The following is a 115,343-nucleotide window of genomic DNA, read 5'->3' as shown; positions in this document are numbered from 1 at the left end:
TTGTATCAAATTTTATTACGTCAACACGGAATTACTCAGTCGATGTCCCGTAAAGGAAATTGCTTAGATAACTCACCAGCCGAAAGCTTTTTTTAACTTGTTAAAACGTGAGTGTTTGAATCGGATAAAGATCACTTCATTTCAGCAATTTAAAACTATCATTGAGCAATACATCTATTGGTACAACAACGTACGAATTTCAGCAAATAAAAAAGGAATGACACCGAATCAATATATTCGATATCATTCCAATCTTTAAAAGTTAGTAAAGTGTCCAACTTTTTTATAGCACTTCACCAGTTTTCTGGCAAAGTTAGCGGCTCTTTTTATCTTCATCTAACAATCATGCGTCCCTGTATATTCGCTGTTCACCGGTTGGTCAATGTCCACCAGCTCGACGTTCTCCGTCAAAATCCCCTTCGGACTCACCAGGGGCAGTGTCATGTGACGCCGGTCAAATCGTAATTCCATCTCCGGTTCAAACTGAACGTTAGCGTACAATTCGCTCTTGATGTAAATATCACCAATATTGGAACTGATTTTTTCATCAAAGTCTGGTAGGTCCGCGTCCTGGTTCACAAAGACCATCCGGTAATTAGCATCCAAGCTGCAGTTGCCGATTGCCGAAAATGGTCCGACCCCGTCATCAAAATCGAGCACGATTTTCTTATTAGGCAACAGGTGTGGTTTAATTCGTGTCAGTGCAGCATCAGTCACGATTAGTTTCTTCATTGCAATCCCTCCCCTGCAAGTAATTCATTTTGAGTATACTAACTTTTTGTAAGAAAAGGAAATGCTTTGCTCAGATTGACCAATATTCTGCGTATTTCTATATAGAGTGCATAAAAAATTATCGGCAACAGGGGAAAACGATGGAAGAACATCAACAACAGTATGGGTTTACCGAAGATAAGGTATTTGGTTGGGTAATGGAAAATAACGAGTTTTGTCAGTTTGTTCTCCAAATTATTTTACCGCAGATTGATATTGCGGAGGTAGAAAATCTTTCCTTACAAAAGGCATTACAAAATAGTGATCGACAGACCAAGGACGTTCGTTTAGATATCCTTGTCCGCGACAAAGGCAATTGTATCTATAACATCGAAATGCAAGTCGCTGACCAGGATAATCTTGGTAGGAGAATGCGTTACTACTTGTCCAAGGTTGGCGCTCATTACACGTTGGAAAAAAGTAAGTCCTACAATGACTTAAAAGAAACTTACATCATCTTTCTTTGTAATTTCGACTATCCCGAGCAAGGGCGACTACGTTACGTTTTCCATGAGTATGAAGACCAGGACAGATCACTAATGTTGCCAACTAATTCGGCGAAAGTTATCATTAATGCAAAGGGAAAACTCGCCGGCAACAGCCAGGACCTGCAAAACCTGGTGAAGCTGATGCGCGGCGAACCCATCAACGGCAGTAAGCACTTTGATTATGCGCAGCGGAAAATTAAAGAGATCAATGACAACCCACAAAGGAGGGCGCAGATCATGGATTACGAAACCAAATTACTGGAACGCCAACAGCTAGGAGAAAAGCAAGGTATGCAGCAAAAAGCAATCACGATGACTAAGAATACTATTGAACAACTCAAAGCTGCTGGCAATAACGGGCATGAAGCTTACTCTTTCGTGAAGAAGTTAAATACCGGTTTAAGTGATGACACCCTTCACGATATGGTGAATCAATATTACTCATTAGGCCATGAATGGAGGTCATAGATCATGGATTTTGAAACCAAATTACTCGAACGACAACAGCTGGGGTTTAAGCAAGGTTTTAAAAAGGGGCTTCAGCAAGGGAGGCAACAAGCCCTAGTTAACAACATCATTAAACAACTCAAGGCTATTGGCTATAACAGTAAAGATGCATATTCTTTCGTCAAAAAATTAAAAAGCGTTGACTGAAGCAGTCTCTTAACTGCCCAGCCAACGCTTTTTTGACTTATTCAGCCAGCTTACCAACTACCGGCAACGCTGACAGAACACGATCCTTATGTGGCGACTTGTTCCACAGCACGTCAGTCAAATCCCGCCCAGCGAGGTTGCCATGGTGCTTACCGCCCTTCCAGGCATCCTTGCCAGACACATCATAGACGGTCCCATCAACAGCAACATATGCTGGTTGGCCATTTTGGCCGTCAAATTTAGCTAATTCTGCTTTACTAAACTTTTTCATTTGTCAGAATCTCCTTTCATTGTCTTCTTTTATTTTACCGCGATTTATCAGTCGACCCAACCCAAAGTAGTTACTAGTCACGAATGGCACGGATCAGTTGGACTGTATACCGGCCGGTAAAGTTAGCCGCCGTTACCTTGTAACCATCAACCTGCGTGTTAACCTCATTAGTCTCCATCTCGACAACCGGCGTCGTTAACTTCGTCAGTTCAACTGGCCCTTTCGCTTGCAACTGGTCGTGCTGGTAGCGCGCTAAATCATGGCACTGCGCTAGCGCATCCTCACGTTTCCGGTATGCATACCAATAAACGGCAGCATCCGTCTTCGCTGGTTTTTCCTGGATTAAAACGACGTAACTTTTTGCCATTCTTCCACCCCTTATTAACCTTAATTATAACATTTATGCCTGAAACTTGAAAGCTAATAATCACGCCAAAGGCGTGTGGTTATTGGCTTTTTTGGCAAAAAAATAAACGCAAGCTCTCCTGCGTTGTATACTTTAGTCGACCAAAACCAAGATACAAAGGAGACTTACGTCATGAANCTGAAACTTGAAAGCTAATAATCACGCCAAAGGCGTGTGGTTATTGGCTTTTTTGGCAAAAAAATAAACGCAAGCTCTCCTGCGTTGTATACTTTAGTCGACCAAAACCAAGATACAAAGGAGACTTACGTCATGAATATTATAAGACAAAAAAATACAGAAAACGAGCTTCACAATATTGTTCATCAATTTACTTCCCTCATTGGTCTATCTAAACTCACCAAGTTGGTGAATTATCGCCGGAATTCAGAAATCAGCTTGATGAAGGTCATTGAATGGCTGCTCACGACAAAGTTCCTGGGACGCTCGCTTTATCGAGCCCATGAAACACCTAACTTTACCAGTCGCACCGTCAGAAATAATTTGAACGATGGCCGGATCAATTGGCAACGCTTGATTTGTCAAGTTGGGAGTCATTTAATCAAGCATTTACGACCGTTTATTGACCGCCGGCGGCGGTTAGCATTGATCATTGACGATACACTCTTTTCCCGTGAGTACGCCACCCAAACCGAATTACTAGCGCGAGTCTTTGACCATGACAAACAGTTATATATTAAGGGATACCGGGCTTTAACTTTGGGTTGGAGTGACGCCAATACATTCTTACCGATCAACTTTGCATTAATGTCTTCCAAGAAGCCACAAAACGTCCTTGGAAAATCAGCTAAAACAACCGATCAACGAACAATTGCTGGCCGGAGACGTCGCCAAGCACAGCAAAAAATGAACCTCGTTTCATTGCAACTTGTCAAGCAAGCCCTCGCAAATGGCGTTCTGGCTGACTATGTGTTATTTGATAGTTGGTATAGCTCACCAAAAATGTTCTATGAATTAACCAAGTTGGGATTAAACGGCGTGGGCATGCTTAAACGGTCCAGCAAAATTTACTATCAATATCGCGGACGGCAATATTCAGTTAAAGCATTATACAAGCGACTGCAGGCCTCAAAATATCAACCCAAGCAAGCTTATCAATACAGCTGCTTTGTCGAAGCGCACGTCGGGAACCAAAAATTCAAGCTTCGCTTGGTATTTGTGGCTAATCGGGCCCGTCAAGATGACTACCTAGTACTGGCAACGACTCAGTTAGGCCTTCAGCCACAAGCGATCATTCAACTATACGCCCGAAGATGGCAAATTGAGAATTACTTTAAAGTTGCCAAGCAATACTTGCGGCTCGACAAATCACAAGTTCAAAATTATGACGGGCTTTGTGGCCATTTAGCAATTGTCATGATGACTTATGACCTATTAGCTTGGCAGGAACGGCAAAATCAGGATGATCGCACCATTGGGGATTTATTCTTTATAATGAACGAAGCCATGCCAGATATTGAGTTGTCTCAAGCACTGGTATGGCTTCTAAATTCGTTAAAAACGATTATTAATCATGAAGTTTATGCAAGAAGAGCCCAAATTATTCAGATGATGAATCAGTTCTTCACATTTTTGCCGAAACGGTTAGTTTCGCTGTTAACAGCAAGCTAAATGGTTAAATTAATTAAAATATGCCCTGTGATACCAAGGGATCAGTCTGTCTTCATACTTTCAAGTTTCAGATTTATGCCAAAGAAAAAGCGTACTCACCAAGATCAGAGGGAGTGTAAAATATTTTGTGTAAATTGATACCTTGAGGGTATTGAAAAAGGGAAAGCCTTCCCCGTATGATTGAAATCGCTAAAAACCAATCAGAATACGGAGGCTTTCCCCATGAACCAGTTTAACAAAGATATTATCGCAGCGCTATCTTCAGACAAAGATATTACCCTGAATGAAATCTTGCGTTGTCAAATCGAAGTGGTCGTTAATCAGTTCCTTCAAAATGAACTGACTGCGGTGCTAGGCTACGAACCACATACTCGGATCGACCGATCAAAAGACGACGTGAACTACCGGAACGGGACGTACACCCGCACTATCGACACTGAGTACGGTGAAATTAATCTGACAATCCCACGGGACCGGTTAAACAAGTTTCAAAACGCCCTCTTCCCTCCTTACGTGCGTCGGACTGATGGACTGGAGGAAATGGTCAAGATGTACTCCAAGGGCGTCACAACTCGTGAAATCGCTGATATGGTTGAGAGAATGTACGGCCACTACTACTCACCAACCACGGTTTCAAACATCACTAAGCGGACGGAACACCTGGTTGAAGAGTTCCACGAGCGCAAATTCAAGTACTCACAGTACGTCTGTGTGTTCCTCGATGCTACTTACATTCCGTTACGCCGTGGTACCGTTGAACGAGAAGCCGTTAACGTAGCGATCGGAATTCGAAGTGACGGCGGTAAGGAAGTTCTTGACTACAGTATCGCACCGACCGAGAACGGAGCCGCTTGGTCTGAACTACTCCAGGGATTACGCGCACGGGGGATTAAAGATATTCAGTTGTTCATCGCCGACGGTTTAGTTGGACTTCAATCTGCGATTGAGGCTAACTACCCACAGGCGAAGTTTCAACGGTGCTGGGTCCACGCAGAGCGCAACCTTTTAGGGTACGTTCGCAAAAACGATCGCAGGGAGATTATCACCGACTTTAAGGCTATTCGGCAAGCAGAGAACCTACAAGCCGCCAAAGAACGATTGGCGGCTTTCAGTGCTAAGTGGGAGTCCAGTTATAAGCGTCGAATCAAGAATCTAGTCCAAATGGAGGAGCTATTCACGTTCTTCAGTTTTCCAACTGCGATCCGTCAGACCATCTACTCGACGAACCTAATTGAGTCGTTCAATAAGAGCCTGAAGAAAATNTCCAGTTATAAGCGTCGAATCAAGAATCTAGTCCAAATGGAGGAGCTATTCACGTTCGTCAGTTTTCCAGCTGCGATCCGTCAGACCATCTACTCGACGAACCTAATTGAGTCGTTCAATAAGAGCCTGAAGAAAATGGTCCGACGTAAAGAGCAGTTCCCAAACGAAGGGGCCCTCGATCGCTTTATCATGACGCAAGTAATGGAGTACAACGATAAATTTGAGAATCGAGCACATCGGGGATTCAAAGATTGTCACGACACGCTTGATTCGATGTTTTAGAATTGCCAATTCACGCGGGCGAAGTTTCCTTTTTTACACAACATTCTTGACACTCTCTCAATCTAAGCTTCTTAAATTACTAAATAACTTAGATACTGATAAAGCCGAAGTGCTTAGCAAAAGTGTCTTGGATTTAATGAACCTGAATAAATAACGAGCAAAGGGTACTACGTAAATTCGAAATACGTAGTACCCTTTGCTCGTTGGCTATAAAAAAGGGCTCTTTGTCAAATCCTGTTGACAGGTAAGAATCAAGCTTAAGCGGCTTGATTCTTTTTTTGTGCCATTTGGCGGAAATGAATGCGATAGACCAAGTGATTGTAATTTCTGAAACCAAAAGCAGTGCGTTGAATTTGTTTAATCATCCGATTGATCCCCTCAATGGTCCCGTTACTGTAGTCAAATCGTGAGGCGTTAAGGACGTACATGAGATTATGTCTGAGGGTGTGTAAAACAGCGGTCATCTGCGGACTAAGCTTGGTACCCGGATAGAGGCTTTCGGTCAGTTGATCGAGATTGCGTTGTTTGAGGTTTTGCATAACATTTTGTAGAAACTGGTAGTCGGCTCGTAAGCGATCATCAATAGCCAACCCTAAATCCACGCGCTCACCACTGGTAACCTTCTGACGAAGGTGACGATCATAATATTCATGCTCGTAAGAAAGATTCGTCGCAGATTTGAGATAAAGTTGCCAGCTAAACTTTAACAGTCGGTACTGGCGACTGGTTTTCGGGAATTGTTTCATGGCTTGGGCCCGATATTGATTGAAAGCACGAGTCATCATGGCAATAATATGAAAACGATCGATGATAATTTCGGCGTGGGGAAACAAGCGACGAGCGATGTCTTGGTAGTAACTGTTTAAGTCCATTGAAATGGTTTTTACCCGGGATCTTTCCGCAGGAGTGAAGCTTAGAAAATAGTTCTCAATTGTCCGCTTAAAGCGATCCGGCAGGATCGTTTGAATACGATGGTGATCGTTGTCAATACAGATAAAGTGCAGTTGACGATGAACACCCCGGAACTCGTCCATCGCGAGATTAGTAGGCAACTGGTGTTGGTGTAATGGAGCGATGGAGCGACTTGCGTCTAAATAACGCAGGACCGTACTTGATGAAACCGTATTGTCACGGGCAATACTTTCCAGGGTGCGATCATCTTGAAAACTCATGATCGCCTTAGCCCTAACCTTATTAGCGATGTGACAGTATTTACGGACTACATTCGATTGAGCCATAAAAGTTCGTCGACAATCTTTACAACGTAGGCGTTGCTTATGGATTCGTAGAAACACCGGATGACTGGCGTCATCGGTGGTAAAAATAGTTTGTACCGTAGAATACCCAAACTTTACTAGGCGGCGGTGATGACAGTTGGGGCAAGTGATTAGCTGATTGCGAAGCTTAAATTCGTAGATCCGACATTTACGAATATCAGGTTGAAGCTTTTTGCGAGTACCCTTAGCCAAATTAATAAAGGCATAGAAATAATCCATCAAAATAAGATTGGAGTCTTTCATTCCTAGTGCAAAACAGATAGAATCATTATTAGGAGTCATCCTGAATCATCCTTTCGATAGAAGCTATTTGGTCGTAGATTTTTCCTGAAGGGAGTCAGTGATGGCTCCCTTTTTGTACGAAAAAATCCCATTAACAGATTACCACGTTGGCAATCCATCAACAGGATTTAGTGTAGAGCCTAAAAAAGTAGGTACCACGTAATTTCTTATTATGTGATACCCACTCTAGGTAAATATTATATATTCAAGAATATCAACATCATATTTGTTAATTATAGATAAGCATGAAAAAGCTCTTATAACTGGAAAATCAGGTACTACACTTTTGGCTATTTAGTAGTACCTGTTTTATTTGTAACCCTTTAATAATAGTTTGGTATAGGTATAGCCGTTTATAAATAACTACAAGGCTAACTTATTTGCACTATTCGATAATTTGCATTTCAGGTAATTGATTAATTAAATCTATAGTCTGCACAGAAACATTAATAATTCTCAATAACAAATGCAAAATGTACTTTGGATCATTACTATAATCATTTGGATCATCAGTAATCCCCGATTTCTTATCATGCTTAACCCGATACTGATCCATAATCCATTCAATAGCAGATCGACCATTAACGATGTATTGATATGCTTTATCCGGAATATTGGATACTGTTATCGAATCATTAAAAATAACTGTTGAACGATCATTCTCTAACTTTCCTGTTTCTGAATTGCGCTTTTTAGCAAATCTCATTTTAGTGACCTTATAACTTGGCTCACCCTTATATTGATTATCAACATCATCGTAAACCGGCACTTCTTCATAATTAAGATGAAGATTAATTAACTGTTGACCAATTGCAACATACTTATCAACATCCTTAACAATTGGTATTCTTGCTAAATCTTTTCGTAAATCATTAGCATAACGTTGCTGATAATCGGCTGAATTTAGCAGAGCATAAACATAAGCAAAGGCCTCATCGGCACTCAAGCCTAATTTATTCGCAAAGTGATTATTAATATTATCAGAATCAGGTAGCAGTTCATTCTTATTGGAGTGGTCAAATCGCATAAACCCTTGACCTGTATCCTGACAGTGTAAGTTAGGCAATACATTCATTACTAATGCAGAGAATGGACGACTCGCTCCTTTTCCAGTTGTATAAATGACCTCATTATCTTTACCCCAGAGTTCATAGTATTTACCTGGACGTTCTACGATATTCCGATCATACATTAACCATTTTTTTGTAAATGGTCGATACATCTCCAACCGCATACTTTGAGGTTCAAAATCTAACTTAATACCCTTCTTAAATTGATTATCCAGGCCTGCACTCCACTTAATTTTCTTACTATCACGCATGGTAGATTTTTTACCTTGTCCACCATTTTTCAATACTTCCGCATTATAGTTATCAATCAATCGCTTGGAATTTTCTAATACCGCTTGCTTAGAAAAACCGGATACCCAAATATCACGATTAGTACTAATCCCCACCGCGTTATTTAAGAACGGTGAATTCTCTTCGCCAACTAATGATGGATAAGTTTGATAATGCGGATCACGCTGATTTAACCAATCATTATTAGCGTCTGGTTTAATCTGACTCCATTCAATTCCTTGAGTATCATTAGATAACTCAATTAATTGAAGCTTTTGCTTTCTTGACAGATAATCTCCGATATCATGATAAAAAATTTCATGTTTGTTCGATCCGTCTTTAACTAAAATACTGATTGCAATAGGGGCACGACTACCCGAACCAAATATCTTTCCCCCTTCTTTACGTGACTGTTCACCCTGAGTTCGCTGATTACCACGTAAGTTAAAAATATAAAGATGGTTAAACTCACTATATAATGAAGCACGCAGTCCATCCGTACTATTACTATCCAGATAACTACCATTGGTCACAAATCCGATAACGCCCTGATCGCCGATCCGATCAGTAGCCCACCGAAAAGCTTTAATATAGCTATCATATGAACTCTTATTTAATGATGATTTGCTATTTTCTACATAAGTCTGCTCAATCCGTTTCTCTAATTCCGGATAATGGACATTTTGATTATTATCATTTGCGTTACTTTGACCAACCGAATATGGCGGATTACTAATAATGGCAGTGATTGGTTGTTCTTGCTGTTTCTTCAATCGTTCATTATTTTGTCCAAGTAGCTCATCCATAAAAGAGTTTTGGCGTTCAGTACTCTCAAATGTGTCAGTTAAGACAATGCCATCAAATGGTTTGTATCCCCTATCTGGACCATTCACCTCATCAAACACTGCTTCAATATTAATTGCTGCAATGTAATAACTTAACAGTACAATTTCATTAGCATGAAGCTCATGCATATATTTGCGCAGAATATCTTGATAGGTAATCTTTCCCGCATCCATTTGTTCCCTGAAATACTGTAATGTTCGCGTAATAAATGTTCCAGTCCCAGTAAACGGATCTAAAATATGGACATTTTGGTCGGATAAATGCTTACCAAAGTACTTTTGTAAAGCATAATCAACTGAATGAATAATAAAATCGACGACTTCAACAGGGGTGAAGACAATTCCCATGGCATCCGTAGTCTTTTCAAACCCCTTCTTAAAGAAGTTCTCATACAACGTCACGATAATTTTCTGTTTAGCTGCCGCATTATCAATTCCTTGCGCCCGTGCTTTAACAGAATCATAAAATGGCTTCAGTGATTGTTGACCATTATCAAATCCGTACTTTTCAAAGACTGATACGACCGTATTAATGGCTTGAGAGACTGGATTTTCTTTAATAAAACTATAACCACTGAATAAAGCTTCAAAGACCGGCTGAGTAATTAAGTGTTGAGCCAACATTTGCACCGCTTGGTCACGATCAATAGCATCGTTAATGTTATAGTGTAGGCTATTTAGAAACTGATTAAATGCTTTCTGGGCCTCTTGATTAGAATCAATTAGGTCGTTAATCCGTTGGATATGCTTATGAGCGATTTCAGCTACATCCGCAGACCAGTCCTCTAAATAACGCCGATCACCAACCTTTTGCACAACCCGTCCATAAAAGGCTTGTTCAATTTCACCCCATTTTAGGGCTAAACTAGTTTGATAACCGGCCGTATCCTCATGAACCGATTCAGCTTCTTTACCACGTTCTTCGGTTACCGGTTGACTAGGGCTGGTATCAGTACCAATAAAGTTAATCTTCCCGGATTTCTTTTTATTGAGTTGTAGTTTATTAATTTCGGCTTCAAATCGCTCATCAGTTGACCGTAAGGCGTTCAATACCTGCCATACTTCTCGATAACGCTTATTGTTATCTAAAACATCTTCTGGCTTTGATCCGGCATCAATAACAACTGGAAGGATTATGTAGCCATAATCTTTGCCTTCATAGCGACGCATAATTCGCCCAACCGCCTGTACTATATCAACTTGTGATTTTTTAGGACTAAAGAAGATTACAGCATCTAGACTAGGAACATCAATTCCCTCTGTTAAGAATCGAACATTAGACAAAACTCGAGCATGATTATCAGGCATACCATTAGCTAACCAGTCCAAAGCATTTTTCTTTTGAAGAGCATTTAGGGAACCATCAACGTGCTTAACATCAACGGTGAAACTATCGTCAGCTTCCTTGCCTAGGTAATCATTAACTACATTATTAAATTCTTTAGCGATTTCCTTGGAGTGAGCAATTGTATCTGTAAATGCAATGGCACGTTTCATCGGTGCTCCCTTAATCTCACCGTTAAGTCCATTACGCTTTACCATAGCATTCCAGACCCCAATAATTTTACCTGGATCGTCCGTCTTCAATTCATTATCTGAAGACAAAGTTTCCTGCATAGTCTTATTAACATACTGCTCACTAACTGCTAACACTGACACTTTATAATCAGTCAAATAGCCACGGTTAACTGCATCTCCAAATCCGAGATGATAAATGACTTGACCATATGTCTTTTCATCGTCCATAGATGAAATAACAATACTTTGCTCTTTAGCTTTCTTCTTTGCATCAACTCCATAAACTTTAGGAGTGGCAGTTTGATAAAGACGAAGCTTACCTTGAACATTCTTATTAGAGTGTACCTTGGTGAAAACACTAGGGTCCCCCATTTCACTAGATCCAGTAGTTCGATGAGCTTCATCTGCAATAATCAAATCAAATTCAGGCAACCCAGATTCTTGTGCTTGATGAATTACATCAATAGATTGGTAAGTACTAAAGATAACATTCATTTGTTTATTGCTACTTGACTTAATTTCTCGATAATTAGCCATTAATTGATTAACATTTGTTGTAGCTGGAAAGCCAATATCTTTAGCACTTAAGTCATCATCACCATGTTTTTTCTTCGTTGCTTTAGCGTCTGAAACGACCGAGAATGAGTTCATGTATATATGTTCATCATGATCGTCATTCCAATTGAATAATGTTTGAGAAAGCAGTTGAATACTAGGTACTAGGTATAGAATATTAAAATTGTCTTTATCTTGATCCTTCATCAACGCTTCAGCAATTTTAAGGCTGGTAAAGGTTTTCCCTGTTCCTGGAGCCATAATTAACTTACCGCGATCATGTTGTTTGAAGTAACTAAGAGATTCATCAATAGCTTCTTGCTGATAATCACGTAACTGCTTAGGTTGTTGTCGCAAATTCTCATTTTGTTTTTCAAACGAGAAAAGTTGCCAATCAATGTTTGAATGTTCCAACTGTGACAATCCAATCCGCGTCATCGGCTTAGAGAGTCCTTCTAAGGCTTGTTCTGCATTCTTATTCCATTCATCGGTTGTGCTGACAATAATTCCTGCTGCATAATAGTTCTTACTAAACTCAGCAATAAATGAATTGATCGTGTCTTTTCCAACTTTTCCTTGATAAAACTTAGCCTGAATAGCAGTAAGTTCGCCCGTAATACGATCACGAGCTACTAAGTCTACCCCTGTGTCTTTTCTGGGGATGCCGTACTGAGCTGGAACATCTTTTAACATCCAAACATCACTAAATTTATTATGGTAGGTTGGCTCATTCTTCAAATAAGCCAATACTATCTTTTCAAATGCAGTTCCTCTATCACGCTGATCATTAATGTGATCATTAACTTGTGTGATTAATTCATTAAATGTTGCCATGATTTCATTCCTCAATTATTAAATTTAGCTTGCTTTAACATTAATTATCTAATACTCATAGTACATACTCAACTTAATTCCTAAGTTATAACAAAGGCCAAAATCTTAGAAATGTAAAAATCATTGCAAATTATCTAGTAAAAATCGTATATTACTCCCTAATTAAAGAAAAACTACGCACCTTATATAATTCTTTACGGCTTTTCTAATAATCTAAATCCGTTAATCTAACCTTTACTTTTGCAAAATCATTTCTATTAAGAATTTGTTTTAAAGCATCTATATTTTTATCCGCATCGTCTTTATGTGTGACAACAATCTCTTTAAGCATATTTTGTTTTATATAGGCAACGCTCTTTGGATATCCATTAAACACTGTATCATTGTGTAACTTACTATCTTGGGTTATTTTTCCAATAACAAATCTTATTTCTTCTTCTTGATGATACTTATACCGTTTGAAACACAAGGAAAGTAAAAACAAAGCTTTAAGGCATTGTAATCTTATTGCATTTGCAATAGGTAAAGTTTCTGTATACCTTAATCCTCGATACGCTCTAAGCCACTCAACCATGATAGAAGTAATATATTCTTTTTGAACATCCAAATCATACTCAACCTTTAGTGGAAAAACATATCCATCACCAATTTGCATATTTTCAAATTTGGGTTTGGTATATTGATTAGCTAATGATTCTTGAATTTGTTGAGTATCAAACCCTAAGGCAATATCGCCATAATTCTGAAGTGCTTGATTATAATCGCTATACGAAAAGCACCAGATATAAGTATCAAAGAATGTTACCTTACGGTCTTGATTAAAAACATCTATTTCAGATGTTGTTGCACCTAACGATTTTAAAACTTTTTTAGCCAAATTATAAGTATAGCTAATTTCCATAGGATCATTCATATCCTTAATTGATCCTATATAGAACCTTTTTGCTTTCAAAATGCTATCTAACCTATCCATTTTAGTATAATGATATATTCTTTTATTTTCATTAGGATCAGCATAAAATCTTTTAGCAATAATATATTGCTTAGAATGTTGTTGAAAATCAGAGTCATTATTTACCCAATCCCTTAATGCTACTAAACTGTTAGAATTCTTTGCCAATGTCCTTAACAAATTTTGATCAAGATTCATTATTATCTACCTACACTTTCTTCAGATATTTTTACTCACCATTTATATTCCCATTGCACTCATAATATATTCACTTTTATTTTATAACATATAATAAAAGTGGCTTTGATTTTCAACTAGGAAATCAAAGCCTTTTACTAAGATATTTAATTAGTTTTTCTATATTTCAAACACTCTCCTCAAGAATAATATACTTAACTGCTAGAATTATTTATATTATTTTAGTGGCACACTTTAACTACGTATCTTTACTCTAGCGATTTCACACTTTTTCACACAAATTAATGGCTAAAATAGTTGATATGACTGCATTAGTACCACCTCATCAAAAATTATAATAACCATTTAGTGTTCACGTGAGAAAAAAGTGAGAAACTGATAACATATTTGTATATAAAATAGCCTATTATAACGTCTATAAACAGCGTTATAATAGGCTATCCTACACTATCTAGTGCTGACTAGAGGATTCGAACCTCCGACCTCCGCATTACTAATGCGATGCTCTGCCAACTGAGCTAAGTCAGCATCAACCAACGAATAATAGTATATCAAAGACTCAGAAAAATGCAAGGACTTTTTTGTCCTTTTTTCTCACTATCAAACATTCCCAATATCGGCTCAAAAAATTACTATTGCGCCCTTTCATAAACCATGGTACTTTATATTCGCGAATTATAATTCGCTTGTTGGTATTCATGTTCGTGTTTAAGAGAGGAGAGTCTAATGGTTTCTTCGTTAAAGCGTTACGGCATTGCTCTTGCTGGAGTAGCATTTCACCTAATGATTGGTGGGGTCTACGCCTGGAGCGTCTTCACTAAGCCAATTGTTCGTGAAACTGGCTGGCGCGAGTCTAGCGTTGCCTTCGCCTTCAGTCTAGCAATCTTTTTCCTGGGAATGTCTGCCGCCTTCATGGGCCGACTAGTTGAAAAGTTTGGCCCCTCCACCGTCGGCACTATTTCTAGTATTTTTTACAGCACCGGCATCGCCCTCACTGGTTTGGCCATCCACAACCGCCAATTATGGCTGCTGTACCTCGCTTACGGGGTTATCGGCGGCTTGGGGCTGGGTTCTGGCTACGTCACCCCCGTTTCCACTATCGTCCGCTGGTTCCCTGACAAGCGGGGATTGGCAACTGGCCTTGCCATTATGGGCTTTGGCTTTGCGGCCCTCCTCACCGGTCCGGTCGCCCTGCGGTTGATTTTAACCATCGGCCTGGTGAATGCCTTCTACATTCTGGGTCTGTTCTACTTTATCGTCATGGTTATCGCGGCGCAATTCATCAAGAAACCAAAACCCCACGAATTACCAACCGTCATTGCTCAAAACGCTGCTCGGGTCAGCCTAACCAACCAAGAAATGACGGCTAACCAAGCCGTTCGCACCCGCTGGTTTGCGAGCCTCTGGTTCATGTTCTTCATCAACATTACCACGGGTATCGGCCTGGTCTCCGCCGCATCCCCGATGGCGCAGAACATGACCGCAATGACTCCCGCTACCGCCGCGGTGATGGTCGGGATTATCGGCTTGTTCAACGGCTTCGGTCGCTTGGCTTGGGCCACCTTGTCTGACTACATTGGCCGTCCGCTGACCTACAGTCTGATTTTCGTCCTCGACGTCGTGATGCTGCTGACCCTGATCATCTTTAAACAGCCGTTCATCTTCGCCCTCGCGCTGTGTTTCTTAATGTCATGTTACGGTGCTGGTTTTTCCGTCATCCCCGCCTACCTCGGCGATGTCTTCAGCACCAAGGAACTGGGTGCCATCCACGGTTATGTGCTGACGGCCTGGGCAGCTGCCGGAATGGTTGGTCCCCTGCTGCTCTCCTGGACGCACCAAGTCCTGCATAACTACTACGTGACCCTGGGGGTCTTCATCATCATTGACCTGCTGGCGATGATCGTCTCGCTACGAATTCAGAAGAGTTTCGTCACCCACCAGTCAACAGAATCTGCTTAATCATTTCCTCACAAACAAAGGCTCCACCGTTCGCTTGAACGATGGAGCCTTTTTGATTTCAATTACTGTTGGATTTCACCAACAACCTTTACTTTGACCTTATGGGAGTTGCCAGGCGCGTAGGCAATTGGCGTTTCTTCCACTGCCACCAGCTTGGTAGTAGCAGAGTCAGCGCCGGCCTGGACAGCTTGGGCGGCTGCCTTTTGTTCCGCATCCTTGAGCGCTTCTTTGCGGGGAACTTGATCGTAGGCGTAAAGCCGTTCGTATTCCCCACCAATTTGCGCGATTGATGCCCCAATCGCATTCGCAACGGCACCCAACGGATCGCGGAAGATGTGGCCCACACCAGCTAACTGTTGCGGAGCGATAATTGCGCCCCCGCCAACCAGCAGCAAGTCTGCATCCCCTGCTTCCGTCTTGACACTGTCAATGCTCCCTTCCAACATTTCCTTAATCTGCTGGCCCGCCTGTTGAGCAAGTTCGCGGCTCACCTTTTGCTTAACTAATTCCGGATCACCAACCGTTGCCAGGCCCAGCCGAACGGCAATGTCAGTGGCCGTTACCGTGTCACCACCAAAGCAGACCGCCCGTTCCTCAATCTGGTAACCGACACTATCCGGGCCCACAGTCACCTTGCCATCAGCAGTCTGACGCACAATGCTTCCGCCGCCTAAGCCGATAGAAAGAATGTCTGGCATCCGGAAGTTGGTCCGAATACCGCCCACTTCCACGGCTACCGAGGATTCACGAGGAAAACCATTCACGAGGGCGCCCAGGTCAGCGGTAGTCCCACCGATATCAAGCACAATCGCGTTCTTCAATGATGACAGGTAGGCTGCCCCGCGGATACTGTTAGTGGGCCCGCTCCCGATCGTCAAAATCGGATGCTGGCGCGCGTAGTCGATCGACATCAAAGTGCCGTCATTTTGACAGAGGTACGGGGTCGCATTCACGATTCCCGCCTGCTGCAGCGAATTGATAAACCCATTGGCGGTTTTCTTCATCACCTGATTCAACGCGGAGTTGAGGATCGTCGCGTTTTCGCGTTCAATCAGGCCCAATGACCCGATAGCTGCCGAACAGGAAACGGGGAAGTCATCACCATAGAGTTGGTGAGCGAGTTTAGCCACCGCTTGTTCTTGCTGGTCGTTAACCGGTGAAAAGACGCCAATAACTGCCAGTGAATCAACCTTGCCGGCCCACTTTTTCAGCAAGTTTTTGACTTCTGCGGGGTCAAATGGCGAAATTGGTCGCCCATCAAATTCATTGCCCCCGTGCAAGGTGGCCGCTAACGGGTGCAAGGCGGTTACTAGGTCCGCTGGCCATTCCGTAAAAGGCGGCAGGGAAAGCGTTGCTGGGTAACCCAGCCGGATGACGCCGACGGAAATCAGGTTTTTGCGTTCCACGATGGCGTTTGTACACTGGGTGGTTCCCAGCATCGCCACGTCAAGCTGACTGCCGTCAATATTACTCGTTTTGAGAACTTGCTGGATCGACCGGGCAATCCCGGTTTGAATATCCGTCGTGGTGTGCGATTTCTTATGTGCCACCACGTGATTATCGTTGGTCAAAATGACCGCATCAGTGTTTGTCCCACCAACATCAACACCAAGTCTGTATTTCATCGGCTCACCTTCCCTCTTTTACTAACTGTTCAACCGGTACGTAGTCGTAATCGTAACCGAAGTATCGTGGCCCCACCGTTGCGAGACCCTTGGCGGTCCGCCATTGAGGGTCACATGGTAAGCCAAAGACGGAAAGGCGTTTACCGTAGCGGACATCTTCCGCCGTAAAGGGGGTCAACGAGTCAATATCTGCTAAACAGATGAGGTCAGGCACGCTCGTCACTACCTGGCCATCTAACTTGGCGATCAGGTTTTCGTTTTGGTAGTCAATGACTAGCTGGTGGCCCGTAAACTCTTTAAGCCCGTCAACGGTAATCTGCCCATGGTTAAAACCGCCAGACGTCGTTTGCGAAACATCCACCACCTTGCCGTCAAACAGGTGGAAACTGCCGGTCAACTGGTGAATTTGGTCCAGTTGCCATTGGCGGCCACGAGAATGTTGGCGAACAATTTGGCCCAGACGCTGACACTTGGTCAGGATGCCATGAACCCCAACCTTTTGCAGCATTTTTCCGGTAGTGGAAAACAGGGAGACAACCGCCGTCGCCCCTAACTCCACCGTCATGTCACGAGCCAGTAATTCAGCCCACTTGTCAGTAACCGTCTCCAGTAAACCAAGGTTTCCTTTTTCATCGGTAATGGCCATCGGCGGTACGGTCACCCCGGCTAAGTGGAGCGTCGTCATCTGCAGTTCGGGAAAGGCCCGGCCCATCGAATCGACGTCAACGACTGGGATGCCGGTTTGCGCCCCGAGCACCAGGGGAATCATCGAATTAACCCCGCCGGCTTCAATCGGGAAAATCCCGCCAATCTTTTTGTGTTGACGCTCAGCAACGGCATTGAGGACTCGTTGAAATTCATCGCCCTTCGGGAACTTTTCGGTCATGACCGATGGTGCACCCATACAGGCCACCGGCGCGTAAATAGCATCCGGATCGACGTCATCTACCGAAATCAGCTTGACTGGCTGGCCCTTGCTAATAGCCACTTTGGCCATTAACTTGCCCACGTAAGGGTCGCCACCGCCGCCAGCACCCATAAAGGAAGCGCCGGTCGCAATGTCATCTACATCTTGTTGTCGTAATTCACGCACAGTGTTTCCTCCTTTCTAATCTTCTGCTTCTTCTCGACGATTCTCGTTTGCCGGTTGACCTAGTCGCACAAGCAATAGGTAGAGGACCAGTGAGATAACAATCCCTGTCAATGGGTTGACCGACAAGTGCGGTAAGTTCGGGAAAAAGGACATCACTACCGGGACCGCCGCGATTAACGCACCAGCAGCCCAGGCAACGATTCCGCGCCAGTGGTAATTAGCAACGGGTGCCGCTGTGTCCACGTGGCCGCGGTTCACCAACCAGTAAGCAGCTGACATCACGCCGGCCGCCGGTGGGACCATCGCTCCCAGCAAGTTCATCACTGGTTCAAAGAAGTTCATAATCCCAAAGATAGCAAGGACCGTTCCTACCATCCCCACCAGGAACACTGCTGGTTTTTGGTACTTTTGCGGAACGTTGAAGACGTTATTAAACGCAATCCCGCCAGAAAAGGCGTTAATGACGTTAACCTTCCAAGTTGCAAGGACCAGGGCCAGCCCACCAATCAGCGGGGTGGCCACCTTAATAAATAACGCACTGAGATCCGATGAACGGTAAGCAATCGTCAGAATAGCACCAACGGCAATCATCAGTACCCCGGCAGGGATGACACCCCAGACTGCCGCCTTGACAACATCCTTGCGGTGCGGGCTGTACTGAGAGTAGTCACCCGCAATCACTGCCCCGAGGGCAAAGCCGCCCAGGGTGGTTGTTAAACCAGTCGCAAAGGAAAGGTGGTGTGCCGGTTGGTAAGCCATTAATTGCGACCAACTCGTGGTTTGCAGAGCGTGAAAAAGACCGTACAGGCAAACCAATACCAGGTATGGCACCGCCACGTAAGTCAGCCAGCGAACCGCCTTAATTCCATAAATGGCCGTCCCCACCATAATGACACCCCAGAAGAGGTCGGCTACCCATAGTGGCAGGTGCAGCCCAAAGGCGCTTAAGAGGCCGTTAAAAGCAGCTCCGGCCACGTTAGCTTGAATCCCAAACCAGCCTAAACAACCGACCGCAATTAGGGTTGAAATTACTCGTTGTGACCCCTTCTTGCCAAAGACATATTCGGCAACCTTCACCGTTGGTCGTGCCAAGTCAGAACTCTGCATCCCCTGGAAAATCATAATGACTACTACCAATCCGTAGCCCACTAGTGCAGTCAACAGGGTTTGCATCAGTGTCATCCCGGAAACAAGAGTCCCACCTAATAAAAGACTGGGGATTGATACCAGGGCCCCAGCCCACACAAAGGCCAGTCCCCACCATTTCTGATTTTGCTTATTGTTCATAGCATTCCTCCATTTAAGATCTCAAACGTCGTCGCAGCCTCGCGGCCCTCCTTTCTCATTGATTTTTAATATACTAACACGGACAAACCGGCATTACTACCCTAATTTTGTTCGTAACCGGTTTCTATTTTTAATTATTTTTTAACCTTGTATTGGAGTCGCCACCCCCCAAGTAAGAACAATTCATGAAGAGTATGAATAAAGCAAGAGTTCCAGCTTAACTATCCCTTAATTAAGACTAAAAAATGGTGTCTTTCCCATGATTACTGTTATAGTGATATTACAATAAAACATAGCCACCCCACGAAAGGAGTGACACCGATGGCCGCATGGAAAAAATGGTGGGTCGCCTGGTTATTTATCATCCAGGCACTCCTGGGGGCCGGCACGATTCTTCTCTGGTCCTTCCAGAATGAACCGGCCGCCCAGCTAATCCTCGGTTGGTTAACAACCAGGGCCGGACAAATCACAATCGTCGTCATCGCCAGTTACTTGATTGTTCTAGCAGTCGCAACGATTGCGATCGCGATTTTCCGCCCGACAACCAGTAAACAGCTGACCATCGTCAATGATGGCCCTTACCGGGTCAAGATTGACAAACAGGCGGTTGAAAAGAACATTCAGTTGGCCCTGGCCGACTACGATTTGTACAACACCGACGCCAAAGTCAAAATGCACAAAAATAGTCGGCAGGCTGACGTGACGGTCAACGGGATCTTGTCCCAGCGATCGGATTCTCGCCATCTGAAACAGTCAATCCACGATAACATCGCCACTAACCTGAAGGAACAGTTTGACATTGACCTCCGCAAGTTGCGGGTCAACCTCAAGCCGTTCAACCACAAACAGGACGTCGCCATCGTCTAGGAGGTACACGATGAAATTAACGGCAATCTTTATGGTGGTCGGCCTGATCATCAGCATCAGTTGGGTTGCCTGGGGCTTTCTCCCCATGCTGGCGATCCTGCTGACAACCTTAATTCTTGGCGCAATTGGCTACATCTTAGACATTCTAGGGTACTCAATTAACGACCTTACACAACGGTTGCTGAAAAGACTCAGTAACTAGCAACATTCCAAGGAGGAACTACTATGCCTAACACAAACCAAAAAACCAAACCAGCTGTCGACCAAAAATTAACCTTTGATGACCAAGTCATTGAAAAGATTGCCGGAATCACCGCCAGCCGCGTGCCCGGAATCATCTCCCTCGACGGCAATATGTTCAGCGAGTTTGCTGACAAGGTGACGTCCGGAACAGACATTACTAAGGGGATCAAGGTCGATGCCGGCGAAAAACAGGTCGCCGTCAAAATGGATGCCACAATTGAATACGGCAAGTCCGCACCAGAAATCTTCAAGGACGTCTGCAAGGAAGTGGCTGCCGAAATCGAAAAGATGACCGGTCTTAAGCTCGTGAAGTTTGAGCTCCACATCAATGACGTCATGACGAAGGCAGAAATGAACGCGGATAAAGAACGAAGCGTCAGCTAGCTTAAATTAAACAGCAGCACCTCCGCCCACCCGAGCGGAGGTGTTTTTATTGCACAGAAAAAGCGAGGCGACATCAAGAGATGTCTCCCCGCTTTTATTAGTTCTTGCAACTAATCAACGATTAGTCGTCGTCCTTCTTCTTGCCACCCAACCCGAGCAAGGATAATCCTGCTAAGAGGGCTACTCCAAGAATGGAACCGTGGTTGGTCGAACTACCAGTCTGTGGCAGTTTCTCGTGTTGTACCGAAGCGGCCGGTTGACGAGTAGAGTTCGAAGTCAGACTTGCCTGACCGTTGTTAGTTGGATTGTTACTCATCGACGTTGACGTTGATGTCGAGTTCATTGATCCGGAAGTCGAAGTTGATGTCGACCCGGACGTGGACCCGGAACCATCTGGCTGGTAGCAAACATCAACCGTTGAGGCTACCTGGCCATCAGGCGTATTTGGATCAACACATGCAGCATCAATCCGTGCTGAAACTGCGTGGTAGCCGTCCACGTGTGGCGGCAGGAACTCGCCAAACGAGTCACCGTTGACCGGTACCCATTCACTCCACGTCAGACCATCATCGACTGCATCAGCAGGTGCGTCCATCCGGTTCAGCATCATGAACTGAGCATTGGCAACAGAAGCTTGTGCTGGCTGTTGAACGATTTCAGCTGACCGCCGGAATTCAACGGATTGCCGTTCAGTTGACGTCGAGCCATTTGGGAAGTGAATAACGATATCCCGGTAAACCGTCTTGTACTGGTACGAGATCGAACCAGAGGTCGACCCGCTCTCGCTCATCGAGACGGACTCGGATGCGGAGACGGAGTTCGATTGCGAAGCGCTGATGCTGTTGGATTCACTAGCAGATACCGAGTTGGACTCGGATGCACTTACAAAATTTGATTCTGAAGCACTTACGCTATTGGATTCAGAGGCAGATACACTGTTGGATTCGCTGGACGATACCGAATTGGATTCAGAGGCACTGACGCTGTTCGCCATTACCTAGCATTTCCACCGGGAACCCTTCTGCCACCTGCTGGTCTTCCACCAGGGAGCAATCCTCCAGGTAGTAGTGCAGGTTTTGGACGAATTGGAGAAAGCCTCCCGGGTAAAAATAAAGGTTAATCGTGGGCGTCAGAAATTTGAGCCCAAGTTGGTGATAAATGAAGACAGCAGCACAATTCTGACAAATAATCGAAAAGTCTTTATTGGTTAACCGCTGCTGCCGAATTACTAACGGTTGCTCGTAAAACGGAATTGCCTCACTCATCACTTCATCGCCCATCTCTTAATCGTAATATTGTCATTAATTATATCATTTTTACTCTACCGAAATACTGACCTTTTGATTATCACCCCAGCAAAAAAACGGTGCCCGTCAAAATAGGTACCGGCTTCGCTATTATCCATCCATTATTTGCCGAACCCGTTGGCGCAAGTCAGGCAGTAACTCCTTTTCAAACCAGGAATGGTGCTTAACCCAGGCCTGGTTACGCGGCGACGGGTGAATAATTGGCAAGTAATCAGGCAAGTACTGCCGGTAGTGTTCCACAATGGTCGTCTGCTTGACTTTCTTCGGTAAATGGAGGTAGGCGTGCGCCGCGTAAGCCCCCACCAGGATCGTCAACTGAATGTTGGGTATCAACTGGAGTAACTGCGGATGCCACTTGGCCGCGAAATCTTTCCGCGGTGGCAGGTCACCACTGCGTCCCCTCCCTGGATAGTAGAAGTCCATCGGCATAATGGCGATCTTGCCCGAATGATAGAATTCGTCCCAACTGACTCCCAGCCAGTTGCGGAGACGAACACCACTGCGGTCGTTCCAAAACATCCGTTGGTCCTGGGCCCGTTTGCCGGGTGCTTGGGCAATCAGGTTGATCCGGGCGTTGGGACCGGCGTAGTAGAGCGGCGGAATGCCCCTAGAAGTGAATTGCTTGTTTTCCGGAGCGGCCATAATTGCCTGCTTGATCCGACTGAATTGGTCTGTCATCCTTCCACCTCCTGCTTTTTACCAGTATATAACAAAAACCGCTGACGCTCTTCACGTCAGCGGTTTTGAGTTAGGAAGCTGAAAATTAATTTAAGCAGCGAACAAACTGTTGACCGAATCAACAACTTGCTGGCCGGTCATATTGTCTTGGACAATGTGGTTCTTGATCCGCAGATCGTACTCAGCATCTGCTGGTTGATCGCTGATCTTGGTCAGGTCAATAGCCTTATCGTCAGTGTCAGTCACGTCAAAATCATACTTCTCCATGTTCTTGATCGTGTCATTTTCTACTGTCATAATATTGACCCCCTTTTCACCTTCAGTTGTAGTCCTTTTTTCTCACATGTTAAGCGTTTTGCCTCATTTTTTTAAAATTTCTTTTATCCGCGTTGTTTTGGCGGCAACTGCTGGTTTTCCTGGTATTCCTTGACCGCATGAGCAACACAACGTTTCATCTCGGCAATATCTAAAATGCTCTCGGCAAACTCCTTGCGCACTAGTTTATCCGGCAAATACTCGTCGTACTTGTCAAAGAACGGCACTTCGTTGGGGTAAACAAGGTCGAGCGGCGGAAAATCCTTAGCTGCTTCCTCAGCCAGCACCTTGAAGAACTCATCCGCATCCGCGTCCATTGCAAATTCCATGAAGTATGGCCGCGACGAGTTGAAGCCTCGCAGGTTTAACCGGTCGGCACACTTAATTCGCAGGAGACGTTCCAATGCTAAAAAGGCGTACGACCCGGTCCACGGGAAGAAGGCCCACATCTTGCCACCCAGGTTAATCAACTGCTGGCCGGGGAGCCCCGCCCGTTCACAGACGTCGCGGGTCTCGGTCAACCGCGCTTTGGCGTTCGGCATCAAGTACGGGTACATTTTCTTTTCCGCCAATACTTTGCGCATCCGCCAAAGAATCTTCGGTTGGATATCACCAGCCACTTCGCCAAAGTAGGCCGGAATTTGTCCCTTAACGCCATGAACGTAGACCTGGTGGCGCTTGCGGTCGATGTCTTCGACGACCCACACCTTGCCGGCAATCGCCACCTTGTCACCGACCGGCGGTGGCGCCACGATCGTCCCGAGCTCCTCTGAACCGGCGTGAACGCTAAACTCAATGTTTTCCTTAAAGACGGCGTAGAACTTGAAGTTGTTGACGACCCGTTCACCGGCCAAGCCGACAATCAACCCGCCATGCGGCGTCTGCTCAAGATGGTCGGTAGCAATTAAGTGTTTCAGCAAGACCTTATAGTCGGCCTGGGACACGTTGCGAAAATACGACAACGATAGTACCCGCGACGCTAATTCCGCCGGGCTCATCTCCCCGCCAGCGCGCAACGTACTCATTGTCTGGTGGTAGAGGAGGCTGTATGGCAAACGGTTCGGGGCCGGCGGCTCGACCCACCGTTCCTCAATGTAGAGCTGAACAAGGGCAATCCCCTGCAACAACGACCACGGAATGAGGTCCGGTAACATTGCCCGTGATTCGGGGTGTTCTTCACGCATTACGAAGTGCATTTCTGGCGGAGTTCCCCGACGTCCGGTCCGTCCCATCCGCTGGAGAAAGCCAGAAACGGTGAACGGTGCTTCCAGTTGGAAGGCGCTCTCCAATTTGCCAATGTCGATTCCCAACTCCAGGGTGGCCGTCGCGCAGGTGGTCATGTAGGAATCCTCGTCTTTCATCGCATCTTCGGCCGTTTGGCGGTAAGCGGGCGAAAGGTTACCGTGGTGAATCAGGAAACGGTCGGGTTCATGGTTATACTCGGCGTATTCGCGCAACTGTTGACAGACCGCTTCGCATTCCTCCCGACTATTGGTAAAGACCAGGCACTTCTTGCCGCGGGTATGTTCGAAAATATAACCGATTCCCGGGTCTGCTAGGGCGGGCGCCTGATCCGTCTTCGGGCCGATCAGGGATTCATCAGTTTTTGGCAAATCCGGGCGGGTTTGTTTGGCCGCGTCCCGACGAATCTGCAGGTCGGTCTGCTTCGACTGACCTCCCTGGCCGTTGACGCCACCCTGGGCCGCATCCGCAATAGCGGCCTGCTGTTCCTTTGTCCGGTCAGCGGCCTGGGGGCCCTGCTTATAGAATTGTTCCATCGACAACCGCCAGACCTGCCGGCTCCCTTTGACCTTGGGCGCCGCTGTCTGGTAGGGACTGCCGGCACCGAGAAAGTGGTTCGCCGCCTGCAGGTTGCCGATCGTTGCCGAGAGACCGATCCGTCGCGGCTTGACACTCGCCAGCCGGCTCAGTCGTTCGATCAGGCAGAAAGTCTGCCCCCCGCGATCGCTGCGGAGAAAGGAGTGGAGTTCGTCGATCACGATAAAACGGAGGTTGCCAAACAAGCGCGGGATGTCCATGTGCTTGTTAATAATGAATGATTCCAGCGATTCCGGCGTGATCTGCAGGACTCCCGATGGTTTCTTGATCATCCGCCGCTTCTGGGTTGCCGACACGTCGCCGTGCCAGCGCCAGACGTCAATGCCGGTGTTCGCACATAATTCCGTCAAGCGGTCGTACTGATCGTTGATCAACGCCTTGAGGGGTGCGATGTAGAGGCAGCCGATGGTCGAACTGGGCTCCTGGTCCAGTTCCGTTAAAATCGGGAAAAAGGCCGCTTCGGTCTTCCCAGAAGCAGTTGACGCTGACAGCAGCACGTTGTGATCAGTGTCAAAAATCTCGTGGGCGGCCGCGACCTGGATCGGACGCAACGTCTCCCACCCTTGGCGGTAAATATAATCCTGGATAAACGGGGCGTACCGTGAAAAAACGTCCATCTGCTCCTCCTTTCAGCAACTGCTATTAATCAAGGGTAAACTCGGTATAGTCGCCACTGTCACCCTGCTGGTCGGTCTGTTGGTCCTTCTGGGCATAAGAAAAACGGTCCGAATTCAGCAAGTCATCAATCTTGGTCGACGGGTTCTGCCACAAGATATCGAGTAGCTCGATAAAGTCACGGATGACTTCCCGTGGTGTGATGTTGGTCGACGAGCCAATCCGAGAATACTCGATCTTGATAAAGTACGCTAACTGCTCATCGGTAATTGTCTGTTGATAACCATACAGCCCGGCGTGCATTGCCGCCAACTTTTCTGTTAAGACCAGCATCTCATCAGCGGTCAACGGTGCCAGCTTAATCACTGGTGCGTACATGTCGCGCGCATCACTAATGTCAGCAAACTTCCCCTGGGTCAGCCGCGAACGGAGTGCCTCGTAGCTGTAAACGCCCCGGCGCTTGTCCTCGATAGCTTGTGGCGTCCCGCCCATCAGGATGCCCAGGTACTTCGCCTTACCCTGGAGGGTGTCGTTGTACATCGTCAGGATCTTCTCGTAGTTGTACTGGCGGCTGATGCTGTTCGGAATCTTAAAGATGTTGACCAGTTCGTCGATCATGATCACCAAGCCAGCGTAGCCCGCCTGCCGGAAGAAGACGGCGAAGAGCTTCAGGTACTCGTACCAGTCGCTGTCACTAATGATGATGTTGACGCCGAGCTCATTCTTGGCATCGGTCTTCCGGTCGTACTCGCCGCGGAACCACTTAATCACCTTGGCCTTGGTCTCTTCATCGTCATCCAGGTAGGCGTGGTAGTACATCTTTAGTAAGCGGGCAAAGTCAAAGCCGTGCACCAGTTCATTAAGCGACGCGATGACAGCGTAGATCTGCTGGTCGACCGCCTGCCCAAAGGCCGCGGTATCGGCTGGGTCCACTTGGCCACTGGCCGCCACCTTACTTTGCACCGAGTTAATCCAGCGGTCGAGGATCAGCGGCAAGGCCCCGCCTTCCGGACGCGTCTTGGTGGCCATGTTCTGGACCAGTTCCCGGTAGGTTGCCAGTCCCTGCCCCTTAGTGCCCTGGAGCCGTCGTTCTGGTGATAGGTCCCCGTCAACGACGACGAAGCCCTTGTCCATGATGTAGTTGCGCATGGTCTGCAGTAGGAAACTCTTCCCAGACCCGTACTTACCGACGATAAAGTGGAAGGAGGCCCCACCGTCGGCTACCACACTAAAATCGTGCAGGAGGGCCTCAATTTCGGCTTTCCGCCCCACCGTGATGTAAGGCAGGCCAATCCGCGGAACTACCCCACCCTTCAGTGAGTGCAAAATAGTCTGGGCAATCCGCTTTGGTACCCTTCGTGTCTGATTTGCTGGCATATTACTCCTCCTTTTTCTTTAGTAAGTCCTGAATATCAGTCAGGTAATCCGCGACAATTTGCGGCTGGTCATCGTCATCAAATTCAATCACCGTGTCGCCGATTTCGTCCAATAACTTCTCGTTGATTTCATCCGCCACTAGCGACGCCATCAGGAAGTGCTTCTTTAAGCGTGCCGCGTACGGCTGGTGGTTGACCAGAGCGCCCAGGAAGAACCACTCATCAGCAGTGAGGTCTGGGAGGTCTTCGTCGCTGGTTGCTTGTTCCGGTGCGTTCTCCGCCTGGTCTTCAGGTGCACTCGCTGGGGCTGGCGGAATTTCTTCTGCTGCCGGTTGTTCATCAACCTCTTCGTCGGTCAACAGTTGTTCCTGGGTAACCGCGGCGTCATCCCGAATCTTTTCCAGGTGGTCCAGGTGAATCGGCACCCGGTCTAGCTTGGCTTTTTGCTGCTGTTGTTGGTAATCACGCAGGCCTTCCTTGATTGCCGTCTTAATTTCCGGATCAACCTTCCGTTCCTTCAGTGGTCGCCCCACTTGAAAGGCAATGCGCGTCGCCCGGTCAATTTCCCGGAATAACTTCTTCAACGCCGCCTTATTAGGCAGCCACGGCGTCAAGTCATTCGAACTATAAAGGCGGCCGACAATCCGGTAAGTCCGCAGCGAATCCAGCTGGTAGACACGGTCTTCCTGTAGCCGGTCATCAAAGATCAACCCTTCAAAGAGGGTCCCACCCTCCCTAGTTGTTGGGGCAGTCAGGTACTGGCCCACAAAGTCGTAATATTCTTCCTTTTTCGCCGAAATACGTTGCCAGACGAGCTTAAAAATTTTCTGGAAACGCTGTGGGTCGTCCTTATACAATCGCGCCGTCTGGTAGTGTTTTGTCGCTCCGGCAAACACCGCAAAGAGTTCTTCCGCCGAGTACTGGTCGGGGTCCAAAACGATGTGCAGTTTTTTATCCTGACTGAGCTCGTTCTGAAAGACTTTTGCGGCTCGCTGATGGTCGAGCCCATAATAGCGAACCATGTCACGGGGAAATTCTTCCGGTCGCCTGCCAGGCAGAAAGTGGGCCTGATAATGCCGTTGGAATTTACGCAAGGAATCAAAGGCCTGCTCCGGCGATTCACAGCCGATCAGGTTAACCAGTTCGCTCATGTAAAGAGTCAAATAACCGCCCATGCCGTGCTGAAAACGGGGGTACTTTTCCTGGCGCCACTGGGTTCGTAAGGCGAAGTAAGTCCGCAGTTGCCCGTTGGTGAGGCCGTGATAGTCGGGATTGCTCCGGTAAAGCTCCGCAAAGTCTTCATAGTCGTCGGTATAGTCCGACACCATCTGTCCCTGGCGGTAAAAGTTAACCTCCTGCCGGTGGGCGAGCGGGATTTGATAGTCGTAAGATTCCTTCATTTTCCGCAACTGCAGTGGTAAGACGACATCGTCTTTTTTCTCCATCTTCGCCGGCCGGCCAGTAATAAACTCCGGTTGGTAGTCGTCAGTTTGGTCGTCCTGCTCGGTTAAGTTAACATACTTAATCGGCGCCGACCCGCGCCCCTGGGAACGCCAAGCCGAATCAATCAAGTCCTTAATTGCTCGGTCATTCTTATCTGACATTAAAACACCAATCCAACCAGCCTCATCAGTCAGTGACGGCTTAAAAAAGATAGGGATTTTCGTCAGCATAAAGCTTAACGCGCCGCACTTAATGGCTAACTCACCATCAGTCCCTGCCATCGCATGGGGGTCATCCTGCTTATTGGTATAAAACATCAGCCAGGGTGTAAAGTCATTGCGGACTAGCGCGGCGGTCGCGTCGATCCCGTTTCTCGTCACCGAGCTGAGCCGTTGCCCGTACTTATTAAGCAGGAAACTAGCCAAGCTTGTTTTATCCATCCAGCAGACCCCCTTTTCTGTCAAAAACGTTCATCGTACACGCGTTCGATTTTACCAATTTCCGCTTATTAACGCAATAATAGCACGTGGTCTGCACTAGGTAACTTAAAAAAGGCCATGTTCTCCACATGACCATCAATACCACAATTTCTTGTTACCTAGTTGTTGATCTTTTTGGCGTAGTCGGCTTCGTCATTTAGCTTGCTGACATAACCATTGACTTCATCCTTTTGACTTTGGGTAACGTAATAATCCTTCTCCAGCCGTGCAAGAGAGACAGTCTTTGTTTCGTAATGACCATCGGCAACGCTATTTTCGCCTGGTACCCAAACCGTGTAAGTAACGACATCGCCATTAACCTTGTAGTAGAGATAACTGGTCGGGTCACCATTAGCGGTCAAATAACTGTAGCCGGCCAAGCGGCCGCCCATTTTGTTTTCACTAGCTGGGCAGTAGCAAAAACACTTCGTCCCGATATAGTTTTTCAGCCAATCCGGATAAACTAACAGGGCCAACATCACCCCGGTCGTTTTATCGTCAACTTTGGTGGCTTTGACGGCTGATGATTCATTGGCATTGGTTGAACTGGAAGCAATAGCGTTCCCCTGGTTCTCGGATGAGTGATTGCGAGTAGTCGTCTTTGTGGTCGTTTCATGTGATGACGAATGTTCTTGACTGTCATGACTTTGGCAGCCCACTAATAAGAGACAACACAGCAATAATAAGACCGCACTAACCGTTTTCTTCTTCATTTCCTTCACCTCATCACGTTAATCATAGCATATGTGTGGCACGGAAAAGAAGGCACAAAAAAACGTCATGACCATCAAGATCATGACGCTTATTATCGCGTGGCGACGCCCTATCCTCGCAGGGAGCGATCCCCCAACTACTTTTGGCGCGCTGAAGCTTAACTACTGTGTTCGGCATGGGAACAGGTGTATCCTTCATGCTATTGCCACCACACTCGTGAGAACTTGCGCTCTCAAAACTAAACCAGATCTATCAATCCTTGTTTCACTTTCAACCAGAACCTAACCGCTTCTCACTTGGTTAAGTCCTCGACCGATTAGTAGTGGTCCGCTCCACGCCTCACGGCGCTTCTACTTCCACCCTATCTACCTCATCATCTCTAAGGGGTCTTACTTNTCTTTTTCACTTTCAACCAGAACCTAACCGCTTCTCACTTGGTTAAGTCCTCGACCGATTAGTAGTGGTCCGCTCCACGCCTCACGGCGCTTCTACTTCCACCCTATCTACCTCATCATCTCTAAGGGGTCTTACTTCCTAATGGAATGGGAAATCTCATCTTGAGGCGAGTTTCACACTTAGATGCTTTCAGCGTTTATCTCATCCATACATAGCTACCCAGCGGTGCTCCTGGCGGAACAACTGGTACACCAGCGGTATGTCCATCCCGGTCCTCTCGTACTAAGGACAGCTCCTCTCAAATTTCCTGCGCCCACGACGGATAGGGACCGAACTGTCTCACGACGTTCTTAACCCAGCTCGCGTACCGCTTTAATGGGCGAACAGCCCAACCCTTGGGACCGACTACAGCCCCAGGATGCGATGAGCCGACATCGAGGTGCCAAACCTCCCCGTCGATGTGAACTCTTGGGGGAGATAAGCCTGTTATCCCCAGGGTAGCTTTTATCCGTTGAGCGATGGCCCTTCCATGCGGAACCACCGGATCACTAAGCCCGACTTTCGTCCCTGCTCGACCTGTCTGTCTCGCAGTCAAGCTCGCTTGTGCCTTTACACTCTGCGAATGATTTCCAACCATTCTGAGCGAACCTTTGGGCGCCTCTGTTACCTTTTAGGAGGCGACCGCCCCAGTCAAACTGCCCACCTGACACTGTCTCCCGTCACGTTCAGTGACGCGGGTTAGAGTGGTCATATTGCAAGGGTAGTATCCCACCAACGCCTCCGTCGAAACTAGCGTTCCGACTTCTACGGCTCCTACCTATCCTGTACAAGCAGTACAAACACTCAATATCAAGCTACAGTAAAGCTCCATGGGGTCTTTCCGTCCTGTCGCGGGTAGCCTGCATCTTCACAGGCATTTCAATTTCACCGAGTCTCTCGTTGAGACAGCGCCCAGATCGTTACGCCTTTCGTGCGGGTCGGAACTTACCCGACAAGGAATTTCGCTACCTTAGGACCGTTATAGTTACGGCCGCCGTTTACTGGGGCTTCAATTCAGAGCTTCGCCGAAGCTAACTCTTCCTTTTAACCTTCCAGCACCGGGCAGGCGTCAGCCCCTATACTTCATCTTACGATTTTGCAGAAACCTGTGTTTTTAATAAACAGTCGTCTGGGCCTCTTCACTGCGGCTGACCTTCCGGTCAGCACCCCTTCTCCCGAAGTTACGGGGTCATTTTGCCGAGTTCCTTAACGAGAGTTCACTCGCTCACCTTAGGATACTCTCCTCGACTACCTGTGTCGGTTTGCGGTACGGGCAGTTGATTACTTGCTAGAAGCTTTTCTCGGCAGTGTGACGTTGGCAACTTCGTTACTTAATTTCACTCCCCATCACAGCTTGTTAACCCGAAGTTAAGCATTTGACTCAACTCCTAACTTGCTGCTTGGCCGGACCTTTCCATCCGTCCGGATTGCTTAGCCTCCTGCGTCCCTCCTTCGCTCGAACGCAATCAACTGGTACAGGAATCTCAACCTGTTATCCATCGCCTACGCCTTTCGGCCTCAGCTTAGGTCCCGACTAACCCTGGGAGGACGAACCTTCCCCAGGAAACCTCAGTCATTCGGTGGACAGGATTCTCACCTGTCTTTCGTTACTCATACCGGCATTCTCACTTCTAAGCGCTCCACCAGTCCTCACGGTCTGACTTCGCCGCCCTTAGAACGCTCTCCTATCACGTGCACGTAGTGCACATCCACAGTTTCGGTAATATGCTTAGCCCCGGTACATTTTCGGCGCAGGATCACTCGACTAGTGAGCTATTACGCACTCTTTAAATGGTGGCTGCTTCTGAGCCAACATCCTAGTTGTCTATGCAACTCCACATCCTTTTCCACTTAGCATATATTTTGGGACCTTAACTGGTGATCTGGGCTGTTCCCCTTTCCACGGTGGACCTTATCGCTCATCGTGTGACTCCTGGATATGAATCATTGGCATTCGGAGTTTATCTGAAGTCAGTAACCCATGACGGGCCCCTAGTCCAAACAGTAGCTCTACCTCCAAGATTCTTTGTCCAAGGCTCCCCCTAAAGAGATTTCGGAGAGAACCAGCTATCTCCAAGTTCGTTTGGAATTTCACCGCTAACCACAACTCATCCCAACCTTTTGCAACAGATACGGGTTCGGTCCTCCAGTGCGTTTTACCGCACCTTCAACCTGGTCATGGTTAGATCACCTGGTTTCGGGTATATAACCACGTACTTCGTACGCCTATTTCAGACTCGCTTTCGCTGCGGCTCCGGCTTTTCCGCCTTAACCTTGCACGTGATCATAACTCGCCGGTTCATTCTGCGAGAGGCACGCCGTCACCCATTAACGGGCTCCGACAGCTTGTAGGCACATGGTTTCAGGAACTATTTCACTCCCCTCCCGGGGTGCTTTTCACCTTTCCCTCACGGAACTGGTTCACTATCGGTCACTAGGTAGTATTTAGCCTTGCGAGATGGTCCTCGCGGTTTCCGACGGAGTTACACGTGTTCCGCCGTACTCAGGATCCTGAACTGAGAGTTTGACGTTTCGCCTATGGGGCTCTCACCCGCTCTGGCGCAGTTTCCCAACTGCTTCGACTACGTCGAACTTTGCTCACTCAAATGTTCAGTCCTACAACCCCAACAAGCAAGCTCGTTGGTTTGGGCTCTTCCCCGTTCGCTCGCCGCTACTGAGGGAATCGAATTTCTTTCTCTTCCTGCAGCTACTTAGATGTTTCAGTTCACTGCGTCTTCCCCTTGCCAGCTATAGATTCACTGGTCAAGTAATCAACGACTAAGTTGATTGGGTTTCCCCATTCGGAAATCTCCGGATCAAAGTGTACTTACCACTCCCCGAAGCATATCGGTGTTAGTCCCGTCCTTCATCGGCTCCTAGTACCAAGGCATTCACCATGCGCCCTTCATAACTTAACCTTGATGAACAACTTCCGTTGTTCACCACAGTTAATTGAGTAATGCGATTTTTTCGTTAAACAACTCAAATAACGCGGTGTTCTCGGTTTATTTGTGAATAAAGAAAATTTAGATCTTGTTTAGTTTTCAAAGTACAAGTTTGAGGGTAACCCCCTCAAAACTGAACAAAGTTATCAACGCTGTGCAGGTTTCCGATTAATTCCTTAGAAAGGAGGTGATCCAGCCGCAGGTTCTCCTACGGCTACCTTGTTACGACTTCACCCCAGTCATCTGCCCTGCCTTAGGCGGCTGCTTCCCGAAGGTTAGCGCACCGACTTTGGGCATTGCAAACTTCCATGGTGTGACGGGCGGTGTGTACAAGGCCCGGGAACGTATTCACCGCGGCATGCTGATCCGCGATTACTAGCGATTCCGACTTCGTGTAGGCGAGTTGCAGCCTACAGTCCGAACTGAGAACGGTTTTAAGAGATTTGCTTGCCCTCGCGAGTTCGCTGCTCGTTGTACCGTCCATTGTAGCACGTGTGTAGCCCAGGTCATAAGGGGCATGATGATCTGACGTCGTCCCCACCTTCCTCCGGTTTGTCACCGGCAGTCTCACTAGAGTGCCCAACTGAATGCTGGCAACTAGTAACAAGGGTTGCGCTCGTTGCGGGACTTAACCCAACATCTCACGACACGAGCTGACGACGACCATGCACCACCTGTCATTGCGTCCCCGAAGGGAACGCCTAATCTCTTAGGTTAGCGCAAGATGTCAAGACCTGGTAAGGTTCTTCGCGTAGCTTCGAATTAAACCACATGCTCCACCGCTTGTGCGGGCCCCCGTCAATTCCTTTGAGTTTCAACCTTGCGGTCGTACTCCCCAGGCGGAGTGCTTATTGCGTTAGCTGCGGCACTGAAGGGCGGAAACCCTCCAACACCTAGCACTCATCGTTTACGGCATGGACTACCAGGGTATCTAATCCTGTTCGCTACCCATGCTTTCGAGCCTCAGCGTCAGTTGCAGACTAGGCAGCCGCCTTCGCCACTGGTGTTCTTCCATATATCTACGCATTCCACCGCTACACATGGAGTTCCACTGCCCTCTTCTGCACTCAAGTCATCCAGTTTCCGATGCCCTTCTTCGGTTAAGCCGAAGGCTTTCACATCAGACTTAGAAAACCGCCTGCGCTCGCTTTACGCCCAATAAATCCGGATAACGCTTGCCACCTACGTATTACCGCGGCTGCTGGCACGTAGTTAGCCGTGACTTTCTGGTTGAATACCGTCACTGCGTGAACAGTTACTCTCACGCACGTTCTTCTTCAACAACAGAGCTTTACGAGCCGAAACCCTTCTTCACTCACGCGGTGTCGCTCCATCAGGCTTGCGCCCATTGTGGAAGATTCCCTACTGCTGCCTCCCGTAGGAGTATGGGCCGTGTCTCAGTCCCATTGTGGCCGATCAGTCTCTCAACTCGGCTATGCATCACTGCCTTGGTAAGCCGTTACCTTACCAACTAGCTAATGCACCGCAGGCCCATCCAAGAGTGATAGCCGAAACCATCTTTAAATTGATGACCATGTGGTCATCAATCTTATGCGGTATTAGCACTTGTTTCCAAATGTTATCCCCCGCTCTTGGGCAGGTTGCCTACGTGTTACTCACCCGTCCGCCACTCACTGGTAATCCATCGTCAAATCAGTGCAAGCACGTCATATCAGTTGGGCCAGTGCGTTCGACTTGCATGTATTAGGCACACCGCCGGCGTTCATCCTGAGCCAGGATCAAACTCTCATATTAGATATGAGCTTTTGAAATAGCTCTCAAATTATTAGTTAAGCGAATTGACTTCGCAAATGTTTTGCCTCGATCATAAGATCAAGGACCCTGCACATTTGTGTTCGTCGAAACTTTGTTCAGTTTTCAAAGGTCTACCTTGTTGTCACTCAACGTGACAGCAAATACTATATTATCAAACTGCCAATCAATTGTCAAGAGGAATTTTTGATAACCAATTGAATAACTCAATCAGCAGCTTTATTAATATACCATGTTAGCAGCTCAAGGTCAACAACTAATTTTAACTGTCAGGCCTTGATGCGACAACGTATTGCCGCGCCAACGAGTATTAACTATACCGGGGTCGCGACTAAATGTCAACGATAAAAACCAACTTTTTTAATTTATTTTGAAACAGCAACTTTTTCGCCTTTTTTTGCGTAAAAGTTCGCGATTGGACGATGATTAGCTGACTAGTGGTATAGATTGTTCAACCCAAACCAAAAAGAAAACAGCACGGTGCCATCAAAACGCACCATGCTGTTTATTTTAAAGCTTATTCGCCTTTCTTCGCTTCAGTCTTTTTCTCATTCGTCGTCTTAACTTGCGGGTCAACCTGCTTGGTCGTCCTCGGTTGAACTCCCCGCCAGTCATCATCATACTTGACCCCGGTCAACTCATCTACTGGCTTGAAGGTGTCAGTAAAGCTGTCGACAACGAGTTCTGGTTTGGCAATCCGTTGATAGAACTGTGCAGCAACCAATAATGCCACCGGAATAAACATCAATTCGGCGATAATCAGCAAAATTACCCCCGTCCACATTAACGGGTAAGTACCAGTGTAGTCACCATAAAAGGCAATCCCCCCAAAGATGGCTCCCAGTACCAACATTGGCAGCGCGATAAAGAGGATCGAAACGATTAGGTAACTAGCCTTGTTACCACCCATTAACCGCCGGCTGGCAGTAATGGCGTGACGCATGGACTGGCCGAGGAAGTCTTCCTGGCGATCACGGTAAACGAAAATTGCCTGCGAGTATTCCAACCCTTTCCAGACAACGATAATGTCGTTGATAATGTTTAAAACAATTCTCAGCCAGCTGATCTTGGCAATCACCGGCAGTGCCCCGACGATCATTAATGGCAGCTGCCATAAGAAGATGAAGAAACTCATGTAGAGCGTCAAGCGCAGAATCTGGTTTTTCTTCAAGTGCTTAAAGTAGGTCCACACAGCACTGGCGTTTAACTTCATTTCCGGATGACGGAGGTAATCCAACCAGGCATAGGCACTAGCAACACCCAGGAACTGGAGGAAGAATTCCACCACTACTAAAGCAGCAATGAGGATCCACATGCCAACCATCACCATCAGGGCCATTGAGAGTGAGCTCATCCCGTACATCATCATTTGAAACATCATCATGAAGGTCATGAATGCGCGGGCGATTCCCAGTGAAATCAAAACGGAAATTGCCAACAGCAGCAACATCCCCCCGGCGATCGGCCAGACTGCTGACCAGTACCGTTCTTTCAGGGCGGTCCTTAAATCCGCCCAAAATTGTTTAATTGAAACTTGTTTAGCCATTGTTTCCCACCTTACTTATAATTGATCATTTTCTGGTTAATATCATAACACAGGCCATAACAATCTTATCTTGCCGGGCAAAAATGATCATTATGTTCTCATAATTGAAAGATTCTGTGAAATTAGGAAAGGGCCACGAATATTCGCGGCCCTTCGTTAGTTATCAGCTTAGATTAACCTGCAACCCTAGTCAATATCGTACTTTTCCTTGTTCAAAACGTTCAGCTTGTCATCGAAGTCATAAACGACCGGCTGGCCAGTAGCCATTTCCAGGTTCATGATGTCATCATCAGAGATGTTTTCGATGTACTTGCTCAGCGCACGCAGGGAGTTACCGTGGGCAGCAATAATGACGTTCTTGTTGTCCAGCAGCTTTGGTGCAATTTGGTCCTGCCACAGCGGGATAACCCGTTCCAGGGTAACCTTGAGGTTTTCACCACCCGGAATCGTCCGTGGGTCAAGGTTAGCGTAACGACGGTCCTTGGCAGCTGAACCTTCGTCAGTAGCCTTCAGCAGTGGCGGCAGAACGTCGTATGACCGACGCCAAATGTGAACTTGGTCGGCACCATACTTGTCAGCAGTGGCCTTCTTGTTCAGCCCTTGCAGAGCACCGTAGTGACGTTCGTTCAAACGCCAAGTCTTGTATTCCGGAATCCACAGCTGGTCGCATTCTTCCAGTGCGTAGTGGAGCGTCTTGATGGCCCGCTTCAGAACTGAAGTGTAGGCGTAATCAAATTGCAGCCCGTGTTCCTTGATGGCCTTGCCGGCAGCCTTAGCCTGGGCAACACCCTTTTCACTCAAATCAACGTCGACCCAACCAGTGAATTGGTTGGAAAGGTTCCATTCACTTTGTCCGTGACGGATCAAAACCAGTTTTGCCATTAATCTGACCTCTTTCTTCTTAAAAGTCATGTAACAGAATTACTGTTATATTTTAATCCATTCCGCCCTAAATACCAAGTGGCGACCAACAGATTGTTATTTTCTCATTGAATTGAACTTATTCAGCAAGCTGACGGCTGCCCCGGCGGGCCCGCAATCCCCAGAGGATGCAGACCGTGTCGACCACTTCCTGGAGGAGGGCCCCGATAATTGTCGGCACGACCCCGGTGGCCGCAATCAGCATCAGGGCAACACAGACAAAGATGCCAATCAGAACGGCGTGCTTGGCAATTGCCAGTGTTTCTTCGGCAATGGTGACGGCATTAGCCACCTTATGCAGGTTATCGGTCAAAATCACGACGTCAGCCGATTCGCTGGCCGCACTCGACCCGCGGGCGCCCATCGCAATCCCGACATCGGCAACCTTGAGCACCGGCGCATCATTGACGCCGTCACCGACCATGATACTCGGCCGCTCGTCTGCTGGCAGGCCCTGCAGGTGAGTGATTTTGTCCTTGGGCAGCAAGTCAGCGAAGACCTTGGTGATCCCCAGCTTATTGGCAATCCGCTGGGCAATCGCCGCATTGTCACCGGTGACCATGATGATCGTCTTCACACCCGCAGACCGCAGTTCATCAATGGTGTCCCGCGCTTCTGGCCGCAATTTATCAGCCAACTCGATCCGCCCGCAGTAGCGACCATCAACCGCGACGTAAACTGCCGTGACGTTGGCAGCCGCAATGTCGTCGTCCGGTGCGACAAATGTCCGTTTGCCAGCTCGCACCTGCCGTCCACCAATTTCGGCCACTACCCCCTGGGCGGTGACTTCCTCTAACTGGGTCGGCTGACTTAATGTTAATCCGGCCTCCCGCGCCCGTTGCACAATCGACTGTGCCAGAACGTGGTTGGAGCCCTGTTCGGCGCTGGCAGCGAGGCGGAGGAGTTCAGCTTCAGCTGTTCCTGACGCCGGAATGACCGCACTGACCGCTAATTGTCCGGCGGTCAGCGTCCCGGTTTTGTCGAAAGCGGCTGAGCGGGCAGTAGCGAGTTTTTCAATCACGTCACCGCTTTTGACGACGATCCCGCTAGCCGACGACCGGCTCATCCCCGAAACGAAGGCCACCGGTGCAGCTAAAATTAGGGGGCACGGGGAAGCGACTACCAGTACCTGGGCAAAACGGACCGGGTCACCCGCCCAGGCCCAGGCAAGACCACCGATGACCAGGCTAATAATGGTAAAAGGAAGCGCGTAACGGTCAGCCAACCGCACGAACCGGGCCGGCTGCTGGTCGGCTTCCTGGATCAACGCCACGAGTTGCTGGTACTGGCTGTCGGCCGCCCGTTTTTCAACTGTCATTTCCAAAATACCATCGCCATTAACCGACCCCGACAGCAGCTCGTCACCGGCCTGCTTGGTCAGCGGCAGCGACTCACCGGTCAGGGAAGACTCGTTGACCGTGCTGTGCCCCGCAGTCACCCGACCGTCAACGGGTACTAGTTCACCAGGGAGGACCTTAACCCTGTCGCCAACTTGTAAGTCATCAACACTGACTGCTTCCTGTTGACCGTCGACCAGGCGGTGAGCGGTCCGTGGGGTATTATCCAGCAGGGTCTTGAGCTCACTGTGCGCCTTTTCGTTAGCGTAGTCTTCAAGCGCGTCACCACCGATCAGCATCAGTAAGATCACCATCGCCGCCCAGTACTCACCGACTGCCAAGGCAGACGTGATGGCAATGATGGCTAAAAGATCCACGCCGTAGTCACCGTGGCGCAGCTTTTTGACCATTCCCCACAGCATCGACAGCGCGATCACAACCCCAGCAGCAGTAACGATCAGCTGGGCCCAGTCGGGGTGACCAACGCCCCACTGGCAGATTGCCGCCACGATGGCGACTCCCGCCAGGGCGAGCAGTTTGCGCTGGTTGGTATTCATTTGGTAGCCCTCCTTTATTAAATTCTCTTATTAACTTCAATTATAAAGCAAAGGCAGACTAAAAGAAAAAGTTAACTCCCGCCTTCTGGCCAATATCATGGCGGTAAAAGCAGTCCGGTTCGTTGAGTCGGCCTAAGTAGTCGTAGACCCGCTGGGCCGCTTCCTGGAGACTCGGTGCTTCAGCAAGTACCATCGCCAACCGGCCGCCAGCGCCGTACAGGTCATCCAGCCGGCCGGTGACGTTCGCGTAGTCAATCGCGATCCCTTCCTGGTCCGGTAGCTTACCCAGTGATGGGTAGTAAGCCGGGTGGGCGGGGTAGCCCTTGGCTGCCAGTACCACTCCCAAAACTGCCTGGTCGCGCTCCTTGATCACCGGCAAGAGGTCATCGTCGACGACTGCCTGCAGCAACTCTGCCCAGTCTGTCGCCAGTCGAGGCAAGATCACCTGGGTCTCCGGGTCACCCAGGCGGACATTGTACTCAATGACTTTCGGGCCGTCTGCCGTCATCATCAGTCCGATGTAGAGAATACCATGGTAGTCATAACCGCCGTCGACCAGGCCGGCAATGGTCGGTTCGACAACCTCTTGAACCATCCGCTGACGGTCAGCTGCCGCCAGCTGCGGGAGTGGACTATAAGCTCCCATCCCGCCGGTGTTGGGACCCTTGTCGCCATCGTAAGCCCGCTTATGGTCCTGGGCCATTGGCAAGAGCCGGTACTGGTCACCGGCGACGAGGCAGAAGAGCGAGTATTCCGGACCAGTGAGGCATTCCTCGAGCACGACTGCCGTTTGTGGACCAGCGAACATCTCGTGGAGGGTGTCCACGGCACTGGTGTAGTCCGGAGCGATTACAACGCCCTTGCCGCCCGCGAGGCCGTTTTCCTTAACCACGACCGGGTAGGCAAAGTCAGCCAGCCCCGCCACAGCGGCTTCTTCGCTGGTAAACGTCTCGTGTTTGGCTGTCGGCACGTGGTAGCGGTCCATAAATTGCAGTGCGTAGTCTTTGGACCCTTCCAGCTGGGCCGCCCGCTTGGTGGGACCGATGATCCGTTGACCGGCGGCCTGAAACTTATCGACAATGCCGGCGCAAAGGACGTTTTCCGGCCCCACGAAGGTCCAGTCAACGTGCTTTTCAATGGCAAACTGCAGCAAACCATTGAGGTCCATTTCGGCGATGTTAACCGGCGTCACCCCCACCGTCAGCATCCCGATATTGCCGGGCGCGCAGTAGACCGTCGCCACGTGGGGGCTTTGCTTTAACTTCTTGGCGATGGCAAACTCCCGGCCACCCTCGCCGATAACGAGCAGTGTTAACTGATCCTGCATTATTAACCCTCCTGACTAGTGACGGAAATGGCGGTGCCCGGTAAAGACGACCGCGACACCGTACTTGTTGGCCATGTCGATCGTTTCCTGGTCGCGAATCGAGCCGCCCGGTTCGACGACCGCCTTAATCCCGTGCTGTCCCGCAAATTCCAGGCTGTCGCCAAAGGGGAAGAAGGCATCGGAAGCCATGACGGTCGTTTCGTCGATTGACTTTCCAGCGTGCTTGGTAGCAATCTTCAGCGAATCAATCCGGTTTGGCTGACCGGCACCGACGCCGAGGGTCCGCTCGTTGTTAGCAAGGACGATGGCGTTGGATTTAGTATGCTTGACCGCCTTCCAGGCAAAGGCTAGGGCCGCCAACTGCTGTTCAGTTGGCTTGACCTTCGTTACGCACTTCCAGTCATGCGGGTCTTCTTTGAGGACGTCTTGTTCCTGAACTAACAGTCCGCCCATCACGGAAACTGCCTCGCGCCGAGTCGGTTCGTTTTCGTGGCTGAAGTCCACCGTCAGCAAGCGGAGGTTCTTCTTCTTTGCTAATACTTGGTAGGCATCGTCATCAAAGGCCGGCGCGATGATAATTTCCAAGAAGAGTTTGTGCATCTTCGTCGCCGTGGCTAGATCCACTGGCCGGTTGACCGCAATCACGCCACCAAAAATGGAGACGGGGTCGGCCTGGTAAGCGCGATCCCAGGCCTCCGTCAATTTAGCCGCACGACCTATACCACACGGGTTCATGTGCTTCATTGCCACGACAGTTGGTTCGTCCTGAAATTCGCGGATGCAGCGGAGCGCTTCATCGGCGTCCTTGATGTTGTTGTATGACAGCTTTTTACCGTGTAGTTGCTTAGCCGAAAGAATGGAGAAGGCTTTTGGCAGGGCATCCTCGTACAACCAGGCCTGCTGGTGCGGGTTCTCCCCGTATCTCATCTTTTCCTTTAGCTGGTAAGTCATCGTCAGCTGGTCGGGATCCTCGTTACCGGTCTGCTTCGTCAGGTAGTCGGCAATCAGCGCGTCATAAGCTGCCGTTGTCCGAAAGACCTTCGCTGCTAAGTTCGCCCGAGTTGCTAAAGTGGTGTCGCCGTGCTCCTTAATTTCTGCTAACACCCGGTCATAGTCCTCCTGGTCAACAACAACCGTCACGTCGCGGAAGTTCTTGGCCGCCGCCCGCAACATACTAGGCCCGCCAATATCGATATTTTCGATCGCCTCTTCTTCGGTGACGGCCGGTTTTTCAATTGTTTGCTTGAACGGGTAAAGGTTGACGACCACCAGGTCGATTGGCGTAATCCCGAGCTTTTTGAGCGTCGCCATGTGTTCGGGTAAATCGCGGCGGGCCAGCAATCCCCCGTGGACGTATGGGTTCAGCGTTTTAACCCGCCCGTCAAGAATTTCCGGAAAGTGGGTCACGTCTTCAATCGCGACCGTCTTAATCCCGGCACCGTCGAGAACCTTCTTGGTGCCACCGGTGGAAACAATTTCGTAGCCGTTTTCTTCCAGCCCGCGGACAAATGGTACCAGGCCAGTCTTGTCACTAACAGAAACTAATGCGCGCTTCATCGTTTACTTCTCTCCTTTATTCATTCGTTGCTGTAAAACTTCCTTGACTGCTTGGGGGAACAACTGGTGTTCCGTTTCGTGGATTCGTGCTTCTAACGTTGCCGCCGTGTCGTCGCTCTTGATCGGCACGACTCGTTGCGCGATGTTTTCGCCGTGGTCCAGTTGGTCGTCAATGAAATGAACCGTGACCCCCGTCTGGTGAATCTTCCCCGCTTGAAAGTCAGCAAAGGCCCGTTCAATGGCGTGCAACCCCTTATAGTGCGGTAAGAGGGCCGGGTGCAGGTTGACGATCGAGTGCGGATAGGCGTTGAGGATTGTCGGCCCCACCACCCGCAGGTAACCGGCTAGGATGACAAAGTCGACCTGGTAGTCCTGCAGAAGGGTCAGTAACCGCTGCTCATAAGCTTCCTTGCCGCCGCATTCCTTAACGGTCCACGCCTTCGCCGGGACGTGCAACCGGGCCGCCCGCTTCATCACCGGTGCATCCGGGTGGTTACAAAATAACAACACCAGGTCGCCGGGAATTTCCCCCGTAGTAAATTGCCTTGCTAGCGCCTCAAAGTTAGTTCCGTTCCCTGAAGCCAGAATGGCCACTCTCATTTATCTCGCCTCACTTGATTAACACTTTTTCTTCTGCCAACGGCCGCTTCTTGAGGTGACCGACCTGGTAAACGGCTTCGCCAGCTTCTTGTAAGTCGGTCGTTACCCGGTCAACATTGGCCGGATGAACCGCCAAAACGAGGCCTAGTCCCATGTTGAATGTCCCCCAGAGGTCATCGTCGTCCAGTTGGCCGAGCCGGGCTAGGTACTTGAAGACCGGGAGGATAGGCCAGGTACCCCGGCTGACCACTGCTTGCAAGTTGTCAGCAAACATCCGTGGCAGATTTTCAATCAACCCGCCACCAGTAATGTGGCTAATCCCCTCAATGAGTCCGTCGTGAACCAGCGGAAGAACCGATTTCACGTAGATGCGTGTCGGGGTCAGCAAGGTTTGACCAACACTCTGGCCATTGAGGATGGTTGGTGTTTCGTGCCAGTCAACATCGTGGTCGTGAAAGAGGATCTGCCGGACGAGTGAAAAGCCGTTGGAATGAAGACCCGCCGAGGCGAGCCCGAGGAGGATGTCACCTTCTTGCGGGCGAGTACCATCGAGTAACTGGTCCCGTTCCGCAATCCCAGTGGCAAAACCAGCGAGGTCGTACTCGTCGCGGTCGTACATCGCGGGCATTTCGGCCGTCTCGCCACCAACTAGGGCGGCCCCTGCCTGTTGACAGCCAACACTAACCCCGTGAACCACGCTGGCAAGGCGGTCCGGATCATTATGACCAGCCGCGATGTAGTCAAGAAAGTAGAGCGGTTCCGCTCCCTGGGCGAGCAGGTCGTTAACACACATTGCCACCGCATCGATGCCCACCGTATCGTGCTTGCCAACCTTTTGCGCAACTAGCAGTTTTGTGCCAACCCCGTCAGTACCGGCTACCAAAACCGGGTGCCGGTAGTTCAGCTGACCAAGGTCAAACATCCCCCCAAAGCCGCCAATCCCGCCAACCATTCCTGGTCGCCGGGTGGCGTTCACGTCAGCGCGAATCTTCTTCACTAGTTCATAGCCGGCATTCACATCAACCCCGGCTTCTTGGTAACGATTCATTATTTTTTCAACCTCTTCTTTCTGGCTAGTTGTTCCTGGCGGTTCAATGACGCTAAGTAACCGGCTTCATAGTCTTCAAGCAGCGTCGGGTACTGCCCATTAAAGTAGGCTACGGTTAATCCGCCAAAGGGTACCTTGCCAGCATCCGGAATATCAATCGCCTTGATCAACGAGTCGACACTTAAAAAACCGAGACTGTCACAGCCGATAATTTCACGCATCGCGCCGACCGAATAATGAGCAGCAATGAGTTCCGCCCGCGTGGAAACGTCAATCCCGTAAAAGCACGGGAAGCGGAAAGCTGGACTGGCAATTCGTAAGTGTACTTCGGCCGCGCCGGCATCATAGAGCATCTGGACGATTTGCTTGGAAGTAGTCCCGCGAACAATCGAGTCGTCAACAACCGCGACCTTCTTGCCGGCAACCACCCCGCGAACTGCCGACAGCTTGCGGCGAACCCCTTCCACCCGCAGTGCTTGATTCGGTTGAATAAAAGTGCGGGCAACGTACTGGTTCTTCACCAACCCCATTTCGTTCGGTACTCCCAGTTCCTCGGCATAACCAGCTGCCGCCGAGAGTGCCGAGTTAGGTACCGGAACAACCATGTCAACATCGGCTGGTTGTTCCCGGGCTAGGAGCCGCCCCATCCGCTTCCGGGCATTATGGACCGTCACCCCATGAATAACTGAATCTGGACGGGCAAAGTAAATAAATTCCATCGAACAGATTGCTAGTTGGGTCTCAGTCGTGAAGTGATCGATGTGCAGCCCGTCACGATCAACAATCACCAGTTCACCAGGCTGGACATCACGGACAAACCGCGCCCGCACAATGTCTAAGGCACAGGATTCGCTCGCAATCACGTAGGCCCCGTCAGCCAGTTGGCCGATGCACAGCGGCCGGATCCCGTGCGGGTCGAGGGCGGCGATCATCCGCTCCTTTTGCAGCATCAAGAAGGCAAAACCACCATGAACTTCATTGAGGGACGCTTTAAGCGCCGGCAAAAATTCCTGCTGGTTCATCTTCTCCCGTAAAAGGTGGATGAGCACTTCCGTATCGGTTGTCGTTTGAAAAACCGCCCCGTTCTCTTCCAGCCGCTTCCGAAGCGACGTCCCGTTAACCAGGTTGCCATTATGGGCCAGGGCAATGTCGCCATCGTGAAAGTGAAAAAGAAATGGCTGAACATTTTGAATTGAGTTCTGACCAGTCGTACTGTAGCGGACGTGCCCGATTGCCGCATCGCCAACTAGCTTATCTAAGTCCTCGCGGTGGGCAAAGGCCTTAGAAAGGAGCCCGCGGTCCCGGTGCTGGTACATCTGCTGACCATCTGTCGAGACAATTCCCGCACCTTCTTGTCCCCGGTGCTGGAGGTTATGGAGTCCCAGGTAAACCAGCTGACTGGCGTTCTTAGTGCCGAAGATACCGAAGACACCGCACTCCTCATTTAGGCTTTTGACTTCATTAGGCACGGGATCGCCTCCTCGTAAAGCGTTTCTAGTTCACTAACGTCAGCTACCAGTTCCTGGTTACTCAGAGCCACTTTCAACCGACCATCAGCAGTGACTTCTCCTGCCAATTGTGCCCAGTCACCCAGACGCTGCTCGATTTCCTGCTGGTTTTCCGGGGCAACGGTAATGACAAAGCAGTTAGCCGGTTCGGCAAAAAGCTGGGCAGTACTCATCTTTCCAAAGTTGAGATCCATTCCCAAGCCAGTACCAAAGAGCACCTCACTAAGGCAGGCACCCAGGCCCCCTTCACTAATATCGTGAGCACTATTAACCAGCCCGGCTTGTTCGGCAGCCAAAAGATCTTTCAAGTGGGCGTGAACCTCCTTGATGTCAACAGGACTAAGCGTGCCGCTAATGTCACCATCAAGCATCTTTTGCACTTCGCTGCCAGCAAAATCGTCACCAATTTTACCGAGCAGGTAAACTCGGTCGCCAGCGTTAGCCGCCTTAATAGTCACGACACGTTGAATATCATGAATAAGACCGACCATCCCGACCATTGATGTCGGGTGAATGGCCTGTCCATTGTTTTCGTTGTACAGGGAAACGTTTCCGGACACGACCGGCGTTTCTAGTTCACGACAGGCATCTGCCATCCCCTTTACCGAATGGTGAAGTTCCCAAAAGATTTCCGGATCGTTCGGATCCCCGTAGTTGAGGCAATCAGTAATGGCCAGTGGTTCCGCTCCGGCAGCAACAATGTTCGCTGCTGCTTCGGCAACCGCCCTGATTCCCCCAACGTAGGGATCCAGGTAGACGAACCGGCCGTTACCGTCGGTTGTCATTGCCAACCCCTTTTCGGTTCCCCTAACCCGAAGAACACCGGCATCGCTTCCTGGTCCCACTACTGTGCTGGTTCGTACCTGCGAGTCGTATTGCTGTGTAAAGTAGCGGGCTGATGCCACCGTTGGCTGCTGGAGAATTTGTTTCAGTGTTGCCAGCGCATCAGTTACTACCGGGACTGGTGCTGGGGTCGCTTCGCTTAGCCTGACCGGTCGTTTCTCGGCACTTGGTTCTTCCAGCACGTCGTCTACCAGGGTGTGAACAGGAATATCACAAACAATCTGTCCGTCGTGGTGCAAGACGTACTGCCCACCTGCAGTGATCCGGCCAATTACCACCGCCTCTAGTTCATACTTAGCAAAAATCTGCTGAACGTCTTTTTCGTGCCCTTTTTCAACACACAGCAGCATCCGTTCCTGGGACTCAGACAACATGATTTCATAAGCTGACATCCCCGGCTCCCGTTGCGGCACCAGGTCAAGGTTGAGGTCCATCCCACTCTTTCCTTCAGACGCCATTTCGGCACTGGACGAAACGATCCCGGCAGCGCCCATATCCTGGATACCGACTAACCAGTACGGGTGCTGGCGGATCACTTCTAAACAGGCTTCCATCAGCAGTTTTTCCATGAAAGGATCGCCAACCTGAACTGCGGAACGCTGGGTAGCGTGTTCGGCGGAAAAATCCTTCGAAGCAAATGTGGCCCCGTGAATGCCGTCACGACCAGTCTTAGCGCCGACATACATCACCGCGTTACCGACGCCGCTCGCGTTGCCCCGTTTCATATCAGCCTGGTCCATGATTCCTAGGGAAAAGGCGTTCAGGAGGATGTTGCCGGCATAACAAGGGTCAAAGGTGGTCTCCCCGCCAATCGTCGGGATCCCCATGCAGTTACCGTAATCACCGACCCCCTTGACCGTTTGTTCAGCCTTGTAACGCATCGTGGCGTCGTCTTTGATTTCGCCAAAGTGGAGCGAATCTAATGAAGCAATCGGTCGGGCTCCCATGCTGAAAATGTCGCGGAGGATTCCGCCAACCCCGGTTGCCGCCCCCTGGTAGGGTTCAACCGTTGTCGGGTGGTTATGACTTTCGGCCTTAAAAACCACTGCCTGACCATCATCAATGTCGACGACACCCGCCCCTTCGCCGGGTCCCTGAAGTACTCGCGGTCCAGAATTAGGAAAAAGCCGCAGCACTGGCTTAGACTTTTTATATGAACAGTGCTCACTCCACATCGCCGCAAACAGCCCTGTTTCGGTATAGTTCGGCAAGCGGTGAAGGAGTGAATCAGCGATGTAGTTGTACTCGTGCTCCGTCAAGCTCCAGTCGAGGTACGGTCGTTGCTCCTTGATCTCTTCAGGGGTCATTGCCTGCTCCATTACTCCGCCTCCGTCCTTACTGTCTGCTGGTCTAATAATGATTGAAAGAGTGGTAAGCCGTCAGTGCCACCGAGCAGTACTTCCACTGCCCGCTCCGGGTGTGGCATCATGCCGAGGACGTTCCCTTGCCGGTTACAAATTCCCGCAATGTCATGCAGGCTGCCGTTAGGGTTTTCGCCAGCATACCGGAAAACCACCTGGTGATGGTCTTCTAACTGTTGAATCGTTTGCAAGTCCGCGTAGTAGCTGCCGTCACCGTGGGCGATTGGCAACTGGATCGTCTGTCCTTTCTGGTAGCGGCTCGTAAAGGCTGTCTGATCATTCACTACTGTGAGGTCAACAGTCTTGCAGACGAACTGCATACTATCGTTTTGTTTGAGCGCTCCCGGCAAAAGTCCCATTTCGGTCAGGATCTGAAAACCATTACAGGTGCCAAACACAAATTTGCCGTCTTCGGCCATCTGTCGAACAGCAGGAATAATGTTGGCAAAACGAGCAATGGCGCCACAGCGCAGGTAGTCGCCGTATGAAAAACCACCCGGCAGCATGACCGCGTCAAAACCAGCCAAACTATGTTCCCGGTGAGAAACGTATTCCACGTCGGCACCTAACACACTGTGAAACGCTTCGTAAAGGTCAACGTCACAGTTAGAGCCAGGAAAGACGATTACCGCAATCTTCATTCCGCCGCCTCCAGTACTTGGTAGTGGTAAGTTTCCATATTGAAGTTCACCAATAACTTAGTGGCGACATCCTTAATCGCCGCATCCAGATCTGTTACTTCATCATTAAACGAAAGATCAAAGAAACGACCGACCGCAACACTACCTACTTCGTCATGCCCCAGGGTGTGGATCGCGTCAGTAATCGCCGCGCCTTGTGGATCAAACACTGATGGTTTATAGGTGACAAAAATCCGTACAGTCGTCATCTTAGTTCTCCTTTCCCAGTGCCTTTTGCAGGCGGTGCAGAACCTCTTCATAGGTCACCGTCAAGTCGCCTAGGTTGCGTCGGAAGACATCCTTATCCATGTGCTGGCGGGTCTTTAAATCCCACAAACGGCAGTTGTCCGGTGAAAACTCGTCTGCCAGGACAATGTGGCCGTCTGGCAATTTGCCAAATTCGAGCTTAAAGTCAACCAGCTGCATTCCGGCCCGGCGGAAAAGAATCGTCAGCAAGGTGTTTACGCGCTCAGACAAGTGCCAGCAGGCTTGCAAGTCGTCGGCCGTGGCAAAACCCAACCCCTGTGCACCGCTGTTGTTGAGGAAGGGGTCCCCCAGCTCGTCGCTCTTGTAGAACAGTTCTTCGACTGGCTGGTCAAAAACCCGCCCCTCTTCCATACCGAAGCGGGAGGCAAAATGACCTGCACAAACGTTACGGGTGACAAATTCCAAGCGAATCATCTGACACTTTTTAACGAGTTCTTCAGTGTCGTTCAGCTTTTTGATGAAGTGAGTCGGAATCCCGTTTGCAATCAGGTAGTCAAAGACCAGGGTTGAAATTTGGTTATTAAGTTCGCCTTTCTCCCTAATCTGGTCTTTCTTCTTGCCGTTAAGGGCCGTTGCTTGGTTGGTGTAAACCACCTTCAATACGTTAGGATCAGCAGTTTGCCACATTTGCTTTGCTTTGCCGGTATAAATCAACTTGTCCATTTCCACCTAGCTCCTTTTGTAAAACACGAACTTTAAAGCTGATAAAATAATTGCTGTTCGTAAAACTAGGTTTAGAATATCAGACGGCTCATTGCTCGTCAATAGCAAATACGAACTATCTGGATTTTTTGTACCATATTATTCCCGAATAGATGTTTTTTAAGTGTAAAGTAGTATTTAAACGATCAAATTGTTCGGAAATAAAAAAGAGTGTGACGGGGAGCCTACTTGACTCCGTCACACTCTGTGATGTTATTAATAATTAATCCAGCCCTAAGCGGTGGAAAATGTAGTCGACGTTGCGCAAGTGCCAGTGGTAATCAAAGGCGTCGTCGATTTCTTCCTTTGACAAGTGAGCACTAATGAATGGGTCACCCTCAACCAATGGACGGAACGGGACGTGTTCAGCCCAGCACTTAGCAGTTAGCGGCTGAATCGTATCATAAGCCTTTTCCCGACTGACACCGGCAGCAACGAGTTTGTTCAATACCCGGCCCGAGTAAATCAGCCCATGAGTTTCGTTCATGTTTTGAATCATCCGTTCTGGGAAAACGTCTAGGTTGGCCACCAAGTTGGCAAAGCGGTGCAACATGTAGTCCAGGAGGATCGTGCTATCTGGCAGAATGATCCGTTCAGCACTGGAGTGACTGATGTCGCGTTCGTGCCAGAGGGAAACATCTTCATAAGCCGTCACGATATGGCCCCGCAAAACGCGTGCACAACCACAAATGTTTTCGGAACCAATCGGGTTCTTCTTATGCGGCATGGCCGACGAACCCTTCTGCCCCTTAGCAAAGTGTTCCTCAACTTCGTGGATTTCAGTCCGCTGCAAGCTCCGGATCTCCGTTGCGTACTCTTCCAGAGTCGTCGCAATTAGGGCAATAATGGCGATGTACTCAGCGTGAAGATCTCGTGGCAGGACCTGGCTAGAAATCTCTTGTGGGCGTAGTCCCAGCGATTCGCAAACCAGTTTTTCCACCCGCGGGTCAACCTGGGCAAAAGTGCCGACAGCTCCGGAAATCTTACCGGCTTCCACCCCGGCAGCAGCATGTTCAAACCGTTCACGGTCACGCTTCAGTTCTGAATAAAAGCGGGCCATCTTCAGGCCAAAGGTGGTTGGTTCAGCGTGAACCCCGTGTGTCCGACCCATTTCAACGGTGTACTTGTACTTCCGCGCCTTATCAGCAACGACTTCCTGCAAGTGCTCAAGGTCCTTACGCAACAGGTTGTTAGCTTGCTTGAGGCGCAGCCCCTGAGCAGTATCAACAACGTCCGTACTCGTCAGCCCATAGTGGACCCACTTTTTTTCTGGTCCCAGCGATTCAGAAACACAGCGGGTAAAGGCAATTAGGTCGTGGTGAGTTACCGCCTCGATCCGGGCAATTTCGTCCACGTCAAACTTGGCGTTTTCCCGAATCTTATCTACGTCTTCGGACGGGATCTTTCCCAGTTTCGACCAAGCCTCGTCAGCAGCAATTTCCACTTCAAGCCAGCTTTGGTATTGGTTTTCCAGTGACCAGATTTTGGCCATTTCCGGACGCGTATAACGATCAATCAATGTTTGTCCCTCCATACGTGTGTGTCATCAATTTCCTTGAGTGTTTCTTCAACATCACCGGTTAAAATCGTAATGTGCCCCATCTTTCGGTTATGACGAACTTCTGCTTTGCCATAATCGTGAAAATGCCAGTTGGGCTTTGTCGCAACTAGCCGACGGGTATCTTCAACATGCTGACCAAGAACGTTGACCATGACTACCTGGTGAAGAAGCTTAATTTTGGGCAGCGGCCAGTTGCAAATTGCCCGGTCATGAATAGCGAACTGACTGAAGTTGCAAGCTTCAATCGAATAGTGACCGGAGTTATGCGGTCGTGGTGCCAGTTCGTTAATGTAAATCTCGCCGGTAGCTGTCACAAACATCTCAACTCCCAGAATACCACGAAGCTGGAGGGCGTGGGCAATCTTTTCTGCCATTTGCTGAGCGCGCTGCGCAGTCTGATTGCTAATCCGCGCCGGGACAATGCTTTCGTGAAGGATTTCGTTCCAGTGAATATTCTCACTCACCGGAAAAACACTGGTCTCCCCGCTGGCGTTCCTGGCCACCATAACCGAACACTCCAGTTGACAATCCACCCACCCTTCCAGAATATCATCCTTTGTCGCTAAAATTTCATCGACAACGGGATCGTCAAGGTCTGCCAGACTATGCAAAACAAGCTGGCCGTGGCCATCATAGCCACCCTCACAGGTTTTAAGAACGCAAGGATAACCAAGTTGGTCCACCGCGGCAAGCAATCCATCACGGTCGTGAACAGCCACAAACGGCGCTGTTTTCATCCCCGCTTGACGGAGAAACGTTTTTTCACGCAACCGGTTCTTGGTAATCCGCAACAACTCGGTACCCTGGGGAATAGCAACCCGGTCGGCAACGTCGTCAAGCGCAGCTAGGTCGACGTTTTCAAATTCGTAAGTTAAAACGTCACTGATCGACGCAAGCTGTTCAATCGCCGTGGTGTCCGCGTACGGCGCCACAATCTGTTGGTCAGCCACTTGGCCAGCAGGACAGTGCGGCGTTGGATCCAACACGACGACCCGAAAACCAGCGTATTTTGCCGACAAGGCCATCATCTGCCCCAACTGTCCACCGCCGATAATCCCAATTGTCTGTCCCGGCATGATCATTTTCCTAGTCAAGGTCGGCACTGCTTTCTGCGGCTGCATCGTGCATTTGTTCACGGTAGTCGACTAATTTGTCCTGCAGCCGAGCATCACTAGTTCCCAGGATTTCAATGGCTAGGAGAGCAGCGTTCTTGGCACCGGCATTACCGATGGCCGTCGTGGCCACTGGAATCCCCGTTGGCATCTGGACAATGGACAATAATGAGTCCATCCCACCCAACGCTTTCGTCTGACCGGGCACCCCGATAACTGGTAACACGGTGTTAGCCGCCGTCATCCCCGGGAGGTGGGCAGCCATCCCCGCCCCCGCAATAATGACTTTCAACCCGCGCTTGCGGGCATCTTTAGCAAAACCGAACATTTCATCAGGCATCCGGTGGGCTGAAATAACGTGTTTTTCAAAGCCAACGTCGAACTTTCCCAGCACTTGGCAGGCACCCTTCATCATTGGCCAATCCGACTTGCTTCCCATGATCACAGCAACTTGAACGGTCATCACAATCCCTCCTTAAGTTCAGTACCAAGATAGCAGATTCGCCACTTATTTTCAACTCCAATCAAGAACTTTTAACCACTGAATAGTTAAATAGTTCGTCTTTTGGGCAAACAAACTTTTACTTGCCCTTGTTAACTAAACTGGGTATGATAACTGAAAAGGTAGGTGAAGCCGGTGGGCTTATTAGTAACAATTGCTGTCATCTGGCTGTTGTGGAAGCTATTAAAGCTTTCTTTCAGTCTCCTCTTCTGGTTAATTGCCATTGCGATAGTGGCTTTTTTCGTGAAGGTTTTGGTCCTTCCAGCATTAATTGTGATTGGCGGGCTCTTCGCCTACGCATTCTTCAATAACTAATTATCAATACCAACATAACAATAACGGCCCCCAGCTTTTGGCGCTGGAGGTCGTTTGTTAGTTTATAAAAGAGTGCTACTCTTCATTATTTAGAACAGACCAGTAATTTTCTTGCCGTCATCACTAATCGTCATGTCAACGGCTGCTGGGTGCTTAGCCAATCCTGGCATCGTCATCATGTTACCAGAGAGTGCGACAATAAAGCCAGCGCCCATCTTCGGTACCAATCCACGAATATGGAAATCAAAGTCAGTTGGTGCGCCCAGTGCGCTCTGGTCGTCACTGAAACTGTACTGGGTCTTGGCAACACAAATGGGCAGCTTACCCCAACCAAGTTGTTCGTACCGTTTCATTTGTCGCTGGGCCTTCTTGGCAAAGACCACGCGCTTGGCACCGTAGTACTTAGTGGCAATCGCCGTAATCTTTTCTTCGATCGTCTGATCGTAATCATACAGCGGCTGGAAAGCGTGCGGCTGGTCAGCTAATTCAACCACTTGGCGAGCCAGCTCCTGGGCTCCCTGGCCACCCTTTGCCCAAGCATCGGTTAAAGCGACATTAACACCCAATTGATGGCAAGTTCCTTCGACCGTTTTAATTTCAGCATCAGTATCCGAGACAAAGTGGTTAATAGCAACCACCAGCGGAAGCCCAAAGCCCTGGATATTCTTAATATGACGCTTAAGGTTAGCTAAGCCCCGCTCAAGTGCCGCAACGTTTTCTTCCGTCAAGTTATCACGCTGAACGCCACCATTGTACTTCAAAGAACGGATAGTTGCTACCAGGACTACCGCATCCGGGGCCTGGCCAAGAACGCGGCGCTTAATATCAAGGAACTTTTCTGCTCCCAGGTCAGCACCAAAGCCCGCCTCAGTAACAGTGTAATCGGATAGTTGCAAGGCCGTTTTCGTTGCCAAAACGGAGTTACAGCCATGCGCGATATTAGCAAATGGTCCGCCATGGATGATTGTCGGCGTATGGTCCAACGTTTGCACGAGATTTGGCTTAATCGCGTCCTTTAAGAGGATCGCAATGGCGTCGGTAAAGCCTAGCTGGTCAACTGTGATCGGTTGGCGGTCATAACTATAACCAACGACAATCCGGCCAATCCGGCGCTTGAGGTCAGCAAAGTCAGCCGCCAAGCAAAGGATCGCCATTAACTCGGAAGCCGCGGTGATGTCAAAACCGGTTTGACGAGTGATCCCTTGCGAACGACCACCAAGACCCGTTACCACGTCACGCAAGACGCGGTCGTTCACATCTTCAACCCGCCGCCAGATAATCCGTTCGGGGTCCAGCTGCAGTTCGTTATCGCGCATGACGTAGTTGTCGATCAGCGCCGCTAAGGTATTGTTAGCCGACGTCAAGGCATGAAGGTCACCAGTGAAGTGAAGGTTGATGTCCTCCATCGGGACCACCTGGCTGTAGCCACCACCGGCGGCACCACCCTTGATTCCGAAGACGGGCCCCATCGATGGTTCCCGCATGGCGATCGTTGTTTGGTGTCCCAGCTGGTTCATTGCGTCACCCAGGCCAATCATGACCGTCGACTTACCTTCACCAGCTGGCGTCGGGTTCATTGCCGTCACGAGGACCAGCTTGTGCTTCTTCGCTGGCGTTTCGGCAACTGGCAGGGTAATTTTGGCCTTGTAGCGACCATACTGCTCAATTTCACCTTCACCCAGCCCCAGCTTGGCAGCAATCTGCTGAATCGGCTTCATCTTCGCAGCGTCAGCAATTTCAATATCTGTTGGCATCTCTGGACCATCCTCCTTAAAAACGAACTTTGACGTATATAAGACGATTAATGTTAAGAAATATCTTAACTGAGTTTCACAATACAGGTTATTGTCCGGAATGTAAAGTAAAAATCAAAACTTAATCCTTTAGAACGAGTTTCTTCTTCGGCTTTTTTGTCAGTTTCTGACGATCCACACCTAAAACATCAATGAAGAACGTAAAGATTGGTACCCCAACTATCAGCCCCCAGCCACCGAAGAGGTGTTCGGCCACTAGTAGGATGACAAAGGTATAAAAGATTGGCAATTCAGTCCGACTAGCCATGAACTTGGGGTTAAGCACGTACGCTTCCAGCATGTGGATGCAGGCGACCATCACCAGAATATAAATCACGTCACGAATACCACCAACACTATAGCCCACCAGGCACAGCGGGATCAGTGAGATAATCACCCCGGCAACCGGGATCAGACTCAGCAGGAAAATCATTAGTGCAAGGGCAACGATCTGCGGCATTTTCATCAACATTAAGCAAACCGTTGTAATAACGGTATTGCACAAGGCAATAAAGAATTGTGCTTCAATAACCACCCCGAACGAGTTAACAAAAACTCTGCCAAAGTAGTGAATGTCATTAAAAAGCCAGTCCAGCTTGCTAGTCAAAAATAATCGTGAGAATGTCTCCAGCTGATCCAACTCAATCGTGTAAAAGAAGCTGAGGATCATCGACATAAAAACGGTCACCGTCATTGTTCCCACACTGGTCAAGGTTGAGATCGCAACTTCCAACCACGACCGCGTTTGGCTAATGAGGGTCTTATCACTAACGTAGTGGTGAACGTACTTCATTAACCATCCCTGGTTATGCTGGTAAAACGTGATTAGTGAATTGACCATCTTCCCGAGCTGGGTGACCAAAATCGGCAGGTATTTCGTAATCGCAAAATATAATCCAACGATCAACAGCAGGTAAATGACAATGACAATCAACCAGACCGGTGTCTTCGGCAGAAAACGCTGGACAAGGCGGATGGCCTTGACAATCAGAAAGGTAAAAATAAAAGTAAATAAAATCATGTTCATCATCGACCGCAGTAAGTAAAGCAGGACAATAATGAAAGCCAGGACAACCGTCCGCCTCAAGAATCGATTCTCCTTAAATTTGTTCCAAACGTTCAATCCACTTGCTCCTCTCCTCAAAATACAGGACTAATTATACACCAGTTAACACTTTGTTCCTTATAAGGTGAAAAATTCAGGTGTATAATGAAGGTATTACTTTTTAAAGGAGACACTGAAATGCTTGAAAAGACGTTCTACAAGTCCATTTTAAAACACTCATTCAACATCCCTGTCAGAATCATTTTCTGGGACGGAAGCAGTGTTGATTACGGTGATGGCAAACCAGAAGTAACCATTAAATTTAATGATAAGATTCCCATCAAGGAAGTAACCCGCAACGCTTCATTGGCCCTCGGCGAGGCTTACATGGATAAGCGAATCGAAATTGACGGCAGCATCCAAAAGCTGATGATGGCTGCTTACTCCAGTGTGGGTAGTTTCATGCACAACAAGAAGCTAAAGCGCTTCATGCCTAAGCAGGATCATTCTGAAAAGGAAAGTGAAGAAGACATCCAGCACCACTATGATGTCGGCAATGATTTCTACCGGATGTGGCTGGATGACACCCTTACCTACTCCTGTGCCTATTTTAAGGATGGCAATACCACTGACTTAACCAAAGCACAGAAAGATAAAGTCCACCACATCCTCCAAAAGCTGGACCCGAAGCCGGATTCGACCCTGCTTGATATTGGCTGTGGCTGGGGAACCCTGATGCTAACAGCAGCAAAGGATTACCACCTTAAAGTAACCGGAGTAACTCTCAGTGAGGAACAATACAAGTTCGTTAACCAGCGAATTCAAAGGGAAGGGTTACAAAACATTGCCGAAGTTAAACTGATCGACTACCGTGAACTTGGTAATCGCCAATGGGACTACATTACGTCCGTCGGCATGTTTGAACACGTTGGCAAGGAAAACCTTGGTCTGTACTTCAAAGATGTCGCCCGTTACCTTAAGGACGACGGGGTCGCTTTAATCCATGGCATTACCCGTCAACAGGGCGGTGCAACGAATGCCTGGATCGATAAATACATCTTCCCGGGTGGCTATATTCCAGGACTGGCCGAGATGGTCAACCACGTTACCGAAAACGGAATGCAGCTGGCAGACGTAGAAATGCTCCGTCGTCATTATCAACGGACGTTGGAAATTTGGGACTCCAACTTCAACCAGCACCATGATCAAATCGAAAACCTGATGGGCGAACGTTTTACCCGGATGTGGGATCTTTACCTTCAGGCCTGTGCCGCTTCCTTTGAATCAGGAAATATTGACGTTGTCCAATACCTGATGACCAAGGGGCCATCTGGTCGGCACCTCCCAATGACCCGCGATTACATGCTGAAGTAACATCATCAATAACGCAAAAGGTTCAGAACAAAGCAAATCGTTCTGAACCTTTTTTATATTGTTTTGAACTTATTAAAGAAACAGTGAGGCAAGAAAAACAACTACCAGTCCCGTCACCACTGACATCGACATTGACCGTGTTAAGTAGGCGATCACGATCACAAAAAGCGCCGCAATAATCTGTGCTGGGTGGGCAAGCAGTGCGAAGCGATAACTTTCACCGGTAATAAAGATCCCCTTAACTACCAACGAGGTGAATAGACAAACCGGCACGTACTTCATCCATTCGTTAAACCATTCCGGTAAGTCCCGGTTGGTAAAGATTCGTAATGGAATGTACCGTGGCAGAAAAGCCGCAATCCCACCAAGGACGATAATCATCAGGTGAAACTTAATATCATGGTTGGCCGCCGCCAAAACAAACATATTAGGCATTGTCGTGACCTCCATCATCTTCATGACTGGCTAGCTGCTTAGAACCCAACTCGTCCTTGCTACCCTTTTGCTGCTGACGCTCGCGCAATTCCCGCTTAGCTTGCTCATCTTCAATCGTATCCCGAGTATTCTCCGGGCGGACAAATTTTCGTAAGAGTAGGGTATGATTAGGATCAGCCGAGTGTTTCCGGACACGGCTTTCAATGTAAAAGCCACATAGCGAAGCTAAGACAGTCGCCAGCACAATACCAAGTGTACTCTTGGTCCATGTTAAAAAGACCAATGAAAGGACCGCCGACAATAGCGCCATCAGGAAAGTCAGGTTACTTTGTACCTGCATCACGATCATGTACAAGAAGAGAGCCGTCAACGCAAAGTCGACAATTTCCAGGTCGATTGAAACAGCACTACCAATCAAGGCCCCTACCAGGTTGCCGCTAGCCCAGGCAATTAACGAATAGTGTTCAACCATCAAGGCATCTTGCGGCGTCCAATTCTTATCTGTCGCAAACTTCAGGTAGTTGATCGCATAGTTTTCATCGTTCATCGATGCTGAAAAAAGCAGGATAAAACGATGTGTTTCATTACTGAGGTACTTTGACAAACTTGACCCAAGCAATGCGTAACGCAGCTCCAAGAAGAAGAGCATGATGATAATCGAAGCTAATGGTGCATTAACCATTAACAGGGAGGCAATCAGAAACTGAGCCCCACCAGAAAAGACGACAATTGATACTAAGAGGGCCATCACAAAGTTGAACCCTGCCGCATGAAGCAGGATCCCACATGCCAACCCGATCGGAATGTAACTCAAACAAAGCGGCATCGAAATTCCAAGGACGTAGAGCCACCTTGGATCAGTTGTTTCTACCTTTTTCGCCAATACACGTTCCTCCAAGGGCACAGTTATTGATATTATTCCGTCGCTTATTTTAACACATTAGAAAAATGAGCGCGATAGCCGAAATAGTGATTATGTCGCTGGGCAAATCGATTTACCAACATCCCTGCAAAATGACTAATGGTGTTGAATGGGTTTCGTTTCTTGTTGGGCTGCTTGTTTGACTGGCAACGTCATGATAAAGCTGGTTTCATGGTTATCAGAGTGCGCGGAAATTTGGCCGTGGTGCAAGTCGACAATGCTTTTGACGATAGCCAGTCCTAAACCAGTCCCGCCAGTCTTTTTCGACCGGGAACCTTCCACCCGGTAAAACCGTTCAAACAAGTGCTCAATCGACTGCTGAGGAATGGCCTCCCCATCGTTTGCAACGGTCAGCTGCACCATCGCGCCGTGCTCACGGGCACTGAGGTGGATATAGGTCGCTCCGTGGCCATACTTTAGCGCATTGGCAACCAGGTTGCTGACCGCCCGCCCGATTTGCTCGGGATCGGCCTCAATTTTTAATGGTGATGGAATAACGATTGAAGAGATCTTTAACCCCTTCTTTTCTCCTTCTAATTCAAAGCTGGCCGCCACTTGTTCCAACAGTTGACCCAGGTCTAACCGCATCATGTTGACTGGTGCCCCGTCTTGTTGAACCTTTGTGTACTCGAAAAGATCTTCCACCAGTGTCTTCATCTGCTTGGCCTTCTCGTAGGCAATATGCGCGTACTTAACCAGGTCATCTTCGTTCTGGTACTGGCCGTCCTCTACCAGTCCTAAGTAGCCGATGATTGATGTCAATGGCGTCCGTAAGTCGTGGCTAACGTTGGTAATCAACTCATCCTTTGACTGTTCAACCTTTTTTTCATCACTCATTGACTGCATCGCACTATCAACTAAGGCGTTGACGCTCTCAATCATTTTTTGCCGGTCACCATTCATCTTAAAAGGAATCCGGTGTGCCAGGTGCCCGTTAGAAATGTAGTGCAACTCGTTGATAATGTGGCGGAGCTGGTACTGGTGGTAACGTCGAATCAGTCGCCACCAAAGAACAATGATTCCGATAATTGCCAGTGCCGCAATCAGCCACCGCTGATACGACCAGATTTGCAAGTGCCAGGGGCCAATGGCCAATGACCGCTTTATCAAGTAAATGCCACTAGCTAACCCCGGGTTGGTCTTCACCACCTGCTGGATCATTACTACCAGTGCAAAACCAATCAAGGAGAAGAGGACAATTGTCACCACTGCTTCAAAGAACAATGAGGTCTTTTCACGAGCAGTTAATTTCAAATTAGTTCCTCCTCTCAATGGCAAAAGCCGCGGTTAATTTACCGCGGCCAGCACAAATCCTAGTGACCTTCAACTTTATAACCAACGCCCCAGACAGTTTCAATGACTTTTTCACCACCAGTAGCCGCTTCAATCTTGTCACGGAGGTGGGAAACATGCACCATCACTGTTTTTGCTGAAACAACTGATTCCTGCTGCCAAACCCGCTCAAAAATATCATCAGCGGAAAAGACCCGGTTTGGGTGACTAGCCAACAAGTAGAGAATCCCAAATTCGAGGGCCGTCAGCTGGATAACATTTCCCTTGAGCGTCTTAACCTCATGAGAATCCTTATTGATGACCAGCGGTCCCACGTTGAGGACGTCCGGTTGGTCTTTAATCACTTCGCCCTGGCTGCGGCGGAGCAACGACTTCACCCGCGCCATCACTTCCAGCGGGTTAAACGGCTTCGTCACGTAATCATCAGCACCCGTTACCAATCCCTGGATCTTGTCCATATTGGTAGTCTTTGCCGACAGCACCAGGATCGGAATATCGGAATCCTTGCGTACTTCCTTAATAACGCTCATTCCATCCATTTCTGGCATCATCAGGTCCAAAATAATGAGTGAAATGTCGGGATCAATATTCAGCTTGGTTAGTGCTTCCTTGCCATTATAAGCAGCAACGGGCTCGTAACCCTCGTTTCTGACGTAAATTTCCAGCAACTGGACGATTTCTTTGTCATCGTCAACAATCAAAATCTTCAAGATAAGTCCCCCGATCATTCATTGTGTACTGTTGCTGCGTAGTAATAAGCTATTGCGGTTGTGCTCCCTGGTTGTTAGCCGTTCCTGCACTGCTCTGGGAAGCAGCTGGTGGCGTCACCCGCTGTGGATTATACTGCCGGTTACCACTCTGGCTAATACCAGTAGCATTGCCTGCCCGCGAGACCGCCGTAGCTGGCGTCGATGACGAGGAGTGACTCACTGCAGATGGCTGTGAGCTGCTCGATGAGCTCGTGACTGATGATGAAGCCGGAGTACTGTAACGCACATTGATAACCTTTTTCTCATGGTGACCACGTCTGTTAGTAATGTCTAATTCATACTTAGCAGCGTACTTAAAGGTGTACTTTACCTTCCGGTCATGGTCTTTTGCGTGGATCGTCTTATAAACGGTTTGGGTCCGTTCGCCAATAATCTTGATCGATGTGCCGGCTGGCACTTTGAAGGTCACTTTGACTTCGCCATTAGCATCCAGCACCAAGTCCTGCGGTTGCCAGGAAACATGAGAATAGCTGTTGTGGTGGTGCACTACTGTGGAATGACTTGAGGATGATGAGTCCGCCGTTGAACCGCCAGCTGGTTGCGAATAGAAACTCGTCCAAACCAGGCCGCCAAGGCTAACAAAGAAAACAATCATCAGCAACCAGTTAACAACTACCATCAGCTTTCCCGGTTGCACCTGGTTTCCCCGTCGAAGCCGCCGCACCTGAATTAAAAAGGCAAGTAAGAATAAAATCCCTGATGCCGCTAAACAAATCCACAAAATCGCTCTCACGGTTTTCCCTCCACAGCAAAAAGATAGTCATGAATATTGTATCATTATTTGCCGGTCAAACAACAGGGCTCATTGCCGGACCATTGCCTAAATTAAACAAAAGAAAAAAGCCCAGTCAACGCTGAGCTTATCTCCTATATTAGTCTCGCTTGTAGTTAGGAGCTGCCTTTGTGATTTGAACGTCGTGCGGGTGGGATTCACGCAGGCCAGCATTGGTAATCTGAACGAATTGGGCATTATCGATCAGTGACTGAATGTCAGCAGCACCGCAGTACCCCATTCCGGAACGCAGGCCACCAACCATCTGGAAGATCACGTCAGCCACATCGCCCTTGTATTCTTCACGGCCTTCGATCCCTTCCGGAACCAGCTTGTTAGCTTCGTTGACTCCACCCTGGAAGTAACGGTCAGAAGAACCGTGTGATTGAGCCATTGCGGCAACGGAGCCCATTCCCCGGTAAGTCTTGAACTTCTTACCATTTTCTTCATAAAGCTGACCAGGAGCCTCGGTGGTCCCGGAGAACATTTCGCCCATCATCACGGCATTACCACCGGCTGCCAAGGCCTTGACAATGTCGCCGGAGTACTTGATACCACCGTCAGCAATGATCGTCTTGCCATACTGGCGAGCAACGGAAGCCGCATCATAAATGGCAGTAATCTGAGGAACCCCAACACCGGCAACAACCCGTGTCGTACAAATCGAGCCGGGACCAATACCAACCTTGACGACATCAACACCAGCATCGTACAGGGCCTTAGTTGCTTCAGCTGTGGCCACATTACCAGCAATCAGAGTAACGTCAGGGAAGTGATCGCGGATTTCCTTGATCTTCCGTAGCACCCCAGCAGAGTGTCCGTGAGCCGTATCGATAACGATTGCATCGACACCGGCCTTCAGTAGTGCTTCTGCCCGTTCAAACGTGTCGCTAGTAACACCAACGGCGGCAGCGACTAACAGCCGCTTTTGGTCATCAACCGCGGCCTTACCAAATGAGGCTGGTAATTCAACCCCCTTTACCGTTGCGACTTCGCTGGCCTGGGCCTGGATAGACATGTTCTTGTGAATGACACCGAGACCACCTTGCAAAGCCATCGCAATGGCCATGGAGCTTTCGGTAACAGTATCCATCCCCGCACTGATAAACGGCAAGTTAAGCTTGATGTTTGATGCCAATTGCGTTGATAAATCAACCTCATTTGGCAAAACATGACTTTCCGCCGGAATCAGCAATACATCATCAAAAGTTAACCCTTTTTTGGCAAACTTTGTTTCCCACTTCGACATTCCAAAGACACTCCCTTACCTAAGATTGTGTATTACCTTACTATCAAAAGTTCGGTTGGTCAATGATTGTCGAAAATTTATTTTCCTTGACGAGCAAAGGCTGAACCCACAACGTTGAAAACGCGGCGGAAGTACAGGTCGCCACCAAAGGCAGCAACCCCGATGATGACGTAAGCCCACTTGTTCATCTGTGGGTTAATCACGTTTGGCAGGAAGCTGCACAGGAAGTAGATCCCTAACCAAACGACGAATGCCAAGGCAATGTAGAGGAACCGCTTGCCCAGTGGCTTGCGAACCCACCGGCCGGTCTTCTTATTTTTCACCGGCTGCGTAGCCTTCGCCATGTAAGCAAAGGCGGCCCCACCAGTGAGGGCAATAATAATCATCGCGGTGATCCCAGCTGTCCCGACCCGCTTCTGGTCGGCAAAGGCATCAGGGCTAAAGAAAGCCAGCAAACCATACATCAGGGCAAAGATGGCCATAAACATCAACGAATTATCAACGAAGAGCAGACCGAATGAGGATAGCTCATGTCCAGTCGTCCCCTTTTGCGGGTGTAAGAGGTCATGAGCGTGCTTGGTTGGTGTCCCATAAAGCTGCTTAGCCGTCTTCCCCGTCTTCTGGGCTTCCTTCAATTGACTAATCGTCCGTTCGATCATTTCGGGCTTTTTATCAGCCTTAACGCCCTGAACATCCAGTTGCTTATTCAACTGGTACATAAACTCTTCATTCTTCCGTGTCAGACCAATATTCGTAAACTGGCCTGCTTCCTGGCGGCTAACGGTTTTCAAGTGTTCTTTTTGACGCGCAACCGCATCCGCGTTCAGTTTTTTGGTATCTTCTGTCAACTTGATTATCCTCTCTTTGCGTGCTCATTAGACGTTAAAGCGGAATTCGACAATGTCGCCATCCTGCATAACGTAGTCCTTACCTTCCAGTCGGAGTTTGCCGGCTTCCTTAACCGCAGCCTGTGAGCCAAGTTTGTCGAGGTCGTCAAAACTCATCACTTCTGCGCGGATAAAGCCCCGTTCAAAGTCGGAGTGGATAATTCCGGCAGCCTGGGGGGCCTTCGTTCCCTTGCGGAAAGTCCAGGCACGTGTTTCTGGACCACCAGCGGTAAAGAAGGTCTCCAAGCCTAACAGCTTGTAAGCAGCACGAATCAGCCGGTTAAGACCTGGTTCGCTGACCCCTTCCATTTCCAGGAATTCCGCCTTATCTTCGTCGTCCATTTCGGCAATTTGTTCTTCCGCAGCTGCAGCCACACCGATTACTTCGGCCCCTTCGTCCTTGACGTGTTCACGGATCTTGTCCATGTACTGGTTAGCATCCGGATCAGCCATGTCGGACTCGTTAATGTTGGCAACGTAGAGTACTGGCTTGGTCGTCAGTAAGAACAACCCCTTGACAATTGGCAGCTCTTCATCGCTGAAGTCGATTGTCCGAGCAGCCTTCCCAGCTTCCAGAACCGGCTTAATCTTTTCCAAAACTGCCAGTTCAGCCAGGGCTTCCTTACTCTTACCCTTGGCTGCCCGCTTAACCTTGCCTAAGCGGTTGTTAACGCTTTCCAGGTCAGCCATGATCAGTTCCAGGTTAATGGTGTCGATGTCGTCAATTGGGTCCACCTTGCCAGTAACGCTAGTGATATCACCGTCGTCAAAGGCCCGAACAACATGAACAATTGCATCAGTTTGCCGAATATTTTCCAGGAACTTGTTACCGAGTCCTTCACCCTTACTGGCACCCTTAACAATCCCGGCGATATCGGTGAATTCAAAAGTCGTATGAACAATCTTTTTTGCCGGAATCAATTCCTGAATCCTATCCAGTCGTGAATCTGGCACTTCAACCATCCCGACGTTTGGGTCAATTGTCGCAAACGGGTAGTTGGCCATTTCGGCCCCCGCCTTCGTAATTGCGTTAAACAAGGTTGACTTACCGACGTTTGGCAAGCCGACAATTCCTGCAGTTAAAGCCATTAGTTATTTCCTCCCTTAGTTTCCTGCTGGTTTTAACACCTTTTTCAGGCGCTTATCAAAGTTATGACGTGTCATCATGACAATGTGGCCGCAGCCAGTACACTGAATTTTAATATCGGCACCGACACGAATGATTTGCCACTTATTAGTTCCGCACGGGTGGGGCTTTTTCATTTCCACCAAGTCGTTTAGTTTGTATTCAGCCATCGTCTGCCTCCATTAATCTTCCTTGATCCCCAGCAAGTTTAAGACCCGGCTAAGGTCGTCGTTACTAGTATATGGAATCTCAATTTTACCACGTCCACGTGTTTTGGACGGGGAAACTAAGACCTTCGTCCCAAAACGATCCTGCAACTGCTCCTCGGCATCACGAAGAAAGATCGATTTCTGCGGTTGCCGGCGAGTTTTTTTCTTTGTCTTACCGTTTTGCCGGTTGACGATTTCTTCTAGCTGACGGACTGTTAACCCCTCATTGACGGCCCGTTTCGCCAGTGGCAACAATTGGCGCTTGTCCTTTAAACCGAGGAGAGTTCGCGCCTGTCCCATTGACAGATCACCGTTGTCAACCAGTTGCTTAATCTGATCTGGCAAGCCTAACAAGCGAAGATAGTTAGCAATATACGGGCGACTCTTCCCCAATTTTTGGGCAACTTCAGCCTGGGTCAATGACAGTTTATCCATCAATGTCGCGTAACCCTGGGCCTCTTCCAGTGGTGTCAGGTCTTCCCGCTGAAGGTTTTCTAATATTGCTGCTTCCATGACCTGTTCGTCGGTCATTGTGCGGATGATTGCCGGGATTGTCTTTTTATGTGCTAACTTGGACGCCCGGAACCGGCGCTCGCCGGCAATCAGTTCGTAACGCTCCAACTGTGGGTTAGGCTGCCGGAGAATAACCGGTTGAAAAACCCCTGACTCGTCAATCGACTTGGCAAGTTCTTTAAGCGCCTGCTTATCAAACTCACGTCGCGGCTGGTATGGGTTAGGACGAATTTTGGAAAGTTCGACCTGCTCAACGGTTTCACTAGCCTGTGATTGCTGCACATCGTTTTCTGCAAATAGTGCCTCAATTCCACGACCCAGTCCCATTTTCTTATTCTTCGCCATGATCAGCCAACACTTCCTTTGCTAATTGCTGGTAAACCTTCGCGCCCGTCGACCGTGGATCATAGTCCACAATTGCTTGACCGTAACTCGGTGCTTCCGACAGCCGGACATTTCGCGGAATAATGGTCTTATAAACCTGGTCACCAAAGAATTTTTGCACTTCGCTATTAACCTGCTGGCCGAGGTTAGTCCGCTTATCAAACATCGTCAGCAGAACACCCTCAATTTTCAAGTTGCGGTTAAAGTGTTTTTGAACCAGTTTCATCGTGTTCATCAGCTGACTGAGCCCCTCCATCGCGTAATACTCGCTTTGGACGGGAATCAAAATTGAATCAGCAGCGGTAAAGGCGTTAATAGTTAGTAGTCCCAACGATGGCGGACAATCAATCAAAATATAGTCATACTGGTCGCGGACGTCTCCAAAAGCATCCTTCAGCCGCGTCTCCCGCGCCATCATTGACGTTAGTTCCACTTCCGCCCCTGATAATTCAATCGTTGTCGGCGCAATATCAAGTCCTTTGTGACTGCTAGATTGAATCACGTCGGCAAGCGGAACATCGTTAATCATTACGTCATAGATGCTTTGTTCAATCTGTCTTTTATCAACTCCCAATCCACTGGTTGCGTTGCCCTGGGGATCGAGGTCGATCAACAATACCCGCTGACCCTCGTTTGCCAAGCACGCGCCCAGGTTGACACTCGTGGTCGTCTTCCCGACACCACCTTTTTGGTTTGCCAGTGCAATTACGTTAGCCATGGCACTACCTCCTTACTTTGCTGCCGGTTTGTTCTTTGCGATGGTAATCACGATTTCATAACTATCTTGATGATCATGTTCTCTAGCACTGATATTAACGCCGCTATCATCTACCAACTTGATTGAGTGACGGATGGTATTTAATGCAATCCGTGGGTCCGACGTCTTATCACGCTTTTGCGCCCGCTTCCGACGTTTCTTTGCGGGTTTCTTTTTGGTCGTTTTTTTCGGGGTTGCTGGTTTATCTGCCGGCTCTACCTGTTGCTTGCCCAGCAAAACGTCCACTTGCTCCTCGGTCTGGCGGACAGTCCAGTGTTGGTTGACAATGTCCATCAGCAAGTCCCGCTGCTGATCTTCGTTAAGGCCAATCAACGCCCGACCGTGGCGTTCACTAATCCGGTTATCGAGGATCGCGTTTTGAACTGGCTTAATCAGCTTTAATAGTCGCAGCTTATTGGCGACTGTCGACTGGCTCTTCCCCATTGCTTTTGCCAGCTGTTGCTGGGTTAGGTTGTTGAGTTCCATCAGCTTCTGGTAAGCCTGCGCTTCTTCTACTGAAGAGAGATCACGACGCTGTAAGTTTTCAATGAGGGCCATCGATGCCGTTTCAGCATCAGACATTTCCTTGACAATTGCCGGAGCGTTTTCCCAGCCTAATAACTTCATTGCCCGGAAGCGACGTTCACCAGCGATGATTTCATACTTTGCTGGTTCGTATTCCCGGAGAATAATCGGCTCCAGCAAGCCGTGCTCGTCAATTGTCTGGGCCAGTTCTCGAATCCCGTCCGGATCAAAAACTTTCCGTGGCTGATAACGGTTTGGCTCAATCTGTTCTAAGGGAACCTCAACTACCTTGCTCTTGGTCCCTTCACCATTTTGTTTTCCAAAACCAAACAACGAAAAAGCCATTTTATAATTCCTCCCTTGTCCTACTTCAACGGTTTCTTAGCGGGAATTCCCGGTCGCCGCGGATAACGTTTCGGTGTTTCCTTGACCTTCTTAATAATAATTAATTGTCGGTCATCATCACTCTTTGGCAGCGTCAACTCAGCACTTTGCTCTAGCTGTCCACCCAGTTTCGTAATTGCTCCTTTTGCCGCGGTTAATTCTTCCTGACCGCCACGACCCTTATAAGCAAGGAAACAGCCACCAACGCGGACCGCTGGCAAGCACAATTCACTCAGAACAGTTAGGTTGGCAACTGCGCGGGCAGTTACTACGTCGAATTTTTCACGGTGCTTACTCTTGGCGTTAGCAAATTTTTCAGCGCGAGCATGAATCAGGGTAACGTTATCCAGTCCCAGCTTATCCACCAGGTCCTGAAGAAAGTTAATCCGCTTGTTTAGCGAATCAACAATCGTCACCCGTAATTGTGGGAAGGCGATTTTTAAGGGAAGAGAAGGAAAACCAGCCCCGGCACCAATGTCGCATAGTGAGAGTGGCTCCCTTATTTTGGAAAAGACAAAGGCCCCGGTTAGTGAATCATAAAAGTGCTTGAGATAAACTTCTTGTTCGTCAGTAATGGCAGTTAAGTTAACGTGTTTATTCGTAGCAACCAGTAAACGATAATATTCTTCAAACTGGTTCAGCTGATGGTCGGTTAGTGCCACCTGGTGCTGTGCTAATGCCATCTGAAATTGTTCCGGGTTCATTCTTTCAGCCTCCTTGATGTGAAACATTAATGTTGTTTCACACCCTTTATCACTTTACCGTAAAGCCCCCGTTAATTCAATCTTTTCGAATGAAAAAACGATAAAGTTTTCCCGGGAAATAAAAAACAATTCGGCCTTGGGTTTCCTTGGCCGAATTGCCTTTTAACGACTTAACGTCTACATTTTAATTTTGCTGACTTCATCCAGGAACCACTTGTTAAAGTAGTCCGCATCAATATCAACACAAACCTTGGCGTTGGTCTTACCATCATGGTAAGCACCACGGATATCCCCAACCAGTGTCCCAATTGCCGGGCCATCAGTTTGAACGTCCACCCACATTTCCTTGGTCTTAATCTTATCTGGGTGCAGGAGGTAGAAGATCGTGTTGACATCGTGCATTGGCCGACCAGCATTGCTCCCGTCGTTGTAGTGGGTAATCAGACCATGGAGCATCTTCCCAGCCTCATTCATCTGACCGAGCTTGTCAATCGTCTCCGCGGTCAGAAGCGCCTTGAGCGTAATGTCCAAGCCGACAGTGACGATCGGAATACCAGCGTTGTACATGATCTTAGCAGCGTCCGGGTCAGTGAAGACGTTGAATTCTGCAGAAGAGGTCATGTTACCGCCTGACAATGAACCACCCATCGCAACGATTTGTTTGATGTGTGACTTAACTTCTGGATACTGGCTGAAAAGCAAGGCAATGTTTGTGTAGGAACCAGTTGGTACCAGGGTGACTTCATCTTCAGACATAATTGCGTCATGCAATGCTTCAACGGCAGTCTTCTTAATTGGCTGACCATAGTCATCACCGAAGTCATAACCAGGCATCCCTGATTCACCATGGATACGAGCAGCATCTTCAAACGGCTTAATCAGCGGCTGCTCTGCACCAGCGGCTACCGGGATTTGATCACTCTTCCCAAAGAAGTGAACAATCTTCAAAGCGTTCGCAGTGGTCTTGTCGACCGTCACGTTACCAGCAACGGCAGTAACCAGCTTCAGGTCAATATTCGGGTCGTTAATGGCCATGGTTAAGGCCGCAGCATCATCGATTCCCGGATCAGTATCCATAATAATCTTTGTTGTCATTGATAATCCCTCCATCAATGTAATCGCTTAACTTTCCCTTGGAAAAGAAAGGGACCAGCAGTCGGTCCCTTTCTTTATCCGGTGGTCAAAACCACCTAATTACTTATTACCAAACAAACAGTCCAACAAAGGCAGCTGACAGCAGTGATACCAGGATCCCTGACAGCAACAGGTAGCCAATGTTGTGGGCGATGTAGTCGTTGTCTTCCTTGCCAACAAGTCCCTTGAAGGCACCGATGATCATCCCCAGAGTACCAAAGTTGGCAAATGAGGTAACGAACGTTGTCAATACGGCTTGCAAGTGAAGCGGCATGCTTGCGATCTTACCAGTGACCGCACCCATAACAACAAATTCGTTAGTAACCAGCTTCATCCCCATCTGCTGTGACAGGAACCAAGCTTCCTTGACTGGCAAGCCAAGCAGCCAGGAGAATGGGAACATCACAACACCCAGGATGCTTTCCAGTGACAGTGGCTTCCAGAAGAGGCCAAGAATCTTGTCGATCAAAGCAGCCAGTGCAACGAAGGCCACAACGTTAGCCACGATGATCAAAATCAGCTTGCCGGCACCCAGAATAGAATCACCCAGGAAGGAGAAGAATGGTTCCTTCTTACCAGAATCGCCTTCAGTACCAACCTTAACGATGGTATCTTCAGACTCTGGAACGTGAGTTGGGTTCAACAGGCTGGTAGCAATCAACGAGTTGATGATGTTGATCGGTACCGCAGTCAGGATGAAACGACCAGGCATCATTTCAATGTAGGCACCAAGAATAGAGGCAGTAACACAACTCATTGACATCATTGCCAGAGTCAGGTTACGTTCCTTATTCATCTGACGGAGCTGGGCACCAGAAACAGCCAGCACTTCAGTGTTACCCAGGAACATCATTTCAACAGCGAAGAATGATTCAAACTTCGGCTGACCAGTGATGAATGACAGGCCACGACCAATCCACTTGATGATCCATGGAAGAATGCCAATGTAAGTAAGAATATCGAACATCGGAACAATCATCAGGATTGGCATCAGTGCAGAGCAAATGAAGTTGAGGTTCTTTGGATTGTACCAACCACCAAGGGCAAAAACAGTCCCCTTCGCAGAAATATTAACAATCCATGCAAAGCCATCAGCCGCCGCCTTAACTCCGGCACGGCCTGCAGCAGAAGCAGTCAGGAACCACGCAAGCAGCAGGTTCAAAACAACCATGATTCCAATAGCTTTCCAGTTAATGTGCTTACGATCTTTAGAGAACAGCACCCCAATAGCAAGGAAAACTACCAGACCAAGGATGTTAACAATAAGATAAGACATGGTAGCGCAAACAACCTTTCCTAAATTTTGACGCCCTCTGAGCAACAACTCAAACTGTGAATAATTGCAAATAATACTCAAAACGTCTGCTACCAATATACCTTGTCCTGCCGGAAATGTAAACCCTTTTACAAAAACAAGAGTCCCAAGTAGAAAGCGCCTAATATTCAATTAGTATTGCGATAGCCTACTCTCCGTGGTGGTTAACCCATACCATTGTTGATATCAAAAAAAGATGAATTATTTTTTAAAGAAGGGAACCGCTTGTTCAACGGTCCCCTATTCAAAACTATTTTCGTTTTTTCGACAAGTCGTATGCAAAAAATAAGACAATAAACCAACCAACGGAAAAAATTAACGGTACCCGTGTTTCCGGTAAAAAGGCGAGGATAACGAGAATCAACGCAAAGAAAAGCAAAGTTAACCAGCTGGAAGCAGGATATGCTGGCATCCTAAACTGGGTTACACCGCTAGGATGCTGCCGGCGGTATGCAAGGTGACAGGCCAGGATGATCAGCCAAACAAAGATAAAGTTAATCGTCGAAACCCCCGAGACGATGTTAAAAATTCCTGCCGGCATCACGTAGTTTAAGATCACCACGACAAAGAGGATGGCACTGGAGAACTGCAGAGCGTAGTTTGGCACCGCCTTATTACTCAGCTTAGCAAACCGTTGCGGTGCGTTTCTGCCAGTGGCAAGGGCGTACAAGGAACGACTAGTACTAAAGATTGCACTGTTTGTTGCAGATAACGCCGCCGTTAGGACAACAAAGTTTAAGATGGCCGCCGCACTAGTGATCCCAATGCCCCGAAAAACCTGAACAAAGGGGCTGGAGGTCGTCACAATCTTGTTCCACGGGTAAATAGCCATGATCGCAATCATTGACCCAATGTAAAACAAGCCGATTCGCAGCGGCAAAGCATTGATCGCTTTCGGAATGTCTTTTTGCGGGTCCTTTGTTTCACCAGCAGTCAGGCCCACCATTTCGATCCCAACAAAAGCAAACACGACCATTTGAAAAGAACGAACAAATCCTGGCATCCCCGTTGGGAAGAATCCGCCGTGGTTAACTAGGTTCACTAGGGAAGCATGGCTGCTGCCGACCTTCGCGTGCATGATAATCATAATGCCGCCGAGAGCGATCAAAGCCAGGATGGCAAACACTTTAATCATTGAAAAGGCACTCTCAAATTCACCAAACAGACCAACATCAATCATGTTAACCAGCATTAATAAGATAATGATTACTAGCGGCCCGACCCACTGTGGCAGGTGGGGAAACCAGTAACGCAGATAAATTCCTGAGGCCGTCAAATCAGCCATCGCCAAGCTAAGCCAGCACGACCAATATGTCCAACCAGTAATAAATTCCATCCGGTCGCCAAGGTAAAGCTTAACAAAATCAATGAACGAATGCTTGCTGGTGTCTGACATGATCAACTCACCCAGCGCCCGCATCATAAAGAAACAGAAAATCCCCACAATGAGGTACGAGAGGATGATCGACGGTCCGGCACTGTGGATTGCAGAACCAGATCCTAAAAACAGTCCAGTCCCAATTGCGCCACCGATGGCAATCATCGTAATGTGTCGACTCTTCAATGAGCGTGATAACTTTTCATCTTGTGTTTTCTTGTCCATCTTTTCACCCCTTAGCAAACAAAAAACGCTCCTGGAGTTATCCCAGGGGCGTCATTTAACGCGGTTCCACCCATTTCACGACATTACTGCCGCCTCAGTAGTCGATAAGGGAACCATCCGCAATTTAACCATTGAACAGGTGAGCCGCCTTCCACCACCGCAGCCTCGCTGGACACCCGATAAGTGTTTTTTATTATACGAGCAAATAACCGAATGTCAAACAAAAATGAGCAAGTGATGAGAAAAAATCGTCTACTCTTCATAATTTTATTATCAGCAATTGACAAGCTGAATATTTTGTTGTCTAATTTAAGCAAGTTAATATTCCGCAGTGAAAAGTTTCAGTAGCTGGGCGCTCCCCGCCACAGAGAACCGGCAATGTTGTGAACCGGTGCATAGCGTTTCAGTGAATTACCCTTTTCGTTTTGCTGCGGATCCGTGAAGGTACGCAGTGCGTACGAAGCTGGGTGGTACCGCGAAATTTCGTCCCAGGGCTGAGTGATCGGCCCCGGGATTTTTTTGTGGCCATCCGATTTTGAATGGAGGACTTTCAATGGATATTATCAAGGACTTAAAATGGCGTGGCGCCATTAACCAAACAACTGACGAAGCAGCGCTGCAAAAGTTGGTCGACAGCAAGTCGATCGGCCTCTACTGCGGTGTCGACCCAACAGGTGACAGCCTGCACATTGGCCACCTCATTCCCTTTATGGTGCTGAAACGATTCCAGCAAGCTGGTCACCACCCGGTAATCATCATCGGTGGTGGGACTGGTGCTATTGGTGACCCGTCCGGCAAAAAGTCCGAACGAAAGTTGCAGACGATGGACCAGGTCAAACACAACGAGGAGTGCTTGACCAAGCAGATGGTCAAACTCTTTGGCACCGAAAACTTCACCATCGTCAACAACCGCGACTGGTTGGGTAACCTAAGCCTGTTAGACTTCTTGCGCGACTACGGGAAACTGTTCAACGTTAACACCATGCTTAACAAGGAAATCGTAGCCAGCCGCCTTGAAGTCGGGATTTCCTTCACAGAGTTCACTTACCAGATTTTACAGTCAATCGACTTCCTGCACTTATACAAGGAAGAAGACGTTCAGCTGCAGGTCGGTGGTGCTGACCAGTGGGGGAATATCACTTCAGGAATTGACCTAATCCACAAGGTTTGTGGCCCTAAGGCCGACGTTCACGCACTGACCATTCCGCTGATGCTTAAGGCCGACGGGACCAAGTTCGGTAAGACTGCCGGTGGTGCGGTTTGGCTTGATCCAAAGAAGACGTCACCATACGAATTCTACCAATTCTGGATCAACCAGGATGACCGTGATGTTGTTAAGTACCTCAAGTACTTCACCTTCCTCAGCCACGAAGAGATTGACGAACTGGCAGAAAAGGTTAAGACCGAACCATGGAAGCGGGAAGCACAACGCCGGCTGGCTGAAGAAGTCACAAAGTTTGTTCACGGTGAAAAGGGGCTGGCAGATGCCCAACGGATTACCAAGGCTCTCTTCTCCGGTGAAGTTGGCAGCTTATCTGCCGACGAAATTGCCAGCAGCATGAAGAACATGCCGGGTGCCGACGTCCCTGCCGAAAAGCAGCCACTGGTAGAATGGTTGGTTGACACAACCGGATTTGAACCATCACGGCGTCAGGCCCGTCAAGATATTAGCAATGGTGCTATCCGAATCAACGGCGAAAAGGTTACTGATACTGGCGCTGTAATCGACCCCGCTGCCCACTTCGATGGCCGTTTTGTTGTCGTTCGTCGTGGTAAGAAGCACTACTTCCTCGCCCGCGTCCAAAAGTAATTTACCGCAATTAAAAAGACTCAGTGCCCGTTATGGACATTGAGTCTTTTTGTGTGTGCTACCAACTGGCCTTGCGAACTCCCGGTAGCTGCCCTTTGTGGGCCAGGCGACGGAACGTTAACCGCGACATGCCAAATTTACGCATATAGGCGTGTGGCCGACCGTCATAACGATCGCGGTTGTGAAGTCGCACCGGACTTGAATTCCGCGGCAATTTGCTTAAGGCAACATAGTCTCCCGCTGCCTTTAATTGTTGCCGCTTTTTGGCGTATCGTTCAACCATTGCCCGCTGGTGAGCTAGTTTTGCAATCTTTGATTTTTTTGCCATTAAATACCTCGTTAACAGTAGCAATGCGACAAATAACAACATTATTCATCTGCTTGTCAATTCATGGTAATTATATCAGCAACGTTTACGCTTGTAAATTTAAATACTTTTGCCTAATCAACGTATTTCTGAAGAACTTCACCAAGCCGCTTGAGCCCCAACTCAATCTGCTCTTCAGCCATGTTGGAATAGTTCAGGCGGAAGGTTCCCGGCTGTGCTTGGTCAGCAAAGAACGGGTCCCCTGGCACAAAGGCAACGTTATTTTTCAGACATTCCTTGAACACCGCGACGGTATCGTCAACTCCCGGTACTTCTACCCAGAGGAACATCCCGCCTTCAGGGTTAGTGTACTTCACCGCGGCTGGGAAGTATTTCTTAATCCCGTCAATCATCAGTTGCTTCCGCCTACTGTAAAGAGCGCTAATTTCCTTCACGTGGGCATCAAGGTCGTTGTTTTTCAAGTACTCAACGGTCACATACTGAGCAAGGTTATCGGTATGAAGGTCTGCAGACTGTTTTAAGACCGTTAGCTTATCAACAATTCGTTTATCAGCCACGACCCATCCCAATCGGAACCCCGGAGCTAGCGTCTTGGAGAAAGTCCCCATGTAGCAAACATGACCGTCATGATCAAAGGATTTCACCGCCGGCACGTGTTGGCCCGCAAAGCGAATTTCTCCATAAGGGTTGTCTTCAAGGATTGTAAGATCGTACTTAGCAGCTAATTCAGCCATTTTTTGCCGCCGTTCCAGTGGGATCGTCCGCCCCGTTGGGTTTTGGAAGTTTGGTACCGTATAAAGAAGCTTGGCTTCAGGATGGGCTTTCAGTGTTTCTTCGAGGGCGTCGGTACGCATCCCATCATCATCCATCGCTACCGATACCAGGCGCGCGCCGTACGACTTAAAAACATCAACCGCACAAAGATAAGTTGGTTGCTCAACCAAAACTACGTCTCCCGGATCAACCAGCGCTTTACCCACTAAGTCGAGGGCCTGTTCTGAGCCAGTGGTAATTAAGACGTTTTCGACCTCTCCTTTGATCCCTTCTTTTTCTTCCACATGATGAAGTGCCCATTCCCGAAGTGATGGCAACCCTTTTGCTGCACCGTACTGCATCAATTCGCGGCCGCGTTTGTCAAAGGCACGATCAGCAGCTGCTTTCATTTCAGCCACCGGGAATAGTTCTGGTGCTGGCAAGCCACCGGCAAAGGAAATGATCTTTGGATCAGCGGCAGCCTTTAAAATTGACCCAACCGCGTCCGTCCCGTCTGCTGGTACTCTTGATGAAAATTTAACCATACCTGGTCACTCCTTTGCTTTTCTAAGTGTTTTCTAATTTTAAAATTGAAGTTAGCATACACCCCTGATTGCCAAATGTAAAATGTCATTTGCGGCATTTTATCGCTGTTATTTCGCCCTTATTGGAAGAAAAAACTTTTTTTAAAAAACTCTTGACTTTTAGCCATTTTGCAATTAAATTAAAATGCAATTAGAAAAACATATGACCAAATACGTTGAAAAGAAGAGTAGCCCTTCGTTGTTTGTCAGAGAGTCCTTGGTTGGTGAAAAAGGATCACACAACGATCTGCAAAAATCACTTTGAGTACCTGGACGAACGTTAGTAATCCACGGTGGGTGCAGCCCATTATCGCTGCCGTGTTTAATGCTCTTGCATTGAACACTAAGGCTGGTAGTGTGAACTACTGGTAAAGACAGGGTGGTACCACGCAAAGCGTCCCTCAACTAGACTAGTTCTAGTTGGGGGCTTTTTTATTCGACGCATTGATCATTGGCAATAACTAAAGGAGTGGATGACAATGAAGTTTACAGTTGTAGGAGCCGGTGCAATGGGATTACGGTTTGGGGTTTTACTCCAGGAAGCTGGCAATGAGGTCGATTTTGTCGAAGGTTGGGAACCACACTACCAGAAAATGAAGGAACAAGGTGGTGTCTTAGTGACACGCGAGCACAAGAATAAGCACTTGGTGCCTGTTAATGTCTACCGCCCTGAAGAATACACAGCAACTGATGCCGACTTTGTCTTCTTCGAGTTAAAACAAATGCAGCTGCCTGACATGCTGGAACGTTGTAAGCATTTCTTTGCCGATCAATACTGTCTCACAGCTATGAACGGGATGGGCCACGTCGAGCAGTTACTGAAGTACTTCCCCAAGGAAAAACTAGTCGCTGGAACCGCCCTGGTCGCTACCATCCTCACTGGTCCTGGTGAAGTCGAATTTGTCGGTGACCGGGGAGCCGGAACAACAAACTGGGCCAACTATACCGAACAACCTGACGAGAAGACACATCAACTGATGGCTGAACTGAAAAAAGCGAACTTCAACCCCTCACTGAAGACCAATTTCATGGGTACGCTAATGACCAAGGTAGTCTTCAATTCCGTCGTCAACACCCTCTGCACGATGTTTGAAATCACGATGGGGGAATATGCCAACTTCTCAGGTGCGGACGAACTCAGTCGTCAATTGATCGACGAAGCTTACGACGTCTGTGAGCGAGCCGGCGTTCAACTGGTTTCTACCCGCCAGGAAGAATTAGACAGCGTCAACTACGTTTCTAAAGTCGGCAACCCCCATCACTACCCATCAATGTACCAGGATATGAGTCATAACCGCCCTGTCGAAGTCGACTACATCAATGGCTACTTCGTCAAGCTCGGTCGAAAGTATAATTATGAAGCAACCACTCACCGGATGGTTACCAACCTGGTTCACCTGGCTGAGGCCACTCGTGAAGTCCGTACTAATCGTTAGAATTCTGCCAAACTAAAAGTCGCCCGACTTGAAGTGCCCCATAATTGTTAGACAAAATCATCTAACGATTGTGAGGTACTTTTTTTGACTAAATATTCACCAACACTGAAAGCTGAGATTGTCCAAAAATATCTTGATGGCCAATCTTCCGTGGAATTAAGTCGCCAGTATGGTCTTTCTGCTAGTGAGATTAGAAAGTGGGTTCAAAGATTTAAGTTATCTGGAGTTAATACCCTTAAACCGCGGCGGACTAGACGTTCCTTTACCGCTGAATTCAAACTGACCGTGATAGACTATTATCATACTCATGAAATGTCGATGATCGAGGTTGCGGCTAAGTTTGACGTTAACGCGTGTCAGATCTCCGCCTGGGGCAAGGCTTTTGACCAGGAGGGGTTGGCTGGCCTCCAACCACGACGGAAAGGACGGCCACCCAAAATGGGCATTAAATCATCTAAAAAACATTTACGTCATCTTAAAGATCAAAGTGAACTTGAACGGCTCCGTGAGGAGGTCAGTCAACTCAAGAAAGAGAACCATGATCTCAAGCTGGAGCGTGACGTCACAAAAAAATCTATCGCCCTGTTTGGTCGCTTAAAGCCCGTCAAAAAACGGAAATAATCGATCAAATTAGGGCTGATCAAAAGGCAATTCCCAAATGGGACCGTTATGCTGTCAGTGAGCTCCTTCAAGTATTGAATCTTCCGCGTGCTACTTACTATGACGAGCGTAAACGGATTGCTAATCACCAGGATAAGTACGAGTACGTTAAGCAATTAATCCAAAAGCTCGCCAATCAAGGAAAGGTCCGTGATCAGTTTACCTATGGCTATCGGCGCATAAGCGCCTTGCTGGAAGATGAAGGAATTCACCTCGCTGATGCAACCATCATTAAGCTGATGAAGGAGCTTAAAGTCCAGGTGAAACTATATAACCGACACCGCAACGGCGGTTATTTCTCGTATGCTGGTACTTTTGGTAAGATTGCCCCAAAATATCTCAACCAAAGGTTTGACGCGAAAAAACCTTACCAAGTCCTCCACACTGACGTGACGCAAGTTCGCTTAGCAGACCAACACTGGGCCTATATTTCCGCGATTACCGATGAAGCTACCAAAGAGAACCTGGCCTTCCAAATGAGTTATCATCCGGACCGGGGCTTGATTACCGCCACGCTCAACGAATTATTAACTAAACTACCAGCCAATGCGAAGCCTGTTATCCACTCTGATCAAGGCTGGCATTACCAGCTCCCTTACTACGTTGAAAAGCTCAAGGGCCACCAGTTTATCCAAAGCATGTCCCGTAAGGGAAACTGCTTGGATAATGCGCCAATCGAGAGCTTCTTTCATATTTACAAGACAGAATTATTGCATGGTTATCCACCATGCCATTCATTGGAAGAACTGAAGGCCATCTCCCAAGACTACCTTCACTTCTACAACTACCACCGAATCTCTTTAAAAACAAAAGGTATGAGCCCGGTTGAATACCGGACGCATACCTTATCAGTCTAATTTTCTCAACTTTGTCTAACTTTTTTGTTGCACTTCAACTATTTAACTGTCGGACGACTTTTTCCTATTTCAAATTGTCAAAGTAGTTAAGTCCCATTGCCGCCTTAACTTCCTTGAGTGTCTGGTTAGCAACGGCATTGGCCCGCTGACTTCCTTCTTGCAGCATGCGGTAAACTGCCGGGAGATCCTTGGCGTATTCAGCTCGCCGTTGACGAATCGGTGCCAGTTCGCTGTTTAAGACCTCAAAGAGATACTTCTTAATCTTGACGTCGCCCAGACCACCACGCCGGTAATGATCCTTTAATTCCGCAACCTTTGCCTTATCCGGGTCAAAGATGTCGAGGTAAGTAAAGACGATGTTGCCTTCCACCTGTCCAGGGTCCTCCACGTGAATGTGGTGCGGATCCGTGTAGATAGACATTACTTTCTTATAAAGCGTCTTTTCGTCATCGCTCAAGTAGATCGTGTTGCCCAGCGACTTACTCATCTTGGCGTTACCGTCTAGCCCCGGTAAACGTCCCTGTCCCTTCGGTGGGAAGATTCCTTCCGGTTCAACCAAAGCGTCGGTATGGTAAGTAGAATTAAAAGTCCGGACTAATTCGCGAGCCTGTTCAAGCATTGGTTCCTGGTCATCGCCTACTGGCACTAATTGAGCCTTGAAAGCCGTAATGTCGGCCGTTTGACTAACGGGATAAGTGAAGAAACCAGCTGGAATGGACCGGCCAAACTTCTTTTGCTGGATTTCAGCCTTCACCGTCGGGTTGCGTTCCAGGCGGGAAACCGTCACCAGGTTAAGGTAGTACATATTCAGTTCTGATAGTGCCGGAATCTGTGATTGAACGTAGATCGTGCACTTCTTTGGGTCAAGGCCCACCGCCAGATAATCAAGTGCCACCTGTGCCAGACTGTTTTGGACCTTTTCTGGGTCATGTGCATTATCAGTCAGCGCTTGTTGGTCGGCAATCATTACGTAGAGGTCGTAGTCACCACTGTTTTGCATCTTCACCCGTTCTTTGAGCGAACCAATGTAGTGACCAATATGGAGTTTTCCCGTTGGTCGGTCTCCCGTTAATGCAACTTTTTGTCCCATCATAATCTTCCTTTCTATACAAAAAAAGCCCTGCTTTCTACAGAAAGTAGGGCGAATTGACCGCGGTGCCACCTACGTTACAGGCAGCCGCCTGTCACTCATTTATTATCATTTATTCATTACATGGTTCCATTTCGGTTACCGTCGGGGTTCTCACCAGCCCCCGTCTCTGTTATGGTTTCCTACTAACGCGCCACTAACAATTATTTTATGTTATTTTCCGGGAAATGCAAGCGTTACTTATTGTTAAACGGGACAGCATTGTCCTTGGTAATCTTCTTCACACCATGCATGTAAGGAACCAGGACATCAGGAATCGTCACTGAGCCGTCCTCGTTTTGGTAGTTTTCCAGGATAGCCGCAACACAACGGCCAACGGCTAGACCCGAACCATTAAGCGTGTGGACGTACTGCAGCTTACCATTCTCATCACGATACGTGGTGTGCATCCGACGTGCTTGGAAGTCAAGGCAGTTACTGCATGAAGAAATTTCGCGGTACTTATGCTGAGCTGGGAACCAGACTTCAATGTCGTGGGTCTTAGCCGAGGTGAAGCTGGCATCACCAGTGGACAGAGTAATGACATGGTATGGCAAGTTCAGCTTTTGCAGGATCTCTTCCCCGTTCTTGGTCAACTTTTCCAGTTCATCATATGATGTGCCCGGCTTAACAAACTTAACCATTTCTACCTTATTAAACTGGTGCATCCGAATTAACCCCCGGGTGTCACGACCAGCGGCCCCCGCTTCGGAACGGAAGCACGGCGTCAAAGCCGTAACGTAAACTGGCAGTTTGTCAGCAGGAATTTCTTCACCATAAAAGTAGTTAGTCAACGGTACTTCGGCGGTGGGAATGAGTGTCATGTCCTGGCCGTTAACCTGGTAAACCCCTTCGCGGAACTTTGGGAACTGACCGGTACCAAACATTGCCTTGGCCTTGACAATGTATGGCGGCAATACCTCAGTGTACCCATCCTTCATGTGCTGGTCGAGCATAAAGTTGTAAACTGCCCGTTCCAATTGGGCGCCGAGACCTAGGTAGTAAACAAAGCGGGCACCGGAGTTCTTAGCCGCCCGGTCGAAGTCAAGAATTCCTAGTTTCTCACCAATTTCCCAGTGGTGCTTTGGTTCAAAGCCGAGATCGGCAATTTTACCGACCTTGTATTCTTCGCGGTTATAGCTTTCGTCAGGCCCTACTGGAACGTCATCAGCCGGAACGTTCGGCAGGTGAAGCAGCTTATCTTCCAATGTTTTGTCATTTTCTTCGAGCTGTTCGTCCAGCCGCTTGATTTTGCCACCGATTTCACGCATGTGCTTAATTACTTCTTCAGCTGGTGCATGGTTTTTCTTGGCTTCACCAATCTTCTTGGAAGTAGCGTTACGCTCCGCCTTCAGCGTTTCCGACTTTTGCAGTAATTCACGCCGCTTCGCATCCAGAGCAATGATTTCATCAATTTCTTCAGCCTTAACTCCGCGGGTGCCCAGCTTTTGTTTGAAAAATTCTGGGTCCTTCCGAATCTTTTTAATATCTAGCATCGACATTACCTCCAAATAACTATTAAAAGAGCCATTCCATCCCTAGTTTGGGACGAAATGGCTCTTGTTCCGCGGTACCACCCAAGTTTGCTGACTAACAGCACCCTTTAAATGAATGGATAACGGTCATTTCCGTGCGGCATTACCCGCCCACATTCAACGCGCCGGAGTTTCGGCTCCCAGCTTACACCAGCCGCTGGTTCTCTGTCAGCCTACTTAAAACGCTTCGTGTTTTCTATCTGTTCGCAGTTTATTACATTTTAATGAGTTTTTCAACTACCAATTACGCTAAATACTGCTTAGCAACGTTTTCATAGGTAGCATTCACTTTCAGGTAATTATCAACGGCAACATGTTCGTTGACCTGGTGGGCCAATGACCAATCACCCGCCCCGAGCAAGAGCATTGGACAGTGAACCGCCTTGATGTAGTTTGAAGCATCACTAGCCCCATGAATCACGTTCATCGCTGGCGCGTTGCCAAATGCTTGCTGGTGCGCTTCCTTAACAAGTTGAACAAATTCTCCTTCAGGGTCGTTGGCAACTGGTCGAAAACTGAAACGAACCTCTAATTCCAGGTTAAAACCCGGTTGCTGGTTGAGCTTATCCACCGTTTGTTGAATACGACCGATGCAGGCCTCATTATCACATTCCGGAACCGGACGAATGTTACCCTGTGCTTCAGCATAGTCCGGAATAATATTCAATTGGCTACCGCCCTGGAAGACATTAACACTATGGACTGGCTTACCCAGAACCGGACTTGATGGTGCATCATCAAACGCATGCTTCTCTGCCACCAGGAATTGGGCCAGGTTTTCCACCGCGTTGACCCCCGTTTGCGGCATCGAACTGTGAACACTTTTACCGAAAGACTTAATAGTATAGCCAATCGACCCGTTGTTAGCGTAAACGATGTTGCCGCCCGTTGGTTCGCCCACGATCATTGCCGTCGCGTCCTCAACGAATCCCTGGTCAGTTAACTGTTCGGACCCCATCGCCCCCAGTTCTTCACCAACGGTGCCCAGAAAACGAAGCTTGCCTTTTTGTGGTAACCCCGCTTCCTTCAGTTCAATCAAAGTAATAGCCATCGCCGCCAGCCCTGACTTCATGTCGACACTACCGCGACCGTAAATTTTACCATTAACTTCGTCAGCACTTAACGGGTCGTGCTCCCAGCGATCGCGATCGCCAAGTGCAACCGTGTCTAAGTGCCCTGCTAAGACTAAAACCGGTCCTTCCTGGCCACTGTCCAATTCAGCCACCAAGCTGTCGCGATCAGGTGCATACTCCACGAGTTGCGACGAGATCCCATAATCCTTGAACAACCGCTGCAAATAAACCGCTGCCTGTTTTTCATGGTCGTTCGCGGTATTAATCCTGATCAGGTCCTTTAAAACCTGGACTTTAGTTTGTTGGTCCATTTACGCCATCTTCTTTCTCATGTTTTTATAATGATATTCTCATTTTAACGCCTTGGTAGAAAAATTCCAGTCCTAATTACAGATTCAAACGATAAAATAAATTGCATTCCGTGCTGGTCTCATCAACAATAGAGAGTTACACGGGTAACGTTGTATTTTCTGATATTGATGTGTATAATTTCACTTGTTGAACCTTATTTGCAGGACCAAAGTAAAATATAATTATTTACCACAATGTGTCCTGTCTTTAAACACAGAAAGGGAGGGTAGACAGATGTTTTCCAAGCTGAAAAATCATCCAACCGCAAAATTTTGGTTGACTACCTTGCTGTACTTCGTTGTGCTAATGCTCGTCATTTACCTGTATGGCTATTTTGGTGCGGGCCAAGCCCCGTTCATTTATAACGAGTTCTAGCTTTTCAATAATGGAGGAAAATTTTGATTTCAAATATTGCACAAGCTATCGATAAACAAGCTCAAGCTCACCTCGATAAAGTTTTCTTTGACGAAATGGGCACGACCCACACTTACCGTGACCTATTAGAATCATCCAATTCACTAGCAGCCTGGCTTGATAAGGAACAAAGCGTGCCTGCTGGCAGCCCGATTATTTTCTATGGCGACCACCAGTTTGAAATGGTTGCTGGCTTTATTGGCGGGATCAAAGCTGGTCATGCTTATATTCCAGTAGAAACAAACACGGCACTGCCACGCCTGCAATCCATCATCAATACGGCTAAGCCCCGGTTGGTGATCGCGATCGACGAATTCCCAACCGAGAAGCTGGATTATGACGGTGCTGTCTTAGATCGGTTCGAGCTCCAACAAATCTTCGATCAGCAAACACCTTACCAGCTTGACCACGAAGTGCTAGGTGACCAACCATTCTACATTCTTTTCACTTCCGGAACGACTGGCTCACCAAAGGGTGTTCCAATCAGCCACACTAATATTTGTTCCTTTGCCAACTGGATGTTGGGCGATTCCTTCAACATCCCGGCAGAACAAACCTTCCTGGGCCAAACACCGTTTTCATTCGATGTTTCCCATATGTACTGGCTGACTTCTGTCCTGTCTGGCGGAACCATCAAGGCCTTGCCATTACCAGTAGTGCAAAACTTCGGTCAGATGTTCAAGGTCCTCCCGTCACTGAAGGTTAATGTCTTTGTCGGTACGCCGTCCTTTGGTGAAATGCTGCTGTTAAGCCGTGACTTTAATGCAGAAAAGATGCCCGACTTGCAGTACTTTGTCTTCTGTGGTGAAGAACTCACCGTGGGGACCGTTAAGCAGCTCTTCAAGCGCTTCCCCGACGCTCACATCTTTAACACCTATGGGCCGACTGAAGCAGCCGTAGCGGTAACTAGTTGTGAAATTACAAAAGACATGGTCGCCCATGATAAACGACTACCAATTGGTGTCGACAAGCCGGGTGTGACGACCAGCATCTGGAAGGACAACAAACAGGTAACTGAACATGATGTTCACGGGGAAATTATTATTGCTGGTGACAGTGTTGCCAATGGCTACCTCAACAATCCAAAGAAGACTGCTCAAAACTTCTTCATGCTCAACGGGGTGAAAGCTTACCGCACGGGTGACGCCGGCTTCATCAGCGAAGATGGGATGCGTCACATCATCGGTCGGATGGACTTTCAAATTAAGCTGCACGGGTTCCGAGTAGAATTAGATGAAGTCCGGGCCAGCCTGGAACGCAGTCAGTACATTAAACAAGCGGTTGCCGTGCCAAAATACAACCGTAACCACCAGGCGACCCACCTTATCGCCTACGTCATTGCCCAGCCAAATGACTTTGAGAACGAGCAGGAGTTAACTAAGGCCATCCGCGACAGTCTCAAAGACCAAATCATGGACTACATGATGCCAACGCAGTTTGTCTACGTTGACTCATTCCCGAAATCGGCCAACGGTAAGATTGCCGTCAAGCAGCTGATTGCGGAGGCTAACAAATAATGCTTAATTGGATTGCATCAATGCCCAATTTATCAGCCTACGGGACCCCAACCTACTTTCTCTACCTGTTGTTGGCGATCCTGCCGCTGGGAATTGGCTTATACTACGGCAAACGATTTAGCTGGTATGAGGCCTTAATCAGCTTTATCTTCTTGTTCTTGATGTTTGATGGTTCCAGTGCCAAGCAGATGGTCTCGCTAGTAATTTACGTCGTCTACCAGACCATCCTGGTAATGGGTTACTACCACTACCGGCAGAAAAACAACGCTGGTGGCGTCTTTTACATCACCATTTTCTTGTCACTGTTACCAATTGTGATTGTTAAGGTAACCCCGGCAATGGTTGGTCATAACTCACTGCTCGGCTTTCTCGGAATTTCTTACCTGACCTTCCGGGCTGCCGGGACAATCATCGAAACCCGGGACGGGGCCGTCAAGGAAATCAACTGGTGGAAGTTTGTCCGTTTCATGCTCTTTATGCCAACCATTACTTCTGGTCCAATTGACCGTTACCGGCGGTTCTCCAAAGACTACCGGAAAGTGCCGAGTCGTGAAAAGTATTTAGGCATGGTTGAAAAGGGGATTATGTACCTCTTTATTGGCTTTTTATACAAGTTTGTGATTGACTACTTCTTTGCTCAACAATGGTTGCCAGCCGCCGAAAACATGGCAATGGCTCATGGCCACCACTTATCATGGTGGGTCGTCGCTGTCGCTTACCTCTACTCTGGCGATCTTTACTTCGACTTTGCTGGTTATTCACTGTTTGCGGTAGCCATCTCCTACTTCATGGGTGTTGAGACGCCAATGAACTTTAACAAACCGTTTGTTTCCAAGAATATTAAGGAATTCTGGAACCGCTGGCACATGTCCTTATCTTTCTGGTTCCGTGACTACATCTTCATGCGGTTTGTCTTCTTGGCAACCAAGAAGCACTGGTTTAAGAACCGTAACGTTCTCTCATCCTTAGCTTACATGATCAACATGGTCACAATGGGGTTCTGGCACGGGGTAACGTGGTATTATATCCTATATGGTTTCTTGCACGGTTTTGCACTGGTTACTAACGATGCCTGGCTGCGCTATAAGCGGAAACACTTTAAAGGTCTGGAGAGTACCGCACTAACACAAAATGTGGCCCGTTTCATTACCTTTAACTTCGTTGTCTTTTCGTTTCTGATTTTCTCAGGCTTCTTGAACACTCTGTTCTTTGGCCACTAGGATAATTAACAATTGGAGGATTTAACATGGAAGATCAAATTAAAAATATTTTAGCTGACGCAACTGGCCGTGATGCCAGTGACTTTAACGACACTGCCGAAGACCTGTACAGCAACGGCCTGCTGGACTCAATGGCAACTGTTAGCTTTCTATTAGCACTACAGGACGAATTTGACATCGAAGTGCCGGTTTCCGAATTCGACCGGAGTCAATGGAACACGATTGATAAGATTATTGAGCGAGTAAAGGAGCTCCAAAATGACTAATCGTCAACGGCTGTGGCGCATTTTTGGCCCAGTCATTGTTGCTTGCCTCTTAGTGGGGTTGGTCCTTGTCATTCCGTGGCGTGGCCACCATTCTGCCAAAACGATCCAACGGGCCGCTGTTTCCATCAGCCCGACTGTTTTCAAGAATAAGTCGATTAAGTCCCAAGCAATCGGGGAAAAGCACCCGTACTACGTGCCTTTCTTTGGTTCAAGTGAGTTAAACCGGATGGACCGTTTCCACCCAGCGGTGATGGCCGCCCGCTACCACCATTACCGGCCCTTTCTCTTTGGAGCCAAAGGAACCCAATCGTTGCCACAGTTGTTCAACATGAATATGATGGCACCACAAATGGAAAACGGGAAAGCCGTCTTTATTATTTCGCCGCAATGGTTTGTCAAGCAGGGTGTTACACCAGCCGCCTTTAAGTATTACAACGGGGCTTATGCCAACCTCTCGTGGTTAAAACAGGCTAACCCGCATTCACCTTATGACCGTTACACTGCCAAGCGTCTTATTCAGTTGCTTGGGGATAACGGAACGGTTGGTAGTGATGCGAAGAAGATTGCCGCTGGCAAACCACTCAGTGCATGGGACCGGTCATTAATTAACTTCAAAGTGACCCTTCTGCGTAACCAGGACAACCTCTTTTCTGGCTTAAACGTTAACGAAAACTACGATACACGGATCAAGCCAAAGGAACACCTCCTGCCGCAGAATTATAACTATGCCGACTTGCAGGCCATTGCTGAGAAGCAGGCACGCAAAGAAACTACTAATAACCGTTTCGGCGTCCTGAACAAGTTCTACAATTCCCGGATTAAGGGAACTAAGGGACTGCACAACTCGCAGCGCCATTTTAACTACCTTCAGTCGCCTGAATACGCTGACTTGCAGGTAGTTCTAAACCAGTTAGCGAAGACCAACACCAACGTCGTTTTCATGATTACGCCGATCAATGCTAAGTGGGAAAAGTATACTGGCCTGAACATGGATATGTACTACAAGACTGCCGATAAGATCAAATACCAGCTCAAATCACAGGGGTTCAACAACATTGTTGACTACTCTCACCGGGGTGGGGAAACTGGCTTCATGCAGGATACTATCCATATTGGCTGGGTTGGCTGGGTTGACTTCGACCACCGGGTTGCCCCATTTTTAGACAACCCACAGCCGGTACCACATTACCAAATGAACAGTCAGTTCTTGTCAAAGAAGTGGTGTCACTTAGACCCGACACAGCAAAACCTGAATAACTTTACAACTACCGAGTTAAACCGGTAGACAACAAAGGGGCCGTGACATAATCGCCTCTCTATACTAAAAGTTAACAAGCGGTACAACAATGGCCTCTAACGTTCTGGTAAAACCGAACGCTAGAGGCCTATTGTTGCTCGCTGGGGCGGCAAATAGCTTAGCTGCGCGTCGTGACGACGAAGTCATAAATGACTTCTGCGTTAGAGCCGTTCAAAAACGAAATCATTCTGATTTCTGTTTCACGGTTTGTCACGTTCCCATTTAATTTTAACTATCTTTTTACAGGCGTTCACTAATCGACGTTGGCCGTAATTTTGCGGCAGCTGCCGGATCAACAATCACCACAACGTTGTCTGCCTTCTGGAGGGCTGATGCAGCTACTGCCGTTGTCAATGGCCCTTCTACCATCTTCTGAATCGCGTCGGCCTTTTTATCGCCGTAAGCCATCAGCAGGATTTCCCGACTCTTTAGGATCGTCCCAATTCCCATCGTGTAGGCTTCTCGTGGCACTTCATCCTTTGAAGAGAAGAAACGGGCGTTAGCTTCAATTGTTGAGTCAGTCAGCTTAACCCGGTGGGTTCCCCCATCAAACGGTGATCCTGGTTCGTTAAAACCAATGTGGCCATCACGGCCAATTCCCAACAACTGCAGGTCCACTGGATTGTCTACCACAACCTGGTCATAACGCTTAACCTCAGCGTCAGGATCAGCAGCTAAACCGTCAGGCAGGTAGGAATGAGCAAACGGCTTTGCATTGAAAAGGTGTTGTTTCATAAAGTAATGGTAGCTTTGCGGGTTATCCGGATCAATTCCGACGTACTCATCCAAGTTAACTGAAATCATCTGCGAAAAGTCCAGGGGACTTTCCCGCAGCAGCCGGTAAAGTCCCTCCGGCGTACTACCAGTTGCCAACCCCAGCACATGAGCCCCGTGGTCAACCACCTGCTTAAAAACCTGAAATGCTGCTTGATCACCGGCAGCCTGATTTGGCGCAAGAATTACTTTCATCTTCAAAGCCTCTTTTTACTAAAAAATTTCATAACTAATTAATCTATCGTCATGGTAAACTTTTTTGAGTCCAAATGAAAGCGGTTCAGTCCAATTGGTCTAATGGTCTATGCCATAGTTTGAATCCGCTCTAAGGCTTTCACTAATTAAAAAGAATTGGTTTAATTTTTTCGCTCATTGATGCACAATAATAATCTTAATGATAACTTAAACACAATGACTTTGCTTTCCAGCTGGGAAATGATATAACTAAAGATGTAAGCCTTTCCTGGCTCGAATTTCGTATGAAGGAGGTAAGCCCTTTGGCAACACCTGATATTGTTTTAACCCGGATTGATAACCGGTTGGTCCATGGTCAAGTTGGTGTGGTCTGGACCTCAGCTTTAGGAATCAACCTGATTCTGGTAGCTAATGATGAAGTGGCAAATGACGACCTGCAGCAAGAACTGATGGCCGCCACCGCCGAAACTTCTGACGTTGGTATCCGTTTCTGGACGATTGATAAGACGATCAAGACTATTCACAAGGCTAGCCCGCGGCAACACATTTTCCTGGTTGTTCGTAACCCGCAAGATGCGCTGCGCCTGGTTGAAGGCGGCGTGCCAATCAAGCAGATTGACGTTGGCAACATGCACTTTACTGAAGGCAAGGAAGCCATCAGCAAGAAGGTCTACGTTGACCAAAACGACCGTGATACCTTCAACAAGCTTGTTGATCACGGTGTAGATGTCTTTATTCAAGATGTTCCTGATTCCGCGAAGAAGGAAATCACAAAGCTCTAATTATTATTTTTCGGTTGCAATTATTTAGGAGATGAAATCATGTCTATTTCGCTTGCACAGGGGATTTGGATCTCAGTGTTTGCGATCATCGCCGGCATCGACTTTTGGCTGGAAGGGTTCTACATTTTCCGTCCAATCATCGTTTGTACCGTCGTTGGTGCAATTCTCGGAAACCTTAAGCTTGGCCTAGTCGCCGGGGGGTTAACCGAGCTGGTCTTCGCTGGTTTGACCCCGGTGGGTGGGACTCAACCACCTAACCCCGTCATGGCAGGGATCATGACCGTTGTTTTGGCATACACAACTGGCCACTCGCCAGCAACTGCCATTGGTTTATCACTGCCATTTTCCATCCTGACCCAGTACATTATCCTGTTCTATTACTCAGCATTTTCAGTTTTTGCCAAGAAGTTCAATGAATATGCTGAAAAACTGGAACTGAACAAGTTCCGTAACCTGGCATACGGGTTAACGCTACTTGTTGGTTTAACCTATGGTGTTTTATCATTCCTGTGTGTCTATGCTGCACAAAAGCCAATGAGTAACTTTGTCAACTCTTTCCCTGGCTGGTTGAGCCACGGCTTTACCATCGCCGGCGGGATCCTGCCAGCCGTTGGTTTTGCTATCTTGCTGCAGACCATGCTCAAAGGACGCTACGTTCCGTACCTGCTTCTAGGTTTCACGGCTGCCTGCTTCATTAAGTTTGGCAACTTGATGCCAGTCGCGGTTATTGGTGGCTGCTTAGCCGCAATCGAATACTACCAAGCTGTGCGGACTCGCAAGATTAAGAACGAACTGAAAGAAATTCGTGAAAATCAAAATGATGGAGGTGACAGTGATGGCATCTGATGAACAACAACAGACGACGCCTAAGCGCCACAAACTGTCACACTCTGACGTGACTAAGCTGGCTCTTCGTTCACTGTTGAACCAGTCAGCATTTAACTATGAATTAATGCAGGGTGATGGGTATGCCCTCAGTTTGATTCCTGCATTGAAGAAGATTTATGGTGATGACCAAAAGGGCCTGTCAGAAGCAATTAAGGCTAACACTGCCTTTATCAACACCAACAACTATGCCGCTCCATTGCTGTTAGGGCTTGAAGCGTCACTGGAAGAAAACGGTGCGCCGCGGTCAACCATTGACGGCTTACGAATCGCCCTGTTCGGGCCACTGGCCGGGATTGGTGACTCGATTACCTGGTTCACCATTCTCCCGATTGTTGCCGGGATTGCTGCCTCATTTGCCAAGCAGGGAAGCCTGATCGGGCCAATTATTTTCCTGGCAGTTTACATTGCCTTATTCTTCGCCCGGATTCCGATCTGCCACCTGGGTTACTCGGTTGGTACAAAGTCAATTTCCAGTATCCGTGCTAATTCCGGGATCGTTTCCCACGCGGCAAGTGTCCTCGGTTGTACCGTTATCGGCGGTTTGATCGCCACATACGTTACGATGAACGTTAAGTTAAAGATTCCGGTGACAGCAACCCACTCGATCGCCCTGCAAAAGGAATTCCTCGATCACATCTTCCCAAACATTCTGCCATTAGGTTACACGTTCTTACTCTACTGGTTAATTAAAAAGAAGCACGTTAGCCCACTATGGCTGATTATCATCACCTTTATTGTTGCACTAGTTTGTTCTTGGTTAGGAGTTCTTTAATTTATGCAGATCATTGTTAGCGGTCACGGCAAATTTGCCAGTGGCATTCAGTCCAACCTCCAACTATTGGCCGGCAACCTGCCGGGGCTGTCTTTCGTCGACTTTACCGGTGAGATGGATGAGCAACAGCTGCAAGATAAGTTTACCGCCCTCTTAAAAGACGATGAACAAGCACTGTTCTTCTGTGATCTTTTCGGGGGAACCCCTTATAAACAGGCGGTTCTCCTCACCCGGCAATACCCACAAATTACAGTAGTTGCTGGATGTAACGTCGGCTCTCTTCTCGAAATCTGTGTTGCGGGAGACTGGCAACAATCGTCGCCAGCTGAACTAGGCGAAAAATTTATCGCCACTAGTAAACAGGCAACGAGGATGTTCCACCACCGGCACATTCAAACTGAACCAGCCGATGGTGACGGCATCTAAACCATTTCTCGTCCATAAGAAAACCCGATTTGCGAAATGCAAATCGGGTTTTTAAGTTGGTTAGTTCTTTAGGTTCTACACTATTTGGTACTGATGGAGTTTTCATCGGTACCGTTTTTGTTTATGATGACAATAAAAAACGGACAACTACCGCACCCTCTAAAACGTGGTAGTTGTCCTTCAGAAAGGAATTTAATCCTCATGGCTAATGATATCAGCTTTTTGACCGGAATCAATGATCCAAACTTAAAAATGGACAAAAGTGGCGTCGAAAACATCGGTAATTACAAAGTAATCCACCTGGTTAAGACCGGCACCTGTTATTGTCCTGTTTGTGGCCGTCCTATGCTTAAGAATGGCTATCGCCGTCAACCGGTAAAGATATTAGCTTTACCGATCGCTAACGTCCCAACTATCTTGTTAATTCGGAAACAGAAGTATATCTGTAAACCATCATCACAATGCCCGGAAACCGTCACGAAAATCGCAGAAATCAATGGGATTAACCATGGTTGCAGGATTGCCAATAACGTTAAACAGGCCATCACACTGGATCTACGGCGAAATGAATCACAAAAGGATATTGGTGAACAGTACTATGTTTCACCTAGTACGGTTGGCCGCATCATTGATAGCTTGGAAGATAACTTTACTCCGGAAAAAAGTTGGCTACCAAATACCATTGCTTTTGATGACTTTAAATCGGGACGCTTCGCGCCTAGTGGGATGAGTATGATCCTCATGAATCCTGTTAATCATCGCACCATTGATATTATTCCCTCGAGAACTTCACGTGCTTTTAGACAGTATTTCTATCGCCATTTCACACGCAGATCGCGATTATCAGTTAGCTTGGTAGTAATTGACCTATACGGCCCATACCGGCGGCTCATCCGCGAACTATTCCCCAATGCACGAATCATCGCCGACCACTTCCATGTCGTTGTGCAAGCCTACCGGGCATTACAGTCTATCCGCATCAAAACCATGAATCATTATGGGCCGGGAACTCATGAATATCGGGCACTTAAACGTTTTTGGAAGTTATTACTGCAGAAGCTATCACTCCTAGATAATATTCATTACCAACCACGGCGCAACTTTCGTGGCGCCTGGTTAACGAACAGTGAAGTCATTGACCGACTACTTGCCATGTCAGAAGAACTAAGGATAGCTTATAACTACTATCAAACTCTCGTCGATGCGGTGGATCACGAAAATCAGGGAGAACTCCAATCCCTGTTACAACGTAAACTGACCAGCTTACCGTTTAAATTACAAAAGGTTCAGCGTACTCTCCGTCAGCACCAGAACGAGATTATCCGGAGCTTTAGGCATCACTTGAGTAATGGCCCGATTGAAGGCACCAATAACAAAATCAAAGTGATTAAACGCACTGCTTATGGTTTTAGAAACTTCTTTCATTTTCGGGTAAGAATTCTCATGGCTTTAAAGAATCCACACATCATGGTAGGAGATCCCCAGAAAACAAAAATCAGCTCAAGCAGTCTAGCTGCTTGAACTGATCAAATTTAACTATCAGTACCGATTGACAAAGAGCCGTTCTTTATTCTTGGTTCTCCTCGTCACCACTTTGTGAGGCACCAGTTGAACCATCAGCAGCAGGATTGTCATCCCCTGCTACTGACTGCGAAGCGCCTGCATCAGCATCCGCGCCACTAGCATATGCACCAGTCGATGCATCCGATGCTCCACTAGAAGCATCTGCATTATCCTCTAAACCAGCAGCGGGCATTGCTGGCTGCCCCCAGGTTCCCTTATTGTAGAGGTCGATAATCTGGTCAACCTTTTGACTAACTTCCATCGTCCCCAGGTAGTGGCCATCAATGTCACGAACCGCAATGTACCACGTCATGATCCGGTGTCCACTATCCATGTAGGCTGATGGGACCACATCGGCAATCCCTTTCCGTAAACTATCGATAATCTGTTGAGCGTGAACCAGGGCCTTCGGCGGGTGGCATTCAGAGATCGGTTCACTGAGCTGTCGAACGTTTCGGGCGTTAATCCGGTCACCATCGTGGGTATACCAAACAAAGTTATCATTGGCGTCCACCAGGTCAAGTTCTAACGGAAGTGCTTCAAAAATCTGTTGGATTTCTTTTAAACTCAACCGGCCAGTTGGAAACGTCACGTACGCACTATCAACAAACGGTTCTTTTTTTGCCATTAGTTCTTCCTCCTTCGTCTCGCCATTAATCATGTCAGCGAAACGGACAAATTCCATAAATGCATGTTCTAAGTTGTCAACGTCATCCTGGTTAGTCAGGAGATCATGCTGATCAAAAACCTTCATAGCGTTACCAATCAGTACTTCGTTGCCTGACATAATGGCAGCATCACAGTCCGGTGCCATCAAAATCTGACGCATTTGTACCTGGGCCCGCGACGAAGCTTGCTTGCCATAAGAAACACCAACAACCATTGTCGGCTTGTGTTCCATCACGTCACAGTGGTAAGTAAGCCATTCAATGGCGCTCTTCTCCGCTGCCGGAATGGCATGATCATACTCTGGCGTTGAGAAGATCACCCCATCACACAGCCGAACCTTCTTCCTGAATTCATAAACCGCGTCATCAAGCGGGGTATCTTTGGCAAACGGTGGCAAGGTACCAATTTCAACTACTTCGATGTCAGCTGCCTTCTGAAAATGTTTCTTCATAAAGTACAGCAGTTTCCGGTTATACGATTGCCGAGCATTTGTACCAACAATTGCGACAAATTTCATTCTGCTGCCTCCTTTGCGGCACGGTTAACGACCTTGACGAAGTGACTAAACTCACTGACGCACTTCTCAAGAAACTCAACTGTCCCTTGATCCTTCAAATTACCTTGGTCATCAAAGGCCTGCCGACAGTTGCCGAGGAAGAATTCTTCCCCCGAAAAGACAACTGCTTGCACACCAGGCGACAAAAGGATATCACGTAAGTGGATCTGCGAACGGGCCCCGCCCTGAACGTGCGTTGAGGCGCCAACCAGCATTACTGGTTTACGATACAGCGGGTGAACACTCGCTGATAACCATTCCATTACACTTTTCAGTGCAGAAGTTACCGAGTGGTTATATTCAGGACAAGCAATGATCACCGCATCCGCAGCATCAATTTCATCAGTTAATTTCTGCAGAGCATCCGGAAGTTTGTCGTCTTCGTTAAACAACGGTAACCCCCGCGCACTGACCACTGACATGTCCAAGCCAGTAAAGTGCTTTTTCATGTAATTAAGCAACATTAGGTTATAAGAATGCGGTGCGCTGGACCCGCCAATAGCTACAACTTTCACCTCATCAGGCCCCTTTCTCAGATCGCCAAATTTGTCGTTCAAACATTGCAAAAATAAATTGTTGCATTCGCACTTATTATACAACGTCCCCCTTCCTTATGCACCGCTGAAAGTGCATCGTTAAACGGTTTACTCTGTCTTTTTAACAGAGTATGTTAAGATATGTGGGTTAGCAAACGACGGTCGCGCCGTCAACAGAAAAGATGGGAGAAATTCATGAGAGAACAACGTCATTACCACCGCCCCAATGATAAGCGGGCGCGAGCGACAACCCCAGTGGCAGCCGTTGGCGACAGGGTGCCGCTAACCATTCGTAAACTCGGGGTGCACGGTCAGGGAATTGGTTACTTCAAGCATAAGGTCTGCTTTGTCCCCGGTGCACTGCCCCAAGAAGTTGTTGTTGCTACTATTACGAAGGTACACCCCCACTACCTGGAGGGGGCGATCCACCGTCTCCGCAAAACCAGCCGTCACCGGGTCGAGCCACGTGATAACTATGCCGGAATCGCAGGTGGTTTTGAGCTGGAAAACCTGGCCTATGACCAGCAACTCAAGTTTAAGCGGCAGGTCGTATTAGACGCGCTGGACAAGTACAAGCCCCACGCCTACAAAAAGTTCGACATTCGCCCAACATTGCCATCGCCGAAACAATACGGCTACCGTAACAAGGCCCAGTTCCAAGTCCGGCAAATCGACGGCCACGTTGCCGCTGGTTTGTACAAGGCCAATAGTCATGACCTCGTTGATATGAAAGACTGCGCTGTTCAAATGCCAGCAACGACGCAAGTCATCCGGACGGTCACCCAGTTGATCGAAGACTTGCAGATCCCGGTTTATGATGAGACTAACCATAGCGGTATTATCAAAACCCTGGTTGTCCGGGAAGCCAAAGAAAGTGGCCAGTGTCAGCTAACCTTTATTACAAATACTCCCAAACTGATTCATAAACACCAGCTTATTACCCAAATTCAGCAACAGTTACCGGCAGTCGTTTCCATCATGCAAAACGTCAATCCGGGAGATACCCCTCTTATTTGGGGTGACAAGATGATCCACCTGGCAGGCGATGAATACTTGACCGAATCACTGATGGGGCTAGACTTCCGTCTCTCCGCCCGGTCGTTTTTACAGCTCAACCCTTACCAAACTGAAACGTTGTATGAGGAAGCAGCTAAGGCATTAGACCTCAAGAGTGACGACGTTCTTGTTGATGCTTACGCCGGCGTGGGGACTATTGGTTTATCACTGGCTAGTCGGGTCAAACAGGTTTACGGGATGGAAACCATTCCCGAAGCTGTCACTGACGCCAACGCCAATGCACAGTTAAACGGCATCAGCAACGCCACCTACGAGGGTGGCGCTGCCGAAGAGCTCCTGCCTAAGTGGCAAAACGGAGGCAAAAACTTTAACGCCCTCGTCGTCGACCCGCCACGAACCGGGCTGGACCGTCAACTCATTAAAACGATCCTGCAGGTTAAGCCTGCTAAATTTGCCTACGTTTCCTGTGATATGGCAACACTAGCTCGTGATCTGACTCAATTGACCCGTGCTTACCGGGTAGAATACATCCAGCCAGTCGACATGATGCCGCAGACACCGCGCTGTGAAGCAGTGGTCAAATTGACCCGTCGTTAGTTTACTTGGTTAGGTTACTAAAAATAGATATGTTACAATATTTACCGACAACAAGGAGGAACCACCATGCAAAACCCATTTAATAACCAGGATCCCAACGATCCCAACAACCCATTCAACCAGCTGCCTATTCCTCCTAACTACGCAAAAATCCGTAACGAGCGAGGAGAGATTCGGATCGCCAAGGTCGGTATTTCCTGGACGACCTTCTTCTTTGGCCCGCTACCAGCACTCTTCCGCGGCGACTGGTATAACTTTGCCCTCATGATGGTCTGGGACCTGATCTATGTGCTCGGTGCTCAAATGTTTCACCTGGGCATCTGGGCTTCTTACCCGTGGCCAGGGATGGTCTTTACCTTGATCTATAACATGATGTACTTCCGTCACCTGATTGGTGCCAAGGAATTCTACGCTGCTGATGAGCGGTCAGAAAAGTTATTGGCAGCAGCTCACTACTTGCCAGGGAGTTATCAAAAACACTTCAGTGACGACCAATAATGAACCACCTAACACAAAATGGGTGCCCGTTCGAAGGGGCACCCATTTTATTGTGTCATTAATTAATCGCGGCGCAGTTGTAGCCGCTTGCTGCAGAAGTAAGACAGCCAAATCGTAAAGAGAATCCACAGGGCGAAGATTACCCAGCCAATAATTGAGATTTCCGTTGTTCCGAGCTTGCTCAGGTTCATAACAAGGCTAGTCCAGAAACTCTGGGTATGAACAACTAGCTGGACCATTAACATCACGAGGGCAATCCAGCCAGCAATGAGCGCACAGGCTAAGATGATCTTCCCCCGCCGGCTAAAGAGGGCAAACATTGAGCCAAGCGAGTTGAAGCTAAAGGCAAAAAATAAAATCCCAATAAGTGAGTACCACGGGTTAGCGAAACTCGTGTGGTTCAGTCCACTACTACAAAGATCGGCTAATACCCATAATACCCAACTAGCCAGAATACCAATGGAGAGGGTTGCTACGTGTGCCTTCCACATAGTTCCACGTGAAACACCACCATGGATAGCTACCTTAAACTCTGAATACTGTGGTATCAGTGCATAGGCAAACGTACCCAGGATGATAACACCTTCAATGGTCCGTAATAATTGAACACCAAGTGAACCCCAGCCCCCGGCGGCTCCTTCTATACTAAAGCCATGGATAAAGAGGCCGATTACCACGAACAAGAGGTTAAAGCCAATCAACCAGATTAAAAACCATTTAAAGAAGGTTCCCCAGCCAATGAGGTTATAGGTCACCAGTGATTTTGTTTTACGCATTTTCAAGCCCCCGATCGTTAGTAATGTACATAAAGAGATGTTGCAGGTCATAATGTTCAATCTTCACAGTATCTGGAATTGCCTGACGATCATTTAGTTTGCCAAACACATAAGCCGTCTTAATGTTTGCCAAAGTTTGTTGGTGGATGATGTGCAGATCCTGAGTATACTCGTCCACAGCTTTTACCGGTCCAGAAATTAGGAAACAATGGTCCAGCAACGCTTCAGTTGGCTGATCAACAATAATTCGACCATCATCTAAAATCAGAACATGCTCGACTAACTGGTCAATTTCACCAATCAAATGAGTCGAAATAACAAACGTCCGGGGACGATTACTGTATGACTTTAACAATTCCTGGTAAAACAGGTCGCGGTGGTTGGCATCCAAGCCCAGAACTGGTTCATCCAGGAAAACATAGTCAACTGGCAGGCAGAGTGCCAAAACAAGTTTAGCCATGGTTTTTTGACCGGTGGAGAACTTCGAGTAGGCGACATCTAAGGAAATGCCAAACTTATTTACCATTTGACCAGCAGTTTCCCAGTCAAACCCGCCATAAAAAGACTCGTTAGCCTTAAAAATGTCCTTGAGCTTGAGATAACGCTGGAACATCACATTATCCAGCGAAGATTCGCTACTCATCAGGTAGATCTTGCCTAGCATTTCATCATTATCACTAATTGGCTGGTCACCCATTTTAATGGTTCCCTTGTTAGCCCGCAGTGCGTCAATCATGATTGATAGCAGGGTTGACTTACCCGCTCCGTTGCGTCCCAACAGGGCATAAATTTTATTAGGTGCCAGCTCAAAACTAACATCTTTTAATACCTGTTTCTTTCCAAAATGTTTCTCCACATGACTAATTTTCAGCATGTCCATTCTCTTCGTACCCCCTCTTAATTAGTTCAATCAGTCGTTCCTCACTAAGGTTGAGCTTCTGCGCTTCGTCAACCACGTTAACCACGTACTCGTCATAAAAGCTTTTCCGCCGTTCCTCTACCACTTGAGCGTGGGCACCCTTGCTAACAAAGGTTCCCATCCCGCGGTGTTTCTCTAACAGCCCCGCATCAACCAGTAAGTTCATCCCCTTTAGGACCGTCGCCGGATTGATATGGAGTTCCCGTGATAATTCATTCGTCGACGGGATCTGGCTCCCTTCTTTAAACCCACCAGTAAAGATCATTTCCTCTAACTGCGCCGCAATCTGTTGGTAGATCGGCGAAGTTTGGTCGAAACTAAAGTGCACGGCTGCCACCTCCTCACTTATTTGGTTAGTTACTTACATAACTAACTATATCACTTTTCTTTTTCCTGTCAACAAGAAAACCGCCAGTCCGTTTAAAAACGAATTGACGGTTATATTATTTAGATTAATGGAAATTAGTGAGCGTCCGACCATGCTTGCGGATCCTGACGCCATGCGTGTAACGACTTCCGCTCGTCGCTAGAAATCAATTGTTGTGCTTCGGCCGTTTCAATTAGTTTAGTGTAGTTGGTAACCGAGTGGTAGGTCAAACCGGCAGCCTTGAAGTTGTCCACTGCAGCAGGTAACTGATAAGTAAAGACGGAAACAACACCGACCACCTCACCACCTGCCTTACGAACAGCATTAACGGCCTTGAGAACAGAACCGCCAGTGGAGATTAGGTCATCAATCACGACAACCTTTTGTCCCTGTTTCAGTACGCCTTCCAATTGTTTGCCGCGTCCGTGATCCTTCGGCTTTGAACGAACGTAAATAAGCGGTAAGTTCAACTCCTCTGCTACCCAAGAAGCATGTGGGATCCCCGCCGTTGCAGTCCCGGCAATCACTTCCGCGTCACTAAAGTAGCGGCTGATTAATGTTGACATTCCGCGGAAAATATGACGTCGTACTGCCGGGTAAGAGATTGTTAGACGGTTATCAGTGTAAATTGGTGAATGAAGGCCGCTTGCCCAGGTAAAGGGCTGGCTTGGTTGAAGCGTTACTGCCTTAATATTCAACAAGTCAACGGCAACTCGGAAAGCTGTAACATTTTCGCTAGCAGTCGTTTTCAATCCTGCAGGAACCTCAGCGGAATCACCCGCCAGGAACTGGTCACGAATTTGCTGGTAGGCTACGACCGGATCCTTCGCCCGGGTAATAGGACGGCCAACGACAATACTGTTACTGCCTAATTCATGAGCCTGAGCAGGGGTTACTACCCGCTTTTGGTCGTCGTGAACGTTCTGGTTCGGCCGAATTCCCGGAGTGATGCAAAGGAAGTCGTCACCAACGACCTGCCTGATGGCCTGTACTTCCTTGGCAGAACAAACCACCCCAGCAAGTCCACTCTCCTTGGCTAGTCGGGCATAGTTTTGAACAGAATCGATAAGGCTCAGGTTAACGTGCTGTTCATTGTGGAGAATATCTTCGTCAATCGACGTCAGCTGGGTAATAGCCAGGAGGTTAGGCACTTTCACTCCCGCCTGCGCAGCCCCGTCTTTCAAGCCGGCTAACCCGGCCTTCAACATCTCACTGCCACCAGCTGCCTGAATAGTTGTAAAGGCAACGCCAAGTTTACCCACTGCGACCATCGCTCGCTGAACGGTGTTTGGAATATCATGGAGCTTAAGATCTAAGAAGACAGCAAACCCCCGTGACTGGGCTTCACGAACAATTGCTGGACCGTAGCCATAGTAAAGTTCCATCCCAATTTTCACAATCGGCCGGGTCTGTGGGTCAACGGCTAACTTATCCAATAGTGCAGTAGCTTCTTCTTTCGTGGCCACATCAATGGCAACAATTGGTTCAAAACGACGCATTAGAACTTTACCTCCCATAAATCAGTCAGCTTGTTAATTCCATAGTGGTCCATCACCGTCGGCAGGTCTGCAATGATCTTCGGACAAGCCAGTGGGTCGTGGAAACTAGCCGACCCGACTTCGACGGCGTTGGCGCCGGCCATCATCATTTCAAGAACGTCCTCGGCGCTTTCTACCCCACCAACACCAATAATCGGAATGTCGGAAACCGCTCGTACCTGGTGAATCATGCGGAGGGCGATTGGTTTAATGGCGTGTCCCGACAAACCGCCGGTGACATTACTCAGCATTGGCTTGCGGGTCCGTAAATTAATTGCAAGGCCGGTTAGCGTATTGATCATGGTTAACCCAGCGGCTCCGCCACGTTCTGCCGCCTGGGCAATTGGTACGATATCGGTGATGTTCGGCGTCAGCTTAACGTACAGCGGCACCTTGCTGACTGCGACACAAGCCCGGGTAAGGCGTTCAATGACTTCAGGATCAGTCCCCATGGCCAGACCGCCGTGTTTAACGTTTGGACACGAAACGTTAAGCTCGATGACATTGATAAACGGTGACTGACTCATCTTATTAACAACCTGAACGTACTCTTCTTCGGAAAAGCCAGCTGCGCTGCCGATCACTGGTAAGTTCGGGTAGTTGACTCCCAACCAGGGAAGCTTTTCGGCCACCAGGTCATCTACCCCAACGTTGTTGAGCCCGTTGGCGTTTAACCAGCCAGCCGTTGTTTCGCAAGTCCGGGGACTCGGGTTCCCTTTTCGTGGTTGAGCTGTCGTCGACTTCAAAACTAACGACCCCAGGACGTTTAAGTTATACTGCTTGGCAATTTCTTGACCGTACCAACAACAGCCACTGGACGGGATCACCGGGTTCTTTAGTTTCAGCCCTGGCAGCTCAACTGCTAACCGTTCGTTTTGCATTTTTCTTCCTTTCCGTGGTCAAACCACAAAAAAACACCAGTCTACCCCCGGGTAAACTGATGTCAAAAAAGCACACCGTTTTGCCCTCTCTGGGGTCAGTTAAATGGTTTTGCTAATTATTCAATTGAAATTCCTTCGTGACCGTCGTATTCCTCGACCGCCACGTGAACCGTTTCGTTAGTCGACGTTGGGATATTTTTCCCCACAAAGTCCGGCCGGATCGGCAACTCACGATGTCCCCGGTCAACGAGGACTGCTAACGAAATTCGCTTTGGACGGCCAATGTCCATCAACGCATCCAGCGCCGCCCGAACGGTTCGTCCAGTAAAGAGAACATCATCGACTAAGATCACGTGCTTATCCGTGATATCAACGTCCAAGGTAGTAGTTTTGACTTCCGGTTCACGATGGTGGTCCGGCCGGTGACGATCATCCCGGTAAAGGGTGATATCTAATGAAGCTACCGGAACAGTCACGTCCTCCAGCTGCTTCATCCGGCTGGCAAGACGCTTTGCCAGGTAAATACCGCGAGTTTTGATACCAACAAAGACGAGGTTTTCAACTCCCTTGTTTTGTTCAATGATTTCGTAAGTAATTCGCGTCAGTGCCCGCTGCATACTTGAACCATCAACAATTTCATGGGCCATGCTCGTTCACTCCTCCTCAAGTAGAAAAAACACCTTCCAGTCGTATGCTGGAAGGTGGATATTTCTAACGTTTAAGCATCCTTCTCAGCCTCACTGGACTAATTTAAAGGTTTGATTAGTCCTAGTGTAAACGTCTAAGGGTGGAAAGTCAACTAGCTAATTATCCCACGAGTCGTGAAGGATGATGGTCTGGTCGCGGTCTGGACCAACCGAAACAGTTGCCAGTGGTGTCCGTGACAATTCGCTAATCCGCTTCAGGTAGTTTTGGGCGTTCGTCGGCAAGTCATCCCAACTCTTTGCCTTAGTAATGTCTTCGCCCCAACCAGGCAGCTCCTCGTAAACTGGCTTGCAGCGTTGCAGTTCACTAAGACTAGCCGGATAGTAATCAATCTGCTTGCCATCTAATTCGTAGGCCGTACAGATCTTGACCTTCTTAAAGCCAGACAGAACGTCTAGCAGGTTCAAGCTGAGGTAAGTCAGTCCGTCAGCCCGCCAAGCATGGCGCATCGCAACAGAGTCAAACCAGCCAACCCGGCGGGGACGACCAGTAACAACCCCGTATTCATGTCCAGTTTCCCGGATACGGTCACCAATCTCGTCGTTCAACTCGGTTGGGAATGGACCGGCGCCGACACGTGTACAGTAAGCTTTGCAGATCCCGACGATCGTGTCTAAACGGTTTGGACCAACACCCGCCCCGGTAGCAGCACCACCGGATACTGGGTTTGATGACGTGACGTATGGGTAGGTCCCTTCGTCAATGTCCAACATTGTCCCCTGGGCGCCTTCAAAGAGCACCTTTTCGCCCTTATCCATCGCGTCGTTGATCAACAGCGAAGTATCCGCAACGTACTTCTTCAGTTCCTTTCCGTATTCCAGGTAGTCATTGTAGATGTCGTCAAACCGCAGAGCTTCGTGCCCGTAGACCTTCGTTAGGATGGCGTTCTTCAGCTCCAAGTTGCTGCGCAGCTTAGCTTCGAAGACGTCTGGTTCCAGCAGGTCACACATCCGGATCCCAATCCGGGAAACCTTGTCCATGTAAGTAGGACCGATTCCCCGCTTAGTTGTGCCAACCTTGTTCTTGCCCTTCGCCGCTTCTTCACACTCGTCAAAGACGATGTGGTACGGCATGGTAATGTGAGCACGGTTGGAAATCCGTAAGTTATCCGTCTTGATCCCGTTCTCATTCAGGTAGTGGATCTCATCAAGCAGTGCCTTCGGGTTAACAACGACCCCATTACCAATAATTGCCAGTTTCCTCGAGCCGAAGATCCCACACGGTACTAACCGTAGAGCATACTTCTTCCCTTCAAAGACAATCGAGTGGCCAGCATTGTTTCCCCCTTGCGAACGAACAACAACGTCAGCTTCCTGGCTCAGGTAGTCAGTCATTTTCCCCTTGCCTTCGTCGCCCCATTGGCTGCCCACGATTACAACTGCAGACATTTAATTCACCTCATTAATAATTTAGACCATAGTTACTTTATGATTTTACCGAAAATTCATCAGTGATTCAATCTTTTCCGAACTTTTTTCGGAAGTTTTTTCAAAAACGTACGGTCAATTAACTTGACGCCGTTAACTGCTTTAGAGATAATAGCTGGTGGTTGAACAAGGAAAAAGAGAGGTTTAATCGATGAAAACTTTTGATTACGATGATGTCCAGCTCGTTCCTAACAAGTGTGTAATTAAGAGCCGCAAAGAGGCAGACACGAGCGTCCAATTTGGTCCCCGGCGTTTCAAAATTCCCGTGGTACCAGCTAACATGGAAAGTGTCATTAACGAAGAACTAGCTACTTGGCTCGCTGCCCACGGTTACTACTACGTCATGCACCGTTTTGAACCAGCCACCAGGCTAGACTTTGTGAACCGGATGCAGGAACGTGGTCTTTTCGCTTCCATTTCAGTGGGGATTAAAGATAGCGAATATGAGTTCATTGACCAGCTAAAAGCCGAACATTTAATACCGGAATACATCACCATTGACGTTGCCCACGGCCACTCCGACTACGTCATTAAGATGATTCAGTACATTAAAAAGCAGCTGCCCAACAGCTTTGTGACGGCCGGCAACGTCGCTACTCCCGAAGCAGTTCGCGATCTGGAAAACGCCGGAGCAGATGCCACCAAGGTGGGGGTGGGTCCCGGGAAAGCCTGCATTACCAAACTCAAGACTGGGTTTGGGACTGGCGGTTGGCAACTAGCAGCCCTCCGCTTATGTAGCAAGGCCGCTTCGAAACCGCTGGTTGCTGATGGTGGTATCCGTCACAACGGAGACATTGCCAAGTCTGTCCGCTTCGGAGCTTCGATGGTCATGATCGGCTCGATGCTCGCTGGTCACGTGGAGTCGCCCGGTAACGTCATCACCATTGATGGCAAACAGTACAAACAATACTGGGGGTCAGCTTCTGAAATCCAAAAGGGTGCCTACCGCAACGTCGAAGGTAAGCAAATGTTAGTTCCTTTCCGCGGTTCGATTGCTGACACCCTCCAGGAGATGCAAGAGGACCTTCAGTCTTCCATCTCCTACGCCGGTGGCCGTGACCTCAAGTCCATTACCAAAGTGGACTATGTCATTGTGAAAAATTCAATTATGGATGGTGACTACTAATCACCGTCATGACAGCAAAACGCTGGGTCCCACGAGAGGATCCAGCGTTTTTTGTGCTGTCTATTTCAATAATGGTACCGGCAGCAGGGTGCGAGTCGCCACCAGGTAAAGATACTGACGGACAACCTGAACCGGCTGGCCATTAGCCAGTTGTTCCCCACTACCAGACGACATTTTATTTAATGCGTCAGCATAGAGGATGAGCTGGCCAGCATAGTGGTCTAGCATCCGTTGTTCAAATTGTTCCTGACTTTCCCCACGACGCCGCAGGTCTGTCTTGTAGTCAAACAGGACAATGCCGTCTTTTTGATACTGTAAGCCGTCAATAATTCCGTGAACGAGGATGGTCCCATCCCCTTCGGTAAGCTTTACATTAAGCTCGTTTGCCGGAATAACCATGCTGAATGGTTGCTCCCGGTGAACGGACTGTGGATCTGCCAGCAATGCTTGGCCTACTTCCGTCTGGTAAAAGGCAGCAATCCCGTTCAGATCAATCGCCGCAGCCACTTCTTGGCTAGGGATCAGCTGTTGTTCCACCAACCGGGTGACCTCATTTTCAACGATTTCAACCGTTATCGGCTTACTTAATGCCAGTTTTTGAAAGATGAGGTGCGTAGCCGTCCCCACTAGCGTTCGTGGCGGCCGCCGGTGATTTTCCTGGGCAAAGCGCGGCTTAGCTAGCACGTCGACATCTTGCCAACTATTCTTAGCCTTCGACTTATCAAAGGCAATCTGCCCCATCTCCGGGTCGTCAGGGTCGGTGCTAACCATCCCCCGGATCATGGAAACGGACTCGAAAGCCGTTGCTACCGTGGCCGCCTGGTGCCCATACTGAAAGCCAAGGATGGCAGTTAACTTTTTCCGGTCACCGTCAGTTAACGGCTGCCCTTCCTGTTGAGGCTCAGTATTCGTGTTCGCCGGTTTTAGCTTGGCCAAACCTTCATTGACCGCCTGCTGGTCGTACTCGTTGACCTCAAATTTTGCTGTCGTCGTCAGCGGAGGCTTATCAGTTTCCAACTGCTGGTCAAATAGTTGCTCCTTCGGAGAAAAGTCAGTGTAACGCGACAGACTCATTAGCAACCAGCTTAAGTATGACTGGGCATTGACACGCATATCTAGTGGCAAGAGTTGCTGCCTGTTATTCCTCGCCTCGGCAACTTGGCGGACGTATTGGTTGATGGTCCGCTGCTGGTGGTCATTGACCGAGCCGGTAAGGATCAGCCGCTGTTCAGCACGGGTCAAGGCAACATAAAGAATCCGCAAGTCTTCGGCCCGGGCGGCACGTTTCACCTGGTCAGCAATCAGCTGCCGCTGAGGGAGTTGGTAACGTACCTGAAAGCCACTCAGTAGGTCAGTTGACTTTAGTTTTTTCGCTTGGTCATCTGCCGCTGGCGGTTGTTCCACCACTGAAATCCCGATTCCGGCATCGGCATCGATCGTCACACTCGACGTTTCATTCTTAAACTGGTGGCCAGTATCAGCCAGGAAGACGATCGGAAATTCCAGCCCCTTACTACCATGAATTGTCATTACGCTGACAGAATTTCCCACGGCTTGCCGTGATGCTTGCCCAATGTCCTTATCCTGCTTTTGCAGCTGGTGGATGAAACGGACAAACTGGTAAACACCCTGGTAGCCGCGTTGTTCGTAATCATCAGCCCGCTGGTAAAGGGCATGGAGGTTTGCCTGCCGCTGTTCTCCACCAGGCATTGCGCCGACGTAATCAAGGTAGCCAGTCTCCTGGTAGATCGTCCAAATTAGCTTCACTAGCGACTGACGTTGTGATACTTGCCGCCACTCATGCAAGTTATCCAAGAAGGTCTTCACCTTCTCGTCAAGCTCATGGGTATCGATATCCGCCTGATCAGCAGTCAACTCAACGTGTTGATCTTGATTTAACCGGTAATTGACCAGTGCCTGATAGTAAGGAACGTTACGGCTAACTAAGCGCAAGTAGGCCATTTCCGGTTCAGTCATCCCAACCAGTGGTGAACGCAGAACAGCTACAAGCGGAATATCCTGGTAAGGGTTATCCAACAAACTCAACAGATCTAGCATGAGACGAACTTCTGTCGAGGCAAAAAAGTTGTTAACATCCTGGATCGTTACCGGAATATCTTCCAGCCCGAATTGTTCCACAATCGCGTTGTTAATCCCCTTGGTGCGGAACAAGATTGCAATATCGCGGTATTCAATTGGCCGTTCTTGACCACTGGCCGGGTCGTACAACCGTTCCTGTTGGACTAGCTGCTTGATCCGCATGGCAATCATCCGGACCTCACCAGTGATTTTATCCGCTTCTACCTCACCGGTTGGCTGGTGGTTAGCAGAATAAAGCATCATTTCGACCGGGTGGTCTTTCCCCTGCTCATACCACTTGGCACCAAACTTAAGCTCAGCTGTTTTCGCGTAGTCAACATCACCCAGTTGTTCGTCCATCAACTGTCCAAACATGGTGTTAATAAACCTAACAACGTTTGCCATCGAGCGGAAGTTGGCCGTCAGCGGAATGCTGGAACCTTTTTCAGGATGGGCAGCGAATTCCTGATTACGGTTGCGGAAGATTGTCGGATCGGCTTGCCGGAAGCGGTAAATGGCCTGTTTAACATCCCCCACCATAAACAGGTGGTTGTAGCCGGGGTTCTTTAACCTATTCAAGATCGCATCCTGCAATTTGTTAGTGTCCTGGTATTCGTCGACCATGATCTCCCGGTAGCGATAACGTAATTCTTCTTGTGCCCGGTGTCCTTCTTCGTTATCAACCGTCATAATTTTATAAGCAAAGTGTTCCAAGTCAGCAAAGTCCAGCAGGTGGCGGTCACGCTTGATTTCCTGGTAACGGTCAATGAACTCGCCAACGACTTCTGCTAACTTACCCACCAATTGCTCGGCCACTGCAGAAAAATGGCACACCTGTTTTTGGCTAAGGGTAAAGTAGACACTCCACCGCTTAACCCGCGCTTTAATCGCATCTCGTTGCGGCTTCAGCTGATCATATTGGTCTCTCTCATCGGAGCCCTTCTTGATCCCCTTCGTCCTCGCCCGTGGAAATGAGTGGGCCAGGAGTGCTTTAATCTTTTCCCACTGGCCAGCGTTTGTGGCAGCCAGGATTTTTTCCAGGGTTTCATGGTCAGTGGCGAGTTGGTCGGCAAAAACACCGAGGTTACTCTTTTTCGCCTGATCCGCCAAATCTGCCATCGACTGATCATCAACCGTCAAAGCGTTAACCATTCGCGGTTTTAGCTGCTGCTGGAAAAAATTCCAGTTATCTGCATCGTCACCAGCCAAATGGTAGTTGTCCTTGAGCGACTTTAACCATTCTTTAGGCTCGGGTTTGGCAATTGCTTCATCGTATAGGTCGCGTACCACCTTGTAAAGCTGGTCGTCGCTACGGTCACCGGCAAAATTAGCCACCAGGCGGTCAAAGTAACGCTTGTCTGCATCTTTTTCTGCTTCATCGGCAATATATTCTTGTTCGCGAACGTCATCCCAGGCCTGATTTTGTAACAAGACACTTTCCGTTTCGTCGCTCATCAGACGGTATTGCGGGTCAAGGTCAATCACATAATAGTAGCGACGAATCACTTCCTGACAAAAGGCGTGAATGGTGCTGATGTCAGCCATCGCTACCCGCTCAGCCTGTTGTTGCAGCTGCTGGTTTTTACTGTTAGCCAGGGCCTGCTGGATCTTTACCCGCATGTTTTTTGCGGCATCCTTGGTGAAGGTCATCAGTAAGAAGTCGTCGATGTTCAAACTGGAATCCTCAGCTAACAGTCGCAGTACCCGTTCCACGAGGACCGTCGTTTTCCCCGAACCGGCGGACGCCGGCACTAAAATATCCTGGTGCCGCGCTTCGAGGACCTTTTTTTGCTCGGTAGTGTAGTCCATTTCTAATCTCCCTCCTTGGGCTGTTTTTTGAGTTGGTCCCTCAGTTTGTCCTTGTCAGTTTCCAGTAACTTATACAAGCGCTGGTCAAGGACGTTATCAAAGCGGAAAATATCGGCATAATCAGAGTAATCAAGGCCCGTTTCCTGCTGGTTCCCGATGATTTTCCGGTACGGTTGAAGCTTAACATTCCCGCTTAAGATCTGCTCAGCAGCAGCTATTAACAGTTGCTGGTTCTTCGCGAGTAATGCCGCAAACTCGTCCGGTGAGGCCAAGACCGACCCACTGCTTTCGCTGGTCCCCTTTTTAGTGACGGAAAAACCAAAGAAGTTGTAATTGCCGTACAGGTTGTTAATAACTTCTTCCTGGTTGTCGATAACCCCATGGAACTGGTAATTATTTGCGCCGGCAAGCTCACCCGGCTTAAATGGATAATCCAAGCGGGTACGGTGGAGGTGTAAGTAGTTGGCGCCCACGATCTGCGGGTTATTTGCCTGGGGCTCCAAGGTTGTTAGCTGACCCTTTAACGCGTTTAAGTAGGCAAGAATCTGCAGATCAATCCCACTCATCGCATTAGCCAGGTCAAAAGGATGATTACTCGACTTGTAGTCCACGACCAAGAACTGGTCGCCATTATCTTGGACAATTTTATCGATCCGGTCAATTCGTCCACGGATAAGTAGCTTCTGGTTGAGGGTTGCCCTATCTTCTCTTACCGCCGAAAGCGGTTTGTCAAACGGGTTGAGGACCGTTGTCGCGTCCTCATCACGTTCTACGCCGGAACCAAATGGTTGCTCTGTGACAAACGGAACCGCGGCCATATTTTCGGCCTGGAGTTTGAGCACCTGGGCCATGGTTGCCACGACACCATTCATCTGGTTCAGCTGAAAACGGAAGCGAGCATAGCGTTTCGCATACCGTTTAAGGTCTGGTTGCTGGTCAATGGCAAAGGCCGATGACTGTGCCGCCAGCCTTGCCACTTGGTCATCAGTGAGTTTTGTTAAGTCCTTCCCTGGTACCAAATGCAACAGTTCAGCCAAGCCGTCATGGAAGAACGTCCCGGTGTTGCTGGGCTTAATTTCTAGTTGTTCACGTTCTTTTAACCCTAAGCCGTACTGAAGAAAGTATTGGTAAGGGTTGCGGTAGTAAGTCTGAAGTCCCGAAATTGAGGAACGGAACAGCCGGGTGTGCGGATCATTTCGGTCCGCGACTGTGTAGAGGGCCCTTGCCAGTGCCGGCGTTAGTGATGTTGTCTGATTACTGTAGTAAAGTCCTGACCGCAAATGTGATAGTTGCTGCTCCCACTGGTCATTGCTTTCCATATTGATGAGCGCTCCGTACACTTCTGCCCAAGCCGTATTGGTGCCCAGTAAGTTTCGTTCTTCAACGGGGTCCTGTCGTTGACGCCGCTGAGTAACGGTCTGTTGCTGTTCTTTTGCCTGGCGTAACACCCGCAGGAGTGGCCCAATCGTTGAACGGGGCGTCCCCACTAAGGGTTTAACCTGCTCAAAAGAAGCAGCGCTCCCCGGCAGTAACGGTTGCTGATCGACTAACCGCTTATTTTCTTCGTCCCACATACCAAAGTGCTTGGCCACGGCGATAATGTATGGTGATAAATCAAGACCATTACTATCTTCCGCACTAGCAACGAGAGGTGCTGACATGATAAGACGTTCCGTTCCCATCATCATTGAAAGGTAGGCTAAAAACGGTTCATTCTTGAGTCGAGGAATGGCACTGGAAGGTAAATAACGGTCGTTGCCCACCTTCTCATTGTGCTCATTAATCCGTTCAATTTCGGCGTCATTTAATAAGCCACTGGACTTCTTTGTTTCTGGCATGACATCGTCAGTCGCACCAATAATAAAGACAACCTTACGGTGGTTATCCTGGACGATCCCGCTTTCCGAAATCAGGACCTGGTCAAGGGTCGACGGAATTTGTGAATAAGTGGCAACTTGCATCCCGTTATTTAAAATCTCGCCAAATTCTTGCGGGGTCAACTTTTGTTCATCCCCTAGCAGGTCAACAAACTGGTCGAGGAGCTGACACAATTCCTGCCAAACTTGCTGTGATTGACGGGCACCTGCTAAGTCATGGTGTACAATCCGTCGCGCCCACCGTTTCAGCTGAGCCGTCACGTTGGTTCCCGTTGTTAAAAATTGGTACAACAACGTAGCAAACTGTTGCCCTGTCATTAGCGTAGGCCGCTGGCTGCCGTCTGCGCGGGATCCCGAAAGCCGGTTCACAACCGGGACAAGAATCCCCTTCACGTAGTCTTTCACCCGGTTTAGTGACTGGGTTTGGCGGTCCAGAACCTTTTGGTAGGCATCAGAACTAGCTTTTTCTCCGCTAAAGTTAGCGTACCACGGCCGATCACCCAACCAGTCGTCTTCGGTAATCCCGTACTTCAAACACCAGTTTTCGGTAACGAAGATATCATTCATAAAGCGGGCAGCCAGCTGATTTTGTACCTTTGCAACTGCTTTGCGCCGCTCCTTACCAGTTAAACTACTGTCAACGTTGGCCACCGAAAGAGTTTTTCCGTTATCCAGGGTTATTTCTGAAGGAACTAACAACCCTGTTTTGAGAATTGCCATTATCGTTTCGGTCCGGAAACCAACCTTCACGAGCTGGAAAAGCTGGTGGATCAAGACAACCAGGGGGTGGTTGACCATTTGTTTTTCGTGGTCATTGAAGACCGGGACATCCTGCTGGGCAAATAATGGCTCAATTACGTTCGCATATTTATCAAGGTGACGGGTAAGGACTAGAATATCGCGATAACGGTATTGACCTTCCTCCACTAGTTGACGAATGGCAGTCACCACCCGCTTTAATTCTGCTTGGCGGTCTGCTGCCGCAAAACACTGGACAGCTTCTGAATTTTGCAACTGAACCGGCTTATCGGTCCCGTACCTGGCGACTGTCATCATCGCCCGTTCCACTTCCCGTAAGTCGTCGCCGACCCGCGGTTTAGTGGCCCGCAAGTCTGCTTGGACATCCACCCGCTCATCCTGCTGAGCAAAGCGCCATAACCGTGCGTACTGCCGACCTGCAGTATAAAAAAGACTGCTTTCTGCTGGTAGTGTTTGCCGTCGGTACGCCCGGTCCAAGATCAGCGAAATAGTCGTACTGCGTCCGTTAACAATCATCGCCTTGACAACCTCCAGCTCCGTAGCAGTAAACTGGGTGAATCGGTCAAAGTAGAAGTGGCAGTCCGTAAAATCGTGCTGGTCAAGGTCATTAATCAGTTGCTGGTACTCGCTAGCAATGGAAGAATACTGCTGTGTCTCCTGACCGTACCATTCCTCAACGTTAGCGAGGATTCTTAATCGTTCAACCCAGCTTTGTCCTTGCTGATTTTGCGGTGCCTGGTCAGCGATCTTTCGTAAGTCATCTGGGTCAATTTGGGACGACAGCAACTGGTTAACCTGGCTAGTTAAATGGCCAACAAAACCCGCGTGCTTTGCTTCACCAGCATACATCCCCATTTCAGCCTGGTGTTCCTGAACAATCTTCGTCATCAACATATTAGCGCCAACAGTTGACAATGCCTGGGTTTGGTATGTTCCGGTATCCCGTAATAAATACCAAGCCAACCGACTCAGAGAGAGCACTTGTACCTGGGACTGGGCATAAGTCCCGCTGACTCCTTGCCGTTTCTGAAGGTCTTTGAGAACACTAACCTCACTAGCGAACTTAATGTGGTTTGGCACAATGTAAAAATAACGGTCGTGTGGTCGTTCGGCAATTTCTTCCGCTAAGCGGTTGACTAAGATTTCCTGGTGGTCCACTGCGGCGGTCCCCAGAACAAAATTTAAAACACCCATGATGTCCTCCTCGTGTTGCCACAATCAGTTGCTATTTTACCATGTTACTTGGTTATCCATTCCAACTAAAAAATCGTGAATCTGTAGCAGACTCACGAGTAGATATTTTAATTTGTTTCACATGAAACACCCTACGGACGAATGTCATGCTCCAGGTCAAAGTTATACGAAATTAGGCCGTAGATTAGCCAGCCGACAAAGATAACAACCATTCCCCAGAAGATGGTCGACATCCCACACTGGGTAATGGTGTAGATAGTGTAAAGCTGCGTAAAGATCATTACTATGATGTTCACCCAGCGAGTCCGTTTTTTGGTAATACGCGCTCGCCGTTGCATAACGTCCAGCGAAGCCATCGACAATAAATAAGGAATACAGTTAGTAAAGACAGAAATATTAACAATTTCCAGGTACTGTTTTTCCAAGCTCGGACTCGCCGTTTGAATTGCCAAGACGGTTTGAATCGCCGTTAAAATTAATAATCCAGGTACCGCAACGTCACGGCGGTTAACGTAGGAAAAAATTTTCGGGAAATATCCCTTTTCCGACGAAGAACGGAACACTTCTGCCAAAGTGAATTGCCAGGTCACCAGGGAGCCAAAGCAGGCCATCACCATAACTACCATGACAATTTGTCCCACGACCGGGGTAAAAAGCGTTGCAAAGACAAGGCCGAATGGTGAATCCGTCTTAACTAGTGTCGACGCTGGTAAAATCCCCTGAACAACAACACTAGACATCACATAGAAAATTGCCACAATCCCGGTTCCTAGCGTGACCGCAATTGGGACGTTTTTCCGCGGATTATCAACCTTTCCCATGTTTGCACAAGCAGATTCCAATCCCAGAAAGGCCCAGAGAGTAATGGCTACCGACTTATTCATCCCCGTCACCAGTGAATAATGATGCGGGTTCCAAGAGCCAACGTAGACAGACGGCCGGAACCAGTGCCAACCAAAAGTAATCAAGAACAGTAACGGAACAATGACCCCGAGGGCCGCTAAAGTGGAAATATGAACGGTTAGTCGTTCGTCAATGATATTCAAAAAGGATGCCAGCCACAGGGTAGCAGTCGTGACTAAAGCCATTCCCATGGAGTCCAGCTTCCAGCCCATAAAGCCCGCAAAGTAACCGGTACAAGACACCGCCAGGGCCACATCAGAAATTAATTCGGAAATAGCATAAGTATAGTCAGCAAGAAAAGCTCCCGCTCGACCAAAAACGTACTCGGCATAGCCACCCATCCCGTCGGTTCGTTCACTATACGAACCGGCACGGGCAAAGCCAAAGGCGAGCATTAACGCCCCGCAGGTAGTAATGGCCCAAGCCATGATCGAGAGGTTACCAACAGTTGCCAGGTTCGAAGGAAGCAGGATCGTCCCGGAACCCATCATATTGACAATCGTGATGCGCGTTAACGCCCAAACACTAATTTTCTTTTGCTGCATGACATCATAACACTCCTTCTACATTTAATTAAAAGACCCTTTTAATGAGATGTAAAGCGTTTTCTAAGAGTTGAAAGGGCTTGATTAATCGATTAATAACTTCATGTTAGAGAATTGGTGATAGGAGCCGCGAAAACCGCTGCTTAAATTTCAACCAACGCGGCTGCTGCTTAAACATTTCCGGAGTGATGACGTGACAGTTGCGAATGTCATCAACAAACACTTTTTCCAGGTAGTCCACCAGCCAGTGGTCATAAATGAAACAGTTAATTTCAAAGTTGAGTTTGAAACTCCGAAAGTCCATGTTAGCCGACCCGACAGAACCCATTTTGCCGTCAATAACCATCGTCTTCGCGTGAATGAAACCATTCATGTAGTAGTAGATCGTCACCCCTTCATCAGCAAGGTAGTTGGCATAGTACTGTGTTGCTCGGTACACGAAGGGGTGGTCAGGCTTGCATGGGACCATGATTCGCACGTCAATCCCCGAATGAGCCGCAATCTTCAAAGCATCTAGAACACTGTCATCCGGAATCAAATAGGGCGTTTGAATCCAAATGTGATCCTGGGCGGCGTTAATCAACCGTAAGTAACCTAGCTTAATCTGCTGAAGACGAGAATCGGGACCGCTAGAGACTACTTGTAAGGCTGTATGCCCCTCGGCAGCGGGGACATCGATTTCGGGAAAGTAGGGTTTATAGTGTTCGATTCGATCGTTTTTGGTGCTGGCAGAAGCGTTCCAGTCACGAACAAACCGCTGATGCAGTGAGTACACTGCCCCACCGACAATCCGGAGATGGGTATCTCGCCAGTAACCAAACTTTTCAACTCTCCCGAGATATTGATCGCCAACGTTAAAGCCGCCGACATATCCCAGCTGACCGTCAATAACAACAATTTTCCGGTGGTCACGATAGTTCAGTCGGAAGTCAAACAAGTTGCTCTTCGTTGTCAAGAAAGGTTCTGCCTGGCCGCCGTTTTCCCGCAGGTGGTCATAAAAACTCGGCTTAACTCCCATTGATCCCCAAGAATCATAAAGGACCCGAATTTCGACTCCTTCAGCCGCCTTTTGTTCCAGGATCGTTCGTAATTGGTTACCGATCCGGTCATTATAAATCGTGTAGAATTCGATATGAACACTGTGCTTGGCAGCCGCAATATCGTCTAGCATCTTCTGAAATAGCTTGTGCCCATCGGTAAAAACGTCAACGTGGTTATGCTGGGTGACAAAGGAATCATCGATACTTTGGAAAAGCATGATCGTTCGCCGGTAAACCCGCATCGTGTTTTCTTCTGGCCGGCGCATCCGCTGGAATCGTTTTTTCTGGGCGTCGAGAGCTTCGCTGAGCTCTAACTGGGTTTCTGTCTTGATCCGCCCCATTTTCTTGGCCGGTAGCTTCCGCCCCAAAAAGGCGTAAACGATAAAACCGACTACCGGCAGGAAGGTTAACACGAGTAGCCAGGCCCACGTCGCCGCAATGTCTCTTTTTTCTCGGAATACCGTAATGAAGGCAATCACCGTGTTAATGATGATAATTGCCAAAAGTATCCATTTAATAATGTCCCACGTCAGCATGGCCAAAGAGCCCCCCTTTTGTTTACTCCTTGCTATTTTAACGCAATGCTTTTCAGTAACCAATAGCCAATCATTTCAGCTATAATATTGATAAATTATGAGGAGTTGAGAAAATGATCAATTTTCTGCCACTGGGGATCGGCCAAGTCCGCTTATTCCATATGCTGTTCAACCGTAACCCAATTGCCGCAATCATTGTTTTAGTATTGATTGTCCTCTTGGCTATCTACTACAACAATCATCGATAATACAAAAAGGCCACCGGCGAATCTTCGCCAGTGGCCTTCCTTATTTAACGCGACACTTATTCCTTTGTCGCCTCATTTTTGACATCGTCTGCAGAACGTTCACTGATAACCAGCTGGCCGTCCTCCATCGTTGCCTGCAGGTGCTTTACATCCAGGTGGTCAAGGTAGTAGTCAGTGACCTTGTCCCTAATCTGCTGTTCAATGACCCGCCGCAGTGGACGAGCACCCATT

General features: G+C 48.4%; 100 protein-coding genes, 1 tRNA gene, 3 rRNA genes and 1 pseudogene (2 of these 105 cut by a window edge). 30 read left to right on the top strand and 75 right to left on the bottom strand.

The window, feature by feature from the left end:
* Both C1710_RS04135 and C1710_RS08515 read left to right on the top strand, forming a co-directional pair.
* Positions 1-96, top strand: partial view of an IS3 family transposase gene (locus tag C1710_RS04135; protein ID WP_146002366.1) — the end only. The gene continues 633 nt to the left of window position 1, outside the view; the window shows 96 of its 729 coding nt (coding positions 634-729); its start codon lies beyond the left edge, outside the window; the stop codon is at positions 94-96.
* A gap of 1 nt (position 97) precedes the next feature.
* Entirely contained in the window at positions 98-259 is a 162-nt protein-coding gene (locus C1710_RS08515; protein ID WP_180961297.1) for an IS3 family transposase, read from the top strand.
* A 77-nt stretch (positions 260-336) separates the two neighbouring features.
* Here C1710_RS08515 and C1710_RS04125 read toward each other — a convergent pair whose 3' ends face one another.
* Positions 337-732, bottom strand: coding sequence for an iron-sulfur cluster biosynthesis family protein (locus C1710_RS04125; RefSeq protein ID WP_102280361.1), 396 nt, complete (start codon positions 730-732; stop codon positions 337-339).
* 140 nt (positions 733-872) lie between these two features.
* Here C1710_RS04125 and C1710_RS04120 point away from each other — a divergent pair, with 140 nt between their 5' ends.
* Both C1710_RS04120 and C1710_RS04115 read left to right on the top strand, forming a co-directional pair.
* Positions 873-1,727, top strand: coding sequence for an Rpn family recombination-promoting nuclease/putative transposase (locus C1710_RS04120; protein ID WP_102280359.1), 855 nt, complete (start codon positions 873-875; stop codon positions 1,725-1,727).
* 3 nt (positions 1,728-1,730) lie between these two features.
* Positions 1,731-1,913, top strand: a complete 183-nt coding sequence (locus C1710_RS04115; RefSeq protein ID WP_102280356.1) for a hypothetical protein — start codon at positions 1,731-1,733, stop codon at positions 1,911-1,913.
* A gap of 37 nt (positions 1,914-1,950) precedes the next feature.
* On the opposite strand, the gene C1710_RS04110 is transcribed toward C1710_RS04115, so the two are convergent.
* A complete protein-coding gene (locus C1710_RS04110; RefSeq protein WP_102280354.1) occupies positions 1,951-2,184 on the bottom strand; it encodes a cytochrome b5 domain-containing protein in 234 nt (77 codons plus the stop codon).
* Positions 2,185-2,257: 73 nt separating this feature from the next.
* Positions 2,258-2,551: a hypothetical protein gene (locus C1710_RS04105; RefSeq protein ID WP_102280352.1), complete on the bottom strand. Its 294-nt coding sequence runs from the start codon at positions 2,549-2,551 to the stop codon at positions 2,258-2,260.
* A gap of 309 nt (positions 2,552-2,860) precedes the next feature.
* Here C1710_RS04105 and C1710_RS04100 point away from each other — a divergent pair, with 309 nt between their 5' ends.
* Positions 2,861-4,219 carry an IS4 family transposase gene (locus C1710_RS04100; protein WP_042513950.1) on the top strand — a complete coding sequence of 453 codons (1,359 nt, stop codon included), beginning with the start codon at positions 2,861-2,863 and terminating at the stop codon, positions 4,217-4,219.
* 222 nt (positions 4,220-4,441) lie between these two features.
* Positions 4,442-5,764 (top strand): IS256 family transposase, encoded by a 1,323-nt coding sequence (locus C1710_RS04095; protein ID WP_102280350.1) that lies wholly within the window; start codon positions 4,442-4,444, stop codon positions 5,762-5,764.
* 257 nt (positions 5,765-6,021) lie between these two features.
* Here the strand turns inward: C1710_RS04095 and C1710_RS04090 are convergent, their stop codons facing one another.
* From C1710_RS04090 to C1710_RS04075, 4 genes are all read right to left on the bottom strand, one after another.
* Entirely contained in the window at positions 6,022-7,323 is a 1,302-nt protein-coding gene (locus tag C1710_RS04090; RefSeq protein WP_102280348.1) for an ISL3 family transposase, read from the bottom strand.
* A gap of 385 nt (positions 7,324-7,708) precedes the next feature.
* The gene (locus C1710_RS04085) at positions 7,709-12,415 is read right to left on the bottom strand and encodes a DEAD/DEAH box helicase (RefSeq protein ID WP_102280345.1); all 4,707 of its coding nucleotides are present in this window, start codon (positions 12,413-12,415) and stop codon (positions 7,709-7,711) included.
* 205 nt (positions 12,416-12,620) lie between these two features.
* Complete coding sequence (locus C1710_RS04080) at positions 12,621-13,565, bottom strand: hypothetical protein (RefSeq protein WP_102280342.1); 945 nt, start codon at positions 13,563-13,565, stop codon at positions 12,621-12,623.
* A 455-nt stretch (positions 13,566-14,020) separates the two neighbouring features.
* Positions 14,021-14,093 (bottom strand) — tRNA-Thr (locus tag C1710_RS04075).
* A gap of 198 nt (positions 14,094-14,291) precedes the next feature.
* Here C1710_RS04075 and C1710_RS04070 point away from each other — a divergent pair.
* Positions 14,292-15,524, top strand: coding sequence for an L-lactate MFS transporter (locus C1710_RS04070; RefSeq protein ID WP_102280339.1), 1,233 nt, complete (start codon positions 14,292-14,294; stop codon positions 15,522-15,524).
* Between the two features lie 62 nt (positions 15,525-15,586).
* On the opposite strand, the gene C1710_RS04065 is transcribed toward C1710_RS04070, so the two are convergent.
* From C1710_RS04065 to C1710_RS04055, 3 genes are read right to left on the bottom strand one after another with little or no spacing between them, the layout of a single operon-like run.
* Positions 15,587-17,149, bottom strand: coding sequence for a hydantoinase/oxoprolinase family protein (locus C1710_RS04065; RefSeq protein ID WP_102280336.1), 1,563 nt, complete (start codon positions 17,147-17,149; stop codon positions 15,587-15,589).
* A 4-nt stretch (positions 17,150-17,153) separates the two neighbouring features.
* Positions 17,154-18,242 carry a DUF917 domain-containing protein gene (locus C1710_RS04060; RefSeq protein ID WP_102280334.1) on the bottom strand — a complete coding sequence of 363 codons (1,089 nt, stop codon included), beginning with the start codon at positions 18,240-18,242 and terminating at the stop codon, positions 17,154-17,156.
* A 15-nt stretch (positions 18,243-18,257) separates the two neighbouring features.
* Positions 18,258-19,529: a cytosine permease gene (locus tag C1710_RS04055; protein ID WP_102280332.1), complete on the bottom strand. Its 1,272-nt coding sequence runs from the start codon at positions 19,527-19,529 to the stop codon at positions 18,258-18,260.
* A 321-nt stretch (positions 19,530-19,850) separates the two neighbouring features.
* Here C1710_RS04055 and amaP point away from each other — a divergent pair, with 321 nt between their 5' ends.
* Genes amaP through C1710_RS04040 form a run of 3 tightly spaced genes read left to right on the top strand, consistent with a single transcriptional unit; the run spans position 19,851 to position 21,023 of the window.
* Positions 19,851-20,396 carry an alkaline shock response membrane anchor protein AmaP gene (gene amaP / locus C1710_RS04050; protein ID WP_102280330.1) on the top strand — a complete coding sequence of 182 codons (546 nt, stop codon included), beginning with the start codon at positions 19,851-19,853 and terminating at the stop codon, positions 20,394-20,396.
* A 10-nt stretch (positions 20,397-20,406) separates the two neighbouring features.
* Positions 20,407-20,598: a hypothetical protein gene (locus C1710_RS04045; protein WP_102280328.1), complete on the top strand. Its 192-nt coding sequence runs from the start codon at positions 20,407-20,409 to the stop codon at positions 20,596-20,598.
* A gap of 23 nt (positions 20,599-20,621) precedes the next feature.
* Positions 20,622-21,023 carry an Asp23/Gls24 family envelope stress response protein gene (locus tag C1710_RS04040; RefSeq protein ID WP_102280325.1) on the top strand — a complete coding sequence of 134 codons (402 nt, stop codon included), beginning with the start codon at positions 20,622-20,624 and terminating at the stop codon, positions 21,021-21,023.
* Between the two features lie 121 nt (positions 21,024-21,144).
* On the opposite strand, the gene C1710_RS04035 is transcribed toward C1710_RS04040, so the two are convergent.
* The 26 genes from C1710_RS04035 to purE all read right to left on the bottom strand — a co-directional run bounded on the left by C1710_RS04035 (position 21,145) and on the right by purE (position 52,332).
* The gene (locus tag C1710_RS04035) at positions 21,145-21,813 is read right to left on the bottom strand and encodes a mucin-binding protein (RefSeq protein WP_180961296.1); all 669 of its coding nucleotides are present in this window, start codon (positions 21,811-21,813) and stop codon (positions 21,145-21,147) included.
* A 178-nt stretch (positions 21,814-21,991) separates the two neighbouring features.
* A complete protein-coding gene (locus C1710_RS04030; RefSeq protein ID WP_180961295.1) occupies positions 21,992-22,288 on the bottom strand; it encodes a DUF1919 domain-containing protein in 297 nt (98 codons plus the stop codon).
* Between the two features lie 132 nt (positions 22,289-22,420).
* Positions 22,421-23,008, bottom strand: a complete 588-nt coding sequence (locus tag C1710_RS04025) for a uracil-DNA glycosylase family protein (RefSeq protein ID WP_102280316.1) — start codon at positions 23,006-23,008, stop codon at positions 22,421-22,423.
* A gap of 90 nt (positions 23,009-23,098) precedes the next feature.
* Positions 23,099-23,305, bottom strand: coding sequence for a hypothetical protein (locus C1710_RS04020; protein WP_102280313.1), 207 nt, complete (start codon positions 23,303-23,305; stop codon positions 23,099-23,101).
* A gap of 83 nt (positions 23,306-23,388) precedes the next feature.
* On the bottom strand, positions 23,389-25,779 hold the full coding sequence (locus tag C1710_RS08320) for a DEAD/DEAH box helicase (RefSeq protein ID WP_235857962.1): 2,391 nt from the start codon (positions 25,777-25,779) through the stop codon (positions 23,389-23,391).
* A gap of 25 nt (positions 25,780-25,804) precedes the next feature.
* Complete coding sequence (locus C1710_RS04005; protein WP_102280311.1) at positions 25,805-27,154, bottom strand: ATP-binding protein; 1,350 nt, start codon at positions 27,152-27,154, stop codon at positions 25,805-25,807.
* A gap of 1 nt (position 27,155) precedes the next feature.
* Complete coding sequence (locus tag C1710_RS04000; protein ID WP_102280309.1) at positions 27,156-29,036, bottom strand: TerB N-terminal domain-containing protein; 1,881 nt, start codon at positions 29,034-29,036, stop codon at positions 27,156-27,158.
* A 158-nt stretch (positions 29,037-29,194) separates the two neighbouring features.
* Positions 29,195-29,788, bottom strand: coding sequence for an Lreu_0056 family protein (locus C1710_RS03995; RefSeq protein WP_180961294.1), 594 nt, complete (start codon positions 29,786-29,788; stop codon positions 29,195-29,197).
* A gap of 97 nt (positions 29,789-29,885) precedes the next feature.
* Positions 29,886-30,002: ribosomal RNA gene (gene rrf / locus C1710_RS03990) — 5S ribosomal RNA — on the bottom strand.
* 221 nt (positions 30,003-30,223) lie between these two features.
* A 23S ribosomal RNA gene (locus tag C1710_RS03985) occupies positions 30,224-33,142 on the bottom strand.
* A 207-nt stretch (positions 33,143-33,349) separates the two neighbouring features.
* Positions 33,350-34,924: ribosomal RNA gene (locus C1710_RS03980) — 16S ribosomal RNA — on the bottom strand.
* The 16S, 23S and 5S rRNA genes sit together here, the layout of an rRNA operon.
* 535 nt (positions 34,925-35,459) lie before the next feature.
* Complete coding sequence (locus C1710_RS03975) at positions 35,460-36,488, bottom strand: hypothetical protein (RefSeq protein WP_102280307.1); 1,029 nt, start codon at positions 36,486-36,488, stop codon at positions 35,460-35,462.
* Positions 36,489-36,674: 186 nt separating this feature from the next.
* Complete coding sequence (locus C1710_RS03970; protein WP_102280305.1) at positions 36,675-37,370, bottom strand: 2,3-diphosphoglycerate-dependent phosphoglycerate mutase; 696 nt, start codon at positions 37,368-37,370, stop codon at positions 36,675-36,677.
* Positions 37,371-37,488: 118 nt separating this feature from the next.
* A complete protein-coding gene (locus C1710_RS03965; RefSeq protein WP_102280303.1) occupies positions 37,489-39,303 on the bottom strand; it encodes a heavy metal translocating P-type ATPase in 1,815 nt (604 codons plus the stop codon).
* Between the two features lie 58 nt (positions 39,304-39,361).
* Positions 39,362-40,630 carry a phosphoribosylamine--glycine ligase gene (gene purD, locus C1710_RS03960; protein WP_102280300.1) on the bottom strand — a complete coding sequence of 423 codons (1,269 nt, stop codon included), beginning with the start codon at positions 40,628-40,630 and terminating at the stop codon, positions 39,362-39,364.
* A gap of 15 nt (positions 40,631-40,645) precedes the next feature.
* Complete coding sequence (purH, locus tag C1710_RS03955; protein ID WP_102280297.1) at positions 40,646-42,187, bottom strand: bifunctional phosphoribosylaminoimidazolecarboxamide formyltransferase/IMP cyclohydrolase; 1,542 nt, start codon at positions 42,185-42,187, stop codon at positions 40,646-40,648.
* 3 nt (positions 42,188-42,190) lie between these two features.
* The gene (purN, locus tag C1710_RS03950) at positions 42,191-42,787 is read right to left on the bottom strand and encodes a phosphoribosylglycinamide formyltransferase (protein WP_102280295.1); all 597 of its coding nucleotides are present in this window, start codon (positions 42,785-42,787) and stop codon (positions 42,191-42,193) included.
* A gap of 10 nt (positions 42,788-42,797) precedes the next feature.
* On the bottom strand, positions 42,798-43,835 hold the full coding sequence (purM, locus tag C1710_RS03945; RefSeq protein WP_102280292.1) for a phosphoribosylformylglycinamidine cyclo-ligase: 1,038 nt from the start codon (positions 43,833-43,835) through the stop codon (positions 42,798-42,800).
* Positions 43,835-45,304, bottom strand: a complete 1,470-nt coding sequence (gene purF / locus C1710_RS03940; RefSeq protein ID WP_102280289.1) for an amidophosphoribosyltransferase — start codon at positions 45,302-45,304, stop codon at positions 43,835-43,837. The genes purM and purF overlap by 1 nt, the downstream gene beginning before the upstream one ends.
* Positions 45,280-47,505 carry a phosphoribosylformylglycinamidine synthase subunit PurL gene (gene purL / locus C1710_RS03935; protein WP_102280287.1) on the bottom strand — a complete coding sequence of 742 codons (2,226 nt, stop codon included), beginning with the start codon at positions 47,503-47,505 and terminating at the stop codon, positions 45,280-45,282. Before purL ends, purF begins: the two co-directional genes overlap by 25 nt.
* Positions 47,505-48,188: a phosphoribosylformylglycinamidine synthase subunit PurQ gene (purQ, locus tag C1710_RS03930; protein WP_102280284.1), complete on the bottom strand. Its 684-nt coding sequence runs from the start codon at positions 48,186-48,188 to the stop codon at positions 47,505-47,507. The genes purL and purQ overlap by 1 nt, the downstream gene beginning before the upstream one ends.
* A complete protein-coding gene (purS, locus tag C1710_RS03925; protein WP_102280282.1) occupies positions 48,185-48,436 on the bottom strand; it encodes a phosphoribosylformylglycinamidine synthase subunit PurS in 252 nt (83 codons plus the stop codon). Before purS ends, purQ begins: the two co-directional genes overlap by 4 nt.
* A 1-nt stretch (position 48,437) precedes the next feature.
* Positions 48,438-49,157 carry a phosphoribosylaminoimidazolesuccinocarboxamide synthase gene (gene purC / locus C1710_RS03920; RefSeq protein WP_102280280.1) on the bottom strand — a complete coding sequence of 240 codons (720 nt, stop codon included), beginning with the start codon at positions 49,155-49,157 and terminating at the stop codon, positions 48,438-48,440.
* 262 nt (positions 49,158-49,419) lie between these two features.
* Positions 49,420-50,715 (bottom strand): adenylosuccinate lyase, encoded by a 1,296-nt coding sequence (gene purB / locus C1710_RS03915; protein ID WP_102280277.1) that lies wholly within the window; start codon positions 50,713-50,715, stop codon positions 49,420-49,422.
* Positions 50,712-51,878, bottom strand: coding sequence for a 5-(carboxyamino)imidazole ribonucleotide synthase (purK, locus tag C1710_RS03910; RefSeq protein WP_235857961.1), 1,167 nt, complete (start codon positions 51,876-51,878; stop codon positions 50,712-50,714). Before purK ends, purB begins: the two co-directional genes overlap by 4 nt.
* The gene (gene purE, locus C1710_RS03905) at positions 51,844-52,332 is read right to left on the bottom strand and encodes a 5-(carboxyamino)imidazole ribonucleotide mutase (protein ID WP_102280271.1); all 489 of its coding nucleotides are present in this window, start codon (positions 52,330-52,332) and stop codon (positions 51,844-51,846) included. The genes purK and purE overlap by 35 nt, the downstream gene beginning before the upstream one ends.
* Before the next feature lie 174 nt (positions 52,333-52,506).
* Between purE and C1710_RS03900 the strand changes: the two genes are divergently transcribed.
* Positions 52,507-52,686, top strand: a complete 180-nt coding sequence (locus C1710_RS03900; RefSeq protein WP_102280268.1) for a hypothetical protein — start codon at positions 52,507-52,509, stop codon at positions 52,684-52,686.
* Between the two features lie 89 nt (positions 52,687-52,775).
* Here the strand turns inward: C1710_RS03900 and C1710_RS03895 are convergent, their stop codons facing one another.
* Together C1710_RS03895 and C1710_RS03890 are read right to left on the bottom strand one after the other, a co-directional pair.
* Positions 52,776-54,440 carry a formate--tetrahydrofolate ligase gene (locus C1710_RS03895; protein ID WP_102280266.1) on the bottom strand — a complete coding sequence of 555 codons (1,665 nt, stop codon included), beginning with the start codon at positions 54,438-54,440 and terminating at the stop codon, positions 52,776-52,778.
* Between the two features lie 121 nt (positions 54,441-54,561).
* Positions 54,562-55,602, bottom strand: a complete 1,041-nt coding sequence (locus C1710_RS03890) for an AI-2E family transporter (RefSeq protein WP_102280264.1) — start codon at positions 55,600-55,602, stop codon at positions 54,562-54,564.
* A 120-nt stretch (positions 55,603-55,722) separates the two neighbouring features.
* On the opposite strand from C1710_RS03890, the gene C1710_RS03885 reads away from it, so the two are divergent.
* Complete coding sequence (locus C1710_RS03885) at positions 55,723-56,898, top strand: SAM-dependent methyltransferase (protein ID WP_102280261.1); 1,176 nt, start codon at positions 55,723-55,725, stop codon at positions 56,896-56,898.
* A gap of 72 nt (positions 56,899-56,970) precedes the next feature.
* Here C1710_RS03885 and C1710_RS03880 read toward each other — a convergent pair whose 3' ends face one another.
* From C1710_RS03880 to C1710_RS03805, 16 genes are all read right to left on the bottom strand, one after another.
* Complete coding sequence (locus tag C1710_RS03880; protein ID WP_102281741.1) at positions 56,971-57,324, bottom strand: AzlD domain-containing protein; 354 nt, start codon at positions 57,322-57,324, stop codon at positions 56,971-56,973.
* Position 57,325: 1 nt separating this feature from the next.
* Positions 57,326-58,216, bottom strand: coding sequence for an AzlC family ABC transporter permease (locus tag C1710_RS03875; RefSeq protein ID WP_408065692.1), 891 nt, complete (start codon positions 58,214-58,216; stop codon positions 57,326-57,328).
* A 135-nt stretch (positions 58,217-58,351) separates the two neighbouring features.
* The gene (locus C1710_RS03870) at positions 58,352-59,509 is read right to left on the bottom strand and encodes a sensor histidine kinase (protein ID WP_102280257.1); all 1,158 of its coding nucleotides are present in this window, start codon (positions 59,507-59,509) and stop codon (positions 58,352-58,354) included.
* A gap of 59 nt (positions 59,510-59,568) precedes the next feature.
* Positions 59,569-60,258, bottom strand: a complete 690-nt coding sequence (locus C1710_RS03865; RefSeq protein ID WP_102280254.1) for a response regulator transcription factor — start codon at positions 60,256-60,258, stop codon at positions 59,569-59,571.
* A gap of 49 nt (positions 60,259-60,307) precedes the next feature.
* Positions 60,308-61,051, bottom strand: a complete 744-nt coding sequence (locus C1710_RS03860) for a hypothetical protein (protein WP_102280252.1) — start codon at positions 61,049-61,051, stop codon at positions 60,308-60,310.
* 139 nt (positions 61,052-61,190) lie between these two features.
* Entirely contained in the window at positions 61,191-62,339 is a 1,149-nt protein-coding gene (guaB, locus tag C1710_RS03855; RefSeq protein WP_102280249.1) for an IMP dehydrogenase, read from the bottom strand.
* A gap of 77 nt (positions 62,340-62,416) precedes the next feature.
* Positions 62,417-63,187, bottom strand: a complete 771-nt coding sequence (locus C1710_RS03850) for a DUF1129 domain-containing protein (protein WP_102280247.1) — start codon at positions 63,185-63,187, stop codon at positions 62,417-62,419.
* A 27-nt stretch (positions 63,188-63,214) separates the two neighbouring features.
* Entirely contained in the window at positions 63,215-64,315 is a 1,101-nt protein-coding gene (gene ychF, locus C1710_RS03845) for a redox-regulated ATPase YchF (protein WP_102280244.1), read from the bottom strand.
* A 15-nt stretch (positions 64,316-64,330) separates the two neighbouring features.
* Positions 64,331-64,522, bottom strand: a complete 192-nt coding sequence (locus tag C1710_RS03840) for a DUF951 domain-containing protein (protein WP_102280241.1) — start codon at positions 64,520-64,522, stop codon at positions 64,331-64,333.
* A gap of 12 nt (positions 64,523-64,534) precedes the next feature.
* Entirely contained in the window at positions 64,535-65,419 is an 885-nt protein-coding gene (locus tag C1710_RS03835; protein WP_102280238.1) for a ParB/RepB/Spo0J family partition protein, read from the bottom strand.
* The gene (locus C1710_RS03830; RefSeq protein ID WP_102280235.1) at positions 65,406-66,176 is read right to left on the bottom strand and encodes a ParA family protein; all 771 of its coding nucleotides are present in this window, start codon (positions 66,174-66,176) and stop codon (positions 65,406-65,408) included. Before C1710_RS03830 ends, C1710_RS03835 begins: the two co-directional genes overlap by 14 nt.
* A gap of 12 nt (positions 66,177-66,188) precedes the next feature.
* Positions 66,189-67,085: a nucleoid occlusion protein gene (gene noc / locus C1710_RS03825; protein WP_102280231.1), complete on the bottom strand. Its 897-nt coding sequence runs from the start codon at positions 67,083-67,085 to the stop codon at positions 66,189-66,191.
* A 20-nt stretch (positions 67,086-67,105) separates the two neighbouring features.
* Positions 67,106-67,828, bottom strand: coding sequence for a 16S rRNA (guanine(527)-N(7))-methyltransferase RsmG (rsmG, locus tag C1710_RS03820; RefSeq protein ID WP_102280229.1), 723 nt, complete (start codon positions 67,826-67,828; stop codon positions 67,106-67,108).
* Positions 67,829-68,005: 177 nt separating this feature from the next.
* Complete coding sequence (gene rihC / locus C1710_RS03815) at positions 68,006-68,923, bottom strand: ribonucleoside hydrolase RihC (protein ID WP_102280227.1); 918 nt, start codon at positions 68,921-68,923, stop codon at positions 68,006-68,008.
* A gap of 106 nt (positions 68,924-69,029) precedes the next feature.
* The gene (locus C1710_RS03810) at positions 69,030-70,238 is read right to left on the bottom strand and encodes a NupC/NupG family nucleoside CNT transporter (RefSeq protein ID WP_102280225.1); all 1,209 of its coding nucleotides are present in this window, start codon (positions 70,236-70,238) and stop codon (positions 69,030-69,032) included.
* A 289-nt stretch (positions 70,239-70,527) separates the two neighbouring features.
* Positions 70,528-71,880, bottom strand: a complete 1,353-nt coding sequence (locus C1710_RS03805; protein ID WP_102280223.1) for an amino acid permease — start codon at positions 71,878-71,880, stop codon at positions 70,528-70,530.
* Positions 71,881-72,433: 553 nt separating this feature from the next.
* On the opposite strand from C1710_RS03805, the gene tyrS reads away from it, so the two are divergent.
* Positions 72,434-73,690: a tyrosine--tRNA ligase gene (tyrS, locus tag C1710_RS03795; RefSeq protein WP_102280217.1), complete on the top strand. Its 1,257-nt coding sequence runs from the start codon at positions 72,434-72,436 to the stop codon at positions 73,688-73,690.
* 58 nt (positions 73,691-73,748) lie between these two features.
* Here tyrS and rpsN read toward each other — a convergent pair whose 3' ends face one another.
* The gene (gene rpsN, locus C1710_RS03790; protein ID WP_102280215.1) at positions 73,749-74,018 is read right to left on the bottom strand and encodes a 30S ribosomal protein S14; all 270 of its coding nucleotides are present in this window, start codon (positions 74,016-74,018) and stop codon (positions 73,749-73,751) included.
* 113 nt (positions 74,019-74,131) lie between these two features.
* A complete protein-coding gene (locus tag C1710_RS03785) occupies positions 74,132-75,316 on the bottom strand; it encodes an aminotransferase-like domain-containing protein (protein ID WP_102280212.1) in 1,185 nt (394 codons plus the stop codon).
* A gap of 518 nt (positions 75,317-75,834) precedes the next feature.
* On the opposite strand from C1710_RS03785, the gene C1710_RS03780 reads away from it, so the two are divergent.
* From C1710_RS03780 to C1710_RS03770, 3 genes are all read left to right on the top strand, one after another.
* A complete protein-coding gene (locus tag C1710_RS03780; protein ID WP_102280209.1) occupies positions 75,835-76,791 on the top strand; it encodes a ketopantoate reductase family protein in 957 nt (318 codons plus the stop codon).
* A gap of 84 nt (positions 76,792-76,875) precedes the next feature.
* The gene (locus tag C1710_RS03775) at positions 76,876-77,412 is read left to right on the top strand and encodes a helix-turn-helix domain-containing protein (RefSeq protein ID WP_102279943.1); all 537 of its coding nucleotides are present in this window, start codon (positions 76,876-76,878) and stop codon (positions 77,410-77,412) included.
* A complete protein-coding gene (locus C1710_RS03770; protein ID WP_146002365.1) occupies positions 77,364-78,308 on the top strand; it encodes an IS3 family transposase in 945 nt (314 codons plus the stop codon). Before C1710_RS03775 ends, C1710_RS03770 begins: the two co-directional genes overlap by 49 nt.
* Before the next feature lie 64 nt (positions 78,309-78,372).
* On the opposite strand, the gene trpS is transcribed toward C1710_RS03770, so the two are convergent.
* The 3 genes from trpS to C1710_RS03755 form a co-directional block, all read right to left on the bottom strand.
* A complete protein-coding gene (trpS, locus tag C1710_RS03765) occupies positions 78,373-79,398 on the bottom strand; it encodes a tryptophan--tRNA ligase (protein WP_102280205.1) in 1,026 nt (341 codons plus the stop codon).
* Between the two features lie 236 nt (positions 79,399-79,634).
* The gene (gene serS / locus C1710_RS03760) at positions 79,635-80,933 is read right to left on the bottom strand and encodes a serine--tRNA ligase (protein WP_102280203.1); all 1,299 of its coding nucleotides are present in this window, start codon (positions 80,931-80,933) and stop codon (positions 79,635-79,637) included.
* Between the two features lie 283 nt (positions 80,934-81,216).
* Positions 81,217-82,356 (bottom strand): ArgE/DapE family deacylase, encoded by a 1,140-nt coding sequence (locus tag C1710_RS03755; RefSeq protein ID WP_102280201.1) that lies wholly within the window; start codon positions 82,354-82,356, stop codon positions 81,217-81,219.
* Positions 82,357-82,630: 274 nt separating this feature from the next.
* Here C1710_RS03755 and C1710_RS03750 point away from each other — a divergent pair, with 274 nt between their 5' ends.
* The 5 genes from C1710_RS03750 to dltD are packed head-to-tail and all read left to right on the top strand — an operon-like array spanning position 82,631 to position 87,098.
* On the top strand, positions 82,631-82,771 hold the full coding sequence (locus C1710_RS03750; protein WP_102280199.1) for a teichoic acid D-Ala incorporation-associated protein DltX: 141 nt from the start codon (positions 82,631-82,633) through the stop codon (positions 82,769-82,771).
* A gap of 23 nt (positions 82,772-82,794) precedes the next feature.
* Positions 82,795-84,327 (top strand): D-alanine--poly(phosphoribitol) ligase subunit DltA, encoded by a 1,533-nt coding sequence (dltA, locus tag C1710_RS03745; protein WP_102280197.1) that lies wholly within the window; start codon positions 82,795-82,797, stop codon positions 84,325-84,327.
* Positions 84,327-85,547 (top strand): D-alanyl-lipoteichoic acid biosynthesis protein DltB, encoded by a 1,221-nt coding sequence (gene dltB / locus C1710_RS03740; protein WP_102280195.1) that lies wholly within the window; start codon positions 84,327-84,329, stop codon positions 85,545-85,547. The genes dltA and dltB overlap by 1 nt, the downstream gene beginning before the upstream one ends.
* A gap of 26 nt (positions 85,548-85,573) precedes the next feature.
* On the top strand, positions 85,574-85,813 hold the full coding sequence (gene dltC / locus C1710_RS03735; protein WP_102280193.1) for a D-alanine--poly(phosphoribitol) ligase subunit DltC: 240 nt from the start codon (positions 85,574-85,576) through the stop codon (positions 85,811-85,813).
* On the top strand, positions 85,806-87,098 hold the full coding sequence (gene dltD, locus C1710_RS03730) for a D-alanyl-lipoteichoic acid biosynthesis protein DltD (RefSeq protein WP_102280191.1): 1,293 nt from the start codon (positions 85,806-85,808) through the stop codon (positions 87,096-87,098). The genes dltC and dltD overlap by 8 nt, the downstream gene beginning before the upstream one ends.
* 252 nt (positions 87,099-87,350) lie before the next feature.
* On the opposite strand, the gene C1710_RS03725 is transcribed toward dltD, so the two are convergent.
* A complete protein-coding gene (locus C1710_RS03725; RefSeq protein WP_102280188.1) occupies positions 87,351-88,079 on the bottom strand; it encodes a glucosamine-6-phosphate deaminase in 729 nt (242 codons plus the stop codon).
* A gap of 302 nt (positions 88,080-88,381) precedes the next feature.
* Here C1710_RS03725 and agaB point away from each other — a divergent pair, with 302 nt between their 5' ends.
* The 5 genes from agaB to C1710_RS03700 all read left to right on the top strand — a co-directional run bounded on the left by agaB (position 88,382) and on the right by C1710_RS03700 (position 92,468).
* The gene (gene agaB, locus C1710_RS03720; protein WP_102280185.1) at positions 88,382-88,861 is read left to right on the top strand and encodes a PTS galactosamine transporter subunit IIB; all 480 of its coding nucleotides are present in this window, start codon (positions 88,382-88,384) and stop codon (positions 88,859-88,861) included.
* A 39-nt stretch (positions 88,862-88,900) separates the two neighbouring features.
* Positions 88,901-89,707 carry a PTS galactosamine transporter subunit IIC gene (gene agaC / locus C1710_RS03715; protein ID WP_102280183.1) on the top strand — a complete coding sequence of 269 codons (807 nt, stop codon included), beginning with the start codon at positions 88,901-88,903 and terminating at the stop codon, positions 89,705-89,707.
* Positions 89,697-90,521, top strand: coding sequence for a PTS galactosamine transporter subunit IID (gene agaD / locus C1710_RS03710; RefSeq protein WP_102280181.1), 825 nt, complete (start codon positions 89,697-89,699; stop codon positions 90,519-90,521). The genes agaC and agaD overlap by 11 nt, the downstream gene beginning before the upstream one ends.
* 3 nt (positions 90,522-90,524) lie before the next feature.
* Positions 90,525-90,947: a PTS sugar transporter subunit IIA gene (locus C1710_RS03705; RefSeq protein WP_102280179.1), complete on the top strand. Its 423-nt coding sequence runs from the start codon at positions 90,525-90,527 to the stop codon at positions 90,945-90,947.
* A 201-nt stretch (positions 90,948-91,148) separates the two neighbouring features.
* Positions 91,149-92,468 carry an ISL3 family transposase gene (locus C1710_RS03700; RefSeq protein ID WP_102280177.1) on the top strand — a complete coding sequence of 440 codons (1,320 nt, stop codon included), beginning with the start codon at positions 91,149-91,151 and terminating at the stop codon, positions 92,466-92,468.
* 46 nt (positions 92,469-92,514) lie between these two features.
* Here C1710_RS03700 and C1710_RS03695 read toward each other — a convergent pair whose 3' ends face one another.
* Together C1710_RS03695 and C1710_RS03690 are read right to left on the bottom strand one after the other, a co-directional pair.
* Positions 92,515-93,696: an NAD(P)H-dependent oxidoreductase gene (locus C1710_RS03695; protein ID WP_102280175.1), complete on the bottom strand. Its 1,182-nt coding sequence runs from the start codon at positions 93,694-93,696 to the stop codon at positions 92,515-92,517.
* Positions 93,693-94,250, bottom strand: coding sequence for an NADPH-dependent FMN reductase (locus C1710_RS03690; protein WP_102280172.1), 558 nt, complete (start codon positions 94,248-94,250; stop codon positions 93,693-93,695). The genes C1710_RS03695 and C1710_RS03690 overlap by 4 nt, the downstream gene beginning before the upstream one ends.
* A gap of 216 nt (positions 94,251-94,466) precedes the next feature.
* Here C1710_RS03690 and rlmD point away from each other — a divergent pair, with 216 nt between their 5' ends.
* Together rlmD and C1710_RS03680 are read left to right on the top strand one after the other, a co-directional pair.
* Complete coding sequence (gene rlmD, locus C1710_RS03685) at positions 94,467-95,885, top strand: 23S rRNA (uracil(1939)-C(5))-methyltransferase RlmD (protein WP_102280170.1); 1,419 nt, start codon at positions 94,467-94,469, stop codon at positions 95,883-95,885.
* 66 nt (positions 95,886-95,951) lie between these two features.
* A complete protein-coding gene (locus tag C1710_RS03680; RefSeq protein WP_102280168.1) occupies positions 95,952-96,383 on the top strand; it encodes a hypothetical protein in 432 nt (143 codons plus the stop codon).
* 62 nt (positions 96,384-96,445) lie between these two features.
* Here C1710_RS03680 and C1710_RS03675 read toward each other — a convergent pair whose 3' ends face one another.
* From C1710_RS03675 to C1710_RS03640, 8 genes and pseudogenes are all read right to left on the bottom strand, one after another.
* Positions 96,446-97,159: a hypothetical protein gene (locus C1710_RS03675; RefSeq protein WP_102280165.1), complete on the bottom strand. Its 714-nt coding sequence runs from the start codon at positions 97,157-97,159 to the stop codon at positions 96,446-96,448.
* Positions 97,152-98,039, bottom strand: coding sequence for an ATP-binding cassette domain-containing protein (locus C1710_RS03670; protein WP_102280163.1), 888 nt, complete (start codon positions 98,037-98,039; stop codon positions 97,152-97,154). The genes C1710_RS03675 and C1710_RS03670 overlap by 8 nt, the downstream gene beginning before the upstream one ends.
* On the bottom strand, positions 98,020-98,406 hold the full coding sequence (locus C1710_RS03665; protein ID WP_102280161.1) for a GntR family transcriptional regulator: 387 nt from the start codon (positions 98,404-98,406) through the stop codon (positions 98,020-98,022). The genes C1710_RS03670 and C1710_RS03665 overlap by 20 nt, the downstream gene beginning before the upstream one ends.
* 134 nt (positions 98,407-98,540) lie before the next feature.
* Entirely contained in the window at positions 98,541-99,197 is a 657-nt protein-coding gene (gene pyrE / locus C1710_RS03660) for an orotate phosphoribosyltransferase (protein ID WP_102281737.1), read from the bottom strand.
* Positions 99,198-99,227: 30 nt separating this feature from the next.
* A pseudogene (pyrF, locus tag C1710_RS03655) lies at positions 99,228-99,944 on the bottom strand (orotidine-5'-phosphate decarboxylase); the annotation flags it as partial.
* Positions 99,944-100,864 (bottom strand): dihydroorotate dehydrogenase, encoded by a 921-nt coding sequence (locus C1710_RS03650; RefSeq protein ID WP_102280159.1) that lies wholly within the window; start codon positions 100,862-100,864, stop codon positions 99,944-99,946. The pseudogene pyrF and the gene C1710_RS03650, both read right to left, overlap by 1 nt.
* 116 nt (positions 100,865-100,980) lie before the next feature.
* Complete coding sequence (gene pyrR, locus C1710_RS03645) at positions 100,981-101,511, bottom strand: bifunctional pyr operon transcriptional regulator/uracil phosphoribosyltransferase PyrR (RefSeq protein ID WP_102280156.1); 531 nt, start codon at positions 101,509-101,511, stop codon at positions 100,981-100,983.
* Positions 101,512-101,667: 156 nt separating this feature from the next.
* Positions 101,668-102,957 (bottom strand): adenylosuccinate synthase, encoded by a 1,290-nt coding sequence (locus C1710_RS03640; protein WP_102280153.1) that lies wholly within the window; start codon positions 102,955-102,957, stop codon positions 101,668-101,670.
* A 190-nt stretch (positions 102,958-103,147) separates the two neighbouring features.
* On the opposite strand from C1710_RS03640, the gene C1710_RS03635 reads away from it, so the two are divergent.
* Complete coding sequence (locus tag C1710_RS03635; protein ID WP_102280151.1) at positions 103,148-104,122, top strand: GMP reductase; 975 nt, start codon at positions 103,148-103,150, stop codon at positions 104,120-104,122.
* Positions 104,123-104,182: 60 nt separating this feature from the next.
* On the opposite strand, the gene addA is transcribed toward C1710_RS03635, so the two are convergent.
* The 4 genes from addA to cls form a co-directional block, all read right to left on the bottom strand.
* A complete protein-coding gene (gene addA / locus C1710_RS03630; protein ID WP_102280149.1) occupies positions 104,183-108,010 on the bottom strand; it encodes a helicase-exonuclease AddAB subunit AddA in 3,828 nt (1,275 codons plus the stop codon).
* A gap of 2 nt (positions 108,011-108,012) precedes the next feature.
* Complete coding sequence (locus C1710_RS03625; protein WP_102280146.1) at positions 108,013-111,840, bottom strand: PD-(D/E)XK nuclease family protein; 3,828 nt, start codon at positions 111,838-111,840, stop codon at positions 108,013-108,015.
* Between the two features lie 131 nt (positions 111,841-111,971).
* On the bottom strand, positions 111,972-113,288 hold the full coding sequence (gene potE, locus C1710_RS03620; protein ID WP_180961293.1) for a putrescine-ornithine antiporter: 1,317 nt from the start codon (positions 113,286-113,288) through the stop codon (positions 111,972-111,974).
* Between the two features lie 106 nt (positions 113,289-113,394).
* The gene (gene cls, locus C1710_RS03615; protein ID WP_102280144.1) at positions 113,395-114,864 is read right to left on the bottom strand and encodes a cardiolipin synthase; all 1,470 of its coding nucleotides are present in this window, start codon (positions 114,862-114,864) and stop codon (positions 113,395-113,397) included.
* A gap of 113 nt (positions 114,865-114,977) precedes the next feature.
* On the opposite strand from cls, the gene C1710_RS08435 reads away from it, so the two are divergent.
* Positions 114,978-115,112 (top strand): hypothetical protein, encoded by a 135-nt coding sequence (locus C1710_RS08435; RefSeq protein ID WP_268874812.1) that lies wholly within the window; start codon positions 114,978-114,980, stop codon positions 115,110-115,112.
* A gap of 56 nt (positions 115,113-115,168) precedes the next feature.
* On the opposite strand, the gene C1710_RS03610 is transcribed toward C1710_RS08435, so the two are convergent.
* Positions 115,169-115,343 carry the 3' end of an ATP-dependent Clp protease ATP-binding subunit gene (locus tag C1710_RS03610; RefSeq protein WP_102280142.1) on the bottom strand. 1,967 nt of this gene lie beyond the right edge of the window, so 175 of the gene's 2,142 nt are visible here — the last part of the coding sequence; its start codon lies off the right edge, out of view — the gene reads right to left on this strand; the stop codon is at positions 115,169-115,171.

Origin of the sequence: [Lactobacillus] timonensis (assembly GCF_900240275.1) — a bacterium.
GTDB lineage: Bacteria > Bacillota > Bacilli > Lactobacillales > Lactobacillaceae > Limosilactobacillus > Limosilactobacillus timonensis.
The sequence above is the reverse complement of the archived record's forward strand: the minus strand, read 5'-3'. Positions and strand labels throughout refer to the sequence as shown.

Bases quoted from the DNA above. Each gene is read 5' to 3' on its own strand.
- C1710_RS03695 (WP_102280175.1), bottom strand. From the start codon at position 93,696: ATGAAATTTGTCGCAATTGTTGGTACAAATGCTCGGCAATCGTATAAC.
- trpS (WP_102280205.1), bottom strand. From the start codon at position 79,398: ATGGGACAAAAAGTTGCATTAACGGGAGACCGACCAACGGGAAAACTC.
- C1710_RS03625 (WP_102280146.1), bottom strand. From the start codon at position 111,840: ATGGGTGTTTTAAATTTTGTTCTGGGGACCGCCGCAGTGGACCACCAG.
- C1710_RS03725 (WP_102280188.1), bottom strand. From the start codon at position 88,079: ATGAAAGTAATTCTTGCGCCAAATCAGGCTGCCGGTGATCAAGCAGCA.
- tyrS (WP_102280217.1), top strand. From the start codon at position 72,434: ATGGATATTATCAAGGACTTAAAATGGCGTGGCGCCATTAACCAAACA.
- noc (WP_102280231.1), bottom strand. From the start codon at position 67,085: ATGGCTTTTTCGTTGTTTGGTTTTGGAAAACAAAATGGTGAAGGGACC.
- purQ (WP_102280284.1), bottom strand. From the start codon at position 48,188: ATGAAGATTGCGGTAATCGTCTTTCCTGGCTCTAACTGTGACGTTGAC.
- agaC (WP_102280183.1), top strand. From the start codon at position 88,901: ATGTCTATTTCGCTTGCACAGGGGATTTGGATCTCAGTGTTTGCGATC.
- purS (WP_102280282.1), bottom strand. From the start codon at position 48,436: ATGACGACTGTACGGATTTTTGTCACCTATAAACCATCAGTGTTTGAT.
- C1710_RS04000 (WP_102280309.1), bottom strand. From the start codon at position 29,036: ATGGATAAAACAAGCTTGGCTAGTTTCCTGCTTAATAAGTACGGGCAA.
- C1710_RS03700 (WP_102280177.1), top strand. From the start codon at position 91,149: ATGGCTAATGATATCAGCTTTTTGACCGGAATCAATGATCCAAACTTA.
- rlmD (WP_102280170.1), top strand. From the start codon at position 94,467: ATGAGAGAACAACGTCATTACCACCGCCCCAATGATAAGCGGGCGCGA.
- C1710_RS04100 (WP_042513950.1), top strand. From the start codon at position 2,861: ATGAATATTATAAGACAAAAAAATACAGAAAACGAGCTTCACAATATT.
- purM (WP_102280292.1), bottom strand. From the start codon at position 43,835: ATGAATCGTTACCAAGAAGCCGGGGTTGATGTGAATGCCGGCTATGAA.
- C1710_RS04065 (WP_102280336.1), bottom strand. From the start codon at position 17,149: ATGAAATACAGACTTGGTGTTGATGTTGGTGGGACAAACACTGATGCG.
- C1710_RS03895 (WP_102280266.1), bottom strand. From the start codon at position 54,440: ATGCCAACAGATATTGAAATTGCTGACGCTGCGAAGATGAAGCCGATT.
- purN (WP_102280295.1), bottom strand. From the start codon at position 42,787: ATGAGAGTGGCCATTCTGGCTTCAGGGAACGGAACTAACTTTGAGGCG.
- C1710_RS03835 (WP_102280238.1), bottom strand. From the start codon at position 65,419: ATGGCGAAGAATAAGAAAATGGGACTGGGTCGTGGAATTGAGGCACTA.
- ychF (WP_102280244.1), bottom strand. From the start codon at position 64,315: ATGGCTTTAACTGCAGGAATTGTCGGCTTGCCAAACGTCGGTAAGTCA.
- purK (WP_235857961.1), bottom strand. From the start codon at position 51,878: ATGCAGCCGCAGAAAGCAGTGCCGACCTTGACTAGGAAAATGATCATG.
- C1710_RS03750 (WP_102280199.1), top strand. From the start codon at position 82,631: ATGTTTTCCAAGCTGAAAAATCATCCAACCGCAAAATTTTGGTTGACT.
- C1710_RS04005 (WP_102280311.1), bottom strand. From the start codon at position 27,154: ATGCCAGCAAATCAGACACGAAGGGTACCAAAGCGGATTGCCCAGACT.
- rihC (WP_102280227.1), bottom strand. From the start codon at position 68,923: ATGACAACAAAGATTATTATGGATACTGATCCGGGAATCGATGATGCT.
- C1710_RS03970 (WP_102280305.1), bottom strand. From the start codon at position 37,370: ATGGCAAAACTGGTTTTGATCCGTCACGGACAAAGTGAATGGAACCTT.
- pyrR (WP_102280156.1), bottom strand. From the start codon at position 101,511: ATGGCCCATGAAATTGTTGATGGTTCAAGTATGCAGCGGGCACTGACG.
- C1710_RS03670 (WP_102280163.1), bottom strand. From the start codon at position 98,039: ATGGACATGCTGAAAATTAGTCATGTGGAGAAACATTTTGGAAAGAAA.
- addA (WP_102280149.1), bottom strand. From the start codon at position 108,010: ATGGACTACACTACCGAGCAAAAAAAGGTCCTCGAAGCGCGGCACCAG.
- C1710_RS08435 (WP_268874812.1), top strand. From the start codon at position 114,978: ATGATCAATTTTCTGCCACTGGGGATCGGCCAAGTCCGCTTATTCCAT.
- amaP (WP_102280330.1), top strand. From the start codon at position 19,851: ATGGCCGCATGGAAAAAATGGTGGGTCGCCTGGTTATTTATCATCCAG.
- C1710_RS04090 (WP_102280348.1), bottom strand. From the start codon at position 7,323: ATGACTCCTAATAATGATTCTATCTGTTTTGCACTAGGAATGAAAGAC.
- guaB (WP_102280249.1), bottom strand. From the start codon at position 62,339: ATGTCGAAGTGGGAAACAAAGTTTGCCAAAAAAGGGTTAACTTTTGAT.
- C1710_RS04045 (WP_102280328.1), top strand. From the start codon at position 20,407: ATGAAATTAACGGCAATCTTTATGGTGGTCGGCCTGATCATCAGCATC.
- C1710_RS03675 (WP_102280165.1), bottom strand. From the start codon at position 97,159: ATGCGTAAAACAAAATCACTGGTGACCTATAACCTCATTGGCTGGGGA.
- C1710_RS04085 (WP_102280345.1), bottom strand. From the start codon at position 12,415: ATGGCAACATTTAATGAATTAATCACACAAGTTAATGATCACATTAAT.
- rsmG (WP_102280229.1), bottom strand. From the start codon at position 67,828: ATGAACCCGGAACAATTTCAGATGGCATTAGCACAGCACCAGGTGGCA.
- C1710_RS03880 (WP_102281741.1), bottom strand. From the start codon at position 57,324: ATGTTTGTTTTGGCGGCGGCCAACCATGATATTAAGTTTCACCTGATG.
- C1710_RS03755 (WP_102280201.1), bottom strand. From the start codon at position 82,356: ATGGACCAACAAACTAAAGTCCAGGTTTTAAAGGACCTGATCAGGATT.
- C1710_RS03810 (WP_102280225.1), bottom strand. From the start codon at position 70,238: ATGTCTTATCTTATTGTTAACATCCTTGGTCTGGTAGTTTTCCTTGCT.
- C1710_RS03995 (WP_180961294.1), bottom strand. From the start codon at position 29,788: ATGAAGAAGAAAACGGTTAGTGCGGTCTTATTATTGCTGTGTTGTCTC.
- serS (WP_102280203.1), bottom strand. From the start codon at position 80,933: ATGCTAGATATTAAAAAGATTCGGAAGGACCCAGAATTTTTCAAACAA.
- purL (WP_102280287.1), bottom strand. From the start codon at position 47,505: ATGGAGCAGGCAATGACCCCTGAAGAGATCAAGGAGCAACGACCGTAC.
- purC (WP_102280280.1), bottom strand. From the start codon at position 49,157: ATGGACAAGTTGATTTATACCGGCAAAGCAAAGCAAATGTGGCAAACT.
- C1710_RS04110 (WP_102280354.1), bottom strand. From the start codon at position 2,184: ATGAAAAAGTTTAGTAAAGCAGAATTAGCTAAATTTGACGGCCAAAAT.
- purD (WP_102280300.1), bottom strand. From the start codon at position 40,630: ATGCAGGATCAGTTAACACTGCTCGTTATCGGCGAGGGTGGCCGGGAG.
- C1710_RS08320 (WP_235857962.1), bottom strand. From the start codon at position 25,779: ATGGACGTTTTTTCACGGTACGCCCCGTTTATCCAGGATTATATTTAC.
- C1710_RS03640 (WP_102280153.1), bottom strand. From the start codon at position 102,957: ATGTCTGCAGTTGTAATCGTGGGCAGCCAATGGGGCGACGAAGGCAAG.
- C1710_RS03650 (WP_102280159.1), bottom strand. From the start codon at position 100,864: ATGCAAAACGAACGGTTAGCAGTTGAGCTGCCAGGGCTGAAACTAAAG.
- dltD (WP_102280191.1), top strand. From the start codon at position 85,806: ATGACTAATCGTCAACGGCTGTGGCGCATTTTTGGCCCAGTCATTGTT.
- C1710_RS04120 (WP_102280359.1), top strand. From the start codon at position 873: ATGGAAGAACATCAACAACAGTATGGGTTTACCGAAGATAAGGTATTT.
- C1710_RS04020 (WP_102280313.1), bottom strand. From the start codon at position 23,305: ATGACAGTAGAAAATGACACGATCAAGAACATGGAGAAGTATGATTTT.
- C1710_RS04030 (WP_180961295.1), bottom strand. From the start codon at position 22,288: ATGAGTGAGGCAATTCCGTTTTACGAGCAACCGTTAGTAATTCGGCAG.
- dltB (WP_102280195.1), top strand. From the start codon at position 84,327: ATGCTTAATTGGATTGCATCAATGCCCAATTTATCAGCCTACGGGACC.
- C1710_RS03840 (WP_102280241.1), bottom strand. From the start codon at position 64,522: ATGGCTGAATACAAACTAAACGACTTGGTGGAAATGAAAAAGCCCCAC.
- C1710_RS04080 (WP_102280342.1), bottom strand. From the start codon at position 13,565: ATGAATCTTGATCAAAATTTGTTAAGGACATTGGCAAAGAATTCTAAC.
- C1710_RS04040 (WP_102280325.1), top strand. From the start codon at position 20,622: ATGCCTAACACAAACCAAAAAACCAAACCAGCTGTCGACCAAAAATTA.
- C1710_RS04115 (WP_102280356.1), top strand. From the start codon at position 1,731: ATGGATTTTGAAACCAAATTACTCGAACGACAACAGCTGGGGTTTAAG.
- C1710_RS04055 (WP_102280332.1), bottom strand. From the start codon at position 19,529: ATGAACAATAAGCAAAATCAGAAATGGTGGGGACTGGCCTTTGTGTGG.
- agaD (WP_102280181.1), top strand. From the start codon at position 89,697: ATGGCATCTGATGAACAACAACAGACGACGCCTAAGCGCCACAAACTG.
- C1710_RS03785 (WP_102280212.1), bottom strand. From the start codon at position 75,316: ATGGTTAAATTTTCATCAAGAGTACCAGCAGACGGGACGGACGCGGTT.
- C1710_RS03975 (WP_102280307.1), bottom strand. From the start codon at position 36,488: ATGGCTAAACAAGTTTCAATTAAACAATTTTGGGCGGATTTAAGGACC.
- C1710_RS04035 (WP_180961296.1), bottom strand. From the start codon at position 21,813: ATGAGCGAGAGCGGGTCGACCTCTGGTTCGATCTCGTACCAGTACAAG.
- C1710_RS03830 (WP_102280235.1), bottom strand. From the start codon at position 66,176: ATGGCTAACGTAATTGCACTGGCAAACCAAAAAGGTGGTGTCGGGAAG.
- C1710_RS04125 (WP_102280361.1), bottom strand. From the start codon at position 732: ATGAAGAAACTAATCGTGACTGATGCTGCACTGACACGAATTAAACCA.
- C1710_RS03635 (WP_102280151.1), top strand. From the start codon at position 103,148: ATGAAAACTTTTGATTACGATGATGTCCAGCTCGTTCCTAACAAGTGT.
- purE (WP_102280271.1), bottom strand. From the start codon at position 52,332: ATGACCGTTCAAGTTGCTGTGATCATGGGAAGCAAGTCGGATTGGCCA.
- C1710_RS03965 (WP_102280303.1), bottom strand. From the start codon at position 39,303: ATGAATACCAACCAGCGCAAACTGCTCGCCCTGGCGGGAGTCGCCATC.
- purH (WP_102280297.1), bottom strand. From the start codon at position 42,187: ATGAAGCGCGCATTAGTTTCTGTTAGTGACAAGACTGGCCTGGTACCA.
- dltC (WP_102280193.1), top strand. From the start codon at position 85,574: ATGGAAGATCAAATTAAAAATATTTTAGCTGACGCAACTGGCCGTGAT.
- rpsN (WP_102280215.1), bottom strand. From the start codon at position 74,018: ATGGCAAAAAAATCAAAGATTGCAAAACTAGCTCACCAGCGGGCAATG.
- C1710_RS03885 (WP_102280261.1), top strand. From the start codon at position 55,723: ATGCTTGAAAAGACGTTCTACAAGTCCATTTTAAAACACTCATTCAAC.
- C1710_RS04070 (WP_102280339.1), top strand. From the start codon at position 14,292: ATGGTTTCTTCGTTAAAGCGTTACGGCATTGCTCTTGCTGGAGTAGCA.
- C1710_RS03805 (WP_102280223.1), bottom strand. From the start codon at position 71,880: ATGGACAAGAAAACACAAGATGAAAAGTTATCACGCTCATTGAAGAGT.
- C1710_RS04025 (WP_102280316.1), bottom strand. From the start codon at position 23,008: ATGACAGACCAATTCAGTCGGATCAAGCAGGCAATTATGGCCGCTCCG.
- cls (WP_102280144.1), bottom strand. From the start codon at position 114,864: ATGCTGACGTGGGACATTATTAAATGGATACTTTTGGCAATTATCATC.
- C1710_RS03780 (WP_102280209.1), top strand. From the start codon at position 75,835: ATGAAGTTTACAGTTGTAGGAGCCGGTGCAATGGGATTACGGTTTGGG.
- C1710_RS03705 (WP_102280179.1), top strand. From the start codon at position 90,525: ATGCAGATCATTGTTAGCGGTCACGGCAAATTTGCCAGTGGCATTCAG.
- potE (WP_180961293.1), bottom strand. From the start codon at position 113,288: ATGCAGCAAAAGAAAATTAGTGTTTGGGCGTTAACGCGCATCACGATT.
- C1710_RS04105 (WP_102280352.1), bottom strand. From the start codon at position 2,551: ATGGCAAAAAGTTACGTCGTTTTAATCCAGGAAAAACCAGCGAAGACG.
- C1710_RS03680 (WP_102280168.1), top strand. From the start codon at position 95,952: ATGCAAAACCCATTTAATAACCAGGATCCCAACGATCCCAACAACCCA.